88 protein-coding genes and 1 tRNA gene (1 of these 89 running past the window's edge) are annotated in these 96,921 nt (G+C 66.9%); 43 read left to right on the plus strand and 46 right to left on the minus strand.

Annotated features, from left to right (window positions below; genetic code table 11):
- Positions 1-414 carry the 3' end of an acetate--CoA ligase gene (gene acs / locus PX554_RS11435; RefSeq protein ID WP_275501814.1) on the plus strand. It extends 1,527 nt beyond the left edge of the window, so only the last 414 of its 1,941 coding nucleotides appear in the window; the start codon falls outside the window, past its left edge; its stop codon occupies positions 412-414.
- Positions 415-450: 36 nt separating this feature from the next.
- Here the strand turns inward: acs and treY are convergent, their stop codons facing one another.
- The 4 genes from treY to PX554_RS11455 all read right to left on the minus strand — a co-directional run bounded on the left by treY (position 451) and on the right by PX554_RS11455 (position 7,121).
- Positions 451-2,832 (minus strand): malto-oligosyltrehalose synthase, encoded by a 2,382-nt coding sequence (gene treY / locus PX554_RS11440; RefSeq protein WP_275501816.1) that lies wholly within the window; start codon positions 2,830-2,832, stop codon positions 451-453.
- The gene (gene treZ, locus PX554_RS11445; protein ID WP_275501818.1) at positions 2,829-4,583 is read right to left on the minus strand and encodes a malto-oligosyltrehalose trehalohydrolase; all 1,755 of its coding nucleotides are present in this window, start codon (positions 4,581-4,583) and stop codon (positions 2,829-2,831) included. The genes treY and treZ overlap by 4 nt, the downstream gene beginning before the upstream one ends.
- Positions 4,583-6,685, minus strand: a complete 2,103-nt coding sequence (glgX, locus tag PX554_RS11450; RefSeq protein WP_275501820.1) for a glycogen debranching protein GlgX — start codon at positions 6,683-6,685, stop codon at positions 4,583-4,585. Before glgX ends, treZ begins: the two co-directional genes overlap by 1 nt.
- A gap of 64 nt (positions 6,686-6,749) precedes the next feature.
- Positions 6,750-7,121, minus strand: a complete 372-nt coding sequence (locus tag PX554_RS11455; RefSeq protein WP_275501823.1) for a DUF2934 domain-containing protein — start codon at positions 7,119-7,121, stop codon at positions 6,750-6,752.
- 109 nt (positions 7,122-7,230) lie between these two features.
- Here PX554_RS11455 and PX554_RS11460 point away from each other — a divergent pair, with 109 nt between their 5' ends.
- Positions 7,231-8,457: a flavin monoamine oxidase family protein gene (locus tag PX554_RS11460; RefSeq protein ID WP_275501825.1), complete on the plus strand. Its 1,227-nt coding sequence runs from the start codon at positions 7,231-7,233 to the stop codon at positions 8,455-8,457.
- 20 nt (positions 8,458-8,477) lie between these two features.
- Here PX554_RS11460 and PX554_RS11465 read toward each other — a convergent pair whose 3' ends face one another.
- From PX554_RS11465 to PX554_RS11475, 3 genes are read right to left on the minus strand one after another with little or no spacing between them, the layout of a single operon-like run.
- Positions 8,478-9,269, minus strand: a complete 792-nt coding sequence (locus PX554_RS11465; protein WP_275501827.1) for a MetQ/NlpA family ABC transporter substrate-binding protein — start codon at positions 9,267-9,269, stop codon at positions 8,478-8,480.
- An 11-nt stretch (positions 9,270-9,280) separates the two neighbouring features.
- Entirely contained in the window at positions 9,281-9,946 is a 666-nt protein-coding gene (locus tag PX554_RS11470; protein WP_275501829.1) for a methionine ABC transporter permease, read from the minus strand.
- Positions 9,943-10,677: a methionine ABC transporter ATP-binding protein gene (locus PX554_RS11475; protein WP_338061586.1), complete on the minus strand. Its 735-nt coding sequence runs from the start codon at positions 10,675-10,677 to the stop codon at positions 9,943-9,945. The genes PX554_RS11470 and PX554_RS11475 overlap by 4 nt, the downstream gene beginning before the upstream one ends.
- A gap of 262 nt (positions 10,678-10,939) precedes the next feature.
- Here PX554_RS11475 and PX554_RS11480 point away from each other — a divergent pair, with 262 nt between their 5' ends.
- Both PX554_RS11480 and PX554_RS11485 read left to right on the plus strand, forming a co-directional pair.
- Positions 10,940-12,271 carry an LLM class flavin-dependent oxidoreductase gene (locus PX554_RS11480; protein WP_275501830.1) on the plus strand — a complete coding sequence of 444 codons (1,332 nt, stop codon included), beginning with the start codon at positions 10,940-10,942 and terminating at the stop codon, positions 12,269-12,271.
- A 192-nt stretch (positions 12,272-12,463) separates the two neighbouring features.
- The gene (locus PX554_RS11485) at positions 12,464-14,629 is read left to right on the plus strand and encodes a TonB-dependent receptor (protein ID WP_275501832.1); all 2,166 of its coding nucleotides are present in this window, start codon (positions 12,464-12,466) and stop codon (positions 14,627-14,629) included.
- 102 nt (positions 14,630-14,731) lie between these two features.
- Here the strand turns inward: PX554_RS11485 and ndk are convergent, their stop codons facing one another.
- The 3 genes from ndk to PX554_RS11500 form a co-directional block, all read right to left on the minus strand.
- Positions 14,732-15,154, minus strand: a complete 423-nt coding sequence (gene ndk / locus PX554_RS11490) for a nucleoside-diphosphate kinase (protein ID WP_275501834.1) — start codon at positions 15,152-15,154, stop codon at positions 14,732-14,734.
- Between the two features lie 112 nt (positions 15,155-15,266).
- Complete coding sequence (locus PX554_RS11495) at positions 15,267-15,707, minus strand: DNA polymerase III subunit chi (protein ID WP_275501836.1); 441 nt, start codon at positions 15,705-15,707, stop codon at positions 15,267-15,269.
- 98 nt (positions 15,708-15,805) lie between these two features.
- A complete protein-coding gene (locus PX554_RS11500; RefSeq protein ID WP_275501839.1) occupies positions 15,806-17,278 on the minus strand; it encodes a leucyl aminopeptidase in 1,473 nt (490 codons plus the stop codon).
- Positions 17,279-17,440: 162 nt separating this feature from the next.
- Here PX554_RS11500 and PX554_RS11505 point away from each other — a divergent pair, with 162 nt between their 5' ends.
- From PX554_RS11505 to rsmA, 4 genes are all read left to right on the plus strand, one after another.
- Complete coding sequence (locus tag PX554_RS11505) at positions 17,441-19,678, plus strand: LPS-assembly protein LptD (RefSeq protein ID WP_275501841.1); 2,238 nt, start codon at positions 17,441-17,443, stop codon at positions 19,676-19,678.
- An 87-nt stretch (positions 19,679-19,765) separates the two neighbouring features.
- Positions 19,766-21,136: a peptidylprolyl isomerase gene (locus PX554_RS11510; RefSeq protein ID WP_338061589.1), complete on the plus strand. Its 1,371-nt coding sequence runs from the start codon at positions 19,766-19,768 to the stop codon at positions 21,134-21,136.
- A gap of 16 nt (positions 21,137-21,152) precedes the next feature.
- Positions 21,153-22,145, plus strand: coding sequence for a 4-hydroxythreonine-4-phosphate dehydrogenase PdxA (gene pdxA, locus PX554_RS11515; RefSeq protein WP_275501843.1), 993 nt, complete (start codon positions 21,153-21,155; stop codon positions 22,143-22,145).
- On the plus strand, positions 22,142-22,966 hold the full coding sequence (gene rsmA / locus PX554_RS11520) for a 16S rRNA (adenine(1518)-N(6)/adenine(1519)-N(6))-dimethyltransferase RsmA (RefSeq protein ID WP_275501845.1): 825 nt from the start codon (positions 22,142-22,144) through the stop codon (positions 22,964-22,966). Before pdxA ends, rsmA begins: the two co-directional genes overlap by 4 nt.
- Before the next feature lie 96 nt (positions 22,967-23,062).
- On the opposite strand, the gene secA is transcribed toward rsmA, so the two are convergent.
- The 3 genes from secA to PX554_RS11535 form a co-directional block, all read right to left on the minus strand.
- On the minus strand, positions 23,063-25,795 hold the full coding sequence (gene secA, locus PX554_RS11525; protein WP_275501849.1) for a preprotein translocase subunit SecA: 2,733 nt from the start codon (positions 25,793-25,795) through the stop codon (positions 23,063-23,065).
- Between the two features lie 114 nt (positions 25,796-25,909).
- Positions 25,910-26,164, minus strand: coding sequence for a hypothetical protein (locus tag PX554_RS11530; protein ID WP_275501850.1), 255 nt, complete (start codon positions 26,162-26,164; stop codon positions 25,910-25,912).
- 77 nt (positions 26,165-26,241) lie between these two features.
- Entirely contained in the window at positions 26,242-28,161 is a 1,920-nt protein-coding gene (locus PX554_RS11535) for a glycosyltransferase (protein WP_275501852.1), read from the minus strand.
- 199 nt (positions 28,162-28,360) lie between these two features.
- Between PX554_RS11535 and argJ the strand changes: the two genes are divergently transcribed.
- Together argJ and PX554_RS11545 are read left to right on the plus strand one after the other, a co-directional pair.
- A complete protein-coding gene (gene argJ / locus PX554_RS11540; RefSeq protein ID WP_275501854.1) occupies positions 28,361-29,590 on the plus strand; it encodes a bifunctional glutamate N-acetyltransferase/amino-acid acetyltransferase ArgJ in 1,230 nt (409 codons plus the stop codon).
- 3 nt (positions 29,591-29,593) lie between these two features.
- The gene (locus tag PX554_RS11545; RefSeq protein ID WP_275501858.1) at positions 29,594-30,202 is read left to right on the plus strand and encodes a glutathione S-transferase family protein; all 609 of its coding nucleotides are present in this window, start codon (positions 29,594-29,596) and stop codon (positions 30,200-30,202) included.
- A 227-nt stretch (positions 30,203-30,429) separates the two neighbouring features.
- Here the strand turns inward: PX554_RS11545 and PX554_RS11550 are convergent, their stop codons facing one another.
- From PX554_RS11550 to PX554_RS11585, 8 genes are all read right to left on the minus strand, one after another.
- Positions 30,430-30,960, minus strand: coding sequence for a F0F1 ATP synthase subunit B family protein (locus PX554_RS11550; RefSeq protein WP_275501861.1), 531 nt, complete (start codon positions 30,958-30,960; stop codon positions 30,430-30,432).
- Positions 30,961-30,972: 12 nt separating this feature from the next.
- Positions 30,973-31,467 carry a F0F1 ATP synthase subunit B family protein gene (locus PX554_RS11555; RefSeq protein WP_093220074.1) on the minus strand — a complete coding sequence of 165 codons (495 nt, stop codon included), beginning with the start codon at positions 31,465-31,467 and terminating at the stop codon, positions 30,973-30,975.
- A gap of 16 nt (positions 31,468-31,483) precedes the next feature.
- Positions 31,484-31,696 carry a F0F1 ATP synthase subunit C gene (locus PX554_RS11560; protein ID WP_010164404.1) on the minus strand — a complete coding sequence of 71 codons (213 nt, stop codon included), beginning with the start codon at positions 31,694-31,696 and terminating at the stop codon, positions 31,484-31,486.
- Positions 31,697-31,755: 59 nt separating this feature from the next.
- Positions 31,756-32,535, minus strand: coding sequence for a F0F1 ATP synthase subunit A (locus PX554_RS11565; RefSeq protein WP_093220078.1), 780 nt, complete (start codon positions 32,533-32,535; stop codon positions 31,756-31,758).
- Complete coding sequence (locus PX554_RS11570) at positions 32,532-32,882, minus strand: AtpZ/AtpI family protein (protein ID WP_093220080.1); 351 nt, start codon at positions 32,880-32,882, stop codon at positions 32,532-32,534. Before PX554_RS11570 ends, PX554_RS11565 begins: the two co-directional genes overlap by 4 nt.
- Positions 32,883-33,068: 186 nt before the next feature.
- Positions 33,069-33,455 carry a YdbL family probable chaperone protein gene (locus PX554_RS11575; protein WP_275501863.1) on the minus strand — a complete coding sequence of 129 codons (387 nt, stop codon included), beginning with the start codon at positions 33,453-33,455 and terminating at the stop codon, positions 33,069-33,071.
- Positions 33,455-33,628 carry a YnbE family lipoprotein gene (locus tag PX554_RS11580; RefSeq protein ID WP_338061587.1) on the minus strand — a complete coding sequence of 58 codons (174 nt, stop codon included), beginning with the start codon at positions 33,626-33,628 and terminating at the stop codon, positions 33,455-33,457. The genes PX554_RS11575 and PX554_RS11580 overlap by 1 nt, the downstream gene beginning before the upstream one ends.
- Positions 33,629-33,684: 56 nt before the next feature.
- Positions 33,685-36,870 carry an intermembrane phospholipid transport YdbH family protein gene (locus PX554_RS11585; protein ID WP_275501864.1) on the minus strand — a complete coding sequence of 1,062 codons (3,186 nt, stop codon included), beginning with the start codon at positions 36,868-36,870 and terminating at the stop codon, positions 33,685-33,687.
- Between the two features lie 68 nt (positions 36,871-36,938).
- Here PX554_RS11585 and radC point away from each other — a divergent pair, with 68 nt between their 5' ends.
- Both radC and PX554_RS11595 read left to right on the plus strand, forming a co-directional pair.
- Positions 36,939-37,622 carry a RadC family protein gene (gene radC / locus PX554_RS11590; protein ID WP_275501865.1) on the plus strand — a complete coding sequence of 228 codons (684 nt, stop codon included), beginning with the start codon at positions 36,939-36,941 and terminating at the stop codon, positions 37,620-37,622.
- Between the two features lie 16 nt (positions 37,623-37,638).
- On the plus strand, positions 37,639-39,426 hold the full coding sequence (locus PX554_RS11595) for an aspartyl protease family protein (RefSeq protein ID WP_275501866.1): 1,788 nt from the start codon (positions 37,639-37,641) through the stop codon (positions 39,424-39,426).
- A gap of 60 nt (positions 39,427-39,486) precedes the next feature.
- Here PX554_RS11595 and PX554_RS11600 read toward each other — a convergent pair whose 3' ends face one another.
- Positions 39,487-39,978 (minus strand): EF-hand domain-containing protein, encoded by a 492-nt coding sequence (locus PX554_RS11600; protein WP_275501867.1) that lies wholly within the window; start codon positions 39,976-39,978, stop codon positions 39,487-39,489.
- 208 nt (positions 39,979-40,186) lie between these two features.
- Between PX554_RS11600 and purB the strand changes: the two genes are divergently transcribed.
- Positions 40,187-41,500 (plus strand): adenylosuccinate lyase, encoded by a 1,314-nt coding sequence (gene purB / locus PX554_RS11605; RefSeq protein WP_275501868.1) that lies wholly within the window; start codon positions 40,187-40,189, stop codon positions 41,498-41,500.
- 561 nt (positions 41,501-42,061) lie between these two features.
- On the opposite strand, the gene dnaJ is transcribed toward purB, so the two are convergent.
- Both dnaJ and dnaK read right to left on the minus strand, forming a co-directional pair.
- Complete coding sequence (gene dnaJ / locus PX554_RS11610; protein WP_275501869.1) at positions 42,062-43,189, minus strand: molecular chaperone DnaJ; 1,128 nt, start codon at positions 43,187-43,189, stop codon at positions 42,062-42,064.
- A gap of 63 nt (positions 43,190-43,252) precedes the next feature.
- Positions 43,253-45,151: a molecular chaperone DnaK gene (dnaK, locus tag PX554_RS11615; RefSeq protein WP_275501870.1), complete on the minus strand. Its 1,899-nt coding sequence runs from the start codon at positions 45,149-45,151 to the stop codon at positions 43,253-43,255.
- 161 nt (positions 45,152-45,312) lie between these two features.
- On the opposite strand from dnaK, the gene PX554_RS11620 reads away from it, so the two are divergent.
- From PX554_RS11620 to PX554_RS11630, 3 genes are all read left to right on the plus strand, one after another.
- Entirely contained in the window at positions 45,313-45,753 is a 441-nt protein-coding gene (locus tag PX554_RS11620; RefSeq protein WP_256326029.1) for a copper chaperone PCu(A)C, read from the plus strand.
- Complete coding sequence (locus tag PX554_RS11625) at positions 45,750-46,223, plus strand: vgr related protein (protein WP_093220102.1); 474 nt, start codon at positions 45,750-45,752, stop codon at positions 46,221-46,223. The genes PX554_RS11620 and PX554_RS11625 overlap by 4 nt, the downstream gene beginning before the upstream one ends.
- A 188-nt stretch (positions 46,224-46,411) precedes the next feature.
- Positions 46,412-46,801: a glycine zipper 2TM domain-containing protein gene (locus PX554_RS11630; protein WP_275501871.1), complete on the plus strand. Its 390-nt coding sequence runs from the start codon at positions 46,412-46,414 to the stop codon at positions 46,799-46,801.
- Between the two features lie 52 nt (positions 46,802-46,853).
- Here PX554_RS11630 and glmS read toward each other — a convergent pair whose 3' ends face one another.
- The 4 genes from glmS to glmU are packed head-to-tail and all read right to left on the minus strand — an operon-like array spanning position 46,854 to position 50,812.
- Positions 46,854-48,677 carry a glutamine--fructose-6-phosphate transaminase (isomerizing) gene (gene glmS / locus PX554_RS11635; protein ID WP_093220107.1) on the minus strand — a complete coding sequence of 608 codons (1,824 nt, stop codon included), beginning with the start codon at positions 48,675-48,677 and terminating at the stop codon, positions 46,854-46,856.
- Between the two features lie 11 nt (positions 48,678-48,688).
- Complete coding sequence (locus PX554_RS11640; RefSeq protein ID WP_275501872.1) at positions 48,689-49,063, minus strand: type II toxin-antitoxin system VapC family toxin; 375 nt, start codon at positions 49,061-49,063, stop codon at positions 48,689-48,691.
- Complete coding sequence (locus PX554_RS11645; protein ID WP_275501873.1) at positions 49,060-49,410, minus strand: ribbon-helix-helix protein, CopG family; 351 nt, start codon at positions 49,408-49,410, stop codon at positions 49,060-49,062. The genes PX554_RS11640 and PX554_RS11645 overlap by 4 nt, the downstream gene beginning before the upstream one ends.
- 25 nt (positions 49,411-49,435) lie before the next feature.
- Positions 49,436-50,812 carry a bifunctional UDP-N-acetylglucosamine diphosphorylase/glucosamine-1-phosphate N-acetyltransferase GlmU gene (glmU, locus tag PX554_RS11650; RefSeq protein WP_275501874.1) on the minus strand — a complete coding sequence of 459 codons (1,377 nt, stop codon included), beginning with the start codon at positions 50,810-50,812 and terminating at the stop codon, positions 49,436-49,438.
- Between the two features lie 62 nt (positions 50,813-50,874).
- On the opposite strand from glmU, the gene PX554_RS11655 reads away from it, so the two are divergent.
- Positions 50,875-51,543: an HAD-IA family hydrolase gene (locus PX554_RS11655; protein WP_275501875.1), complete on the plus strand. Its 669-nt coding sequence runs from the start codon at positions 50,875-50,877 to the stop codon at positions 51,541-51,543.
- A complete protein-coding gene (locus PX554_RS11660; protein ID WP_275501876.1) occupies positions 51,540-51,896 on the plus strand; it encodes a VanZ family protein in 357 nt (118 codons plus the stop codon). The genes PX554_RS11655 and PX554_RS11660 overlap by 4 nt, the downstream gene beginning before the upstream one ends.
- A gap of 25 nt (positions 51,897-51,921) precedes the next feature.
- Here the strand turns inward: PX554_RS11660 and PX554_RS11665 are convergent, their stop codons facing one another.
- From PX554_RS11665 to PX554_RS11680, 4 genes are read right to left on the minus strand one after another with little or no spacing between them, the layout of a single operon-like run.
- Positions 51,922-52,920 (minus strand): nucleotidyltransferase domain-containing protein, encoded by a 999-nt coding sequence (locus PX554_RS11665; RefSeq protein WP_275501877.1) that lies wholly within the window; start codon positions 52,918-52,920, stop codon positions 51,922-51,924.
- Positions 52,917-53,777, minus strand: coding sequence for an HprK-related kinase A (locus PX554_RS11670; protein ID WP_275501878.1), 861 nt, complete (start codon positions 53,775-53,777; stop codon positions 52,917-52,919). Before PX554_RS11670 ends, PX554_RS11665 begins: the two co-directional genes overlap by 4 nt.
- The gene (locus tag PX554_RS11675) at positions 53,774-54,049 is read right to left on the minus strand and encodes an HPr-rel-A system PqqD family peptide chaperone (RefSeq protein WP_275501879.1); all 276 of its coding nucleotides are present in this window, start codon (positions 54,047-54,049) and stop codon (positions 53,774-53,776) included. Before PX554_RS11675 ends, PX554_RS11670 begins: the two co-directional genes overlap by 4 nt.
- 4 nt (positions 54,050-54,053) lie before the next feature.
- Positions 54,054-54,497: a hypothetical protein gene (locus PX554_RS11680; protein WP_420833448.1), complete on the minus strand. Its 444-nt coding sequence runs from the start codon at positions 54,495-54,497 to the stop codon at positions 54,054-54,056.
- Between the two features lie 211 nt (positions 54,498-54,708).
- On the opposite strand from PX554_RS11680, the gene PX554_RS11685 reads away from it, so the two are divergent.
- The 8 genes from PX554_RS11685 (at position 54,709) to PX554_RS11720 (ending at position 62,666) form a co-directional block, all read left to right on the plus strand.
- On the plus strand, positions 54,709-55,932 hold the full coding sequence (locus PX554_RS11685) for an ATP-binding protein (RefSeq protein WP_275501880.1): 1,224 nt from the start codon (positions 54,709-54,711) through the stop codon (positions 55,930-55,932).
- A gap of 77 nt (positions 55,933-56,009) precedes the next feature.
- Positions 56,010-57,065, plus strand: coding sequence for a substrate-binding domain-containing protein (locus PX554_RS11690; protein ID WP_093221721.1), 1,056 nt, complete (start codon positions 56,010-56,012; stop codon positions 57,063-57,065).
- A gap of 66 nt (positions 57,066-57,131) precedes the next feature.
- Positions 57,132-58,508, plus strand: a complete 1,377-nt coding sequence (pstC, locus tag PX554_RS11695; RefSeq protein WP_093220132.1) for a phosphate ABC transporter permease subunit PstC — start codon at positions 57,132-57,134, stop codon at positions 58,506-58,508.
- Between the two features lie 261 nt (positions 58,509-58,769).
- Positions 58,770-60,035, plus strand: a complete 1,266-nt coding sequence (pstA, locus tag PX554_RS11700) for a phosphate ABC transporter permease PstA (protein ID WP_275501883.1) — start codon at positions 58,770-58,772, stop codon at positions 60,033-60,035.
- A complete protein-coding gene (pstB, locus tag PX554_RS11705; protein WP_176786982.1) occupies positions 60,032-60,811 on the plus strand; it encodes a phosphate ABC transporter ATP-binding protein PstB in 780 nt (259 codons plus the stop codon). Before pstA ends, pstB begins: the two co-directional genes overlap by 4 nt.
- Before the next feature lie 11 nt (positions 60,812-60,822).
- Complete coding sequence (gene phoU / locus PX554_RS11710) at positions 60,823-61,524, plus strand: phosphate signaling complex protein PhoU (RefSeq protein ID WP_093220138.1); 702 nt, start codon at positions 60,823-60,825, stop codon at positions 61,522-61,524.
- A gap of 4 nt (positions 61,525-61,528) precedes the next feature.
- Positions 61,529-62,221: a phosphate regulon transcriptional regulator PhoB gene (gene phoB / locus PX554_RS11715; protein WP_093220141.1), complete on the plus strand. Its 693-nt coding sequence runs from the start codon at positions 61,529-61,531 to the stop codon at positions 62,219-62,221.
- Positions 62,222-62,339: 118 nt separating this feature from the next.
- Positions 62,340-62,666, plus strand: a complete 327-nt coding sequence (locus tag PX554_RS11720) for a hypothetical protein (protein ID WP_093220144.1) — start codon at positions 62,340-62,342, stop codon at positions 62,664-62,666.
- A 41-nt stretch (positions 62,667-62,707) separates the two neighbouring features.
- On the opposite strand, the gene PX554_RS11725 is transcribed toward PX554_RS11720, so the two are convergent.
- The 4 genes from PX554_RS11725 to PX554_RS11740 all read right to left on the minus strand — a co-directional run bounded on the left by PX554_RS11725 (position 62,708) and on the right by PX554_RS11740 (position 68,431).
- Positions 62,708-63,313, minus strand: coding sequence for an ATP-binding cassette domain-containing protein (locus tag PX554_RS11725; RefSeq protein WP_275502000.1), 606 nt, complete (start codon positions 63,311-63,313; stop codon positions 62,708-62,710).
- Entirely contained in the window at positions 63,303-63,992 is a 690-nt protein-coding gene (gene modB, locus PX554_RS11730) for a molybdate ABC transporter permease subunit (protein WP_275501894.1), read from the minus strand. Before modB ends, PX554_RS11725 begins: the two co-directional genes overlap by 11 nt.
- Positions 63,993-64,268: 276 nt before the next feature.
- Positions 64,269-65,024, minus strand: coding sequence for a molybdate ABC transporter substrate-binding protein (gene modA, locus PX554_RS11735; protein ID WP_275501896.1), 756 nt, complete (start codon positions 65,022-65,024; stop codon positions 64,269-64,271).
- A gap of 32 nt (positions 65,025-65,056) precedes the next feature.
- A complete protein-coding gene (locus tag PX554_RS11740) occupies positions 65,057-68,431 on the minus strand; it encodes a glycosyltransferase (protein WP_275501898.1) in 3,375 nt (1,124 codons plus the stop codon).
- A 213-nt stretch (positions 68,432-68,644) separates the two neighbouring features.
- Between PX554_RS11740 and PX554_RS11745 the strand changes: the two genes are divergently transcribed.
- Positions 68,645-68,721 (plus strand) — tRNA-Pro (locus PX554_RS11745).
- 119 nt (positions 68,722-68,840) lie between these two features.
- Here the strand turns inward: PX554_RS11745 and PX554_RS11750 are convergent.
- Positions 68,841-69,377 carry a peroxiredoxin gene (locus PX554_RS11750; RefSeq protein ID WP_093220157.1) on the minus strand — a complete coding sequence of 179 codons (537 nt, stop codon included), beginning with the start codon at positions 69,375-69,377 and terminating at the stop codon, positions 68,841-68,843.
- A 74-nt stretch (positions 69,378-69,451) separates the two neighbouring features.
- On the minus strand, positions 69,452-70,408 hold the full coding sequence (locus tag PX554_RS11755) for a CsgG/HfaB family protein (RefSeq protein WP_275502002.1): 957 nt from the start codon (positions 70,406-70,408) through the stop codon (positions 69,452-69,454).
- A gap of 204 nt (positions 70,409-70,612) precedes the next feature.
- Here PX554_RS11755 and lepA point away from each other — a divergent pair, with 204 nt between their 5' ends.
- Together lepA and PX554_RS11765 are read left to right on the plus strand one after the other, a co-directional pair.
- On the plus strand, positions 70,613-72,424 hold the full coding sequence (lepA, locus tag PX554_RS11760) for a translation elongation factor 4 (RefSeq protein ID WP_093221726.1): 1,812 nt from the start codon (positions 70,613-70,615) through the stop codon (positions 72,422-72,424).
- A gap of 438 nt (positions 72,425-72,862) precedes the next feature.
- The gene (locus tag PX554_RS11765) at positions 72,863-73,165 is read left to right on the plus strand and encodes an alkylphosphonate utilization protein (RefSeq protein WP_093220163.1); all 303 of its coding nucleotides are present in this window, start codon (positions 72,863-72,865) and stop codon (positions 73,163-73,165) included.
- Positions 73,166-73,186: 21 nt separating this feature from the next.
- Here PX554_RS11765 and PX554_RS11770 read toward each other — a convergent pair whose 3' ends face one another.
- From PX554_RS11770 to PX554_RS11795, 6 genes are all read right to left on the minus strand, one after another.
- Positions 73,187-74,173: a sensor histidine kinase gene (locus PX554_RS11770; protein WP_275501903.1), complete on the minus strand. Its 987-nt coding sequence runs from the start codon at positions 74,171-74,173 to the stop codon at positions 73,187-73,189.
- 158 nt (positions 74,174-74,331) lie between these two features.
- Complete coding sequence (locus tag PX554_RS11775; RefSeq protein WP_275501905.1) at positions 74,332-77,247, minus strand: TonB-dependent receptor domain-containing protein; 2,916 nt, start codon at positions 77,245-77,247, stop codon at positions 74,332-74,334.
- Positions 77,248-77,425: 178 nt separating this feature from the next.
- Complete coding sequence (locus PX554_RS11780; protein WP_093220172.1) at positions 77,426-79,099, minus strand: putative bifunctional diguanylate cyclase/phosphodiesterase; 1,674 nt, start codon at positions 79,097-79,099, stop codon at positions 77,426-77,428.
- A gap of 68 nt (positions 79,100-79,167) precedes the next feature.
- Entirely contained in the window at positions 79,168-79,749 is a 582-nt protein-coding gene (locus PX554_RS11785) for a Smr/MutS family protein (RefSeq protein ID WP_275501908.1), read from the minus strand.
- A complete protein-coding gene (gene mltA, locus PX554_RS11790; RefSeq protein ID WP_338061588.1) occupies positions 79,724-80,971 on the minus strand; it encodes a murein transglycosylase A in 1,248 nt (415 codons plus the stop codon). Before mltA ends, PX554_RS11785 begins: the two co-directional genes overlap by 26 nt.
- Positions 80,968-81,612, minus strand: coding sequence for a Tim44/TimA family putative adaptor protein (locus tag PX554_RS11795; protein WP_275501910.1), 645 nt, complete (start codon positions 81,610-81,612; stop codon positions 80,968-80,970). The genes mltA and PX554_RS11795 overlap by 4 nt, the downstream gene beginning before the upstream one ends.
- Before the next feature lie 165 nt (positions 81,613-81,777).
- Between PX554_RS11795 and secB the strand changes: the two genes are divergently transcribed.
- The 4 genes from secB to PX554_RS11815 all read left to right on the plus strand — a co-directional run bounded on the left by secB (position 81,778) and on the right by PX554_RS11815 (position 85,801).
- The gene (gene secB, locus PX554_RS11800; protein WP_275501912.1) at positions 81,778-82,284 is read left to right on the plus strand and encodes a protein-export chaperone SecB; all 507 of its coding nucleotides are present in this window, start codon (positions 81,778-81,780) and stop codon (positions 82,282-82,284) included.
- 27 nt (positions 82,285-82,311) lie between these two features.
- Positions 82,312-83,877, plus strand: a complete 1,566-nt coding sequence (gene murJ, locus PX554_RS11805) for a murein biosynthesis integral membrane protein MurJ (RefSeq protein ID WP_275501914.1) — start codon at positions 82,312-82,314, stop codon at positions 83,875-83,877.
- Between the two features lie 15 nt (positions 83,878-83,892).
- Complete coding sequence (trpS, locus tag PX554_RS11810; RefSeq protein ID WP_275501915.1) at positions 83,893-84,897, plus strand: tryptophan--tRNA ligase; 1,005 nt, start codon at positions 83,893-83,895, stop codon at positions 84,895-84,897.
- 250 nt (positions 84,898-85,147) lie between these two features.
- Positions 85,148-85,801, plus strand: coding sequence for a DUF4136 domain-containing protein (locus PX554_RS11815; protein ID WP_275501918.1), 654 nt, complete (start codon positions 85,148-85,150; stop codon positions 85,799-85,801).
- A 173-nt stretch (positions 85,802-85,974) separates the two neighbouring features.
- On the opposite strand, the gene PX554_RS11820 is transcribed toward PX554_RS11815, so the two are convergent.
- Positions 85,975-86,292, minus strand: a complete 318-nt coding sequence (locus tag PX554_RS11820) for a 2Fe-2S iron-sulfur cluster-binding protein (RefSeq protein WP_275501920.1) — start codon at positions 86,290-86,292, stop codon at positions 85,975-85,977.
- Between the two features lie 69 nt (positions 86,293-86,361).
- Here PX554_RS11820 and PX554_RS11825 point away from each other — a divergent pair, with 69 nt between their 5' ends.
- The 3 genes from PX554_RS11825 (at position 86,362) to PX554_RS11835 (ending at position 89,246) form a co-directional block, all read left to right on the plus strand.
- On the plus strand, positions 86,362-86,985 hold the full coding sequence (locus tag PX554_RS11825; RefSeq protein WP_275501921.1) for a DNA-3-methyladenine glycosylase family protein: 624 nt from the start codon (positions 86,362-86,364) through the stop codon (positions 86,983-86,985).
- A 103-nt stretch (positions 86,986-87,088) separates the two neighbouring features.
- Complete coding sequence (locus PX554_RS11830) at positions 87,089-87,958, plus strand: S-methyl-5'-thioadenosine phosphorylase (protein ID WP_093220197.1); 870 nt, start codon at positions 87,089-87,091, stop codon at positions 87,956-87,958.
- Positions 87,959-88,061: 103 nt separating this feature from the next.
- Positions 88,062-89,246: an acyl-CoA dehydrogenase gene (locus tag PX554_RS11835; protein WP_275501925.1), complete on the plus strand. Its 1,185-nt coding sequence runs from the start codon at positions 88,062-88,064 to the stop codon at positions 89,244-89,246.
- 81 nt (positions 89,247-89,327) lie between these two features.
- On the opposite strand, the gene PX554_RS11840 is transcribed toward PX554_RS11835, so the two are convergent.
- Positions 89,328-90,128 carry a DODA-type extradiol aromatic ring-opening family dioxygenase gene (locus PX554_RS11840; protein ID WP_275501927.1) on the minus strand — a complete coding sequence of 267 codons (801 nt, stop codon included), beginning with the start codon at positions 90,126-90,128 and terminating at the stop codon, positions 89,328-89,330.
- A 93-nt stretch (positions 90,129-90,221) separates the two neighbouring features.
- Between PX554_RS11840 and PX554_RS11845 the strand changes: the two genes are divergently transcribed.
- From PX554_RS11845 to PX554_RS11875, 7 genes are all read left to right on the plus strand, one after another.
- Complete coding sequence (locus PX554_RS11845) at positions 90,222-90,764, plus strand: (2Fe-2S)-binding protein (protein ID WP_275501928.1); 543 nt, start codon at positions 90,222-90,224, stop codon at positions 90,762-90,764.
- A 108-nt stretch (positions 90,765-90,872) separates the two neighbouring features.
- On the plus strand, positions 90,873-91,868 hold the full coding sequence (locus PX554_RS11850; protein WP_275501929.1) for an RcnB family protein: 996 nt from the start codon (positions 90,873-90,875) through the stop codon (positions 91,866-91,868).
- Positions 91,869-92,276: 408 nt separating this feature from the next.
- Entirely contained in the window at positions 92,277-93,608 is a 1,332-nt protein-coding gene (locus tag PX554_RS11855) for a tyrosine-type recombinase/integrase (RefSeq protein WP_275501931.1), read from the plus strand.
- On the plus strand, positions 93,608-94,285 hold the full coding sequence (locus PX554_RS11860; RefSeq protein WP_275501934.1) for a hypothetical protein: 678 nt from the start codon (positions 93,608-93,610) through the stop codon (positions 94,283-94,285). Before PX554_RS11855 ends, PX554_RS11860 begins: the two co-directional genes overlap by 1 nt.
- Before the next feature lie 90 nt (positions 94,286-94,375).
- Positions 94,376-94,606 (plus strand): hypothetical protein, encoded by a 231-nt coding sequence (locus tag PX554_RS11865; protein ID WP_275501935.1) that lies wholly within the window; start codon positions 94,376-94,378, stop codon positions 94,604-94,606.
- A gap of 206 nt (positions 94,607-94,812) precedes the next feature.
- Positions 94,813-95,031, plus strand: coding sequence for a hypothetical protein (locus tag PX554_RS11870; protein WP_275501937.1), 219 nt, complete (start codon positions 94,813-94,815; stop codon positions 95,029-95,031).
- Entirely contained in the window at positions 95,028-96,488 is a 1,461-nt protein-coding gene (locus tag PX554_RS11875; RefSeq protein WP_275501939.1) for a primase-helicase family protein, read from the plus strand. Before PX554_RS11870 ends, PX554_RS11875 begins: the two co-directional genes overlap by 4 nt.
- Positions 96,489-96,921 lie beyond the last annotated feature (433 nt).

Consider the following 96,921-nt stretch of genomic DNA (forward strand, 5'->3'; position numbering starts at 1 on the left):
TGGATCACCGGGCGGGTCGATGACGTCATCAACGTCTCCGGGCACCGCATGGGGACCGCGGAAGTGGAGAGCGCGCTGGTGCTTCACCCGCAGGTCGCCGAGGCCGCGGTGGTCGGGATGCCGCACGATATCAAGGGCCAGGGCATCTATGCTTATGTGACGCTCAACGCCGGCGAGGCTCCGTCCGACGATCTGCGCCGCGAGCTGGTCAAATGGGTCCGCACCGAAATCGGGCCGATCGCGACGCCCGACAAGCTGCAATTCGCGCCCGGCCTGCCCAAGACGCGCAGCGGCAAGATCATGCGCCGCATCCTCCGCAAGATCGCCGAAGGGGACGTATCCGCGCTGGGCGACACATCGACACTCGCCGATCCGGGGGTGGTCGATGATCTCGTGGCGAACCGCGTGGCGTGAGGCGACGGCGGCCGCCACGCCTCCGCCGCACGAACGTTATGTCGCGGAGGCCGCAACGTTGATGTGGTATGGCGCGGTCGCGAACAGCTCCGCCGCCGATACTGGCTCGGCGAAGTCGATCATCGTCTCGCCCCACCAGTCCGCGCCGGGGCTCGCCTGCCCCGCGCCGATCTGCGCCGACGCCGCCTTGAGCAGAACCGCGCATTCGAGCCGCTCGGCGCCTTGGGTACGCGTGAACGCGAGCACCTCCCCGGCGCGCGGGCCCGAGACGGTGACGGGCAGATATGCGCCATGCGAGAACAGCGCCGGTGACTGACGGCGTAGGCCGAGCAACCGCGCGATCAGATGTGGCTTCGACAGCGGATCGCCGTCGCGCTCCAGCAGGGCGGCGCGGGCGGCATAATCGACCGGGCGGCGGTTGTCGGGATCGACGAGACTCCAGTCTCCCAACTCGGCGCCCTGATAACAATCGGGCACCCCGGGAACGGTATTGCGCAGCAGCGCGACGGCGAGACTATTCGCAGTGGCGGCTGGCGCAAGGCGCCGTACGAACGCCTCCATCTCGGCGGTGAACGTCCCGTCGGCAAGCAAGCGGTCGACCAATTCGGCGGCGCGCGCCTCATACGCTTCGTCGGGCGCTTCCCACGACGATCTCAGCTTGGCCTCGCGCAATGCCTTGGTCTGCCATGCCTTGATGCGGTCGGCGTCGATCGGCCAGGCGCCGAACATGGTCTGCAGCAGTATGTAGCGATCGGCGGGATCGACCCCGCGCCCTTCGGTGCGCGCCGTCCAGCCGGCGACGCGTTCCGCCCAGATGTCGGGCACGCCGCTGAGCGCCGCGAGACGTGCGCGCACATCTTCACCGCGCTTGTGATCGTGCGTCGCGGTGGCGAGCATCGCATGGGGGAAATCGCGCGCGCGCGCCGCCATCGCGGCGTGGAACTGGCCGATGTCCAACGCGAATCGCTCGGGCGCGAAGCCGACGTCGTTGGTCGAGAGCAGAACGCCGTGACGGTAGAAGGCGGTATCCTCCACCGCCTTCGCCGCGATCGGCGCGGAAAGTTGCTGGAAGCGGCGCACCGCCTCCGCCGCCAGTGTCGCATCGCCCGGCCCCCGGCCCGCGAGCCACTCGACGATGTGGCGCGCGATCTCCGTCTCGCCGGGCGGGCAAAAGTCCGCGCTGTCGGCAATCGCGCGATCAAGCACCGCCCCGTCGCTGGCCGGGCCGTGATTGCCAACGCCGTAGCTGCGATAGACCGGAAACACCCAAAGCAGCCGCTCGATCGCACGGCGCAGCATCGCGGGCGTGACCGCCTCGAACGCGGGATGGCTGGCACTCGCCGACGCTGCCAAGGCAGCGAAGGCGGCGACGCAGCGATCGGTCTGGCCGGCGAACTGCCACGAGAGCAGTTGCTGGCGCGCGGTCAGCGCCTCGTCCGCGAAGTCGCAGGGGCGTCCGCTGATGTCCTCCCACAGCTCACCGAGCGGTGTCTCACCTTCGCTCGCGTGCAGAACCCCGGTCACCTCACGCATGAAGTCGTACCCGCTGGTGCCGTCGAGACCCCAGTCGCGCGCGAGCCTTTCGTCTTCGGCGAGGATCTTTTCGACGACGATATAGGCGCGCCGCGTGCCCCCGATCGCGTCGAATCGCGTGCGCAGCGCGCGGGCGTAGCCGGCGGGATCGGCGAGGCCGTCGATGTGATCGACGCGCACGCCATCGATCAGGCCCTGTTCGAACAGGCTGAAGTACAAAGCGTGGGTCGCCTCGAACACCTCGGGGTCTTCGACCCGCACGCCGGCGAGTTCGTTGATGGTGAAGAAGCGCCGCCAGTTGAGCTGGTCGTTCGCCGTCCGCCAGGACGCGAGCCGATAATGCTGCGCCTCGACCAGCGTGCGCAGATCGCCTTGCGCCGGCACGTCCGACCGCAGCGGCGGACCGTCCACGCCATAAAGCCGGAGCGCGCCGTCGACCAGCCCCAGATCGCCCGCCGCGATCACCTCGCCGAGCGACGCGCCGAGGATCGGCAGCAGCAGCGGTTCGTCCCAGTCGATGTCGAACCAACGCGCGTACCGGCTGCCCGCGCCGTGGCGCAGCACGTCGTTCCAATAGCCATTCTCGCCGCCCGCCACGCCCATGTGATTGGGCACGATATCGATGACCATGCCCATGCCCCGCGCGCGCAAGGCATCGACGAGGCTGCGGAATCCCGCCTCACCGCCCAACTCGGGATTGATTACGGTCGGATCGATCACGTCGTAGCCGTGCGGCGATCCCGAGACGGCGGCGGTGATCGGCGAGGCATAGACATGGCTGATGCCGAGCCGATCGAGATACGGCACGATCGCTTCCGCCGCCGAGAAGGGGAAATCGCGATTGAATTGCAGGCGGTAGGTCGCGCGTGGCGGGAAATCGGTCATGCTGCATCCTCAAGCCAGGCGGCGAAGCTCGCCGGCGCGCCGGGCGTGCCGAGCGCATAGAGCGGCGTCTCGGCGCGCACCGTCACCGGCGCGCTGCCGAGATTGATCGCGAGCGTCAGCACCGCGCCGTCGCCGAGCGTCCACACGGCTTGAACCGCGCCTTCACCGAGCACCTCGGCACCATCCGCACACGCGCCGCGCAGACGCGGCACGATCTCCGCGTGGCGTAGCGTCAGCAGGTCGCGGTACAATGCGCGCCAGTTTTGGGCGTCGTCCGCGGGCAATGGCCGCGACGCCGCGAAGGTATCGGTCGCGTTGGGGTCGGGGATTTGTTCGCGCGCCGACTCGGAGGAAAACGCCTCGAAGTGGGCGAATTCCTTGCGCCGGCCCTCGCGCACGACATCGGCGAGTTCATCGTGGAAATCGGTGAAGAAGTAGAACGGCGTCTGCGATCCGATCTCGTCACCCATGAACATCAGCGGGATTTGCGGGCACAGCAGTAACAGCCCGGTCGCCGCCGCCAGCCGATCGGGCGCGACCAAGGTGGTCAGCCGCTCGCCGAGCGCGCGGTTGCCGATCTGGTCGTGGTTCTGCAGGAACGCGACGAACGCGGTCGGCGGCAGATGTCCGCTCGGCGTGCCGCGCGGCTTGCCGTCCTGATGCGACATCCCCTCGCCCTGGTAGATGAACCCCTCGCCCAGACAGCGCGCCAGCTTATCGGTCGAATTGTGTGCGAAATCGGCGTAATAGCCCTCGGTCTCGCCGGTCAGCAGGACGTGCATGACGTTGTGGAAATCGTCGTTCCATTGCGCATCGAAGCCGCCGTCGCCGAGGCGCGCCGCGTCGTTCGATTCGTTTTCGAGGATCAAGTGAATCTGCCGATGGGGCGCTACCTGCGCGCGGACCTCGGCCGCCATCCGGTCGAGGAAGGCGGTATCGCCGATCGCGTGAACCGCATCGAACCGTAAGCCGTCGAAGCCGTACTCCTCGATCCACATCAGCGCGTTCTCAAGGAAATAGGCGGCGACCTCGGGCCGATCGACCGCGACCGCGCCGCCCCACGGCGTATCGCGATCGGCGTGGAAGAAGTCGCCAGCATAGGCGCCGAGGTAGTTCCCGTCCGGGCCGAAGTGGTTGTAGACCACGTCGAGCAAGATCATCAGCCCGTGTTCGTGCGCGCGATCGACCAACGCGCGCAGGTCGTGTGGCGAACCGTAAGCCTCGGCGGGCGCGAACGGCAGCACGCCATCATAGCCCCAGTTGCGCGAGCCGGCGAACGCCGCGATCGGCATCAGTTCGATTGCCGTGACGCCAAGCTCCGCCAGCGCCGGCAGCGTGTCGGCGACGCCGGCATAGCCGCCTAGTACGCCGGCGTGGACTTCCTGGATCACCGCTTCTTCCCACGGGCGGCCGCGCCAACCCCCGTTCGTGCCGGGCGAAGTCGTGGGACCATCGGCGTGTGCCGCGACTTCGCTCGGCACGAACGGAGAAAGCACTACGCTCCAGCCATGCACGCCGCCCGACTGCAGCCGCGAGGCGGGATCGGGCACGACCAGATCGGCATCGAGCCGGAAGCGGTACCGCGTTCCCGGCGGCGCGACCGCTTCGGCCTCGAACCAGCCGCGGTCGCGCGGCGTCATCGCGAGCGACGCCGCGCCGTCGATCTCCAGCGTCACGGCGTCGCGATCGGGCGCCCAGAGCCCGAAGATCGTGCGCCCGTCCGCTTCGAGGCGCGGTCCCCACAGGCGCATCAGGCGTCCTTGTCCGCGCGTCGGCGGATCAGTACCGCCGCATGCGCCTGCACCTCATAGGTGTCGCCGATCGGCGTCGGCTCGAGGTCGGGCTGCGCGCTGTCGATCAGCACTTCGCGATCCGAATTGGGCGCGGGCAAGGTGAAGGTGATCGCGTCCTCGCTCGCGTTCATCAGCAGGGTGAGCGCTTCGATGCGCCCGTCCTCGAGCGCGACAGCGCGCCGCATCACGAGCGCGCGGCCTTCGGGGTTGTTCCAATCGTCGGGCGACATCGTCTCGCCGCGCTCATCCCACCATTCGATGTCATTGATCCCGTAACCGGGCGAATCCTGACCGTAGAGGAAATTGGCCGAGCGCAGCACCTCATGCGTCTTGCGCAGCGCGATCAGCCGCGACGTGAAGGCGAACAGTGAGCGGCCCTCGGGGCTCTCGGCCTGCTCCCAGTCGAGCCAACTGATCTCATTGTCCTGGCAATAAGCGTTGTTGTTGCCGTGCTGCGTGCGACCGAATTCGTCGCCCGCCACCAGCATCGGCGTGCCGAGCGACGTCAGCAACGTCACCAGCATCGAGCGCTGCACCGTGGCGCGGGTCTTGAGGATACCCTCGTCGTCGGTCGGCCCCTCCGCACCCCAGTTGCGCGAGATGTTGTTGTCGTGGCCGTCGTTGTTGTTTTCGCCGTTCGCCTCGTTGTGGCGCTCCTCGTAGGAGACGAGATCGGCGAGCGTGAAGCCGTCATGGCTGGTGAGGAAGTTGACGCTCGCCCACGGACGCCGTGCGCGCCGATCGAACAGATCACCCGAGCCGGACAGCCGCGCCGCGAGATCGCCACGCTTGCCGGGATCACCGCGCCAATAGCCCCGCACGGTGTCACGATATTTGTCGTTCCACTCGGCGAAGCCCGGCGGGAAATTGCCGAGCTGGTAGCCGCCCATACCGACGTCCCACGGTTCGGTGATGAGCTTGAGCCGGCCGAGGATCGGGTCTTGCCGCAGCACGTCGAAGAAGCCGGCGCTGGGGTCGAAGCCCGTGTCGGTGCGCCCGAGCGTCAGCCCCAGATCGAAGCGGAACCCGTCGATACCGAACGAGGTCGCCCAATATCGCAGCGAATCCGCGACCATCTGGATCACGCGCGCGTGATCGAGCTTGAAGGTGTTGCCGGTGCCGGTGTCGTTGATGCAATAGCGCGGCTGGTCGGGCACCAGCCGGTAATAGGTCGCGTTGTCGAGGCCACGCCACGACAGGGTGGGCCCGAGTTCGCTGCCCTCGCAGCTATGGTTGTACACCACGTCGAGGATCACCTCGATCCCGGCGGCATGGAGCCGCCGAACCGCGAGCCGCAGTTCATCATGCGAGTCGGTGGAGAAATAGCCCGGCTCGGGCGCGAAGAAGCTAAGCGTGTTATAGCCCCAATAGTTGCGCAGGCCCCGCTCCTGCAGGAACCGATCCTGCGTGAAGGCGTGGATCGGGAGCAGTTCGAGCGCGGTGACGCCGAGACGCTTGAGATGATCGATCACGCGCGGGTGCGACAGCGCCGCGAAGGTGCCGCGTTCGCGTGGCGGCACCAGATCGAGCAGCTTGGTCAGCCCCTTGGCGTGCGCCTCGTAGATCACCGTTTCCGACCAGGGGGTGTTGGGGCGCACGTCGCGAGACCAGTCGAACGCGTCGCTGGTGACGATCGCCTTGGGCATGGCGGGCGCGCTGTCGCGCTTGTCGAAGCCGAGATCGGCGCGCCGTCCGCGCACCGGGTAACCATGTAGCACGTCGCTCCATTTGATCGGCCCCGACAGGCGGCGCGCATAGGGATCGAGCAGCAGCTTGTTGGGGTTGAAGCGATGCCCTTCCTCGGGCGCGTAGCGACCATAGGCGCGATAGCCATAGAGGAGGCCGGGGCGCGCGTCCGGCAGATAGCCGTGCCACACCTCGTCGGTCCATTCGGGCAGCGTATAACGCGCGATCTCGCGCTTGCCGGTCGGTTCGAACACGCACAACTCGATCTTCTCGGCATGCGCAGAGAAAACGGCGAAGTTGACGCCGAGCCCGTCGAACGTGGCGCCGAGCGGATAGGGAGAACCGCCCTCGAGGCGGTCAGCAGTGGGGCGCAAGATAGTCTCCCTCAGTCAACGGGATGGCATGAAACGGCTGGGTGCCCGCCTGCGCGGGCGGCGTTCAGCGGATCGGCGTGAGCGGCTTCACTCTGCGCTTCGCCGGCTTCTTGGCGGGGGCCGGTGCTGCCGCCTCCGCCGGCTCGGCCGCAGCCGCGCTTTCCGGCTCGGCGGGCGGCGTGGGCTCCACGGCTGCCTCGGGTTCGACAGCCGGTGCGTCAGCCGCCTCGGTGACGGCCGCCCCGGACTCGGACGCCGCGGCGGCGTCGAATTCGGCTTCGGCCTGCGCCCAATGCTGATCGGCGACGCCCTCCGGCTGGCCCTGTTCGATCCAGATCGCGTGCGCGCGCTGGCGGACTTGCGAAATCCGATCCTGTTCCATGAAAGTCCCCTGCTGGTCGTAACGGTTCGCCAACTGCAATGCGCGGCGGCGCATAAGGATGCGCGTTTCGCGACTGTGCAGAGAATTTTTCCTGACACACCCGGCGATTGCCAAGCGTTTCCGACGGCTCGATATACGCATGCCTTCGCCGCGGAGCATCACCATGGATCATGACGTCGCGATCATCGGAGCCGGTGCCGCAGGCATCGCGGCGGCGCGCGTCTTGGTCGCGAACGGCCGATCGGTGGTGGTGCTGGAGGCGAGCGACCGCGTGGGCGGACGCGGCTGGACAATCGGCATGGCGGGCATGACGCTCGATCTTGGCTGTGGCTGGCTCCATTCGGCGGAGCGCAACCCGCTCGTCGCGGAGGGCGAAGCCGCGAACTTCACCGTCCATCGCGGCCCGTCGGCATGGCAGGAGCAATGGCGCGGCCTCGGCTTTACGCCGGCTGAGCAGGCTGCGGCGCGGGCCGCTTGGGCCGCGCTGGACGCGCGGTTCCACGCGGCACCGCCGGAGAGCGACCGCGCTTCGGACGCGCTGGAACCGGGCGGGGCGTGGAACGCCTTCTGCCGCGCGCTGAGCGGTTACATGAACGGCGCCGATCTCGATCGGCTCTCGATCGCCGATTTCCTCGCCTATGATGATGCCGCGAGCGAGAACAACTGGCGCGTGCATGAGGGCTACGGCGCGCTGCTCGCCGCGCGATTGCCGCATGTGGAGCTGAGGTTGACGACCCCGGCACGCCGCGTCGCCCTCGGCGATCGGGGCGTGCGGATCGAGACCGATCGCGGCACGGTCAGCGCGCGCGCGGCGATCGTCACCGCGTCCAGCAACGTGCTCGCCAGCGGCGCGATGGCGTTCGACCCGGCCGCGACCGACCACCTCCACGCCGCCGCGCAACTGCCGCTCGGCTTGGCGGACAAGCTGTTCTTCGAACTGATCGGCAATCACGGGCTTGAGGTCGAGACGCACCTGATCGGCAACCCGCGCGATGCCAATACCGGCAGCTATTATGTCCGTCCGCTCGGCCAGCCGGTGATCGAAGCGTTCTTCGGCGGGCCGGGAGCGCAGCAGCTCGAACGCGTCGGGGTGGCCGAGGCGTTCCGTCTCGCCGCCGACGAGCTTGCGGGGTTGCTCGGGAGCGATATCCGACGCCACCTGCGGCCAATCGCCGCTTCGGCCTGGTGCCGAACGGCGTGGATCAACGGATCGTACAGCCATGCGTTGCCGGGCCAGGCGCATGCGCGTGCGACGCTGGCGAAGCCGCTCGACGGGCGCATCTTTTTCGCCGGCGAAGCGACCCACGCGACCGACTTCTCGACCGCGCACGGCGCTTGGCAAAGCGGCATCCGTGCGGCGCGGGAGATACTCGAAGCGCAGACCGCCTGATCCCCGGCAGCAAGACGGCGTCAGAACGCCGGCAGCACCGCGCCCTTATAGTGCGTCTTGATGAAGTCGCGCGTCGCCGGGCTGCGCAGCGCGGCGATCAGCTTGACGACGCGCGGATCTTTCTCCTCGCCCGCGCGCCCGACGACGAAGTTGACGTAGGGCGAGTTGGCGTCCTCGATCAGCAACGCGTCGCGCACCGGGTTGAGCTTGGCGTCGAGCGCGTAATTGGTGTTGATGAGCGCGAGATCGACCTGGTCGAGCACGCGCGGCAGCGTCGCCGATTCGAGTTCCTTGAACTGCAGGTTCTTGGGATTGGCGACGATGTCGTGCAGTGTCGAAAGCGGATCGGCAGGGTTGCGCAGCCGCACCAGCCCCGCCCTCTGGAGCAGCAGCAGGGCGCGGCCGCCGTTGCTCGCTTCATTGGGGATAGCGACGGTCGCGCCCTGCGGCAGCGCCGAAAGCGTCTTCCATCTATGCGAATAGCCGCCGAGCGGCTCGACGTGGATGCCCGCATACGCGACGAGATGCGTGCCGCGGGAGGCGTTGAACGTGTCGAGATACGGCTTGGTCTGGAAATAGTTCACGTCGACCTGCTTCTGGTCGACCTGGAGGTTGGGCTGAACATAATCGTTGAACACGCGGATGCGGAGATCGACACCTTCCTTGGCAAGCGCCGGCTTGACCGATTCGAGGATCTCGGCATGCGGGACGGCGGTCGCCGCGACCGTCAGCGTCTTGCCATCGTCCGGCGCGCCGCCCGAGCAAGCGGCGGCGAGCAGCGGCAACGCGAGAAGAAAGCGGCGGCGGTTCATCGAATGGCTCCTCAGCGATGCGTGACATGGCGGGCGAGACGATCGCCGGCGAACTGGATGATCTGGACGAGCAGCACGAGCAGCACCACGGTGACGATCATCACATCGGTCTGGAAGCGCTGATAGCCGAAGCGGATCGCGAGATCGCCGAGGCCACCCGCCCCGACCACGCCCGCCATCGCGGTGAACGAAACCAACGCCACCGCCGTTACCGTCGCACCCGAGACGAGGCCGGGCATCGCCTCCGGGATCAGCGCGCCGGTGACGATCTGGCGCGTTGTCGCCCCCATCGCCTGCGCCGCTTCGATCGTGGTGCGATCGACCTCCTTCAGTGCGCTTTCGACCAGCCGCGCGTAAAAGGGCGCCGCGCCAACCACGAGCGGCGGGATCGCACCGACCACGCCGAGCGAGGTGCCGACCAGCGCCACGGTCAGCGGGATCATCACGATCAGCAGGATAACGAACGGCACCGAGCGCAAGATGTTGACGGCGGTGCCGAGCACGAGATTGACGACGCGGTTCTGCGAAATCTGGCGCTCCGCAGTCAGGTACAACAGCACACCAAGCGGCAGGCCGAGCAGTACGGTCAGCAGCAGCGATCCGCCCAGCATCGCCAGCGTGTCGCGGCAGGCGGTGGCGATGTCGCTCCAATCGACGTTGGCGAACCAGGTGTTCATGCCCCGACCCCCGCGAGCATGCGGCGGGTCACGGGATGCGCGGCGCCCGCGAAGATGTCAGCGACGCGGCCGGTCTCGACGACCGTACCGCGATCGAGCACGGCGACGCGATCACAGACCGCACGTACGACATCCATTTCGTGCGTGATGAGCAGGATCGTCAGCCCGAGTTCGCGGTTGAGCGCGCGCAGCAGATCGAGCACGCTGCGCGTCGTTTCGGGATCGAGCGCGCTCGTCGCCTCATCGCAGAGCAGGATATCGGGATCGGTGGCGAGCGCGCGGGCGATGCCGACACGCTGCTTCTGTCCGCCCGAAAGCTGGGCCGGATATTTGCCGGCATGGTCGCTGAGGCCCACCCGATCGAGCAGCGCCGCCGTTTTGGCCGCGCGCTCGGCGCACGGCACACCGGCGAGCTTGAGCGGAAAGGCGACATTGTCCGCCACCGTGCGCGACGAGAGCAGGCCGAAATTCTGGAAGATCATGCCGATCCGCCGCCGCAGGGCACGCAAGCCTCCCGGCGACAGCGTGGCGAGATCGACGCCCTCGACGGTCACGCGCCCGGCGCTCGGCACCTCCAGCGCGTTGACGAGGCGAATGAGCGTCGATTTGCCGGCACCCGACGCGCCGATCACGCCGAACACCTCGCCCCGCGCCACCTCCAAGGAGACGCCGTCGAGCGCCGCTACGGGCGATCCGGCGTAGCGCTTGTGAACCTGATCGAGCGCGATCACGCCAGCGGCCTCCCGCCGAAGGTGAGCGGCGGCGCGCGCCGGACGGAGTGGGGGTGCGGGAAGAGAAGCACGGGCATTACACAGCGGCGCAGTAGAGATTGATGCGCGCGCATGCCAGATGGATTTGCCTTACCGCGGCAAAGCATCGCACATCGCGGCACGGCTTTAGCGAATATCAACAGCGCTTGAGCAATCCCTGTTCGTGCCGCGCCGGACATGGTTTTACGCCTGTGCCATCATCCTCCCAGCAAGGCGCAGCATCATGGCACGCAAGCTCAAGCTCGGCTTCATCCTTCACGGCGTCGGCCGCACCTGGAACGACTGGCGGCACCCCGATCGCGACGTGAACGCCAGCACCAGCTTCCCCTTCTACAAACAACAGGCGCAGCTTGCCGAGCGCGGCAAGTTCGACTTCGTCTTCGTCGCCGACAGTCTGTCGATCACCGAGAAGTCGAGCCCGCATTATCTCAACCGGGTCGAGCCGATCACGATCCTGTCGGCGCTCGCGGCGGCGACCTCGCACATCGGGCTCGTCGGCACGCTGACGGTGAGCTACTCGGAGCCCTTCAACGTCGCGCGGCAATTCGCCTCGCTCGACCATATCAGCGGCGGCCGTGCCGGGTGGAACGTGGTGACCTCCTGGCTCGGCGACACCGCCGCCAATTTCTCCAAGACCGAACATCCGGCCCATGACGTGCGCTACCGGATCGCCGCCGAGTATCTCGACGTCGTGCAGGGCCTGTGGGACAGTTGGGAGGATGACGCGCATGTCGGCGACAAAGAGAACGGCGTGTTCGTCGATCCCGACAAGCTGCACCGGCTCGACCACAAGGGCGAGTTCTTCCAAGTGCGTGGCCCGCTCAACATCAAGCGCGGGCCGCAGGGCCAGCCGGTGATCTTTCAGGCGGGCGCCTCCGATGACGGGCGCAATTTCGCGGCCAAACGCGCCGATGCGATCTTCACGCATGCGCCGACCTTCGAGGATGGTCAAAGCTTCTATCGCGACGTCAAAAGCCGCGCGCAGGGATTCGGCCGCGATCCGGACGATCTGTTCGTGCTGCCCGGCATCTCGGCGATCATCGCCGACACCGATGCCGAAGCCGAGGCGCTGTACCGTGGGCTGGCGGCGAGCGAATCGCTCGATACCGGCTTCGGCTATTTGTCGCGCACCTTCAACGATCACGACTTCCGCCAGTACGATCTCGACGCACCGTTCCCCGATGTCGCGCACATCGGCAAGAACAGCCAGCAGAGCGGATCGAACCGCATCCTCGCGGAGGTGCGCGCCGAGAATTTGACGCTGCGGCAGGTGGTCGAGCGGCTCGCGACGCCACGTGGCGCGTTCGTCGGCTCGCCCGAGACCGTCGCCGACACGCTCCAGACGTGGTTCGAGCAGGGCGCGGCGGACGGGTTCGTGCTGTTCGAGCCGCTGCCCGGGCAACTCGAGGCGTTCGTCGAGAAGGTGGTGCCGATCCTCCAGGCGCGCGGGCTGTTCCGGGCGGAGTATGAAGGTGAAACCTTCCGCGACAGCCTCGGCCTGCTGGTGCCGGTCAACCGCTACACCGCCGCGCGGGGCGATCGCGCCGCCGCCTGATCTCGGTTTCCGAACCCAACCTCAGACCCCGCGTGGCCCGCCCACGCGGGGTTCTTCGTATCCGCGTTCGGGCTGCGGCGATGAGCGAATTCAATAGGCGGCCCACATGAACTCAATTGTGCGGGTTCGATGTTCTCCTACTGTTTGAATGGGAAATCGGCTGAGCAGGCCGGGCCGTAAGGGGACATTCGAATGCTACGTTTTGGGGCCAGCACACGATTGCTGTCGCTGACCACGGTTATCGCCGGCCTCGCCGCCGCGCCCGCGTTTGCGGAGGCGCCGCCGCCCGCCGCCGCCGCAGCAGCCACCACCGACGTGCAGGGCGAGATCGTCGTCACCGCCGAACGCCGCGCGACCGACCTTCAGAAGACCGCGATCGCGATCTCCGCCTTCACCCCGCAGACGCTGGCCGAGCGCAACATCTCCAACCTGCGCGATCTCGCCGGCCAAATCCCCAATCTGTTCGTCGCGCGCACCTCGATCAGCCACACCACGCAGACCTTCTCGTTGCGCGGGGTCGGCGAATCCGATCCGATCCAGGAGCCGGTGCTCGCGGTCTATGTCGACGACGTCTACGTGCCGCGACAGATCGGCTCGATGAGCGAGTTCGTCGATCTGGAGCGCGTCGAGGTGCTGCGCGGGCCGCAGGGCACGCTCTACGGCCGCAACTCGAGCGCCGGCGCGATCCGCATCATCACGCGCGACCCCGACGCGACCTTCCGCGCCTCGGGCGAGATCGGCTACGGCAGCTTCAACGACGTGCAGTTCCACGGCATCGTCAGCGGGCCGCTGGTGGGCGACACGCTGACCGCGAGCCTCGCCTATATCCACCGTTCGCGCGACGGCGTGACCTGGGATCCGACGCTGGGGCATGACGTCAACCGGATCAATCTGGACGCCCTGCGCGGCAAGCTGCATTTCACCGGCATCGCCAATCTCGACGCGCTGCTGACCGTGAACGTGACGCGCGACCGTAGCGATACGCGGTCTTACATCCCCGTCGTGCAGCCGGGCGCGTTCAGCATCCGGCGGTCGTATTCTGAAGTCGAACCGCTCCAGCATCTCAATGCGTCGAGCGCGTCGCTGCGGCTGATCTACACGCTCTCGCCGCAGCTCAGCGTCAAGTCGATCACTGCGTTCAGCGGGTTCGATCTCAACCCGGTCTGGTATGATAATGACGGTCAGGCCGCGCTGATCCAGAAGAATTTGATCCACTATAACGATCGCTCGGTGAGCCAGGAGGTCCAGCTCAACGGCGATTTCGGTGACATCACCTTCACCGGCGGGCTGTTCTACCTGCACGAGCGCTTCTTCGTGCAGCGCGACGGTTACAGCCGCACCGGCACCGCCGCGACCGCGCCGATCAGCGCGCTGCGCGCGCACAACATCACCGATACCGATGCCTATGCGGTGTTCGGCGAAGGCACGTGGAAGGCGACCGACACCTTCAGCCTGACCGCAGGCTTGCGCGGCACCATCGAGCACAAGCAATTCGTGTTCGATAACAAGGTGCTCGATACCGGCGGCGCGATCGTCGCGCAGTCGATCGCGGGCGAGGCGGCGAAGACATGGCGCGCGCTGACCCCGAAGGTGTCGGCCTCGGCGCAGTGGACGCCCAACCTGCTCAGCTATCTCACCTGGTCGCGCGGGTTCAAATCGGGCGGGTTCGACAATCGCGCCACGCGGATCGACCTCGCCACCCTGCCCTTCAACCCTGAGAAGGTGACGACCTACGAAGGCGGGCTGAAGGCGACCTTGTTCGGGCGCGCGCTGCGCAGCAATCTCGCGGTGTTCTACAATGATTACCGCGATTTGCAGGTCTCGTTCTACGATCCCGCCTATGTCGGGTCACGCCGCGGCAACGCCGGCAAGGCGCATAGCTGGGGCGCCGAGTTGGAGAACGACCTGCACCTGTCGAAGCGGGTCTCCTTGCAGGCGTCGGGCGGCTATCTCAAGGCGATCTACGACGATTACAAAGGGGCGGGCGGCAAGGGCATCGACGCCGACGGCAACCCGCTGACAAACGCGCCAAAATGGAGTTTTTCGGGCGGCGCGAATTACGATCTGCCCGCCGGCAGGATCGGCGACGTCAAATTCTCGCTCAACGCGCAATATCAGAGCAGCTTCTACACCAGCGCGCTCGCCCGCCCGCAGGATCGCGTGCCTGGCCAGACCTTCGTCAACGGCGCGATCACCTGGACGCCACGCGATCCGAGCTTCCAGATCCGGGTCGAGGGCAAGAACATCCTCGGCGCCGACGCGCCGGTGGGAAGTTCGTACACGCCGTCGACCGGCATTTATTACAAGAACTATGCCGATCCCGCGACGGTGCTCGTATCGTTCAAGGTCTCGCGGTAGCCTCAGACGTCGCCCCGGCGCAGGCCGGGGCCGCCGCGTTTCGGGTGAAACGGCCGCCAGATACCGCAACGGCCCCGGCCTGCGCCGGGGCGACGCGGCAGTTCAGCCGACGATTTCTTCGGGCTTGAAGAAGAAGGCGATCTCGGTCGCGGCGTTCTCGTCGCTGTCCGAGCCGTGGACCGAGTTCGCCTCGATCGATTCGGCGAGTTCCTTGCGGATCGTGCCGGGCTCGGCATTGGCGGGGTTGGTCGCGCCCATGATGTCGCGGTTGCGCTGCACGGCGTTCTCGCCCTCGAGCACCTGCACGACGACGGGGCCGGAAATCATGAACGTCACCAGATCGTTGAAGAACGGGCGCTCGCGGTGGACGCCGTAGAATTCCTCGGCCTGCTCGCGGGTCATCTGGATGCGCTTCGAGGCGACGACGCGCAGGCCGGCTTCCTCCAGCATCTTGGTGACGGCGCCGGTCAGGTTGCGGCGGGTGGCGTCGGGCTTGATGATCGAGAAAGTGCGGTTCGCGGCCATGACCGTGAAGCTCCTGTGTTTGAAAAGCGGGAAGTCGCGGCTCCCTAGTCGGGCGGGGAAAGCGATGCAAGTGCGGCTATCCGCCACAAGATCGGTTCGGGCCGGGCCAGCCTCAGGCGGCCTGTTCCCAGCGGCCGGAGTCGCTTTGCTTCCAGTAACGCCGCTCGACTTCGGCATGGTCGCCGAGCGCGCGCCAGGCGGCCCGCGCCTCGACGATGCGGTCCTCGTCGAAGAAGTGAAAGGCGCGGTCGAACCCGAGCGCGGCATCGCGCCAAACGCCATCGACCAGCGCTATGTTGCGCGCGGCGTTGACGGGGTCTGGCGTTGCGGCGATCAGCACCGGCTGCGCGGTATCTTCGCCCGCGCCGGCCTGTGCATGCGGCAGGAAGCTCTCGGGCGCGTAGGTCCACAACAGCCGGTCGAGTGTGCCGCGCTGCGCCTCGCTCCCCGAGACGATCAACAACCGGCCGCCGCTCGCCAGCACCTTCTCCGCAATCTGGGGAAGCGCGCGGTCGAGCGGGGTGACGGTGAGATGGTAGAAATCGACCTTCACATCGGCTCCGTCGCCCCGGCGCAGACCGGGGCCGCTACGTGATTACGCAAACCGGCTGCGCTAAACTGAACGGCCCCGGCCCACGCCGGGGCGACGGATCACGCTTCGAAATTATCCGCCACGAACCGGTCGAGCAGCCGCACGCCGAACCCGGTCGCGCCCTTGTCGAAGGTCGCACCGGCCTTGTCGGCCCATACCATGCCCGCGATATCGAGATGCGACCAGCGCACGCCAGCGTCGATATAGCGCTGGAGGAACTGCGCGGCGGTGATCGACCCCGCACCGCGCGGTCCGACGTTCTTCATGTCGGCGATCGGCGAATCGATCAGCTTGTTGTACGCATCCGCCAGCGGGAAACGCCACAACAGGTCGCCCGAAGCCTTGCCCGCCGCGAGCAACTGATCGGCCAGCGCATCGTCGTTGGCGAAGCAGCCGGCATGTTCGTTGCCGAGGCTGATGATGATCGCCCCGGTCAGCGTGGCGAGGTCGACGATCGTCTTGGGCCGGTGCGTACGCTGCACCCAGGTCAGCACGTCGCACAGCACCAAACGCCCCTCGGCGTCGGTGTTGATGACCTCGATCGTCTGCCCTGACATCGAGGTCACGACGTCGCCGGGGCGCTGCGCCAGCGCGTCGGGCATGTTCTCGACGAGGCCGCACACGCCGATCACGTTCGCTTTGGCCTTGCGCACCGCGAGCGCCTTCATCGCGCCGACCACCGCGCCCGCGCCGCCCATGTCCCACTTCATGTCTTCCATGCCGGCGCCGGGTTTGATCGAAATGCCGCCCGTGTCGAACGTCACGCCCTTGCCGACCAGCGCGAGCGCGGGATCGCCGTCGCCGGCTCCGTTCCACTTCAGCGCCAGCAGCTTCGCCTCGCGCGCGGACCCCTGGCTGACGCCGAGCAGCGCGCCCATGCCGAGTTCGGCCATCTCCGCCTCACCCAGTACGGTGACATCGAGGCCGAGCCCCTCAACCGAGGCGAGCACGCGTTCGACGAAGCTCTCCGGGTAGATGACGTTGGCGGGCTCGGCGACCAAGGTGCGGGTCAGTTCCAGCCCCTGCGTCACCGCGTCCTGCCGCGCCCAGATCTCAGCGGTACCCGCCGGCGCGTTGTGCACGGTGATCGTGGTGAGCGTCGGCTTGGCTTTGTCGCTGAGCTTGGTGCGATACACGTCGAACCGCCACCCGCGCTGAGCCGCCGCCGCCGCGAACCGCGCCGCCGCGACGGGGGTCGGCGCGGAGCCGCCGAGATCGACCGCGACCTGTGTCGCGCCCGAGGTCAGCAGCTTGCCGGTCAGCGCCCCGCCGGCGCGTTCGTAATCGGCTTCGCCGCCCGTGCCGACGCCGAGCAGCAGCACGCGCCGCGCCTCGCCGCCGGCGGCGACGAAAAGCTCGACCACCGAACCCGCCTCGCCCTCGAACCGGATGGCGCGCGCGGCCGATTGCGCCAGCGCGATCCCCGCCGCATCAAGCGCAGGCGAAGCGAGCCGCCCGAGCGCGTCCTTCTCGACCGTGAGGGCGAGCGGCATTGCCGCATCGGGCGCGGCGGCGGAAAATTCGATCTTCATGGCGATAAGGCCCTCGGGTTCGTTCAAATGCGGTGAGTCGGCTGTATCTAGGCCAGCGGCGCGATGCTGGCAAAGCAGCGCCGTTGCAGCATTGCTTCACCGGTGCGATAGGGCGGCATTCAGCCACCGCCTTTCGCGCGGACACCGGGGTGCAGTGCCGACGTGAAGCGTTCCTTGTTCCTAGCCTCCTGCGTGCTGCCGTTCGCCTGTTCGGTCGGCGCGGCGCGCGCGCAGGATCTCCAGACTCCCGATGTCGCGCTGCCGCCGCCCTCCCCGGCTCCGACGGTCAGCGACGATCAGGTGCAGTTCAGCGCCGATTCGCTCGATTACGACGTGAACGGCGAGATCGTCACCGCGACCGGGGATGTCCGCATGTACCGCACCGGCGACCGGCTGCGGGCCGACAAGGTGGTGTGGAACCGCAAGACCGGCAAAGTGATGGCAAGCGGCAGCATCGTCGTCACCAACCCCGGCGGCGACACCGCTTACGGCGATTCGATCGAACTGACCGATTCGCTCAAGGACGGCATGATCGACAATATGCTGATCGTGCTCGAACATGGCGGCCGGCTCGCCGCGCGCAAGGGCACGCGCGCGCTCGATGAGACCGTGACGATGGAAGACGCCGCCTATACGCCTTGCGCGGTGGCGACCGCGAGCGGTTGCCCCAAGGAACCATCGTGGAAGATCACGGCGGTGCGCGTCACCTACCGGCCCGACAAGCAGCGCATCTATTATAAGGGCGCGCGGATCAACGTGTTCGGTTTGCCGACGCTGCCGCTGCCGGCGTTCTCCAATCCCGTCGGCGGCGGCAACCAGAGCGGTCTACTCGGCCCCGATTTCCGCTACGATCGGGTCAACGGCTTCGAATTCGCCCAGCCGTACAACGTCGCGCTCGGCCCCAATCGCAGCCTGATCGTCACGCCGATGCTGTTCACCGCGACGGCACCGATGCTGCACACCGATTTCAGCGCGCTGACCGATCTCGGCGCGTATCGGATCGGCGGCTATGTAACGGTCAGTCGCCGCAGCGACGATCTCCAGTCGGCGACGCCGGTTCCGACCGAGAACGCGCTGCGGGGCTATGTCGATGGCGTCGCGCGTTTTCAGCTCAGCCCGAACTGGAGCCTCAGCGGATCGCTGCGCTATGCGAGCGACAAGACCTTCCTGCGGCGCTACGACATCTCGCGCGATGCGCGGCTCCGCTCGAACGTCAGCCTGGAACGGATCAGCCAGAACGCCTATTTCGCGGTCAACGGCTGGTACGTGCAGACGCTCCGCGTCAACGACAAGCAGAGCCTGCAGCCGATCGCGCTTCCCGAGATCGACTGGCGCTACCGTTTCGACGACGGCATCCTTGGCGGCAAGGTGCAGTTGCAGGCGAACAGCCTCGCCATCTCCCGCACCGCCGGACAGGACACGCAGCGCGCCTTCGCCAGTTTCAAATGGGATTTGCGCCGGCTGACGCCATGGGGCCAGGAGGTGACGTTCACCGCGTTCGGCCGTGGCGACGTATATCATGCGAGCGACGTCGGCGCGACCGGCGTCGCCAGCTATCGCGGGCTCGAAGGCTGGCAGACGCGTGCGATCGGTGCGCTGGCGGTCGACGTGAAATGGCCGTTCATCGGCAGCTTCCTGAGCGGGACGCAGCGGTTCACCCCGCGCGTGCAGATCGTCGCCTCGCCGCACATCGCCAACATCAACATCCCCAACGAGGATGCCCGCGCGATCGATCTCGAAGATTCCAACCTGTTCGAGCTCAACCGCTTCCCCGGCTACGACCGGTTCGAGGATTCGAGCCGCGTCACCTATGGGGCGGACTGGGCGGTCGATCTGCCCGGAATCGCGATCAACGCCAATATCGGCCAGAGCTACCGGCTCGATAGCCGCCCGAGCCTGTTCCTGAACGGCACCGGCCTGACAGACCGCTTCTCCGACATCGTCGGGCGCACCGAAATCCGCTTCCACGATTTCGTGTCGCTGACCCACCGCTATCGGCTCGACAAGAACAATCTGACCGTACGCCGCAACGAAGTCGATGCGACGATCGGCTCGCGCAGCACCTATCTGCTGCTCGGCTATCTCCGCCTCAACCGCGACATCACGCCGATCCTCGAGGATCTTCAGGACCGCGAGGAAGCGCGCATCGGCGGGCGCGTACAGATCCGGCGCTTCTGGTCGGTGTTCGGATCGACCGTGATCGACCTTACGGATCGCAGGGAAGACCCGCTTTCGCTGGCCGACGGCTTCAGCCCGGTGCGACACCGGCTCGGCTTCCAATATGAGGACGATTGCCTTCGTTTGGGGCTGACGTGGAAGCGCGATTACCAGAACACCGGCGACGCGCAGCGCGGCAACAGCTACCTCTTGACGCTGGCGTTCAAGAATCTTGGCCGCTAAGCGGTGGTTCAGGTGCGTACCGGCATTTCGGGGTACGTTCGGGGTTTGCGCGGGCACGCGCGGGATGGGATTTTTGACCACGTGAAGATGATGTCGATCAAGGTGGCCCGGTTCGGCCGCATCATGGCTCTTGCCGGCACCGGCCTCGCGGCAGTGGCGATGACGGCATCCTCGATCGCGCAGACGGTGGGCGACGACAGCACGCCGCAGACCTCGCTCGACATTCCCAACAACCTCCAGATCTTCGGCAAGGTCGATCCGAACGTCCGCAAGGCCACGGCGATCGTCAACGACAGCGTCATCACCGGTACCGATGTCGATCAGCGCGTCGGGCTCATCATGGCCGCGAACCAGCTCAATCTCAGCGCGGAGGACAAGGAGCGCCTGAAGCTCCAGGTGCTGCGCTCGCTGATCGACGAGACGCTCCAGATCCAGGACGCCAAGGCCAACGACGTGTCGATCACCCAGGAGGAGATCAACCAGGCGTTCAACCGGGTCGCCGGCAATTTCGGCAAGTCGCCCGCCGACTTCCGCGCCTATCTGCGCCAGTCGGGATCGTCGGATCGCTCGCTCAAGCGCCAGATCGAGGCGGAACTGGCGTGGAGCCGCTACCTGCGCCGTAAGGTCGAGCCGCAGGTCAACGTCGGCGACGAAGAAATCAAGATCATCATGGACCGGATGACCAAGTCCAAAGGCAGCGAGGAATATCACCTCAAGGAGATCTATCTCTCGGCCGGTCCGGATCGCGCGCAGCAGGTGTTCGATCAGGAAAAGCAGATGATCGCCGAGATCCAGAAGGGCACCAAGCCGTTCGAATATTATGCGCAATATTCCGAGGCGACGACGCGCAGCACCGGCGGTGATCTCGACTGGGTGAGCGCGAGCCAGCTCGGCGCGCTGCCGCAGAGCCTTGCGGAAGCGGCACGGGAGATGAGCGTCGGCCAGATCGCCGGCCCGATCGAGGTGCCGGGCGGCTTCTCGATCCTGTATCTGGTCGACAAGCGCAAGGTGCTCGAAGCCGATCCGCGCGACGCCAAATTGTCGCTCAAGCAGATCAGCGTGAAGTTCGCGCCCAATCTGACGCAGGCGGATGCCAACGCCCGCGTCGCGCTGTTCGCGAAGGAAATCCAGGGCATCCACGGGTGCGGCGGCGTCGCCACGGTCGCATCGACGATGGGCGCAGACGTGGTCGATAACGACGCGGTCAAGATCCGCGATCTGCCGCCGCAATTGCAGGAGATCCTGCTCAAGCTGCAGGTCGGCGAGTCGACCCCGCCGTTCGGATCGCAGAAGGATGGCGTGCGCGCGCTGGTGCTGTGCGGCCGTGACGACCCCAAGGACAGCAGCCTGCCGGGCATCGACCAGATCCGCAATCAGATGGAACAGCAGCGCGTCAACCGGCGCGCGCAGCAGATGCTACGCGATCTGCGGCGCGACGCCGTCATCGAATATCGCTGATCGGGAGGAACAGGGGATGATCCAGCCGCTCGCCGTCTCGATGGGCGATCCGGCCGGGATCGGCCCGGAGATCATCGCAAAAGCCTGGGAGCGACGGGCGACACGCGGACTGCCGCCGTTCTTCGCGGTCGGCGACGCGCGCGCGGTGGCGAAGGTCTGGCAAGGGCCGGTCAGCGTCATTCGTGATCCCGCCGAGGCGGCTGGCGCATTCGATGCGGGCCTGCCCGTGCTCGGCGTCGCCGACGGCGGTGAGATCACGCCGGGCAGCCCGGATGTGGAGGGCGCACGCTGCGCGCTGAGGGCGCTGGAAATGTCGGTCGGGCTGGTCCAGTCGGGGGCGGCAGGCGCGCTCGTCACGGGGCCGGTTTCCAAGGCGCAGCTCTATCAGATCGGGTTCAGCCACCCCGGCCAGACAGAGTTCGTCGCGGAACGCTGCGGCATCGCGGGCGAGAATGCGGTGATGATGCTCGCTGGCCCCGGCCTGCGCGTCGTGCCGATCACCACGCATGTGCCATTGGCGAGCGTGGCCGGATTGCTGTCGATCGAGTTGATCGCTGCCAAGGGCCGCGCGACCGCGCGCGGGCTGGCGCGCAACTTCGGCATCCTGAACCCCCGCCTCGCCTTCGCCGGCTTCAACCCGCACGCCGGCGAGAGCGGCAAGATCGGTCGCGAGGAGATCGATTTGATCGTGCCGGCGATAGAGCTGCTCCGCGGCGAAGGCATCGATGCGAGCGGACCGTTCGCCGCCGACACGATGTTTCATGACCGCGCACGCGACGGCTATGACGCCGCGCTGTGCTGCTACCACGATCAGGCGCTTATCCCGATCAAGACACTGTATTTCGACGACGGGGTGAACATCACGCTCGGCCTGCCGATCGTGCGGACCTCACCCGATCACGGCACCGCCTTCGGCATCGCCGGCAAGGATATCGCCCAGCCAGGCGCGACGATCGCGGCGCTCGCGATGGCGGGCGACGCGGCGACGCGGCGCGCTGCACGGGCGTGAAGCCGCTCCACGACCTGCCGCCGCTGCGCGAGGTGATCGCGCGCCACGGACTCGCCGCGAGCAAGGCGCTGGGGCAGAATTTCCTGCTCGACGCGCAGTTGCTGGCGCGGATCGCGCGCGTACCCGGCGATCTCACCGACGCCGAGGTTCTGGAGATCGGCCCCGGCCCCGGCGGCCTGACGCGAGCGCTGCTCGGTGCGGGCGCGCGGGTCACCGCGATCGAACGCGACCATCGCTGCATCCCCGCGCTGGCCGAACTCGGCGAGGCGTTTCCGGGGCGGCTGCGCGTGATCGAAGGCGACGCGCTGGAGATCGACGCGCCGGCCCTGTTCGAGGGCAAGCCGCATATCGCCTCCAACCTGCCGTATAATATCGGCACCGCTCTGTTGGTCGGCTGGCTGAGCGCCGAGTGGCGGCCGTGGTGGCGCAGCCTGACCTTGATGTTCCAGCGCGAGGTCGCCGACCGGATCGTCGCGGGCGTGGGCGACGATGCTTATGGGCGGCTCGCGATCCTCTCCCAATGGCGCAGCACCGCGAAGCTCGCCATGCCGGTGCATCGCTCCGCATTCACGCCTCCGCCCAAGGTGATGTCGGCGGTGGTGCATATCGTGCCCGCCGACGCGCCCGCCGACGTCGATCTCGGCGTGCTCGAACGGCTGACGGGGGCGGCGTTCGGCCAGCGCCGCAAGATGCTACGTCAGAGCCTCAAGCCCGTCCCCGGCGCGCTGGCGGCGCTGGAGGCGATCGGCATCGATCCCGCCCGGCGCGCGGAGACGGTATCGGTCGCCGAGTTCATCGCGCTGGCGCGGGCAGCCCGCTAACCGTCGCCCCGGCGCTGGCCGGGGCCGCTCCATTTTGTGTAAGCGTTTCGAAGATACACGACGGCCCCGGCCTGCCGCCGGGGCGACGTCAAGCCCTTATACCGCGCCGTGGCAGTGCTTGTACTTCAGCCCCGAACCGCACGGGCACGGCGCGTTGCGGCTGACGTTGCCGGCCCACTGCGCCGGGTCCTGGCCAATCTCATGCCCGTCCGGACGCGGGATCGACAAGGTCGGGATCGCGCTCGTCACCATGCCCGCGCCGTCGAAATCATAGGTGTCGTCCTCGCCCGTGAACGGATCGAAGTGCGTCGTGATGAAATCAGGGAGTTCGGGCAGTTCGGGCGGCGCCTGGAACTGGAACTCGGCATAGGCGATCGTCCGCGTCACTTCCTCACGGATCATGTCGAGCATGCGCTGGAAGAGCTGGAAAGCCTCCTGCTTATATTCGTTGATCGGCGTCTTCTGCGCATAGGCGCGCAGGTGAACGACCTGGCGCAGCGCCTCGACGGTGGCGAGATGCTCCTTCCAGTGATGGTCGAGGTTCTGGAGCAGGATCGACTTCTCGATCTGCACCCAAGTCTCGGGCGCGAGCGCTTCGGCCTTGGCGGCGACATGCGCGTCGGCGGCGGCACGGACCCGCTCCTCGACGATCTCGGGATCGATCGCTTCCTCCGCGAGCCACTCATCGACGGGCGGCGCGATGTTGAGCTGCGACCGGAGCTTCTCCTTCATGCCGGCGATATCCCATTGTTCGGGATAGGTGCCGGGCGGGCACGCCTCACCGACGATCGCGTTGACCGTCTCGTTGCGCATGTCCTCGACGACATCGCCGACCGTCTCGGCATCCATGATGTCCGAACGCTGCTCGTAGATCACCTTACGCTGGTCGTTCATCACGTCGTCATATTCGACGACCTGCTTGCGGATGTCGTAGTTGCGCGCCTCGACCTTCTTCTGCGCGGTCTCGATCGCCTTCGACAGCCATTTCGAGCCGATCGCCTCGCCGTCGCCGATGTTCGAGCGCATCATCCGCGCGAACAAAGTGTCCGGGCCGAAAATGCGCAGCAGATCGTCGTCGAGGCTGAGATAGAAGCGCGACAGGCCGGGGTCGCCCTGGCGACCCGAACGGCCGCGCAACTGGTTGTCGATGCGGCGGCTCTCGTGGCGTTCGGTACCGAGCACGAACAGCCCGCCGGCGTCGAGCACCGCCTGCTTCTCGGCGGCGATCTCCTGCTTGATGCGCGCCGCCTGCGCCTCATATTCGGGCGTGCCTTCGACGAGATCGGGATGCTCGTCCATCATGCGGAATTCGAGGTTGCCGCCGAGCTGAATGTCGGTGCCGCGACCCGCCATGTTGGTGGCGATCGTCACCGCGCCACGACGACCGGCCTGCGCCACGATATGCGCCTCCATCTCGTGGAAGCGCGCGTTGAGCACCTTGTGCGGCACCTGCTCCTGCACGAGAAATTCGCTCAGCAATTCGGACTTCTCGATCGAGACGGTACCGACCAGCACCGGCTGGCCTTTTTCAGCATGGACGCGGATCTTCTTGGCGATCGCCTGGAACTTGTCCTGCGTGTCCTTGTAGAATTCGTCTTCCTCATCGACCCGCTTGACGGGCACGTTGGTCGGAATCGTCACCACATTCATCTTGTAAATGTCGTAGAATTCGGCCGCCTCGGTCGCCGCCGTGCCGGTCATGCCGGCGAGCTTGGGGTACATGCGGAAATAGTTCTGGAAGGTGATCGAGGCCATCGTCTGGTTCTCGGGCTCGATATCGACACCCTCCTTCGCCTCGACCGCCTGATGCAGCCCGTCCGACCAGCGCCGGCCGTCCATCATGCGGCCGGTGAACTCGTCGATGATGACGACCTTGCCGTCCTTGACGATATAATCGGTGTCGGCCTTGAACATCATGTTCGCGCGCAGCGACTGGTTGACGTGGTGGACGACCTGCGTGTTCTCGAAATCGTAGAGGTTGGCGCCTTCGAGCAGCCCGGCCGCCTCGAGCATCCGCTCGACCTTCTCGGTGCCGTCTTCGGTGAGGATGATCGTCTTCTGCTTCTCGTCCTTCTCGTAATCCTCAGCCGTGAGCTGCTTCACGACGAGATCGACGCTGCGGTACAGGTCGGTCTTGTCGTCGGTCGGGCCGGAGATGATGAGCGGGGTGCGCGCCTCGTCGATCAGCACCGAATCGACCTCATCGACGATCGCCATGTTGAACGGCCGCTGCACCATCGAGCCGCGATCATACTTCATGTTGTCGCGCAGGTAATCGAAGCCGAATTCGTTGTTGGTGCCGTAGGTGATGTCCGACGCGTACGCATCGCGGCGCTGCTGATCGCTCAGGTTGGGGACGATCACGCCCGTCGTCAATCCGAGGAAGCTGTACACCTGCGACATCCAGCCGGCATCGCGCGCGGCGAGATAGTCGTTGACGGTGATGACATGGACGCCGGTGCCGGGCAGCGCGTTGAGATAGGTCGCGAGCGTCGCCACCAGCGTCTTGCCCTCGCCGGTCCGCATCTCGGCGATTTCGCCACGGTGAAGGACGATGCCGCCTATCATCTGCACATCGTAATGGCGCTGGCCGAGCGTGCGCTTGGCCGCCTCACGCACCGTCGCGAACGCTTCGGGCAGAATGCTGTCTAGGCTCTCGCCATTGCCCAGTCGCTCGCGGAACGCAACGGTCTGCGCGGCGAGTTGATCGTCCGACATGGCCGAGATCGTCGGCTCGAAGCCGTTGATCTTGTTGACGATCGAACCGAGCGATTTGACGTAGCGTTCGTTCGAGGAGCCGAACAGGGTTTTGGCAAGGCCGCCGAGCATGGGGATGTCCTGTATGTTCAAGAGGAGCGCGCGCGGACATCGGCCCGGCTGCGGTACTGTCGGGATGGAGATGGTGGCGCGCCGCGCGAAATGCGAGCCGCGCCAGCGGCGCCGTTATTCGCGCCGCCGCTCGCCGCGAACGGGGATCGACGCGATCAGCACGAACGCGCGCGCGGCGGAATAAGCGAGCACGGTGCTGACGGCAGGCACCCGCTGCGCCTGAACGATCGCGGCAACCGCGCGTGTGGCGGATGGTACTGCGATGTGGCCACGGGCGGAAACCTGCTCGATCTGAACCGCGATATCCGGCGCGCGCGTACCGGTGATGGCACCGGTCAGCGCGGACAGCGCGGCACAGAGGAAAAGCACGAACTCCATAGTCGGAGTGCGCTGTAATGCGCTTCGTCGCACGCGTCCATCCATTCGACGAACCGCGAGGCGAGCCGTTACGCCGCCTCTTTCACCGATGCCGGGAAGTTCGGTGCGGATGCGGCGGGTTCGGCGAGAGCCGCCAGCCGCTTCTCGCTCAGCCATGCCATCAGCGGCGCGCACAGGAAGCGGATACCGGAGGCGGCGGCGGCCATCGCCACCAGCAGGCCGACATCGTCGGTGTCACTCTTGCGCAGTGCCAGCGCGGCTACGATCAGGACGATGTGCGCGAGGCCGATCAGCGTCTCGGGCAACGTCTCCTTCAGCGCGCGCATCCCAGCGGCCTTGCCCTGGAACTTGGGCGTGCGCCGCCAGCCGAGCGGGCGCGGCGACAGGCCGGCGATACCGCCGAGCATCTGGATCCAGGTGAGCGAGTTGCGGGCGATCTCCCCCAGCACCATGTCGCGGATGCTGTGGCAATCGCTCAGCCGGTAGCGGAACCAGGTGCTCGCCAGCGTGCCGACCAGCGCCAGCCAGGCGGCGACCCAGAATGGCGTCGGCAGGTTGAGGGTCGGCACCTCGCCGAGCGCTATCAGCGTGACGCTGACGATCGCGCTGCCGAAACCGAACACCGTGCCGAACACGCCGAGCAGCGGCTCGACTCCGCGCTGAAGTTCGAGCAGCTTCGACCACCAGTTGATCTGCGGCGAACCACCCCAACGGATCGGCAGATACAGTCGCCAATGGCGCACGAGTTGCTGCACCGGCCCCGCGATCCAGCGGAAACGCTGCTTCTTGTAATCCTCGAACGTCTCCGGGATCAGCCCGCGCCCGAAGGTCTCGCGCAAGTAGATGCCGTCATAGCCGAGCGCGCGAATCCGCACCGACACTTCCGAATCCTCGGTGAGGCACCATTCCGCCCACAGCCCGGCATCGATCAGCGCCTGCTTGCGGATGATGCACATCGTCCCGATCGTGATCGCCGAATTATACTCGCTGAGCCCGGCCATCTCGATCTTGTTGTTGGGCATGTATTCCCAATAACAGGCGGTCAGATAGGCGCTTTCCTCATGCTCGCGGTAATCGTGCGGAGTCTGGACGTAGCCGATCTTCGGGTTCTCGAAGAAGGCGGCGAGGCGCGACAGAAAATCGGGGGTCGAGAAATAATCCGCGTCGATCACGGCGATCAGCTCGGCGTCGGGCGACACGAAACCGCCCTTCATCAGATAGTTGAGCGCGCCCGCCTTGGCGCCGTCGAGCGGGGCGACGTGGAAGAACTGGAAGCGGTTGTCGCTGCGCCCGGCGTTGAGCTTGGCGCAATAGTCCTGCACCGGCATCCACAGCGCCGGATCCTTGGTGTTGTTGTCGATGACGAGGATCTCGTAATCGGGATAGTCGAGCGCGGCGAGCGCATCGATCGTCGCGATCACCACCTCGGGCGGCTCGGCATAGCAGGGCAGATGGATCGACACCTTCGGCGCGCGGCGCGGGTGGAGCGGATCGGCCGGTTCGACCGGGCGCTGCCATTCGCGATGCGTCATCAACGCCTGCCGCGACAGCGCGACCGCGAACGAGACGAGCAGCCACACCGCCGAGAACACGCTGGCGATCACCGCGAGCACCATCATCCACGTCGGCATATGGCCTTCGGCGAGCAGCCGCAGCGTCCAGGCGGTGCCGACGATCCAGCCGAGCGGCAGCATCGCGAGCTGTTGCGCACCCGCCATCGTCAGACGCGGCAGCCCGAAGCGCAGCCCGAGCGTAACGAGCGTCGCGACGCCGGTAACGAGCACCGATCCCGCGATCACGCCGGTGGCGAGGCTAGCGACCACGCCGCATGCCACCATCGACAATGCGAGTTCGGCGGGTTCACGCTGGAGATCGATCTTGACGACGAAGGGGCGGTGGATGGTCATGACCATCAGGATCACCGTACTCACGCTCATCGCCGCAAGAAAGACGAGGCCGGGATCAAGAATCTCGCGTGTGATCGACATTGGCAGGCTGTGCTCCGATTGGCATCAGATGCGGGTCTGCGGTCTATGCCTTGTCAGAACCCCCGTTCAGGTCCGATACGATTGATCCCATGTACTAGTTCCATTGGAACGATATGGAAACGTCTTTGGTCGGCTTCGCCAAACGATCCGTCGCGTGCGGGGTCTTGCCTTGGCCGGCGCGCGATCTAAGGGCGGAGGCATGACTTATGCCCGCTCGCCGCTCGCGCCCGCCGCCTTCCCCGCCCTCCCCGACGTCGCCGGTGTCACCGCGCATGTCGCGCGCGCGGGCTATAAGAGCTGGGACCGCTGCGACCTGACCTTCGTCGCGCTCGACCCCGGTACGGCGGTGGCGGGCGTGACGACGCAGAGCCGCTGCCCCTCGCCCGAGGTCGAATGGTGCCGCAAGGCGCTGACGCTGGGCGCGGCGCGCGCGCTGGTCGTCAACGCCGGCAACGCCAACGCCTTCACGGGGAACCGTGGTCGCGCCGCTGTCGAGGCGATCGCCGCCCGCGCGGCTGGGCGGCTCGGCTGCCAGCCATCGGACGTGTTCGTGGCATCCACTGGGGTGATCGGCGTGCCGCTGCCGATCGACAAGGCCGAAGCCGGGATCGACGCCGCGCTGGTCGCACCCGCCTGTACATGGGAAGACGCGGCGGCGGCGATCAGCACCACCGACACCTTCACCAAGGGCGCGATGACGACCGCGATCGTCGATGGGCGCACGGTGACGTTGGTCGGGATCATCAAGGGATCGGGCATGATCGCGCCCGACATGGCGACGATGCTCGGCTTCATCTTCACCGATGCGGCGGTCGAACCGGGGTTTCTGCAAGCCGCGCTCGCCGAGGCGAATCGCACCAGCTTCTCGTGCATCACCGTCGATAGCGACACTTCGACCAGCGACACCGTATTGGCGTTCGCGACCGGCCAGGCGGGCAATGCGCCGCTCACCGCCGCCGAGGATGACGGCGCCGATGCGTTCCGCGCCGCGCTCTCGGACCTGTGCCTGCAACTCGCGCATCTGGTGGTGCGTGATGGCGAGGGCGCGACCAAGTTCATCGAGATCGCCGTGACCGGCGCCGAGAGCGACCGCAGCGCGCACCGCGTCGCGCTGTCGATCGCCAATTCGCCGCTGGTGAAGACCGCGATCGCGGGCGAGGACGCCAATTGGGGCCGCGTGGTAATGGCGGTGGGCAAGGCCGGCGAACCGGCCGAGCGCGACCTGCTCTCGATCCGGTTCGGCGACACTCAGGTCGCGACCGGCGGCCTGGCGGTTGAGGGCTATGACGAGGCCCCGGTGGCGGCGCATCTCAAAGGCAGCGAGATCGAGATCGGGGTCGACCTCGGTCTCGGCGAGGGTCGTGCGACGGTGTGGACGTGCGACCTGACGCATGGCTACATCTCGATCAACGCCGATTACCGGAGCTGACCCGTGCTGACGCTCTGGGGCCGGCTCAACTCGCACAATGTCAAAAAGGTCGCGTGGCTCGCCGAGGAGATCGGGCTGCCGTACGTCCGGCATGATGTGGGCGGCGCGTTCGGCATGTCGGCTGAGTATCTGGCGCTCAACCCCAATGCGCTCATCCCGACGATCGAAGATGACGGGGTGGTGCTGTGGGAATCGAACACGATTCTGCGCTATCTCGCCGCCAAATACGCGCCGTCGCTATGGCCCGCCGATCCGGCGTTGCGGGCGGTCGGGGATCGCTGGATGGACTGGCAATTCGGCTATGCCGATGCGCAGCGGGGCGCGTTCGTCCATCTCGTCCGGCGATCGTCCGAGTCGCGCGACGCGACGGTGATCGCGCGCTCGGCCGAGGCCTGCGCAGCGCAGATGGCGGTTTTGGAGCGGTATCTCGGGGAGACGCCGTGGCTGTCCGGCGCGGCGTTCGGGATCGGCGACATTCCGATGGGGGTGTATGCGCACACCTGGTTCACGCTCGACATCGCGCGGCCGGAGTTGCCGTATGTGCGGGCCTGGTATGAGAAGCTTGTGACGCGGCCGGGTTTTGCCAGTCAGGTGATGATCCCGCTGACATAAGGGTAGCCACGACAAACCCCGTTCGTGCCGAGCGTGTCGAAGCGCGTGGCCCGGGGCGAGACGCTTTGGGCATGCACTTCGACAAGCTTAGTGCGAACGGGTTTGTTTGTTAGCGGTCGCCGGAGCACAAAGGCACCAGCCCAAACCGTTCGTGTCGAGCGAAATCGAGACACCTGCGGTCCGGGCCTGTCCCTCGACGATGATCGGGACGAACGGTGCAGGATAGCTTAGTTCAGCCGGCCAAGCCCAGCGATGGTGCGATCCACCAGCGCCCGATCGGCATCGGCGCCATGCTGCTCCGCGAGGATCGTGGCGGCTGCGCGCGTCGCCGCATCGGCGGCGATCGCGCGAACCTCGGCGATGGCGGTGCGTTCGGCGGCGGCGATCTTGTCTTCGGCCATCTGCTGACGCCGCTTGACCAGATCGGCAGCGTCGGCTTCCGCCTTGGCGAGCATCGCCTTGGCTTCGGCCTCCGCATGCGCGACGATCGCCGCGGCGTCACCGGCGCTGGCGGCGTTGCGCGCCTTTGCCTGCGCGAGCGCTGCCTCGGCTTCCGCGCGCAGCTTCGAGGCTTCCTCAAGCTGAGTCTTGATCGTCGCGATGCGCGCGTCGAGCATACCGGCGATCATCTTCGGCACCTTGGCGGCGATGATGATGCCGATCACGACGAGCATCGACAAAGCGACGAACATCGGGGGGGTGATGCCCATGAACGCGAGCTCATGGTGGAGTTCAACGGTGCCGGTGCGAGCCGTCATGGTGGGGTCCCTTCAGCCATGCGCCAGTTCCGCCTTCACCTGCTGTTCGATCCGCGCGCGATCGACGGTGACGCCGGACAGTTTGGCGAGGATCGATTCAACCGCTTCAACCGTCGCGGTTTCAATCTCGGACACGGCGGTCTGCTTGGCCGAGGCAACCGCTTGGGTCGCCTCCGCCAGCCGTGTCGCCGCCGCCGCGTCGCCCGCCTTCAGCGCAGTCTCGGCCTGAGCGGTCGCGCTCGCCTTCGCTTCAGCGACCGCCTTGGACGCTTGCGCACGGGCGGTATCGAGGCCCGCCTGATAGCGTTCCTCGTCGGCGCGCGCGGTGTCCCGCGCGGCCGCCGCCGCGGCGATGTCCCCCGAGATGCGCGCGTCACGATCGTCGATCGTGCGCTCGATCTTGGGGACCATCGCCTTGCCGATCCCGAAATAGATCAGCGCGAATACGATCGCGAGCCAGAAAAGCTGCGAGGCGTAGATCTCGCTGATCTGGGATAGCTGCGGCATCTCGGTGTCTCTTCGCTTACTTGACGACGAAGAGGATGAGGATCGCGACGACGAACGCGATCAGGCCGAGCAGTTCCGACGCGGCGAAGCCGATGAACAGACGGCCCTGCTGGCCATCAGCCGCGCCCGGATTGCGCAGCGCGCCTTCGAGGAACGAGCCGAACACGTTGCCCACGCCGAGCGCGGCGAGGCCGACGCCGATCGCTGCGAGGCCGGCACCGATGTACATTGCGCCAAGATCAGTCATGATAAACTCCCTGAGAAATACGATAGGTCAATGATACGGACTTAGTGCAGATGCACCGCGTCGTGAAGGTAAAGCGAGGTCAGCAGCGCGAACACATAAGCCTGGATCGCGCAGACCAGCAATTCGAGCGCGCTGACGCCGACGATCATGATGAAGCTGAGGATCGCGACGACCGGGCCGAGCGCGCCGCCGGCGTTGAGGCCCTGCACCACGAAGCTGCCGAACACCTCGAGCAGGATGTGCCCCGCCGTCATCGCCACGAACAGTCGCAGGCCGAGGCTGAACGGGCGCACCATGAACGAGACGAACTCGACCGGGATGATGACCGGCATCAGCCACGCCGGCGCGCCGTGCGGCACGAACAGCGAGAAGAACTTGAGGCCGTGCTTGGCGAAGCCGACGACCAGCACGATCGCGAACGAGAAGAACGCGAGCACGGCCGTCACCGTGATGTGGCTGGTCACCGCGAAGGTGTGCAGCCCCGGCACGATCGCGAGCGGCAGCACGCCGACCAGGTTCGAGATCAGGATGAAGAAGAACAGCGAGAAGATGTAGGGCGCGAATTTCTTGCCGCCCTTGCCGATGCTGGTGCCGACCATATTGTCGATGAAGCCGACCATCATCTCGACCAGCGCCTGCCAGCGGCCCGGCACCAACTGGCGCTTGAGCCCGCCGCTCACCAGTACGGCGAGCAGGCCGCCCACGATGACCATGAACAGCGCCGAATTGGTGAAGGAGATGTCGAAGGCGCCAAGATGGATCGGTCGCGTCAAAGGCGCGACGTGGAACTGCTCCATCGGGTCGATTCTGCCGGCGCTCATTCGGCGCGCTCCTTCGAAATACGGTAGATGTTGCGGAAAGCGGCGATGATGCTGAGCGTGAGGAGGATCAGCAACGCCCAGGGGCTGGTGCCGAACCAGTGATCGATCGCCCAGCCGAGGATACCGCCGCCGAGCGGCGCGCCGATGAGTTCCATCAGCACGCGCGACCCTTGAGCATACCCCTTCGGCTGCGGCTTGACCGGCTTCGCCACACGCATCTCGTCCGCCGCCTTCGCCTGCGCGATACGGTGATCTAGATCGTCATTGTGACGAAGGTCGGCCAACACCCCAGCATCCTGATAAGAAAACGCCGCCGCGCGGTGCGCGACGACGAAAACATGGGGCATCACCCCCGTTGCCGGTGCGTTTAGAAAAGGGGTGCAGCCAAGTCAACCGCAACGGCAGCCACGGCAAAGCAAGGATTTCCGCTGTGTCACCCGACATTTACCGTGGCGGCATCGCCGGTTTATCTATGATAGCGCTCGCATACGGCCGCGTTTGTCCGCGCGCCGAGGCGAGCGGACCGATATTCCTCAAACGCAGCGCGAATCACGCTCGGGCGGGGCGGCGGTGCGAGTCGCCCAGATGCCCGCGGGCGTCTTGTACTTCTCGCCCGGCACCGTCGCCGCGATCAGGCGGCAGCCGGAGGTGAAGGCCATCTGCTCGACGGTCGCGCCAGCGGCGGCGGTCTGGGTGTATTTCGCCTTGCGCTGGATGTTGATGTTGTTGACCAGCGCGCGCAGCTCGGGGCTCGCCGCCCCGACCACACCGAGATAGCCATCAGGCTGCTCGCCGATCTGGCCAGCCGAACGCGCCGCCTGATAGGCAGGGTCGCGCTGCGCGAGGGCGGGCGCCACCGTGGCGACTTGGGCCGCGGCGAGCGCGGCGGCGATGACGACGATGCTACGAACGGTTTTCATCAGAAAATCCCCGGGTTCGACTGGATCAACGACTTCGCCTCGCCATCGAGGCGATAGACGACCTCCTGAGTCACGCTGATGTTGAGATTGATGACGATCGGCTTGTCGGGCGCGGTGACGTTGACGCACCCCCCGGCCAGCATCGGCGTCAGCGCGCCGGCGATCATCGTCATTTTCTTCATCCTGTGGCTCGTCGGTCTCCGCATCGGCTTCGTCAATCCTGTTTCGGTCATGGCACGGTCTCGCTTGCGGGAGGCTGAACGGGGATTCGCGCGGCGTCCTTGCGCTGCTGCTGCTCCATCAGCGCGGGCAGGTTGCGTTCGATCAGCCGCTTGGGATCGTAGAAGGACTGCGCCGAATCGATGAGTTGGCGGAAGGGCGCGCGGATCGTCAGGTTGAAGACGAGCGGCAGCTTCTGGAGCCGGTCGAACAGGAAGTTGCGTTTGGCCCCTTTGCCCTGCGCGACGCCGGCGAACTTGACCTCGGTGATCATCTCGCCGGCGAGCGGGCCGTTCATCACCACGCCGAGGCTGCCGTAGCGAAGCGACTTGAGCGCCTGGAACGCGAAATTGCCCCAGGCGCCGAGATCCTTCTGGCTCACCTCGCCGACATAGGCGATCGTGCCGCCGTCGTCCTGCACGGTCAGCCGGCCATTTTCGATCCGCCCGCCGCTCTCGTCGAAGATCATCGGCAACACGCCGTCGAAGCTGCCGGTCGCATCGAGATTCTTGAAGTCGAACTGCTGCAGGAACTGCGCGGCGTCGAGCGAGCTGACCCGGAAGGTCATGTGCCGCTCGACCGGCTGCGAGAAATCGAGCAACGTCGGCTCCAGCACCAGCGCGCCGCCCGCGAACGGCCAACGCCCGTCCTCGACCATCACCCGCGCGCCGGCGAGCGTCTGCAACCGGATCGTGCCGTCGTTGACCGGCACGCCGGGATTGATCGTCTTGACGGTGATGGTCTGCGCGGGCGCGCTTTCAAGCGCAAGGAGATCGGTGAAGCGGATCGTGCCCGCGATGCCCGTGACGGGGCCGAACGCGGCCGCAAGATCGGTGCGCTCCGTGCCGAACGCGCCGCTACTGGTGATGCCCGCCTTGTCCCAGCGGATATGCCCCTCGCCTTTCACCGTGCCCGCGACATCGGCGATCACGCCGAAGGTGAGCGGGGTCAGCGCGTCCGGCTGGAACGTCTTGTCGAAGGTGATCCCCGGTACGCCGAGATCGGCATGACCCGATGCATCGCCGAGATCGTGGACGATACTCACGTCGGCGACTTTGACCTGCTTGGTCGGCTCGACCAACGTGCCGGTGGTGATGATCCTGCCGTCGGCGAGCGTAAGCGTGACCGCTTTGGCGACGAGCGGCTTGAATCTCGGCGTAGCGTTGCTGTCGGCGACGCTCAGAGCCCCGTCGAGCGCGAGTTTTCCGGCGGCGAAGCGCCAGAGTCCGGCGGCACCCGAAAGCGCGAGCGGCACATTGGCGATCCGGCCACCGCCGCCGGTGAAGCCGCCGCCAAGAGCGTTTCCGACCATGCGACCGTCGAGCGCGGCGAAATCGAGCCGGGTCTGGCGATCGGCCGGTCCGACCCTCGCCGAGACACCCGCGAGCGCGAAGCCGGGCGTACCCAGCCGCACGCTGCCGCCGCGCGCCGACAGCGCGAGCGGCGCACCGCCGATGCTGCCACGGAGATCGGTCGCGGGCAGGCGCGCGCCGCCGCCGAGCCGCCCGTCAGCGAGCGTCACCAAGCCCGCGCCGACAGGGCACAGGGTGAGCTTCGCGGGATCAAGCGCGAGGCTCGACACGGCAACCCGCGCGACCGCGAGCGGCGTGCAGGAGGGATTGACGATCACGCGGTCGCGACCGTTCCAGTAGAGCGACAGCGGCGCCGTCAGCCGCTCGACGCGCCCGCCGGAGAGCGGCCCCGACAGCGCGACACGGGTCTCGACATGCGTGTTGCCGCCGGGCGTGGCGGAAAAGCGCACCGACGTCAGGGCGAGTGTCGCGCCGCCGGTGGTGTATGGCGCGACCGTCGCCATGCCGACGATCGCGGCGCCGGGCCGGCCCTGCGCGAGCGTGAGGCGGGTAGCCGGGAAGCCGCCGCCGTCGAGCGCCGCCTCGGTGTCGATCCGCGCGCCCCCGCCCGGCCAGCCATATGCGACACCCTTGCCGCCCGAGAGCGCCAGCCGCGCACCCGATGCGCTGTGGGCGTCCAGCCGCGTCAGCGTCACACGCCCGCGCGCACCGTCGAGCGTGGCGGCGACATCCGCATCGAAGTCGGCGGAACGCAGCGCGGCTTCGCTCGCGCGGGCCAGGCCGTCTAGGATCGGCGCGACTGGGGTGCTGGCGTCGCGGCTGCGATAGCTGGCGACGCGACGGCGCAAGGCGGCGTCGGCGGTGATGCCGGTGCCGCGTAAGGTGCCCGAAGCCTGGCTCCGCCCGCCAGCGACCGCGAAACGCCCCGCGAACGCCAGGCCGCGCCCCGTCGCGCCGGGCAGGGTGGCCGCGCCGGTCCGCAGATCGGCGGTGCCGCTCGTGCCGCGCGGCGTGCCGGTGAAGCCGATCATGCCGCCGATCGCCTCCGCGCGCGCCCCTGCGCCGGTCGAGGAGTCCAGCGCGAGCCGAACCTCGCCGTTCCAGCGTTCCAGATGCGCGCCCAGCGTCACGTTGATCGTCGCTGCCGGGAAGCGCGCGGTGACGCCGCTGCACGTGCCTTGGGCGGCGCGCACCGGCCCCGCGATCGTCGGTCGTCCCGCGATGGTCGTCAGCGTGAGCGACAGCGCCGGGTCGCTGAGCGTACAGCCGCCGCTCGCAAGCTGTTCGCTCACCGCCGTCACCCGCCCGGAAAAACCATCGTCGAGGCGCCCGCGCCCGGAGAATTTCGCGCCGACCACGCCGTAGGGTGTCTCGAGCCGCATTCTCACGTCGTCGGCATCGAGCCGGATCGCCGGCAGCGCGAACGGCGCAGCACCGCCGGACGGCGGCATCAGCCGGTCGAGCGTGCCGAGCGACAGCTTTCCATCCGCCAGCCGCGCCGCCACGCGGACATGCCCGGCGCGCAGCCCCGTCACCCGCGCCCCGCCGGTGCCGAGCACCGTATCGAGTTCGATCCAGTCCGCGACGAGATCGGGATGCGCGGGATCGCCCAGCACGACATGGGTCAGCCGCTGTCGGTTCAGGCCCAGGTCGGCGATACGGTATCGCGCCGGCACGCCATGCGCCGCGAGGAAGCGGTCGACATAACCGCGCGCGATCTGCTTGCGCTGGGTCCACGCCGTCACCAGCGCGACCAGCAGCATGATCGCCAAGACCAGCAGGATGCGCCGCAGCCGCGTGAAGCCGATACGCGGCGGCGCCGGCTCGGCCAACGGCTGTTCGGTCGGTTCTGCCGTCACGCCATCGCCTGCACGCCCGCTCATGCTTCCCCTTTAGTCGGATCTCCGGCGATTGCACGCGACCGCAACGCGGATTAATCGCAGGAACAGCGATGACAGTTCCCGAATCCGACCATGCGGGCCATCGCGCCCGGCTGCGCAAGCGGCTCATCGAGCGCGGCGGTGAAGGGCTGCTCGATCACGAACTGATCGAATATCTGCTCGCGCTCGCGATCCCGCGTCGCGACACCAAGCCGCTCGCCAAGGCGCTGCTCGCCGAGTTCGGCGGAATCGGTGGACTGCTCACCGCCGATCCCGAAGCGCTGGCGCGCATGCCGGGCATGGGCGAGACCTCCGTCGCGGCGATCAAGATCGCGCACGCGGCCGCGATCCGGTTGGTCAAGGCCGAGGTGGCGGCGCGGCCCGTGCTCGCCAACTGGCGGGCGCTGCTCGATTATCTGCGCGCCGACATGGCGCATCACCGGATCGAGCGGGTGCGCGTGCTTCACCTCAACGCGCGCAACATGCTGATCCGCGATGAGGTGATGAACGAAGGCTCGGTCGACGAGGCGCCGGTCTATGCCCGCGAAGTGATCCGCCGCGCGATAGATCTCGGCTCGGCGGCGATCATCCTCGTCCACAACCATCCGAGCGGCGATCCCTCGCCGAGCCGCGCCGATATCGACATCACGCGCAAGGTCGGCGAGGCCGGCAAACGCCTCGGCATCACGCTCCATGACCATATCATCATTGGTAGCGATGGACATTCCAGTTTACGCGCTATGGGACTGATCTGACACCAGGGGGACCGGGATGACTCGCGTTTCGCTTCTGCTCGCCGCACTTGCCCTGCCCGCCACGCCAGCCGCCGCCGCCGAATGCAAGCTTGGCATCCTCGCCGATCTGCCGGTAACGATGCAGGGAATGCGCGCCAGCGTGCCGGTGAAGATCAACACCATAGAAACCCGGCTATGGCTCGATAGCGGCGCTTTCTTCAGCATCATGCCCAAGGCGAAGGCGATCGAACTGGGGCTGAAGATCGGCGCCGCGCCATTCGGGCTGAGGCTGGTCGGCATCGGCGGCGATTCGTCGACCGATCTGGTCACGGTGAAGACGTTCGGGATCGCCGACAAGTCGCTCACGGATGTGCAGTTCCTGGTCGGCGGCAGCGATGTCGGCAACGGGCTGATCGGGCGCAACCTGCTCGCGATCGCCGATACCGAATTCGATCTCGCCGGCGGCTCGGTCAAGCTGATCCGGCCGCATGATTGCAACACCACCGCCATCGCGTATTGGGCGGCGGGCAAGCCGTTCTTCACCGCCCCGCTCGAGCAGCAGGAGAATCCGCAGAACCGGATGTTCCGGGTGACGGTCCGCATCAACGGCGTGGCGATCGAGGGCGAATATGACAGCGGGGCGCCGAACACCTTGCTCAGCCGTCGCGCCGCCGAAAAGGCCGGAATCGCGCTGAATGGCCCGAACGTCACGCCGATCCGCGGCATCGGTGGCTTCGGCCGGCGCTCCACACCCGGCTGGGCCGTACCGGTCGAGAGCGTGGCGATCGGCGACGAAACCATATTGAAGACACGCCTGGACGTGATCGACGGGCCGATCACCGCCAGCAGCAATGCCCCCGACATGCTGATCGGCGCGGACTACATGCTTGCGCACCACATCTACGTCGCGCGCGGCCAACGCCGGATCTACTTCACCTATAGCGGCGGCAAGCCTTTCCGCAGCATGGGCTCTACGCCGGTTTCAACCGCCTCCGCCGGCGCGCCATTGCCTGCCGATATCCATCGCGTCGCGCCGGTGACGGACAGCGCCGCGCCCAAGACCGCGGACGAGTTCGCCCGACGTGCCAGTGCGCGGATCGCGCAGCACGCGTTCCCCGGCGCGATCGACGATCTGACGCGAGCGATCACCCTCGCCCCCGATCATGCCGAGTATTACCGCGACCGCGCGCTTGCCTATCAGGCCGGCGGGCAGCGCGGCCTCGCGCGGACCGATATCGAGCGCGCGCTACAGCTTGCGCCCAACGACGGCGCGCTGCTCCGCATCCGCGCGATCCTGCGGATGCGCGAGCGCGACAGCGTCGGCGCGCTCGCCGATGCGGATGCGGCCGCGCGCGCCACCCCCGCGACCTCGCTGGAGATGCTGCCGATCGCGAGCTTGCTCGCCCGCCTCGATCAGCCGGGCCGGGCGGTCGCGCTGCTTGGCCCGGTTATCGCCAGCCATCAGGAAGATAGCGCGCTCCCGCGTCTGCTCAACGCCCGCTGCTGGATACGCGCGCAGGCGGGGATCGATCTCGATGCCGCGCTCGACGATTGCACCCGTGCGCTGAAACGCGCCGGCAAACAGCCGATGTTCCTGGACAGTCGCGGTCTCGTGGAGTTGCGCATGGGCAATCCCACCGCCGCTATCACCGATTACGATGCGGCGCTGGCGATCAATCCCAAGCTGGCATGGTCGCTCTATGGACGGGGACTGGCGAAGATCGCGCTCGGCCAGAAGGATGCGGGTGAGGCCGACAAGACGGCGGCTATTGCGCTCTACCCGGACATCGTGGCGGAAGCGAAACGCTTTCACGTCATTCCATGACGCCGCCCCGGAGTGACGGGAGCCGCCGGACCTCGCGATCCGGCGGCTCTCGTTAGCAACTTACGATTGGCCCTGCGACAGGAAGCCGGTCAGTTCGGTCTTCGAGACGGTCCTGCTCTTGTCCTTGTCGGCGCTGGCGAAAGCCTGGCCGACCCAGGTCTTGGTGGCCGCGGCGTCAGCCTTGGTGCTGGGGTCGCTCGCGGTCTTGAGCGCGACCATCCAGTCGCTGAACTCGGCCTTGCTCAGCACGCCGTTCTTGTCCTTGTCGTAGGTCGCGAATTCGCTGTCGACGACTTGCGCCACCTGCGCGCCCCCGGCGGCGGGCTGCTGCGCGGTCTGGCCGGTGGTCTGCGCCGGAGCCTGCGCGGTATCGGTGGGCGCGGGTGCGGCTTGGGCCGGGGCGGCCGCGGACGGGTCGGTTGCCGCCGGCGCCCCAGTCGGCGCGGGAGCGGCCTGAGTCATCGGCGAGGCTTGCGGCGCCGCCTGCGGGGACTGTGCAAATGCGGGAGCAGCAAAACTCATCGCCGCACACAGAAGAATTGCCTTTTTCATATAACTCTCCATTGTCGTTACTGAACCTGTCATGCTCATCGCGGCAATCATGACTGCGAGAACATTCGAGCTAAAAACCCCTCATCCAACAAGATGGTTCACCGTAACGACATTTGAAGGTTCGGCTCGTCCCTGCTAACGCGCGGGTCATCGCGAGTCCGTTTCGATTCTGCGGTGATCTGAGCCTGCCCCGCGCAAAGGAATCCCGATGGTCCCCCGTTATTCCCGCCCCGACATGACCGCGATCTGGACCCCGGAGGCGCGGTTTCGCATCTGGTTCGAGATCGAGGCACACGCCACCGAAGCGCTCGCCGAACTCGGCGTCGTGCCGAAATCCGCGGCCAAGGCGCTGTGGGACTGGTGGGCGACCAACCCGACGATCGACGTCGCCGCGATCGACGCGATCGAGGCGGTCACCAAGCATGACGTGATCGCGTTCCTGACGTGGGTGGCGGAGCAGGTCGGCGACGAAGCGCGCTTCATGCACCAGGGCATGACCTCGTCCGACGTGCTCGACACCTGCCTGTCGGTGCAGCTCGCCCGCGCGAGCGACATCCTGCTCGCCGACCTAGACGCGCTGCTCGCCGCGATTCGGACGCGCGCCTATGAGCACAAGATGACGCCGACGATCGGCCGCAGCCACGGCATCCACGCCGAGCCGGTGACGTTCGGGCTGAAGATGGCCGAAGCCTATGCCGAGTTCGCCCGCTGCAAGGCGCGGCTGGAGGCGGCGCGCGCGGACATCGCCACCTGCGCGATCTCGGGCGCGGTCGGCACCTTCGCCAATATCGACCCCGCCGTCGAAGCGCATGTCGCGGCCAAGCTCGGGCTGGCGGTCGAGCCGGTCTCGACCCAGGTGATCCCGCGCGACCGCCACGCGATGTATTTCGCGACGCTCGGGGTGATCGCCTCGTCGATCGAGCGGCTCGCGGTCGAGGTACGCCATCTCCAACGCACCGAAGTGCTCGAGGCCGAGGAATATTTCTCGCCCGGCCAGAAGGGCTCGTCGGCGATGCCGCACAAGCGCAATCCGGTGCTGACCGAGAACCTGACCGGCCTCGCGCGCATGGTGCGAAGCGCGGTCGTGCCCGCGCTGGAGAATGTCGCCTTGTGGCACGAGCGCGACATCAGCCACTCCTCGGTCGAGCGCTACATCGCCCCCGACGCGACGATCACGCTCGATTTCGCGCTCGCGCGGCTGACCGGCGTGATCGAGAAGCTGCTGGTCTATCCGGCGCGGATGCAGAAGAATTTGGACAAGATGGGCGGTCTGGTCCACTCGCAGCGCGTGCTGCTCGCGCTAACACAGGCCGGCGTGAGCCGCGAGGACGCGTATCGCCTCGTCCAGCGCAACGCGATGAAAGTGTGGGAGTCGGACGGCGAGTTGTCGCTGCTCGAATTGCTCAAGGCGGATGCCGACGTGACGGCGGCGCTATCGGTCGCGGAGATCGAGGACAAGTTCGATCTCGGCTACCACCTCAAGCACGTCGATACGATCTTCACGCGGGTGTTCGGGGCGTAAGACGTCGATCAGCCCACCTCCAATCGTCATGCCAGCGCAAGCTGGCATCTCCCCGCGAGATGGCGCGCCCTATCGACGAGAGACCCCAGCGTCCGCTGGGGTGACGACTGGGCGTTTGAAGCAACCGACTTTCGCGCCAATAAACCACTCGTCGCGCATCATGCACGGTTCAACGTGCAAATGCTGCACGTGCGAATGCGAGTAATAAAATTGCGTGAGGGCGCAACAATCTCCAAATAGGCGCCGAGCCGGAATTGACCGGCTGGAGACCCTACCATGCGCATCCTTCAGAACCTCGTCGGCAGCATCTTCGCTGTTGCGGGTGTCGCGCTGGTGGTCGAGGTTCTCGTCCTCTGATCCATCGGCCCACCCCGCCCCTTTTCACGAGGGGCGGAACGGGCCGGCGGGATCGAAAAACGTGCAGCCAGCGTCGGTTCGACGGCAGGCTCACGACCATTCCACATCATTTACATTGGCGCACACGCCGAACCGCATCTGCGGTCCTTGTGCGAGCCTGCGCCCAACGCATCCCGCGCGCCGCCAGATAGCGGCGCGCGCGCATCACCCCCAAGCTTCCTTCATCTTCTGAAAGAAGCCCGCGCTCTGCGGGGTTTCCGAACCGGTTTCGGTGGCGCGCAGCTCTTCGAGCAATTCACGCTGGCGGGCGGTGAGCTTGGTCGGCGTCTCGACCTCGATCCGCACGACGAGATCGCCGCGCCCGCGCCCTTGCAGCACCGGCATGCCGGCGCCGCGCTGACGGAGTTCGCGGCCATGCTGGGTGCCGGCCGGGATCTTGATATGATGCTGCTGCCCATCCGGCCCCGGAATCGTGATCTCGCCACCCAGCGCCGCCGTGGTGAAGCTGACCGGCGCGCGCGCGAGCAACGTCGTGCCCTCGCGCTCGAACAGGGGATGTCGGGCGACGTGGAGGAAAATGTAGAGATCCCCCGCCGGGGCGCCGCGTAGCCCCGCCTCGCCTTCACCGGTCAGGCGGATGCGCGTGCCCTCGTCCACGCCAGGCGGCACGTTGACGGTGAGCGTCTTGGTACGCTCGACCCGGCCCTCGCCGTGACAGGTACCGCATGGATCGGCGATGACCCGCCCCGCGCCGTGGCACGACGGACAGGTCCGCTCGACCACGAAGAAGCCCTGTTGCGCGCGCACCTTGCCGTGGCCGGCGCAGGTGGTGCAGGTCTTGGCGCTGGTGCCGCGCTTGGCACCACTGCCCTCGCAGGTTTCGCACACCGCCGACACATCGACCGTTACGTCGGTCGAGCGGCCGGTGAACGCCTCCTCCAGCGTGATCTCCATATCGTAGCGCAAATCCGCGCCGCGTCGCGGCCCGCTGCGGCCACCACCGGCGCGTTCGCCGCCCATGAATTCGCCGAAGATGTTCTCGAAGATATCGCTGAACGCGCCGAAATCCTGCGCGCCGCCGTGCCCGCCGCCCGGCCCGCCATTGCGGAACGCGGCATGGCCGAACCGATCATAGGCCGCGCGCTTCTGTGGATCCTTGAGGCATTCATAGGCCTCGCTGATCGCCTTGAAGCGGCCCTCGGAATCCTTGCACCCGGCGTTGCGATCCGGGTGATATTTCATCGCGAGCTTGCGATACGACGCCTTGATGGTGGCATCGTCCGCCGTGCGTTCGCATTCAAGCAGTTCGTAAAAATCGACTTCGGTGGTCATATATGGCCCCCGCCCCCCGGCCGCCCCCGCACGATGCGGGGACAGCCGGGCAAGCGCAACAGATTACGCCTTGGTGTCGTCGACTTCGGAGAATTCCGCGTCGACCACGTCCTCGTGCGGAGCCTCGGCGCCGGCCGAAGGCGACGCCTCGGACTGCGCCTGCTTCTCGTAGATCGCCTGGCCGAGCTTCATCGCGACTTGCGCGAGCGCGGCGGCCTTCTCCTTCATCGCCTCGGCATCGCCGCTGTCGATCGCCGTCTTGGTCGCGGCGATCGCGTCCTCGATCTCGCCCTTCAGCGACGCGTCGACCTTGTCGCCGTTCTCGGCGAGCTGGCGCTCGGTCGTGTGGACGAGGCTTTCGGCGTTGTTCTTCGCCTCGGCCGATTCACGCCGCTTCTTGTCCTCTTCGGCGAACTGCTCGGCATCGCGGACCATCTGCTCGATGTCACGCTCCGACAGGCCGCCCGAGGCCTGGATGCGGATCTGCTGTTCCTTGCCGGTGCCCTTGTCCTTGGCGGACACGTTGACCAGGCCGTTGGCGTCGATGTCGAACGTCACCTCGATCTGCGGCACGCCGCGCGGCGCCGGCGGAATGCCGACCAGATCGAACTGGCCGAGCAGCTTGTTGTCCGCCGCCATTTCGCGCTCGCCCTGGAAGACGCGGATCGTCACGGCGTTCTGGTTGTCGTCGGCCGTCGAATAGGTCTGCGACTTCTTGGTCGGAATCGTCGTGTTGCGATCGATCATGCGGGTGAACACGCCACCCAGCGTCTCGATGCCGAGCGACAGCGGCGTCACGTCGAGCAGCAGCACGTCCTTGACGTCGCCCTGCAGCACGCCCGCCTGGATGGCGGCGCCCATCGCGACGACCTCATCGGGGTTGACGCCCGAATGCGGCTCCTTGCCGAAGAAGTCCTTCACGACCTGACGGACCTTGGGCATGCGCGTCATACCGCCGACGAGGACGACTTCGCTGATGTCCGACGCCTTGACGCCGGCATCGGCGAGCGCCTTCTTGCACGGCTCGAGCGTGCGCTGGATCAGATCTTCGACCAGACGCTCCAGATCGGCGCGCGAGATCGACTTGACGAGATGCTTCGGGCCGGTCGCGTCCGCCGTGATGAACGGCAGGTTGACTTCGGTGGTCGCCGCCGACGACAGCTCGATCTTGGCCTTTTCGGCCGCTTCCTTCAGACGCTGGAGCGCCAGCTTGTCCTTGGTGAGATCGATGCCTTCGGCCTTCTGGAAGTCGCTCGCCAGGAAGTTGAGCAGCTTGTTGTCGAAGTCCTCGCCGCCGAGGAAGGTGTCGCCGTTGGTCGCCTTCACCTCGAACACGCCGTCGCCGATCTCGAGGATCGAGATGTCGAACGTGCCGCCGCCAAGGTCATAGACCGCGATGGTCTTGTTGGTGTCCTTGTCGAGGCCGTAAGCGAGCGCCGCCGCGGTCGGCTCGTTGATGATGCGCAGCACTTCGAGGCCCGCGATCTGGCCGGCGTCCTTGGTCGCCTGGCGCTGCGCGTCGTTGAAATAGGCCGGCACGGTGATGACCGCCTGCGTCACCGTCTCGCCGAGATAGGCCTCGGCGGTTTCCTTCATCTTCTGGAGCGTGAAGGCGCTGATCTGCGAGGGCGAATATTCCTTGCCGCCGGCGCCGACCCACGCGTCGCCGTTGTTGCCGCGCACGATCTTGTAAGGAACCAGCTCGGTGTCCTTCTTGGTGATCGGATCGTCGAAGCGGCGGCCGATCAGGCGCTTCACCGCGAAGATGGTGTTTTCCGGGTTGGTGACGGCCTGGCGCTTGGCCGGCTGGCCGACCAGCCGCTCGCCATCCTTGGCGAAGGCGACGATCGACGGCGTGGTGCGCGCGCCCTCCACGTTTTCGATGACCTTGGGCTTGCCGCCCTCCATCACCGAGACACAGCTATTGGTCGTGCCCAGATCGATACCGATTACTTTTGCCATTGGTCCTCTACGGCCCCCGTCTTGTTCAAGTTTGCAACACTGGCGGCGCCCCCGAATGGGCGACACCGCGCTTTACTCGCCGGATATAGGGGGGCTTTCGCTTGTCGCAAGATTTCCACGCGCCTAGGAAGTGACGATCCTATCCCGAAGCGGGAGTTCGTGTGCGCATCCTCGGCCTTTTGATTGCGATCCTGCTGGGTCTGGGTGGCTGTAGCCAACCCGCACAATTCTATATCGACCACGGCTACGTTCGCCTGGCGGCGACGCCGGGGCGGCCTGCGGCGGCGTATTTCACGCTGCACGGCGGCCCTGCCGACATGACGTTGATCTCGGTCCATACCGAATTCGCGATCAAGTCCGAGATCCACCAGTCGACGATGGCGGGCGGCATGTCCGCGATGAAGCCGCTCGACCGGGTCGCGCTGCCAGCGGGCGGTACGGTGGCGTTCAAGCCCGGCGGGATGCACGTGATGCTGTTCGACATGAATCCCGCGATCAAGCCCGGCAAGACGATGACGATCGACTTCACCTTCTCGGACGGCTCGCGATACGAATATGATGCGATGGTGATCGCCGCCGGCGACCCCGCGCCGAAGTTTTGAGCCAGGCGGCGCGGCCGCTGACCGACGGCGAGATCGCGCTCGCGCGCGGCGTGTTCGGCGACGCGATCGATTACGCGCCGGTGCGGATCGTGCTCGGCAAATGGGCCTTCTTCCAGCCGCGCGACACCGTGATGGCCCCGCGCGGGCACATCCACTTCCATCCCAAGGGTACCGCCTATCGCGACGATTTCTCGCGCGCGCCGCTTGGTGCGCAGGCGCTGTTCATTCATGAGATGGTCCATGTCTGGCAGCACCAATGCGGGCTGTTCCTGCCGATCCGGCGGCATCCGTTCTCGCGTTACCATTATGCGATCCGACCGGGCCTGCCGTTCGCGCGCTACGGCATCGAGCAGCAGGCCGAAATCGTGCGGCATGCCTTCGTGCTGCGCCATGGCGGCCGCGTGATCGGTGCGGCCGCGCTGGACGTTTACGAAGGGATGCTGCCGTTCGCGCCGAGCGCGCGGGTTTAGGCCGAGCCCCTTCCCTGCGCCCGCGTTAGCCGCTGCGGCTAAGGCGGTCAGGGGGTAGGGCCAAAGCGAAAACCATCATGCCGCGCCAGCCGGTTCATTTCGGGGCACGGTAGATTGAACTTCTGGCATCCTGCGATGTTTGATCTGGCACGCCACATCCGAAACGAATAGAACGAAGGAACCGAGCGATGTTCAAGAAGCTGGCAATGGCGACGTTGATCGCAACCGTCGCAGTCCCCACCACCGCCTTCGCCGGCGGCCAGGATTATGACCGCAGCAGCCAGTGGCATCGCGACCAGGCCGAGCGCGATGCGTATTACAACAATCGGACGTCGTACGGCGACCGTGGCTATCGCAACGATCGCCGGTATCGCAACGACCGCCGCTACTACCAGGATTGCAAGCGCAGCAGCGGCACGACCGGCACGATCGCTGGCGGTGCGGGCGGCGCGGTGCTCGGGAACGTGCTCGGCGGCGGCACGCTCGGCACGATCGCCGGCGGCGTCGGCGGCGCGCTGCTCGGCCGCACGCTCGACAAGAACCACGACCGCGCGCAGAACCGCCGCAACGGCTGCTGACCTTTGCGGGGGCGCGGAACGCGCCCCCCGCTACCGTTCGCTTATTCGACGGTCACTCGACCGTGACCGACTTCGCCAGATTGCGCGGCTGATCGACGTCGGTGCCCTTGGCGACCGCGACATGGTATGCGAGCAACTGCACCGGCACCGCATAGACCAGCGGCGCGATCAGCGGATGCACCTTGGGCATCGTGATCGTCGCGATGCAGCCCTCGCCCGCCGCCTGCACCCCATCATAGTCCGAAATCAGCACGACCTTGCCGCCGCGCGCCTGCACTTCCTGCATGTTGCTGACGGTCTTGTCGAACAACGGCCCTGACGGCGCGATCACGATCACCGGCACCGCATCGTCGATCAGCGCGATCGGTCCGTGCTTCATCTCGCCGGCGGCATAGCCCTCGGCGTGGATGTAGCTGATCTCCTTGAGCTTGAGCGCACCTTCCAGCGCGAGCGGATAATCGGTGCCGCGCCCCAGATACAGCACGTCGCGCGCGCCGGCGATGAAGTGCGCCATGTCCGCGATCGTCTCGTCATAGGCGAGCGCGCCGTTGAGCGCGGCCGGCGCCTCCGACAGATGCTTGACGATCGCCTTTTCCTCGGCGGCGTTGAGCTTGCCTTTCGCGCGCGCAAGGTTGGCGGCGAGCGCGGCCAGCACCGCGAGCTGGCAGGTGAACGCCTTGGTCGAGGCGACGCCGATCTCGGGGCCAGCGTGGGTGGGCAACAACAGGTCGGCCTCGCGCGCCATGCTGCTGGTCGGCACGTTGACGACGGCGGCGATTGTCTGCCCCTCGGCCTTGGCGTGGCGTAGCGCGGCAAGCGTGTCGGCGGTCTCGCCCGACTGGCTGATGACGATCATCAGGCCGCCCTCCTCCATCACCGGCTGACGGTACCGGAACTCGCTGGCGACATCGAGATCGACCGGAACGCGCGCGAACTGTTCGAACCAGTATTTCGCCACCATCCCGGCATAATAGCTCGTTCCACACGCGACGATGGTGACGCGCTTCACCGTGCTGAGATCGAATTCGGGAATCGGCAGCGTGACCCGGTCCTCCATACGCTGGAGGTACGACCGCAGCGTTTGCGCGACGACGATCGGCTGCTCGTAAATCTCCTTGAGCATGTAGTGGCGGTGATTGCCCTTGGAGATCAGCTCGCCGGTCACGCCCGAGATGGTGACCGCGCGTTCGACCGGCGTGTTGTCACGATCGAAGATCTGCGCGCCGTCCGTGTCGATGACGACCCAATCGCCCTCGTCGAGATAGGCGATCCGCTGCGTGAGCGGAGCGAGCGCGAGCGCGTCCGAGCCGAGATAGGTTTCGCCCTCGCCATAGCCGACCACCAGCGGCGACCCGAGCCGCGCGCCGATCAGCAACTCGGGATGCTGGCGGAACAGAATCGCGAGCGCGAACGCGCCGTGCAGCCGCGGCAGCACCTCGCGCACCGCATCGGCGGGGGCGAGCCCGGCTTCGACCTTCTCGCTGATGAGATGCGCGACCACTTCGGTATCAGTCTCGCTGGTGAACACCCGCCCGCGCGCGATCAGCTCGTCGCGCAGCGGCTTGAAATTCTCGATGATGCCGTTGTGGACCAGCGCGACCTCCTCGGTCGCATGCGGATGCGCGTTGTTGGTGGTCGGCCCGCCATGCGTCGCCCAGCGCGTGTGCGCGATGCCGGTTGTGCCGGGCAGCGGGTGCTCGACGAGTTCGGTCGCGAGATGGACAAGCTTGCCCGACGCCCGCCGCCGCTCGATCCGGCCTTCGAAATCGGTGGCGATGCCAGCCGAATCATAGCCGCGATATTCGAGCCGCTTCAGCCCATCGAGCAAGCGATCCGCGACCGGCTCCTGGCCGACAATTCCGACGATTCCACACATTCGCGCGTCCTTTACTGCTCGATCCTGTACGGCACCCGAATGCCGGGCATCGTCGCGGGAAAATCCTTGGTATTGCGGGTGACCAGCACACGACCCGCCGCTTGGGCCGACGCGAGAATAACCGAGTCGGCCAATTTCAGCCGCGTGCGTTCCCGGCGAAGCTGTGCGGCGCGCCCGGCGATATCAACGTCAAGTTCGTCAATCGTGAAGCCGTTCAAAAATCGTATGACGATGGGCATGCTATCGCCCTGCACCTTGGAGAGAACCTCGATCCAGGTGACGCGGCTGATACACGGCACATCCGCACGCCGGATTTCCTCACGCGCCACTTCATGACCGTTCAGCGCATCGATCAGGATATTGCTGTCGAAAGATACGGCGTTCACGTCTTCTTCTGACGTTGCAAGTTCAGGTAGAATTCTCGTTCACGATCGTCCTGCTCATCAAACAGGTCCGGGAATTCGGCCTTCACATCCTCGTAATCATCGTCCCAGGGCCTGGTCCAACTGGCACGCTCGCGCCGTTGCCATTCGACAGCATCGCCAATATCGGTGCGATCCTTCCAAATGCCGAACGCCGCGTCCAGCCAGTCCTTCTTCTGTTTTGACTGCACTTCCGCACGGTAGCTGGACACCGCTTCGCGGACGAGTGCCGCACGGGATTTGCCGAGTTCCGCAGCCTGGGAATCGAGCCACTTCATGTCATCTTCAGGTATATCTACCAGCGCACGCATAGCGGCACGATATCACACCGCGATATCATTTCCCAGCATCCTTCTTCGCCTTCGCCGCCGCGCGGAACCTCGGCGCCCAGTCCTCACGCGTCTCCTGCCGGCCGCGCGCCACCGCCAGCGCGTCGGCGGGCACGTCGGCGGTGATGACCGATCCCGCCGCGACCAGCGCGCCGTCACCGATCGACACCGGCGCGACCAGCGCGGAGTTCGAGCCGATGAACGCGCCCGCGCCGATCTTCGTGAGCGACTTGTTGTAGCCGTCGTAATTACAGGTGATCGTGCCCGCGCCGATGTTCGCGCCCGCGCCGATTTCGGCATCGCCGAGGTAGGTGAGGTGGTTGGCCTTGGCGCCCTTGCCGAGCACCGCCTTCTTCATCTCGACGAAATTGCCGACATGCGCATCCTCGCCCACCACCGCGCCGGGGCGGAGCCGCGCATAGGGCCCGATGATCGCGCCGCTTGCGACGCTCGCGCCCTCGATATGGCTGAACGCCCGCAGCGTCACCCCGCCGGCGATTGTCACACCCGGGCCGAATACCACATTGGGCTCGATCACGACGTCGCGGCCTATCACCGTGTCGTGCGCGAACCACACCGTTTCAGGCGCGATCAGCGTCGCGCCATCGGCCATCGCGGCGGCGCGGCGAGCCTGCTGCCACGCCCCCTCGACCGCCGCCAGTTCGGCGCGGCTGTTGACGCCGGCGACCTCGGCGGCGTCGGTCTCGATCACCACCGAAGTCCGACCCTCGGCGATCGCGAGCATGACGATATCGGGGAGGTAATATTCGCCAGCCGCATTGTCATTGCCGACCCTCGCGAGCAATGGAAACAGATCGGCCGAGCGCACCGCCATCAGCCCGGAATTGCACAGCGTTTCCGCGCGCTCCTCAGACGAGGCATCCTTATACTCGACCATCTTGACGATGCGCCCATCAACATCGGCGATGATGCGGCCATAAGCTGCGGGATCGACAGGGCGGAAGCCGAGCACCACGGCTGCCGGCGCATCGGCACCGCCAAGCCGATCAAGCATCCGCCGCATCGTCGCCGCGCGCACCAGCGGCACGTCGCCGTAGAGGATCAGCACCGCGCCATCGAACCCCGCCAGCGCGCCTTCCGCCTGTGCGACGGCATGGCCGGTGCCGAGTTGCTCCGCCTGCAACGCGGTCGTCGCCCCGAGCGGCGCGACCACCGCCTCGACCTGCTCGCGGCCGGCGCCCGTGACCACGACCACCCGTTCGGGCGCGAGCGACTCGACGCTCGCCAGCAGATGGAGCAGCATCGGCCGCCCGGCGATCGGGTGCAGCACCTTATGAAGATCGGATTTCATCCGCGTGCCTTTGCCAGCGGCAAGGATGATCGCGGCCAAAGCGGGTGCAGAAGCAGGGGATTTCGCGTCCATGTTCGCCGCCCTGCCACGAGAGGGTTGCCAATTCCATAGCGGCAGTGTCAGGCGCCGCCATCATGACGGATTTTTCCTTCGACATCGTCGGATTCGATCTCGACGGCACCTTGGTCGATAGCAGCGGCGATCTCGCCGCGGCGGTCAATGTGATGCTCGCGCACGATGGCCGGCCGACGCTCGCCGTGCGGCAGGTGGTGGCGATGACCGGCGGCGGCGTCGCGCGGCTGGTGCGGCTCGCGCTGGAGGCGACCGGCGGCGCCGCGCCGGACGAGGCCGCGCGGCTCCAAGCCGTGATGCTCGCATCTTATGAAGCGAATATCGCGGTGCTGACCCGGCCCTATCCCGGCGCGGTCGCTGCGATCGAAACGTTGCGCGCGCGCGGTGTTCAGGTGGCGATCGTCACCAACAAGCTTGCCGCGCTGTCCGAAAAGCTGCTCGCGGAGCTTGGTCTGCGCGGCCTGTTCGACATCGTGATCGGTGGCGACACGATGGGGCCGGGCAAGCAGAAGCCCGATCCGGCGCCGATCCACGAAATGGTTCGGCGCGCGGGCGGCGGGCGCACCGCGTTCGTCGGCGATACGATGTTCGATGTGACCGCCGCGCGGCACGCCAGCGTGCCGGTGGTGGTGGTGAACTTCGGCCGCGAGCCGGTCGATGGCTTCGGCGCCGACGCGGTGATCGACCATTTCGACGCGCTGATCCCGACGCTGGAGACCCTTCACGCATGACCAAGGCGACCCTGACGTTCCGGCTGCTGCTGTGGGCGGCGATCCTGTTCGCGGTGACGATGGCGGTGCTGCCGCATCCGCCGCACATGCCGATCGACCGCTTCGGCGACAAGTTCGAGCATATGACCGCGTTCGCGGTGATTTCAGCGCTCGCGGCGCGCGCCTATCCGCGCTTCCCGCTGGTGCGGATCGGCGAGCGGCTGTCGTTCCTCGGCGCGCTGATCGAGGTCGCGCAATCGATCCCCGCGCTGCACCGCGATTGCGACATCCGGGATTGGGTGGCGGATACGCTGGCGATCACGGTGGTGCTGCTCGTGGCAGGGATGCTCCGGGGACGGCGAAGGCTGCGGTAGGCGACACGCGCACCCGTTCGTCCTGCTAAGCGCCGCCCTGTTTCCGCCACTTGATCCACAAATGCCGCGCCAGCATCGCGGGCGGCATGCGCAGCCAGTGCGAGCGGATGTAGAACCCGAGCCGCGTTACCGGTCGCGTCGCACGGCCCCAGCCGTCTCTGGCCGTCACGCGGTGTAGGCACAGGCGGTCGCCCGGCGAAAGCGTCGCGCCATCGCCGTAGAGCGCAGCCGCCAGCCGTAGCGCGCGACCGACCGCATCGCCCAAGCCGTGATGCTCGGCGCGCTCGATGAGTCCGACGACGCCGAACTCCTCGACCAGACAATGCACGTCCCACAGGTTCCGCATCCCGCCGGCGAGATCGCCGTCCGCGAACAGGTGCGCCGCGGCGTGGACGATCACGTCGGTGCGCGAGAGCATCGCCAGCCCCCCCTTTTCCCCGGCGCGCAGCGGCACCGCCTCCGCCAACAGCCCGGCCGCATCCGGCGTGATCCGCGCGGTGAGCGGCAGGATCGTGTGGTGAACATCGATCATCCGGTCGCGCTCGCGGTGGACCAGCGGCGGCAGTTCGTGCATCCAGCGGCGGTAATAGGCGTCGTCATACGCGTCGGGCTTGACCCATTCCCAACCGTTCGTGAGCAACGCGCGCTCGACCGCCTGAAGGCTGGCGCGCGGCACGAGGATGTCGAGATCACCGATTGAACGCCCCTGCCCCGCCATCAGCCCGGCCGCGACGAACGCCGTGCCCTTGAGCAGCACCACCGGTATCCCGAGCGGCGCCAGCGCACGCCGCGCGGCTTCCGCCTCCCACAGCGCCAGCGTGCGGCCATGTTCGGCGGACGCGCGGGCATCGGCCAGTATGCGCGTCACCGCCGGCGGCATCGGGGTTCCCTCCAGGCGCCAGGCGAGCGTGCCGATCATCTGCTCGGCGCGCGCGATCGCGATCAACGCGGTCCAGCCGGCCGCATCGAGCGCGGCCGCGTCGCCAGGCGCGCGCAGGATACGCGCGAGCAGCCAGCCGTTCACAGTGCGTCCCACAATGCCGCGACCTGCGCGAGCACGCGGTCTGTGTCCGGATAATCGATCGCCCGCGCGGGGACGGACCGCACCAGTCCGGTCAACGCGGTGAACCCGCGTTCGCCCATCGCGACGTAGTTGGTGGATGCCTGGGTGAGCCGCATGAAAACCTCGCCAGGCGCGACCGCACGAATATCCGGCGTGAAGCCGAAGCGCGGGAACAGCAGCAGCGCGGGCCTCCCCGGCATGTCCATCGTGGCGACTGCGGCCGCATCGGGCACGAGGTGACGGATCGCGCCCTTGGGCGTCCCCTCCAGCAACGGGCCGAAGCGCGCGCCCGGCGCCGCCGCCTCCACCGCCGCGATCGCCGCGTTCTTGAGGCTGACGAGGCGCGGAAACGCGTGTGCGAGGCCGGTCGCCGGATCGATCAGCGCGAACTCGTCGCCCATCAAACGCCAGCCGGCGCGCGACAGCAGGGCGGCGAGCGTCGATTTGCCCGACCCCGACTCACCGGTCATCAGCAGCACGCGCCCGTCGCGCTCGACCGCCGACGCATGGAGCAGCAGATACCGGCGCTGGCCGAGCGCCATCTGCAGGTTCATCGCCATTTCGGCGGCGAGCAGACCCTGCGCGAGGGGCAGCGGCGCCGCATCGGGGATCATGAAATCGCCGCCGATCACAACCGCCGGGCGGATCACCCGCCGCCACGGACGGTGCGCGAACAGCCGGACGGTGAAATCCGGCACGCCGTTCTCGGGCAGCGGATAGTCCGCGTACAGCGTCGCGAGCTGCCGGATCGGGGTGCGCCAGTGCGATCCTACGCGAAACCCGACCGGCCCGACGCGGACCGAAAAGACGTGCCTCATGCGATCCGTGCCAGACCCGCCGCGACCAGTTCGTCCAGCCGGGCGCGAAGCGCCGCCCCGTCGGCATCGAGCAGATCGTAGCGCTCCACGAGCTGCGCGGTCAGCGCGGGCAGCGTCATCCCGTCGGGGCCAAGCGCGGCGAGTATCTCCGGCACGGGGGACGCGACGAGATGGGTGATACCCGACGCGCGGTGGTAGATCGCGGTGAAGGCGTCGAGCGGAACGACCCGCAGCGTATCCGCCGGCGCGGCGCTGTACACCGGATCGGGCACGGCCTCAGCCGCGCGGCATCTGCAAGGATGCGAAGCAGGTGAAACCGCTCGCGCCCGAATGGAGATTGCGGACGTACTTCATGTAAGCTTGGCTGCGCTCATATTCGACGCCGGGCAATTGGCCGCCGGCGAGCGCGTGCTTGACATCCTCGCCCTTGAGCGGCTGGCGCGGCGGCGCGACGGCACCCGCCGTTCCGCTCGGCACGACCGTCCCGTCTGGCGCGATCCAGCCGCCGGTACGCGCCGCGTCAGGCACCGGAATCTGGCAATGCACGATCGACACCGCCGTCGCGGCGAGCGCGGGGCGGATCGACACGATCGCGCTCGCGCCGACCGCGCCGAGCATCAGCGTGCGCCGGCTGGTGACGACCCCGTCGCGTTCGGGGCCGTCGCGTTCGGGGCCGTCACGTTCGGGGATGTCGTTCCGCTGCTCGCCATTCTCGCTCATCGACCGTCCTTTATGGCCACAGCCCTTTCACAATCATAAATGGCTGGCAAGCAAGGCTATCGCGCTCGACGATGTTTCGGATAGGGACACCAGCGACACATCCACTCCGTTCGTGCTGAGCGAAGTCGAAGGACGTGCCCCGCTCGCGGGGGCTTCGACTTCGCTCGGCCCGAACGGTTCATGGCGGCCGAGAAGAGGACGTGAGAACCGCATGATGAACGGCTTCGGTCTTCGCACGCTCGCCGCGGTCGGCATCATCGTCGTCGCGAGCGTCGCCGTGTTCCTGATCGGCGACCTACAGGCGAGCCTCGTCACGCTGATCGGCGGTATCGCGGCGGTGCTTACGGCGGCCGGCGTCGGCGACGGCGAGGACGACGCCGCGCCCGCGCCCGCCGCCGAGCCCGCCGCGCCGCCCGATCACATCCCGGCGGTGATCGATGCGATCGTCGAACCGATCCTGATCGTCACCTCGGGCCAGGTGAGTCACGCCAACGAAGCGGCGCGCGCGTTGCTCGGGCAGCATATCGTCGGGCAGGACGTGCGGCTCGCGATCCGCCATCCCGGTGCGGCCGAGCGGCTGATGAGTCCGCTCGGCCAGGGCGCGCAGCCGCCGATCAACCTCGTGGGACTTGGCGCGCGCGAGCAGCGCTGGGAGATGCGGATCGGCGACGCGGCGGGCGGGCGGCGGATCGTCCATCTGGTCGACCAGACCGGCAGCTATGCGGCCGAGCGGATGCGCGTCGATTTCGTCGCCAACGCCAGCCACGAACTGCGCACCCCCCTCGCCTCGATCCTCGGGTATATCGAGACGCTCGGCGACGAGGCGGGTGAGGAGAAGGAACTCCGCGAACGCTTCCTCAAGATCATGTTCGACGAGGCGCGGCGGATGCAGCGGCTGATCGAGGATTTGATCTCGCTGTCGCGGATCGAGGCGGAGAAATACCGCCTGCCCGACCGCGCGGTCGATCTTGGCGCGCTGATCGAGGAGGTGCGCGGCGGCATCCTCGACGCCCAGGGCGAGAACGCCGCGCCGATCATCGCCGATCTCGCCGCCGACGTGCCACCCGTGTCGGGCGACTCCGCGCAACTTAGCCAGGTGCTCCACAATCTGATCGGCAATGCGATAAAATATGGCCGTAAAGGCGCGCCCGTCACCATCAGGCTCGAACGGTTGCAGACCGGCATGGTGCGCTTCGCGGTGAGTGACGAGGGCGATGGCATCCCCGCCGAGCACATCCCGCGCCTGACCGAACGCTTCTACCGCGTCGATACCGGCCGCAGCCGCGCGGCGGGGGGCACCGGGCTCGGGCTGTCGATCGTCAAGCATATCGTCGAGCGGCACCGTGGCCGGCTCGATATCGAAAGTTCGATCGGCAAGGGCACCACGGTATCGGTGATGATTCCCGCGCACGGGCGCGCTGTCATCAAACGGTAACAAGATCGTCACACAGGCTCGGCTTGCGGATGATAGCGCGGCGCGGGGCGAACCTCTTGCCCCGTGGGGAGGTCTTCATGCACAGGATCATGACGATCGTCGCGGCGTCCGCGCTCGCGACGGGACTGGCAGGGTGTACCGATCAGGCCAATGGCGGTGGCGCGGGTTCGCGTGACCAGATCAAGGTCGTTGGCTCTTCAACCGTGTTTCCTTTCACCACGATCGTCGCCGAGCGGTTCGTCGAGAAGACGCCCGGCGTCAAATCCCCCGTTATCGAGTCGACCGGCACCGGTGGCGGCATGAAGCTGTTCTGCGGCGGTGTCGGCGCCGACCACCCCGATATCGAGGATGCGTCGCGCCGGATGAAGCGATCCGAATATGATCTGTGCAAGGCGAACGGCGTCGCCGATATCATGGAAGTGCAAGTCGGGCTCGACGGCATCGCTTTCGCCGAAGCGAAGAGCGGGCCGGGTCTGCGCCTCACCACCACCGATCTGTTCAAGGCGATGGCCGCCGCGCCCGACGGCAAGCCCAACGCGGCCAAGACCTGGAAGGACGTCAACCCGGCGCTGCCCGCGATGCCGATCCAGATCTACGGCCCGCCCGCCACGAGCGGCACGCGCGACGCGCTCGCCGAGCTGATCCTCGCGCGCGGCTGTGAGGCGATGCTGCCCGACATGGCCGAGGTTCGCGAGAAGAACCCCGCCGAGTTCGCGCAGAAATGCACGCGCATCCGCGAGGACGGCGCCTATGTCGACGCCGGCGAGAACGACAATCTGATCGTCCAGAAGCTCCAGTCGAACCCCAACGCGGTCGGCATCTTCGGCTATTCGTATCTCGAGGAAAATCGCGACAAGCTGAACGGCATCCCGATCAACGGCACCGAGCCAACCTACGAGACGATCTCGCGCAACCAGTATCCGGGATCGCGCCCGCTCTATCTCTACGTCAAGAAGGCCCATCTCAGCGCGATCCGGGGCCTGCGCGAGTTCCTCAAACTCTACGCCGCCTCATGGAATCCGGGCGGGCCGCTCGTCGCCAAGGGGCTGATCGCCTCTCCGGACGACGTGCGCAAGAAGTCCGAAACGATCGTGAACTGGGAAACCACGCTCGATCCCAAGACGCTGCCGTAACGCCATCGCTCGCCGGCCGCGTGCCGGCGGGCCTTTCTCTTCCGTCCGAATCGTCCAGAGCCAGCCTTGTCCATTCTCGTCCTCTTCTTCCTGATCGCGGGGCTCGGCCTGATCGCCTGGCTGAGCGCACGGATGCGCGCGACGCGCTTCCGCCGCGCGAGCACGGCGCGCTTCAGTTCGCTCCCGTCGCATTTCGGCGGCTTCGTCGCGATGTGGACGGTGTTGCCTGCCGCGATCTTCCTTGCGGTGTGGGCGTCCTGCGCACCCGGCCTCGTCACCAATCGCGTGCTGGCTGAGCCCGCCGCCGCGCACCTGCCCGCGCCCGGATTCGAACGTGCCGCGATCCTGTCGGAAGCGCGGCGGATCTCGCGGGGCGAAGGGTTCGGCACACCCACCCCGCTCGCCGCGGCGCTCGCCCCGGCTTATGGCGCCGCGCAGACCCGGGCGGACTGGATCGGCGGCGGCGTCGCGCTTCTGCTCGCGTTCGCGAGCGGGGCGTGGGCGTTCACCCGCGTCCGCCCCGATTTCCGCGCGCGTACCCAGATCGAGCGGCTCATCATGGCGCTGCTGCTCGCCGCCGCGCTCGTCGCGATCCTGACGACGATGGGCATCGTCGCGTCGCTTCTGTTCGAATCCGCGCGCTTCTTCGGCATGGTGCCGATCGGCGACTTCCTGTTCGGCACGCACTGGAGCCCGCAGGTGATCGACCCGCGCGATCCCGGCGCGTCGCTCGGCGCGGTGCCACTGTTCTGGGGCACGTTCTTCATCGGTGCGGTGATCGCGATGATCGTCGCGATCCCGCTCGGGCTGATGACGGCTATCTACCTGTCTCAATATGCCGCGCCGGGCGTGCGCACGTGGATGAAACCGCTGATCGAGATGCTCGCCGGCGTGCCGACCGTGGTCTACGGCTATTTCGCGGCGTTGACGGTGGCGCCGCTGGTGCGCGATTTCGCGGTCGCGATCGGTGTCCGCTGGGCGAGTTCGGAAAGCGCGCTCGCGGCCGGGCTGGTGATGGGGATCATGATTATCCCCTTCGTCTCCTCGATGGCGGACGACTCGATCACCGCAGTGCCCGCGGCCATGCGCGACGGCAGCCTGGCGATGGGCGCGACCCAATCGGAGACGATCCGCCGCGTGCTGCTGCCCGCCGCGCTGCCCGGCGTGATCGGCGGCGTGCTGCTGGCGGTGAGCCGCGCGATCGGCGAGACGATGATCGTCGTGATGGCCGCCTCGGGCGTCGCGACGCTGACGCTCAACCCCTTTGCCAGCACGACCACCGTCACCAAGCAGATCGTCGACCTGCTGACCGGCGAGGCGGAATTCGACAGCCCGAAGACACTCGCCGCCTTCGCGCTCGGACTGACGTTGTTCGTCATCACCCTGCTGCTCAACATCGTCGCGCTGACGGTCGTCAAACGATATCGGGAAGCGTATGAATAGGGTGCTCGATCCTGACATCCGGAAGCCGAGGGGCCGGGGCGAGCGAAGCCGAGGACCGTCCCGGCGACGCTCAACGCGGTGCCTCGACTTCGCTCGGCACAAACGGGTGAGGCGTGAAGGCGCGAAGAACCCGTTCGCCCCGAGCTTGCCGAAGCCCGTCCCGAGCGGCTGGTTTCGCCAGCCGGCCGAAGGACGCGGGCCAGAGGCGGCGCGTGGTATTTCGGGCATGTGCTTTGACGAGCTCAGCACGAACGGGCCGGTATGATGGGAAGTCGCCTCACCCCCGCCCCGACCGACTGGCGCGATACCGCGCATCAGCGGCGCATGGCCAAGCGCTATGCCGCCGAACGCCGCTTCCGCTGGCTCGGCCTCGGCGCGGTGCTGCTGTCGGCGGGGTTCCTCGTCGTGCTGCTCGTCTCGATGCTGTCGGCCGGACTCGGCGGGTTCGTGCAGACGCAGATCGCGCTGCCGATCGATTTCGCGCACAGCCGGCTTTCGCTCGATCCCGCGACGCTGCGCGGCCCGGGCGCCGACCTCGCGCTCGCCGCCGCCGATCTCGGCGGAGCAACCGACGCGGCCGCGATCGCCGCCTACGGGCCCGGCGGAGACTCCCTGCTCTCAGACGGCGCATGGACGCGGGTTCGCGATCAGCTCAAGGCCGATCCGTCTCTGCTACGCCGCCGCGCGACAGTGTGGGTGCCCGCCGCCGACCGCATCGACATCGCCGCCAAGCGCGAAGGCGCCCCCGCTGACGAGGCGATCGTCGCGAAGCTCAAGGCGGCCCATACGCTCACCACCAGCTTCAACGCCTTCTTCCTGAGGAGTTCGGACGCGACCGATCCGACGATGGTGGGCATCTGGGGCGCGCTCAAAGGTTCGCTGCTGACGATGGCCGTCACGCTGCTGATCGCGTTTCCGGTCGGGGTGCTGTCGGCACTCTACCTGGAGGAATATGCCCCGCATAACCGCTGGACCGATCTGATCGAGGTTTCGATCAACAATCTCGCGGCGGTGCCGTCGATCATCTTCGGGCTGCTCGGGCTCGCCGTGTTCCTCAACACCTTCCACCTGCCGCGATCGGCCGCGATCGTCGGCGGCTTGACGCTAGCGCTGATGACGATGCCGGTGATCGTCATTGCCGCGCGCAACGCGATCAAGGCGGTGCCGCCCTCGATCCGCGACGCCGCATTCGGCGTCGGCGCAAGCCCGGTGCAGGTGGTGTTCCACCACGTTCTGCCGCTGGCGATGCCGGGTATCCTGACCGGCACGATCATCGGCATGGCGCGCGCGCTCGGCGAGACCGCGCCGCTGCTGATGATCGGCATGCGCGCGTTCATCACCGCCCCGCCCGGGGGCTTGCGCGACCCTGCGACCGTGCTGCCGGTGCAGATTTTCCTGTGGTCCGATCAGGTCAATCGCGGCTTCGTCGAGAAGACCAGCGCCGCGATCCTCGTCCTGCTCGTCTTCCTGCTCGCGATGAACGGCGTCGCGATCTACCTTCGCAACAGATTCGAGACACGCTGGTGAACGTTCAGAGCCCTATCGCGCAGCACAAGATTTCCGCGCGCCACGTCAACGTCTTCTACGGCGACAAGCAGGCGATCCGCGATGTCTCGATCGATTTCGACCGCGACGTGGTGACCGCGCTGATCGGCCCGTCCGGCTGCGGAAAATCGACCTTCCTGCGCACGCTCAACCGCATGAACGACACGATTCCCTCGGCGCGGGTCGAGGGCGAGATCGATCTCGACGGCGAGGATATCTACGCGCCCGAGATGGACGTCGTGCAACTGCGCGCGCGCGTCGGCATGGTCTTCCAGAAGCCCAACCCGTTTCCGAAGTCGATCTTCGAGAACGTCGCCTATGGCCCCCGCATCCACGGCCTCGCCAGCAACCACGCCCAGCTCGCCGACATCGTCGAGCGCTCGCTCAAGCGTGCCGGCCTGTGGGACGAGGTGAAGGACCGGCTCTCGGACAGCGGCACCGCGCTTTCGGGCGGCCAGCAGCAGCGGCTGTGCATCGCCCGCGCGATCGCGGTCGATCCCGAAGTGATCCTGATGGACGAGCCGTGCAGCGCGCTCGATCCGATCGCGACCGCCAAGATCGAGGAGCTGATCCACGAGCTGAAGGGCCGTTACGCGATCGTGATCGTCACGCACAACATGCAACAGGCGGCGCGCGTGTCGCAGCGGACCGCGTTCTTCCACCTCGGCGCGCTGGTCGAATCGGGTTCGACCTCCGACATCTTCACCAATCCGCGGCAGGAACGCACCAAGGATTACATCACCGGCCGGTACGGCTGAAGGACACGCGCATGACGACCTACGAACATACCATCAAGGTCTTCGACGACGAGATCGGCCAGTTGCGCGGGCTGATCGCGCAGATGGGGGGCCTTGCCGAACAGGCGATCGACGATGCGATCGAAGCGCTCAAGCACCATGATCTCGAAACCGCCGCAGAGATCGTGCGCAACGACAAGAAGATCGACCAGCTCGAGGTGCAGGCCGAGGAACTCGCGGTGCGCATCATCGCGTTGCGCGCGCCGCTCGCCGACGATCTGCGCGACGTGGTCGCCGCGCTCAAGATCGCGGGCGTGATCGAACGGATCGCCGATTACGCCAAGAACATCGCCAAACGCACCCCGCTGATCGATTCGCACGGCCAGATCGAACCGCTGTCGGTGCTGCCGGCGATGGCCACGCTCGCGATCGAGATGGTGCATGACGTGCTCGACGCGTTCGCCGCGCGCGATCCCGAGGCCGCGCAACAGGTCTGCGCGCGCGATCGCGCGGTCGATGATTTCTACAACAGCCTGTTCCGCGTGCTCGTCACGCACATGATGGAGAATCCGGCGACGATCGGACAGGTCACGCACCTGCTGTTCATCGCCAAGAATCTGGAGAGGATCGGGGACCACGCGACCAACATCGCGGAGATGGTCTATTTCGCCGCGACCGGCACGCACATGGCCGAGCGCGATCGCGGCGCTTTCGTAACGCGTCAAGGGGAGTAAGCAGATGGCCCGGGCCAAGATGTTGCTGGTGGAAGACGATGCCGCGCTTGCCGAATTGCTGATCTGGCACTTCAAGCGCGAAGATTTCGACGTGAAGCAGACCGCCGATGGCGAGGAGGCGCTGCTGCTCGCCAAGGAGGCGACGCCCGATATCGTGTTGCTCGACTGGATGGTCGAGGGGTTGTCGGGAATCGAAGTATGCCGCCGCCTGCGCCGCATGCCCGAAACCGCGAACGTGCCGATCATCATGCTCACCGCGCGCGGCGAGGAGGAAGACCGCGTGCGCGGGCTGGAGACCGGCGCGGACGATTACGTCACCAAGCCGTTTTCCCCGCGCGAGCTGGTCGCCCGCGTCGGCGCGGTGCTGCGCCGGGTGCGGCCGGCGCTGGCGGGCGAACAGCTCACCTATTCGGACATCGAGATGGACACGGTCGGCCACAAGGTCCGCCGCGCGGGCGAGGTGATCCCGCTCGGCCCGACCGAGTTCCGCCTGCTCAAGCATTTCCTCGAACATCCCGGCTGGGTGTTCTCGCGCGAGCGGCTGCTCGATGCGGTCTGGGGGCATGACAGCGATATCGAAAGCCGCACCGTCGACGTCCACATCCGCCGGTTGCGCAAGGCGATCAACGGGGACGACCGGCCCGACATCATCCGCACCGTGCGCTCGGCGGGCTATGCGCTGGATTCGGGGGCTTAAGAGCGACGGTTCACCCGCAATTTTCGAATCGCGAGCGAAACGAGGGAGCCTTTGCGCGTTGATGTGCGTTAACCCGGCGCGCAGCGGAAATGCTGCCCGTTTTTGCAGGAGTGAACCGATGAAGCTGATGATGCTTGCCGCGCTGGCGGTTGCCACCCCCGTTGCCGGCTTTGCCCAGATGGCGCCGGCGCCCGACGCCCAGACCGCTCCCGCCGCGCCGGCGGACCCCGCCGCCCAGGCGCCCACCGCTGACCAGACTGCGGCTGCTCCTGCCGCCCCCGCCGCGGCTGCGCCGACCGGGCAGGTCCAGATGGGCGCGCCCGTCGCCAACCCCGCGCCCGCGGCGCCCGAAAGCTATCCGGTTTGCTCGGCGACCGTGAAGGACCAGTGCCGCGAAGGCGCCGGCGGTGGCCACAAGATGGCACACCGCAAGCACAAGAAGTAAGTCGATCGGGGCGGGCGAGCGCGCCCGCCCCGTCTCATCGCTTATTCCACCGAGACGATCCGCGTGCCGATCCGTTCGGCCTCGCCAGCGTCATGCGTTACCATCAATATCGGCAAGCGCGCCGTATCGCGGATATGCTCGATCGCGGTCAGGATTTCCTCGCGTCGCGCACGATCGAGCGACGACAGCGGTTCATCGAGCAGCAGGAACCGGGGCGCGCTCAGCAAAGCGCGGCCGATCGTGACACGCCGCGCCTCGCCGCCGGACAGCGTTCGCGGCCAGCGATCAAGCAGGTGCCCGATACCGAGGAAGTCGATCGCCGCCATCTCCACACGGCCACCCGGCGCGCCATAGCGCAAATTGTCCCGCACGCGGAGGTGCGGAAACAGCCGCGGCTCTTGGAAGACATAGCCCGCCCGGCGGCGCTCGGGCGGCAGGTCGACCCCCGCGTCCGCATCGAACAGCGTCTCACCGCTTACGCGGACATGGCCCGCGTCCGGCCGCAACAGACCTGCGATCATGTTGAGCACGCTCGTCTTGCCTGCACCGGACGGGCCGAACAGCACCGTAGCGCCTTCGCCGGCGGTCAGAGCGAAATCGATCCGGGTTTCGCCGATCCGCTTGGTCAGTCGCAAGTCAAACGCCACCATGCCCCCTTCCCGCCCGACGCACCAGCAGCTCGGACGCGACCAGCGCCGCCAGCGACAGCGCGACCGAAATCACCGACAGCCGCCATACGAGCGCCTCGCCGCCGGGCTGTTGCAGCGCGCTGTAGATTGCCAGCGGCAGCGTCTGCGTCTCACCCGGCACGTTCGAGACGAAGGTGATCGTCGCGCCGAACTCGCCCAGCCCGCGCGCGAAGCCGAGCACCAGCCCCGCCGCGACGCCGGGCAGGCTGAGCGGCAGCGTGATCGTGCGAAACACTCGCCAGCGCCCCGCGCCGAGCGTGCGCGCGGCATTCTCGAGCCGCCGATCGACCGCCTCGATCGACAGCCGCATCGCGCGCACCATCAGCGGCAGCGCCATCACCCCCGCCGCGATCGCCGCGCCCGTCCAGCGAAACAGCACGGTGACGCCGAATGCGCGGTCGAGCCAGTGGCCGATCGGGCCGGATGGCGCGAACAGGATCAGCAGCACCCATCCCGTCACCACCGGCGGCACCACCAGCGGCAGGTGGACCAGCGCATCGACCAGCAGCTTGCCCGGGAACGCCGCGCGCGCGAGCAGCCAGGCGAGCGCGAACGCGATCGGCAACGTCATCACGATCGCGACGAGCCCGACGCGCAGGGAGAGCGCGACGATCTGCCATTCGGTCGCGGTCAGCATCGGCGGAACCGAGCACCGCCCGCCTGTTCGCACTGAGCGAAGTCGAAGTGCGTGCTCCACGCGATTCGCTCCGGACACGTCCTTCGACTACGCTCAGGACGAACGGAGGAGTGGTGGCCCGAGCGACCGCGCGCCGGGGCGAGAGGCCATATCGCAGCGATCAGCATCGGCATCGGCCCCCGCCACCCTCCAACCCGTTCGCACTGAGCGAAGTCGAAGTGCGTGGCCCAGGCGAGTCGCTCAGGACGAACGGAGTAGAGCGTGCCAAGCCAGCGCTCACCGCGCCGAGAAGCCGTAGCGGACGAAAATCGCTTTGCCCGCCCTGCTCAGCAGGAACCGCCGGAAGCCCTCGCCCTCGGCGTTGGTCGACGCCGCTAGCCGTGCCACCGGATAGGTGATCGGCGGATGTGTGGTTTCGGGAAACACGCCCGCGATGCGCACCTTGGCCGAGGCGCGCGCGTCGGTCGCGTAGACGATGCCGAGCGGCGCGACGCCGCGCTCGACCAGCGCGAGGGTCGCACGGACGTTCTCGGCCGAGACGATATGCGGTTGCACCGCCGACAGCACGCCGAGCCGCACCAACGCGGTGCGGCCGTATTTGCCCGCCGGCACCGCCGGATCGGCCATCGCCAGCGGCCCCGCGCTCAGGAAGCGCGCGAGCCGCGCGCCGCCCGCGGGCGCGCGCACGCGGCTCGCCGCCGGCGCGACGATCACCAGCCGGTTGCCGAGGAAGGTCACGCGCGTCGCCGGCACGATCAGGTGCTTCGCCGCGATCGCATCCATCCACGCCTCGTCGGCGGAGACGAACAGATCCGCACGCGCCCCCGCTTCGATCTGCCGGGCAAGCGCCGACGAGCCGGCGAACGACACCACCGGCCGGGGATGGCCCTGCGTCGCCCAGGCATCGGCGGCGGCGGTCATCGATTCCTGCAAGCTCGCCGCCGCCAGCACCAGTGGCGGCGCCGGCGGCGCGGCACGCGCGGCGCTCGCGCTCAGAAGCAACAGCAGCGCGGCGATCAGGCGAGTCAGCATATCCGACGATATACAGCGTTCGCGGCGCAGCGCTACAGCGTCACCCGTCCGGTCCGCGCGAGCTTGCCCCAGCCGACCTTCGGCCCGCGCAGCGCCTGCGTGATCGCCTTGAGCACGACATAATACATCACCTGCCGATAGCCGATCCGCTGCGGAATCAGCAGCCACAGCAGCCGCCAGTTCTCGCGGCGTTCGAGCGCGAACGCGATCGTCGCGGCGAGCAGGTCGATCGCGGTGAACACCAGCCAGTAGATCAGCATCGTCTCGACATCATGCTGGGTCTGCGCCCAGCCATGCGCGCGCACCGCGATATAGGTCATGATGAAGCTGACGATCAGCGCGAGATCGATGATCGGCGAGATCGCCGCCAGCACGATCTGGAACAGGATCGCCTGCGGCAGCCCGACGCGCGCGAGCCCCGCCGGCTTGCCGCGCAACATCACGCCGCCATGCTTCCACAAACATTGCAGCGTGCCATAGGCCCAGCGGAACCGCTGCTTCGCCAGGCCCTTGAAGCTCTCCGGGCTTTCGGTCCAGGCGACGGCATATTGATCGTAATGGACGCGCCAGCCCGCGCGCTGGATCGCGATCGTCAGATCCTGATCCTCGGCGAGCGTATCGTCGGGATAGCCGCCGACGCTCTTGATTGCTTCGAGCCGCCACGCGCCCACCGCGCCGGGCACCACCGTCATCGCGTTGAGCCGCGCCAGCGCGCGCCGTTCGAGATTCTGCGCGGTGATATATTCGAGCGCCTGCCAACGGGTGATGAGGTTCACCCGATTGCCGACCTTGGCATTGCCCGCGACCGCGCCCAGCGCCGGATCGACGAACCAGCGCGCCAGCCGCGCGATCGTGGTCGGCTCGAACTGCGTGTCGGCGTCGAGCGCGATGACGATCTCGCCGGTCGCCAGCGTCAGCCCCTGGTTGAGCGCGCGCGCCTTGCCGCCATTCTCCAGCGTGAGCAGCCGGACGCGCGGCTCGTCGGCAAAGGCGGTGCGGACGATCTCGCTGGTGCGGTCGCTCGATCCGTCGTCGATCACGATCACTTCGAGCCGCACGTCGGTACTCGCGAGCACACCGCGCACCGCGCGTTCGATCACCGGTTCCTCGTTGAACGCCGGGATCATCACCGTGACGAAGCGGGTCGGGTCGATCGGCGGGAACACCGTCCGGCCTTCGCGCCGCGCCTGGATCAGCGCCAGCGCCGATAGGGTGAGCGCGCGTGCGATGCCGATCGTGATCGCGAAGAAGAAGATCCAACCGAGCGCAACCACGATCGAGCCGAGCGCGGTGAACACGAACAGATCGGCCGACGACGCGAGCCGGTCGCTCTCCGAGATCGGCGGCATGGCGACATCGCGCGAGATGCCCGCCAGCGCCGAAACCGGCACGAAGCGGATGCCCTTGGCGCGAAGCTGCTCGATGATCTGCGGCAGCGCCTCGACGGTCTGCTGGCGGTTGCCGCCGCCATCGTGGAGCAGGATGATGTTGCGGCTGCAACTCGCGTCGGAATTGGCGTCGCAATGCGGCGGCGGGAAGACTTGCGACACCGCCGTATCGACGATCGCCGCCACGCCGGGCCGCTTCCAGTCATTGGGATCGACGTGCAGCCCGACCGAGATGTAGCCGCGGTTCTGCGCCTGCAACGCCGGCTCGATTTCGTCTGCGGTGGTCGGCTCGGCGTCCCCGAAATAGGGCGCGCGGAACAGCCGCAGCGATCGGCCGGTGAACGCCTGGAACAGCCGCTGCGTGGTGTTGAGCTGAAAGGCCGTCTCGGTGTCGCTCGATCCCGCCATGTTGGGATGCGTATAGCTATGGCTACCGACCTCATGCCCCTCGCGGACCATCCGGTTGAGCAGCGAGCGCTGGGTCAGTGCGTTCTCGCCGATCACGAAGAAGGTGGCGGGGACGTGCTCGGCCTTGAGGATGTCTAGGATCTTTGGCGTCCAGGTCGGGTCCGGGCCATCGTCGAAGGTCAGCGCGACATAGCCCGGCTTGTAGCCGGTGCGTTGCACCACATAGGGCGACGGCAGCCGCGTGAAGTCCACGCGGTCGATCATGCCGTTGACGGCGGTGGCGTCGCGCACGCCGGTAACGGGCACGCCGGCGATCTTGAGGATTTCGCCGTTGCCGTCGATATCGACATCGGTGCCGACCGGGATCGTGTCGATCGCGGACGGCGCCGGCAACGTGCGATGGGCGCGCCCGAAGATCGACCATAGGCCGGGATCTTCCGAACCGAGCCGCCACAGCGCCACAGCGCCGAGCTTGGCGCGATTGAGGAAGCGAATCTGGTTGTAGGCGGAAGGCGCGTCGAGCAGCCACAGCACGTGGCGGACGTCGCCCTCCTGATAGGCGAAGCTGGTGTTCCCGCTCGCTTTGTCGAACACCGGCGTCGCACCCGATTCGCGCGCCGCCTCCCACGCTTCGTCGATCGCGACCGGATCGCCGCCGGATGCGCTGTCGCTATGCCAGTCATAGCCGTAGTTGCCGATCGCGACGACGATCTTGTTGCGCGGCACGCCCGACGCAGCACGCACGACGGCATTCTCAAACCACGCCTGCGATGCGATCGGGCCAGGCGGGCTGCTGAGTTCGTGCTGGTCGTACGCCATCAGGAAGACGCGATCGACGATGGTGGCGAACGCCTTCACGTCCCACGCATTCTCGCCGACCGGCACCGCGATCGCCACCACCCAGCCGCGCTTGGCGAAGCGGGCCTTAGCCTCGCGCAGGAACGCGCGGTAATCGGGCAGGCTCTTGCGCGGCAGTTCCTCGAAATCGAAGAACGCGCCGCCAGCCTGGTTCGCGGCGAGCCAGGGTTCGAGCTTGTCGAGCAACGCGCGGCGGGTCGCGGGACGGTGTAGCAACGCGGCCATGCCGGCGCCATCCCAATTGCCCTGTTCGGCGTTCTGGATCATCGGCAGCAGCAGGGGCCTGCGCACGGCGCGGTTGAGGATCGCTTTGCCCGCCGCGTCGCGAAACACGGTGATGTGGTGGTTCGGCCCGGTAACGCTCACCCAGCCGGGAATCAACCAGTCGAGTTCGTTGATATGACGGCGCAACGAAGAGGCGCTCGACGGATCCCACGGCACATGGAAGGCGATCGCGAGCGGCGTGTCATCGGCGGGTTGGACGCCGCGCGGGGGCGCCCCGGTGAGCATCCGGGCGTAATCGAGCAGTTCGCGGCGGGTCCGCTTGAGCAGCGGTTCATGCGGCGGCGGCAGGCGGACGAGCGCCGCATGTTCCGATTCGACCGGCAGAAGCGGCGCGGGCGGCACGATGCCGATCGTCAGCCCCAGCGCGACGATCGACAAGATCGTGAGCACGATGAACGCGCCGACCGCCAGGGCGAAGCGCCGCCGCCGCCGCCCGGACGCATCGAAGAAAACCGGCGCATTCGCCATATCTGCAATAATCCCCGTTACGGCCCTACCCTTATCAGCGCGGTGGCGCGCCCGAAAGCGGGCATGGCGATGACAAAGCGTTCATCCCCGCTGCCGCTCTGGGAAGAAAGGCCACGCGCGGCGCGGCGGAAACCCGCGCAAATTTCATCGGCATGCCACTTTTGGCTTGCGAGCGCCCCGTCACGCCGCTAGGCGCACTCCCCTGCAATGTGTCGGGGCGTGGCGCAGTCTGGTAGCGCACTGGTCTCGGGGTCCAGGGGTCGTAGGTTCGAATCCTATCGCCCCGACCATTGCAGCGAAATCCAAAAGATGATGACCCTGAGCAACGGACGGCGCGTTGGCGCGCCCGTGCGCAAACGTCGCGGATATGAAGCGGGCGCGACGCTCATGCGAGCGCCGCGCGCGCCGCTCAGCCCTTCTTCGCGCCGAGCGCCTTCAGCGCCGCCATCGTGCCCGAAACATGACCCTCGGGGCTCGGTTCGGACAGGACGTAGGCGATCTTGCCGTCCCGCCCGATCACGAACGAGGTGCGGTTCGACCAGCCGGTCTTCTGCGGCAGCGTCACGTCATAGCCGTTGATCGTCGCCGGGGTGGCGACGCCGACCGGGAACTTGTTGCGGCATTCGGTGACGGAGAATTCCTTGATCCGCTCGGCGTTCCCCGCCGTCAGGCCGATCAGCGTCGCGCCGAGCTTCTTATATTCGTCGGCGGCTTCGGCGAATTCATGCGCCTCGATCGTGCAGCCTTGCGTGAACGCGGCCGGGAAGAAATACAGTACCACCGGCCCCTTCTTCAGCGCCGACTGGAGCGTGAAGGTGAAGGTCTTGCCGCCCACCGCCGCCTGGGTGGTGAACAACGGCGCCTTGGCCCCGACCGCGATCGCGGCATGAGCGGGCGCGGCGAGCGCGAGCGTGCCGGCGGCGACGGCAGTCAGGAACTTGAGCATCGATCTTCTCCTAAGGGACAGCGGGCGCATCGCCCCCCGCCGGCGACATACCATGCCGGCGGGGAACCACGCTATTATTGCGTCGGGCCGAGTTTGGTGTTGAGCACCCAGCCGACATTGTCGTTCTCGTCGGCGACTTCCCACCACAGGCCGTTCTTGTTGCCGGTGGGATAGAGGATCGCACCCGGCGTGAGCGTGCGGATCGCCTTGCCGCTCGGCGAGGCGGTGGCGCGCATCGTGACCGGGCCGAGCGCGCTGAACGTCTTGGCCGGCGCGGCCTGGGCGGTGGCGGTGTCGCCAGGGGTGACGAGGCCGAGATCGTTGACGAGCTTCGAATAGGCCTGGATGAACGCGAGCGTGACGATCTTGCCGATATCGGTGTTGTCGTAACCGCCGCCGACCACGCCACCTCCCGCGACACCGGCGAAGACGCCGCCGCCCCCGCCGAAGCTCAGCGAGTTCTTGGCGGCATAGCCGTCCTCGGTCGCGAGCGTTTCGGTGGTGCGGACGTTGGTGATCGACAGGACGACGTTCGCCTCCTGCTTGCGGCTGCGGATCCCGCCGACGAGGCCGCCGACCGGACCGCCGATCAGCCCGCCGAGGCCCGCGCCGATCCCGCTGCCGCTCGCGTTGCTGTTGGCGCCCTGCACTTCGGCCTGGAGCACGTAGTCCGCGGCCTTGATCTGGCCGACGCCCACGTTCGCGCCGCGCTGCAGACCGAGCCCGCCGCTGATGTCCCGCTCACGCTGCGCCGCCTGAAGCCCGCTGCCGCGATCGACCAGATTGAAGCAGCCCGAACGCTGCACCAGCACCTTGAGCAGCTTCTGCGGCGGCGCGAGATTATACTGGGTCCAGCCACGCGGATCATCGCCATCGACGATCGAGAGCGTGCCGAGTTTCCTGGCGCAGCGCGGCACGTCGTTGGCGGTCGCCTCCTGCAGCTTCTGCGCGCCCGAGGGCTTGGCGAGCCGTTGTGCGGGCGCGACCGCGGGCGCCATCGCCACACCCGCAACGAGTAGCGCCGAAATCATTGTACGCATCGATTATCCCCGTATTGTCTCGCGCGCGCCGATGTTTCGGCTGCGGGCGCATTTTGCATGGATGGACCGCGACCTCGAACACCGCGCGCGTACCATTTCGCAGGGGTGATCGCCAGTCTCTTGGGCGGGCGCTTTGGCTTATCGCGCAAGCAATGCTATCGGCTCCCCAACACCCCGTTTCACAGAATGGCCGACGTGACGACTCCACTCGAAAAGATCCGTAATTTCAGCATTATCGCCCATATCGATCATGGGAAGTCGACGCTTGCCGACCGGCTGATCCAACAGACCGGGGGCCTCAGCGACCGCGAGATGTCCGAGCAAGTGCTTGATAACATGGACATCGAGAAGGAGCGCGGAATCACCATCAAGGCGCAGACGGTGCGCCTGTCGTACAAGGCCGACGATGGCGAGACCTATACGCTCAACCTGATGGACACGCCGGGCCATGTCGATTTCGCCTATGAAGTCTCGCGCAGCCTCGCCGCGTGCGAGGGGGCGCTCCTCGTCGTCGATGCCGCGCAGGGCGTCGAGGCGCAGACGCTCGCCAACGTCTATCAGTCGATCGAGCATGACCATGAGATCGTGCCGGTCATCAACAAGATCGACCTGCCCGCCGCCGATCCCGACAAGGTGAAGGCCGAGATCGAGGAGGTGATCGGCCTCGACGCGAGCCAGGCGGTGCTGACCTCGGCCAAATCGGGGATCGGCATCCGCGAGACCCTCGAGGCGATCGTCACGCGCATTCCGCCGCCCAAGGGCGATGCCACCGCGCCGCTGAAGGCGATGCTCGTCGATAGCTGGTACGACCCCTATCTCGGCGTCGTCATCCTGATCCGCGTGATCGACGGGGTCTTGAAGAAGGGCCAGCACGTCAAGTTCATGCAGGCCGGCACCGAGCATCTCGTCGACCGCGTCGGCTGCTTCCGCCCCAAGATCGAGCAGCTCGCCGATCTCGGCCCCGGCGAAATCGGCTTCATCACCGCGCAGATCAAGGATGTCGCGCAGGCGCGCGTCGGCGACACGCTGACGGACGTGAAGCGCCCCGCCGCCGAACCGCTCGCCGGCTTCAAGGAAGTCCAGCCGGTGGTGTTCTGCGGGCTGTTCCCGGTCGATGCCAACGACTTCGAGAAATTGCGCGAGAGCATCTCCAAGCTGCGGCTCAACGACGCGAGCTTCTCGTTCGAGATGGAGACGAGCGCCGCTTTGGGCTTCGGCTTCCGCTGCGGCTTCCTCGGGCTACTGCACCTGGAGATCATCCAGGAGCGGCTGACGCGCGAATATGATCTCGACCTCATCACCACCGCGCCGAGCGTGGTCTATGAGATCGAGCTGACTCACGGCGGCGGCCATATGGAGCTCCACAACCCGGCCGACATGCCCGACCCCAACAAGATCGAAAGCATCTCCGAGCCGTGGATTCTGGCGACGATCTACGTGCCCGACGAATATCTCGGCTCGATCCTCAAATTATGCCAGGATCGGCGCGGCATCCAGAAAGACCTCACCTATGTCGGCGGACGCGCGCAGGCGACCTATGAACTGCCGCTCAACGAAGTGGTGTTCGATTTCTACGATCGGCTGAAATCGCTGTCGAAGGGCTATGCGAGCTTCGATTACACGCAGATCGGCTACCGTGAGGGCGATCTCGTCAAGATGGGCATCCTCGTCAACGAGGAGCCGGTCGACGCGCTCAGCATGATCGTCCACCGCTCGACCGCCGAGGTGCGCGGGCGCGGCATGGTCGAGCGGCTCAAGGAACTGATCCCGCGCCATATGTTCAAGATCCCGATCCAGGCGGCGATCGGCGGCAAGGTGATCGCGCGCGAGACGATCAGCGCGATGCGCAAGGACGTGACCGCGAAATGCTACGGCGGAGACGCGACGCGCAAGCGCAAGCTGCTCGACAAGCAGAAGAAGGGCAAGGCGCGGATGCGGGAATATGGGTCGGTGAGCATCCCGCAGGAGGCGTTCATCGCGGCCTTGAGAATGGGTGACGAGAACTGAGGGAGCGCGTCAGGCTAAGCGCAGCTTAGCCTCGGATCGAAACCGAGCCGGCCGGCAGCGCCCCAGCGCCGTCCGACGCCGCGGCTTTGCCGCGGCGGGTTCCCAATTTCGTGATAGCCGCCCAGCCTAACAGGCCGTGGCCCGCTTAGCACTGTGAAACGAAGACGAAACAGATCAATTCGAAAAGAGTCTGTCGCCTAGGAAGTCGTCAGACATCGGACCTCCCCAGCCGAGCCGTCGATGAAGCGATTTTGCGGGGGACCGGCTCGAAATCGGGCGCGGGGCGGGGTGCGGGCATGCAGTTCTGCATGGATGGCATCGATAACCTAATGGTTCCTTTAGAGCAGCCACGCCCCGCCTTGCCGCCGGCAGGAAGGGCTTTGCCGCAGGCGGCGGGCCGGGTAGCAGGGCGCGTTTCGATTGCGAGGGAGCGACACGGTGAGCGACGACGAGTACGTCTATGACGAGGACAGCGGCGAGTGGGTTCCGGCGGCGGAGCTTGCCGAGAAGACCCGGTTGGCCTCGCAGGTCGAGGTACGGGACTCGGTCGGCAATCTGCTCGCCGATGGCGATCAGGTCACGCTCATCAAGGATCTCGAGGTGAAGGGCGCCGGCCAGACGCTGAAGCGCGGCACGCTCATCAAGTCGATCCGGCTGACCGGCGACGCGCAGGAAATCGACTGCCGTTACGAAGGCATCAAGGGCCTGGTGCTGCGCGCCGAGTTCGTCCGCAAGCGCTGACGGCTCGCCCCGTGCGAACCGCTACGCCGCGAGCCGCGCGCGGTTCATCCGGATCGTCACGATCAGCCCGGTCTCGGCCCAGTCGTAGGTGATCGTGCCGCCGAGCTGATGGGTGACGCTGCGCTGGACGAGCTTGCTGCCGAAGCCGCGTGCGTCGTCCGGCGCGTGGACCTCCGGCCCGCCATGTTCAAGCCAGGTGAGGACGATGTCGTCGCCCTCCGACGTGCTCGACACGTCGAGCGTGCCCTCGGGCACCGACAGCGCGCCATATTTCATCGCATTGGTGGCGAGTTCGTGGATCACCAACGCGAGGGCGGTGGCGGCCTTCTCGCCGACGCCCATGCGCTCGACCGCGACGCGGATGCGCCCCTTGAACCCGCCCAGATCATAGGGTGCGAGCAGCACCGCGATCAGATCGCCGAGCAGCGCGGCGTCGCCCTGCCCGTCGGGGAGCGGGCGGACCAGATCATGCGCGCGGCCGAGCGCCGAGAGGCGTTCGGTGAGGTCGCTCGCCAGTTGCTCCACGGTTTCGGCCGAGCGCGAGGAGATCGCGGTCAGCCCGGAGGCGATCGCGAGCAGATTCTTGACGCGGTGGCTCATCTCGCCGGCGAGCAGCTCGTGCCCTTCCTCGGCCTGCTTGCGGCCGGTGACGTCGAGGAAGATGCCGTACACGGTGTGCGCGACGGCATCGTCCTCCTCGCCCTGCCCGCGCGCCGCGACCCAGCGCACCTCGTCGCCGATCATGATGCGGAAGTCGGTCTCATACGGGCCGAGGATCGCGCGGGTCGCGGCGAAGGCCGAGCGGACGCGGTCGCGGTCGGCGGGGTGGATGCGCGCCGACAGTTGCTCGAACGTGACCTCGTCCCGCTGCGGCAGGCCCCACAGTTCGAAGCCGAGCTCGTCCATCGTGAACGCGTCGGTATCGACGTTCCACGCCCATAAAGCGACCCCGGCCGCGGTTATCGCGCGGCGCAACTGCTCCGGGCGCCACTCTTGAGTCGCGGGCATTTTGGTAACCAATTCGAATCCCTCAGTTCCATCCTGGCGCGATCGCACCCCCCTCTTAGTCCGCCCCGCCCCGTTCGGCAAAGCGCGGCCGAAGCGGCATGAAAAAAGGCCGGGCGCTGTCGCCAGCGCCCGGCCCCTCTTCGCGTCCGTGATGAAGATCAGAGGCCGTAGGACAGCCGCAGATAGCCGAACTGGCCCGGCAGATCATAGGTGGTCGGGTCGAAGTTCGCGCTGTCGCAGGTGTTGCAGGCCGGCGGCGCCTTGTTGAAGACGTTGTTCACGCCGGCGGTGAGCCGCATCTTGTGGTCCAGCCACTCGGGCGAATAATAGACCTGGACGTCGCCGTAGAAGGTCGCGCCCATGCGGTGCCCGTCATTCTCATACACCGCGCTGATGTAGCGCGCGGTGAACGACGCGCCGAACGCGGCGCTCGACCAGTCGAGCGTGGTGTTCAGCTTGAACTCGGGGAAGGCCTGGTCGGTCGCGAGGCAGCGTTCGGTGCCCTTGCAGACCAGGGTCGGCGCCTTGAGGTCGGCCGGCGGGCTGACGTCGTACTTGATGAGGTACGCCGCATTCGCGCTCAGACCGATCGTGCCGCCGTACACGGCGGGCGAGCGGTAGAGGAAGGTCGCGTCGAGACCCTCGGTGTGGATCGAGTTGAGGTTCTGCAACGTGCCGTTGATGCCGGAGACATCCCCAAGCGAATTGCGCGTGATGTTGGCGCAGCTCACCGGATCCCCGAAAAACGCGCAGCGGTTGAGCGTGAGCGTGCCGGGCACCGAGTCGATCGCGTTCTTCAGCTCGATGCTGTAGTAATTGACCTCGAGGCTGAGCGTGCTGGCGAGGCTGCCGCGTGCCCAGGACGGGCTGTACACGCCGCCCGCGGTCCAGGTGGTCGAGGTCTCGGGCTTGAGCGCGGTGCTGCCTTGCGAGAAGATGCCGATCTGACCGCCCTGCGATTCCGCATAGCTGCCGTCCGCCGGCACGCCGTTGGCGATGCAGTTGGCGCGGACGGTCGCGTTGCTCTGGAAGCTGCCGCCCGACGCGCTGGTGCACGGATCGTTGATCGTCGCGTCGGAGCGCGAACGGCCCGCGTACAGTTCGCCGATGCTCGGCGCGCGCAGGCTTTCCGCATAGCCGCCGCGCAGCAACAGGTCGGCGACCGGCTTCCATAGGCCCGAGGCGGTGAAGGTGGTGTTGCCGCCGAACGTCGAATAGTCCGAATGGCGCACCGCGCCGTCGAACTCGAGGCGGTGGAAGAACGGCATGTTCGCGAGGATCGGCACGCGGATTTCGCCGTAGATCTCGTCGGTGTTGAAGCCGCCGCGCGACGGGCTGGTCGGCACGTCGGCGCCGAGGCCGGCGACGATCACCGGATCGGGGTCATAGCTCGCCTTCTGGTCGCGGTGCTCATAGCCGATCGCGACGCCGACCGGTCCGGCCGGCAGATCGAACAGATCGCCCGAGAGGTTGGCGGTGAAATCGGCGAGCCGCTGCATGCTCTTGTCGCGTTCGTCGAAGGTCACGTACTTCAGCATCGCCGGGGTGATCGTGCCGGTGCCGCCCACGGCGGCGCCACCGAAGATGTTGAACGGCACGCAGTCCCCGGTGCAGTTCGCGACCGGGCCGAGCGCCTGGGCGAGCTTGGCCGCGTTGAGGTTGCCGGTGAACACCTGGTGCGCGTCGTTCAGGCCATAGACGCCGTTGATGTCCCAGTACCATTTATGCTCGCCGACATGGAACGAGCCGTCGAGCGTCGCGCTCGCGGTGAAGGTGTTCACGTCCTGCGAGAAGGTGCGCTGGCCGCCTTCGACGAAGCGCCGGTTGATCCCGGTGTAGTTCGCCGGCAGGGCCGAGGGCGTGCCATCGAGATTGACGCCCGAGGAGAGCGTCACGCCGAACGGATTGTACGGGTTGGTCGCGTCGATCGAGATGCGGTCGAGCAGATTGCCGTTGCCGGCACCCGGCCCGATCGCCAGCGGCAGGAACGCCGCCTGCGTGGTCGAATTGCGCTTGTTATAGGCGATCCTCGTGCGGAAATGGACCGCGTCCGACAGTTCCTGCTTGAAGTTGAAGAACCCGCCATAGCGTTCGGACGGGGTGAGCAGATAGTTGAACGGCGCGAAGTTGAAGCGCCCCGCATTATTGAACGCGGTGAAATCCGCCGCGGTCGGATTGCGGCCGGCGACCGGCGCCTTCAGCGTTACGTCCGTGCCGATGCCGATGAGATTGCCGACGGCGGCGCTGACCCGGTAGCGCCCGAGCGGCGGCGTGCCGCTGCACCCGACGCCATCGGGGAAGGCGGGATCGGTACAGCTCGTCGCATAGGGCGCCGGATATTGCGAGATCGCGCGGTTGGAGGTCTTGACCGGCTCCTGCTTGGTATAGAAGCCGCCGAACACCGCCGAGGTGCCGGTCTCGGGCTTCTGGATGCCGTAGCTCAGTTCATAATTCTGGGTGTGGCCGTCGCCTTGGCGATAGGTGCCGAATTGCGCGTTGGCTTGCAGGCCCTTCTGGCTCTGCTTGGTGATGATGTTGACCACGCCGGCGACCGCGTCCGAGCCGTAGAGCGGCGACGCGCCCGACTGGAGCACTTCGACGCGCTCGATCATGTTGGTCGGGATCGTGTTGAGATCGACCGAAGCCGGGATACCGCCCGCCGACGAGCCGTTGACGTAGCGCATGCCGTCGACCAGCACGAGCGTCCGCTTGGCGCCCAGATAGCGCAGGTCGATTTCCGCCGCGCCCGAGCTGACGCCGGTGCCGTCCGGCGGGCCGCCGATGTTGCCGGCGTTGTTGACCTTGGTGTTGAGGCCGCCGCCCGCGCTCGGCAGGCGTTGCAGCACATCCGCGATCGAGCTGAGCCCGGTCTTGCCGATCGCCGACTGATCGACCGTGATGACCGGCTTGTCCTGATCGAGCGGATTGCGGCGGATGCGCGAGCCGGTCACGACGATATCGCCCGCGTCCGCCGGAGGCGTCGCATCCTGCGCTTCGGCCGGCCCAGCGAGCGCCGCCACCGCCAGAGCCAGCGCCGCTGCGCCCGAATATTTCCCGAACTTTATATTTCGCATTCGAATGTGTCCCCTTTGTCCACCTCGAAGCACCCTCTCTTATGCTGTCATAGAAAGGCAACAGTGCTGGGATGGCAAGTGGCGCAAGGGCAACACTGGCCAAAAATCGTACCAGGAAGCGTAAATCCTTCTTATAAGTGAATGAAATTATTTGATTGGAAGATGGCGCGTCAGCGGATCACGCCGATGCGCGGGTATCCCGGCGGAGCGGCGCGATGCCGCGCGCCCAGGCGATGAACGCCTCCTCGGCCATCGGCTCGGCGATCGCATAGCCCTGGATCACGTCGCAGCCGATCACGCGCAGCACGTCCGCCTGCGCGCGGCTTTCGATCCCCTCGCCCACCGCCTCGCAGCCCAGGCCGTGCGCCAGCCCGATCACCGCCTGCGCCACGGCGCGGGCCTGCGCATCCTCGACGACATGCTCGATCAGCGACCGGTCGAGCTTGATCCGGTCGATCGGCAGCCGGCGCAGCCGCGGGAGGTTGGAAGCTGCGGTGCCGTAATCGTCGATCGCGATCGTCGCGCCATCGGCGCGCAACTGGCGAATCGCGTCGATCACCGATTCGCTGCATCGCATCGCCAGCGCCTCGGAGATTTCCAGTTCGAGCAGCCGCGCCGGCGCGTTCGCGGCCAGCATCGCCGCGCGCAATTGCTCGAAGAAGGCGACATGGTCGATCTGGCGCGGCGAGACGTTGATCGCGAGCCGGTGCTCGACGCCGATCCGCTCCCAGCGCGCGATCGTCGCGGCGACTTCGCGTACCACCCATTCGCCGATCTCGACGATCAGCCCGGTCTCCTCCGCGCGCTGGATGAAGCTGCCGGGGAGGCGGAAACCATCGCGCGGGTGGCGCCAGCGCACCAGCGCCTCCGCCGCGACGATCGCGCCGTCGCCGGCCGCGACCTGCGGCTGGAAGACCAGCATGAACTGATCGTCGCGGATCGCATCGCGCAATTCACTTTCGAGCTGGTGGCGCTGCGCGATCCCGGCCGCGAGCGTTTCGGAGAAATGCTCGGCGCGGCCGCGGCCGCTCGCCTTCGCGTGGTACATCGCGGCATCGGCGGCGCGCATCAGCTCGGTCAGCGACCTGCCGTGATCGGGGCGGAGCGCGATGCCGACCGACGCGCCGATCGTCACGTCGCTGCCGTGCAGGCGGAACGGCTCCGACAGCGCGAACAGCACGCTGCGGCAAATCCGCCCGACCGTGACCGGATCGCTGACGCCGACGAAGAACATCGTGAACTCGTCGCCCGCGAGCCGCCCGATCAGCGGCGAATGCCCGTCGCACGCGCCCGCGAAACGCTCGCCGACCGCACGCAGCCGGTTCGCGACCATTTCGAGCAGCAGATCGCCGGTGGCATGGCCCATCGTGTCGTTGACGAGCTTGAAGCGATCGAGGTCGATGAACAGCAACGCCGCGTTCTTCGTGTCGGGCAGTTCGGCGAGCACCCGTTCACAACTGCGGCGGAAGCTCGTGCGGTTGGGCAGCCCGGTCACCGCATCGACCAGCGCGAGGTGGCTGACGGTGTTGAGCGCGATCGTCTGCGCCTCGAACAACGCCGCCATCGCGCTCGCCAGCTCCGGCGCATGGGCGGTGGTGACGGCGGGGACGGTGCTGCTGAGATCCCCCTCGGCGGCGACGGCGAGCCGCTCCACCGCGCCGTTGATCGCGGCCCGGCGCGCGGCGGCGGCGCGGCTGGATACCAGCAGCAGCCCGAGCGCGCACGCGCCCGCGGACGTTAGCGCTACCATCGCGGTGCGCAGATCGAACGCGGCGATACCGGCGAGCAGCATCGCCAGCACGGCGGCGACACCCGTCGCGCGGCGCGGGTGGCTCAACAAAGCTCGTGTCATCGCGATTTGAGCCACTCCTGCGACCGTTGGATGTTCGCTCCCGTGCCGCCCCGGATATCACCCAAAGGTTAACGGTTTCGATGCCCCGTGCTGCGCCGCAGGATGACGTAGAGCGCGCCGTTTCCGCCGTGGCGCGGATGCGCCGGCCGCACCGCCGCGATGTGCGGCCCGTGGCGTGAACCGGCGAGCCAGTCGCCGATGGCGGCGCGGATCGCGCCGCGCGCGTGCGGGCGCTCGCTTTCAGCACGCGGCGGCTTGCCGGTGATAACGAGCAGCACGCGCTGGCCGCTCTGGATCGCGAAATCGAGCGCGGCGTCGAGCCGGGCATAGGCCGAGCTGAGCGTATGGCCGTGCAGGTCGATCGAACTGTCGGGCACGGTGCGCCCGCGCGACAGATCGCGGTCCCACGATCCGTCGAGCGTATTGGCGGTAAGCGGGCGCGGCGCGGCGGGCTTCACCGGCAGCGGTAACGGCGCGGGCACGCGGCCGCGCACCTTCCTCGCCGGTGCGGGCGCGGGCGTGGCGGCGGTCGGCGCCGGGGCGGGCGCGGCCGCCGGCTTGGCGGGGGCTGGCGGGCGGATCGGGCGGACGCTCGCGATCACGCGCGCCCACAGCGCCGCCTCCTCAGCGCTTAGCGGGCGCTTTCCCATTGTGCCCTTCCGCCGCGAGCCGTGCCAGCGTCCCGACCGGCAGCAGCAGGAACGCGGTGCCGTGCGCGGACATGCCGCCGGCGGTCGCCTCCGCCTGCGCGCCGCCGCCCCAATAGGTATCGAAGCGGTTGGCGCCCTTGATCGCGCCGCCGGTATCCTGCGCGATCCAGATGCCGTTCGCGTCGGCGCGGTCGAGCGACAGCAGCACCGGCGCGCCGAGCGGGATGAACCTGGGATCGGCGGCGACGCTCGCTCCGCCTGTCACCGGATAGCCGAGCGCGCCGATCGGCGGCGTGTCGAGCGTCCGGAAGAACACGAAGCTCTTGTTCTCACGCATGAGCGCGCGCCCCTCGGCCGGGTGCGCGCGCAGCCACGCGACGATCCCCTGCATCGTCGCCTGCCCCGGCGCGAGCAATCCGCGCTGGCGCATCAAGGCGCCGATGCCGGTATAATCGCGCCCGTTCTGGGTCGCATAGCCGATCCGCAGCATCGACCCGTCGGGAAGCCGCAGCCGGCCCGACCCCTGGATCTGAAGGAAGAACAGGTCGATCGGATCGGCCGCCCAGGCGAGCACCGGCGCGCGATTGCCGAGCGCACCATCCTCGATCGCGGCGCGATCATAATAGGGCACGAAATTGGCGCCATCGACGCGGCCACGGATCTTCTTGCCCTTGAGGCTGTCGCTGAACTGGCCGAGATCGACATCGACGAGATCGGTCGGGCGGCCGAAGATCGGCACCTGGCAGCACCGCCGGCGGTCGCGCGATCCCGCGATCTCGGGTTCGTAATAGCCGGTCGCGAACGCCTTGCCGTCGCCGACCTGCGCGGTCTCGAAATATTGCGCGAAGAAACTCCGCGCTTCGCCGGGCTGGGCGGCCACGGCGGCGTCGCAGGCCGCGTTCCAGTCCCCCGCGCGGGTGAGGCCCGAGGCGTCGTCGCGCTTGCGCAGCGCCGGGCATGACAGGCGGAACGCGGCCAGCGCGCGCGCGGCCTGCGCCTCATCGATCGGCAGTGTATAGACCGCCGGGCCGGCGACGACGCCCGCCTCACGCGCACCCGCCGCGCCCGGCGCCGCCGTGGCGGGCGCCGGCGTCAGCGGCCGGGTGGAGGCGGACGGCCGCCGCGCCGGCGCGGTGCCCGCGCCCGGCCGTTCGGCGGGACTGACGCACGCGCCGAGCAGCAGCGCCGCCGCGAGCGCGCCCCAGCGAAGCAACGACGTCACGCTTCGTCGGTGTCGGCGAGCTTCCAGTTCGGATCGCTGCTCTTCAGCGTCCGCGCGAAGGTCCAGATGTCATGCGTCTCGACCGCGTCGGTCATCGACCCCGCGACGACGACACCGTCGCGGTCGCGCGTCACCGCCGCGATGACCGCGTCGAAGCGCACCGTGATCCGCGCGGCCTTGCCGGTTAGCACCGCATCGGTGATCGCGGCGCGCTCGATCGTGACGAGGCGGTTGTCGAGCGTGTGCCCGGCCTCGGCGCGTTCGGCGATGGCCGCGACGAACGCCGCGCGTACGTCATCCTCGGCGAGCCAGGCGAGCTGCTCCTCGTCGCCGCTCCAATAGGCTTCGAGGATCATCCGATACGCCGACTGCGCGCCTTCGAGGAAACGCGACACGTCGAAGCCCGGCTCCGCCGAGACGATCGCGCGCAGGCCCGTCTCGGCGCGCGGCGCGATGTTGCGGCCGAACAGTTCGCGCGATTCGGCGGGCGTCTCGATGGGGCGCGGCAGCACCGTGATCGGCGCGCGATCCTCCGCGGGCTTGGGCAAAGGCTGCTCATGCCCGGTCCGCTTGCCGAGGACCATGTAGAGACGCAACGCCAGAAAACCGGCGACCATCCCGAGCAGAACCACGTAGAACACTTTGCCTCCTGAACTTCGGCGAGCCGCCAATATAGGCGTAACGCACCGCCGATACAAATGGCACCGCCGCCTGCGTGTTGAACTGCCGCGCGCCCCCTGCTACGCGCGCCGCTTCGGCAGCGCCAGAGCGTGCGCCGCTCCGGCAGAGAATCAAGGACGCGTTTCATGAGCGAACAGGACGACGGCATCATCACCAGCACCGCGCCGTTTTCGAACGGTGAGGACACGGCCCCCGCCGCCGGGCTGATCTCGCAATATGTCAAGGACTTGTCGTTCGAGAACCCGAACGCGCCGGCGATCTATCAGACGCAGAGCGCGCCGAGCATCGACGTGCAGTTCAACATCGGCGCCAATCAGGTCGGCGAGGATGTCCATGAGATCACGCTGCGCATCGAAGTGCGCGCGGAATCCGAGGGCACCGTCGCGTTCCTGGTCGATCTGTCGTTCGCCGGGCTGTTCGGGCTGCGCAACATCCCCGCCGAGCACATCCAGCCGTTCCTGCTCGGCGAGGCGCCGCGCCTGCTCTTCCCGTTCGCCCGCCGCGTGCTCGCCGATGCGGTTCGCGACGGTGGCTTCCCGCCGCTGATGCTTGAACCGATCGATTTCGGCGCGCTGTATCTCCAGCAGGCCGCGCAGCAGCAGGCCAATGTCGGCGTGACCGGCAACGCCTGATTTCGCTAAGGGGGCGGGCGCCGAACAATGAACCTCGCGCGCGCGCTCGGCTCGGTTGGCGGGCTCACGCTCGCCAGCCGCATTCTCGGGCTGGTGCGTGATTCGCTGTTCGCGCGCTATGTCGGGGCGAGCTTCGCGTCGGACGCGTTCCTCGTCGCGTTCCGTCTGCCCAATATGTTCCGCGCGCTGTTCGCCGAAGGGGCGTTCTCGGCGGCGTTCATCCCGATGTTCAACAAGAAGGTCGGCGACAAGAGCGGCGGCGGCCTGCCCGACGGAATCGCCTTCGCGCAGGACGTGCTCTCGGTCCTGCTGCCGATCCTGATCGTTATGACGGTGATCCTCGAAGTGTTCGCGTGGCCGGTGACGCTGGCGCTGTCGGGCAAGTTCCACGGCGTCAGCCACGACCAGTTCGCCTTCGCGGTGCTGCTGTCACGCTTCACCATCCCCTATCTGATGCTCATCAGCCTGGTGTCGCTGCTGGGGAGCATCCTCAATTCGCTCCAGAAATTCTGGGTCAACGCCGCCGCGCCGATCCTGCTCAACGTGACGCTGATCGTCGCGCTGCTCGCGTTCCACAACCATGATCCGTTCGTCACCGCGCGCAACCAGGCGATCGCGGTGAGCGTGTCGGGGCTGCTGCAACTGATCTGGCTCTATGCCTCGTGCCGCGCCAACGGCGTCAGCATCCGCCCGCGCCTGCCGCGGCTCAATGACGACGTGAAGCGGCTGCTCGCGCTGATCTGGCCTGCCGCTGCGGGCGCTGGCGCGGTGCAGATCAACCTCGTCGTCTCGACCGCGCTCGCCGCCTCGCTGCTCGATCATGGCTCGGTGACGTACATCTATATGGCCGACCGGGTGAACCAGCTCCCGCTCGGGCTGATCGGCATCGGTCTGGGCACCGTGCTGCTACCGCTGATCTCGCGCCAGCTCGGCGCGGGCGAGGACGCGGCGGCGATGGAGACGCAGAACCGCGGCATGGAACTGGCGCTGCTGCTCACCCTCCCCGCGACGGTCGCGCTGGTCTTGTGCGGCGGCCCGATCGTCGCCGCGCTGTTCGAGCACGGCAAGTTCGACGCGGTCGATACGGTCAACACCGCGCAGGCGCTCGCCGCCTTCTCGGTCGGGCTGCCGAGCTACATCCTCGTCAAGGTGCTGACCCCCGGATTCTACGCGCGCGCCGACACTAGGACGCCGGTGCGCTACGCGACGATCTCGATGGGGGTGAACCTCGCGCTCAACCTCGTGCTGATCCTGCCGCTCAAGCACATGGGGCCGCCGCTCGCGACCGCGCTCGCCTCGACGGTCAACACCGCGCTGCTCTATCGCTCGCTGCGCAAACGGGGCCATTTCGCGCCCGATGCGCGGCTGCGCCGCCGCGCGTGGCGTCTCGCGCTCGCAGCGTTGGCGATGGGGCTGATCCTGTGGCTGCTGCAGGGGCTGCTGACACCCTATACGCATGGAAGCTGGGCGGTGCGGACGGGGGCGATGCTGGTGCTGGTCGCCGCCGGCGGCTTGGTCTATGCGGTCGCCACTTTCGTGCTCGGTGCGTTCACCCGCGCCGATTTGGCCTTCCTGCGGCGCCGTCGCGCCTGACAACCGAGAGCATCAATGCGTATCGTTTCCGGCATCCAGCCCACCGGCAATCTCCACCTCGGCAATTATCTCGGCGCGATCCGGCAGTGGGTGGCGATGCAGGACGGCATGGGGCCGGACGACACCTGCCTGTTCTTCCTCGCCGATCTCCACGCTTTGTCGCAGCCGGTGGTCGCCGCCGAGCTGCACGCCAACACGGTCGAGATGGCCGCGACCCTGCTCGCCTGCGGGATCGATCCGGCGCGCTCGATCCTGTTCAACCAGGCGCGCGTGCCGGCGCATAGCGAGTTGTGCTGGTTGCTCAGCGGCACCGCCCGCATGGGCTGGCTCAACCGCATGACGCAGTGGAAGGACAAGGCCGGCAAGAGCGGCGAGACGCAGTCGGTCGCGCTGTTCACCTATCCCGTCCTGCAAGCCGCCGACGTGCTGCTCTACAAGGCCACGCACGTGCCCGTAGGACATGACCAGAAGCAGCATCTCGAACTCGCCCGCGATGTCGCCACCAAGTTCAACACCGATTTCGGCGTCGATCTGTTCCCGCTGCCCGAGCCGTTGATCTCCAAGGCCGCGCCGCGCATCATGTCCTTGCGCGACGGATCGGTGAAGATGTCCAAGTCCGACCCGTCGGATGCCTCGCGCATCAACCTGGTCGACAGCGACGATGTGATCGCGAGCAAGCTGCGTAAGGCTAAGAGCGATGCCGACGTGTTGCCCGAGACGGCGGCGGGGCTCGAAGGCCGCGCCGAGGCGCTCAACCTCGTGACGATCTACGCGGCGCTCGCTGGGATCGAGCCCGACGCGGTGCTTGCCGAGCATGCCGGCAAGGGCTTCGGCGCGTTCAAGCCCGCGCTCGCCGATCTCGCGATCGCGACTTTGGGGCCGATCCGCGACCGGCTGACCGCGCTGCTCGGCGATCGCCCCGCGGTGGCGGTGGCGCTGGCGGAGGGCGCCGCCAAGGCGGCGGCGCTCGGCGCGCCAACCCTGCGCGCCGCGCAGGAGGCGGTGGGGCTGCATCTGTAGGCGTGGCCTTTCTCAAACCAAACCGTTCGTCCCGAGCGAAGGCACCTGCGTCCTGGCCTTGCCCCTCGACTGCGCTCGGGACCATCGGTTGACTTTGAAGAACGGCGGGGAATGACACGCACGGGAAGGGTTTGATCCGTCAGCCCGATCGCCCGCGCGATCCGTCTCTAGGCAGCGTCTTGTTCAAGCGCTATTCAGGGGCCATCTGGCAGTGCAAATACAATGCCGTCTCCAGCAAGGTCATGAAATCATGAAGATGTTTCCTTTCGCTGCCGCCGCGCTGCTTGCGCTGGCGGGCTGTGCCCAGCCGTTCGCGGCGAAAGTGTCGCGCTTCCAGCAACTGCCGCCGTCGGCAGGCCAGACCTTCACGGTCGAGCCGACCAACCCCAATCTGCGCGGCGGTCTCGAATTCAGCCAATATGCCAACCTCATCTCGGCGAAGCTCGTGCAGCAGGGCTATCGCCCGGCGCAGGGCGCGTCGGCCGAGCTGGTCGTCAAGGTCGCCTATGATGTCGACCACGGGCGCGAGCGCACCGTCACCACGCCGGGCTTCGGCGGCGGTTACGGCTATGGCTATGGCGGCGGTTGGGGTGGCTGGGGCGGCCCGCGCTGGGGCTATTACGGCCGCAGCCGCTTCGCTTATGGCTTCAACGACCCGTTCCTGTGGGGCGGCGGCTTCGGCCCCGACGTGTCGAGCTACACCGTCTATACCAGCGAGCTCATGGTGACGATCGAGCGGGCCGACAATGGCGCGCATGTGTTCGAAGGCACCGCCAAGGCGCAGTCGCGCACCGACGACCTGCCCTATCTCGTGCCGCGTCTGGTCGAAGCGATGTTCACCGGCTTCCCCGGCAATTCCGGCGAAACGGTGAAGATCACGATCGCGCCCGAGAAGAAGCGCTGAACTGACCCAAGCTGGGGTGAGCCTGCCGGGCTCACCCCCGTTCGGTTTGGATTGGGCGAGAGCGCGCCGACGGCAAAGCCGTCGGCCGGGTTCGGCGCCGAGCGCCGACCCGCCGGCCGTGCCGGGTGGTGCGGCGGCGCCGCACCGGCCAGCAGCGTGCTGGCCTCCACCCGTCAGTCCTCCTCGGCGATCCGTACGCGCAGCCCGTCGAGCGCGTCGCTGAACGGCAATTGGCACGACAGCCGCGAGGTGGCGTCGCGGTCATTCGTGGAATCGAGCAGATCGTCCTCGTCCGCGCTCATCGCCGGCAGTTTGGACGCAAAATCCGGGTCGACATGGACGTGGCAGGTCGCGCACGAGCAGCAGCCGCCACACAGCGCCAGGAGTTCATCAATGCCGGCGTCGCGAATGATCTCCATCACGCTATGGCCGACCTGTCCGTCGAGCGTGCGTTCTTCCCCTTCGCGGGTCACGACGATAAGCTTGGGCATGCATTTCCTCCCTCGGGGTTCCGTCGCGCCGCCATGCCGCGCCGCCCCTGCCAACGCAAGGACGCGTCCGTGGGCCTGAGCGCCGAGCAACTCCGCGGCGGCCTCGACGCGCTCGGCGCGATCGAGCCCGCCTTCGCCGCTGCGATCCTCCGCGCCGGCTATCCCGAACCGCGCATCCGCGCGCGCGGCTATGCCACCTTGCTGCGCACGATCCTCGGCCAGCAGGTCAGCACGCATGCGGCGGAGGCGGTGTGGCGCAAGCTCGCGCTGGTCGCCGGCGACGTCACCGATCCCGCGACGATCCTCCGCGCGAGCGACGAGCAGCTTCGCGAGGCGGGTCTCTCACGCCAGAAGGCGGGATATGCGCGCTGCCTCGCCGAAGAGGTGACGAGCGGCCGGCTCGATCTCGACGATCTGCCCGAGGACGATGAGGAGGCGATCAAGGCGCTGGTGCGGATCAAGGGTATCGGCCGCTGGTCGGCGGAAATCTATCTTCTGTTTGCGGAGGGGCGCGGCGACATCTGGCCGGCTGGCGACCTCGCCGTGCAGATCGAGATCGGCCGCCTGCTCGGACACGAGGCGCGGCCGGGCGAGAAGCTGCTGCGCGAGCTGGCCGAAGGCTGGCGCCCGCATCGCGGCGCGCTCGCGATCTTCGCCTGGCACCATTATGGCAGCGACATGAAGGTGATTTGAATCCTTCGTTCGCACAGAACCTGGTCGAAGCCCTTGCGCTCGCCCTTCGACTTCGCTCAGGGCGAACGGCGGTTGGATTATCGAGACATATGAGGACGTACCCATGACCAAATGGACGATCGGCATCATCGGCGGCTCGGGCCTCTATGCGATCGACGGCCTGCGCAACGCCGAATGGCGCCGCGTCGAGACGCCGTGGGGCGATCCGTCGGACGAATTGCTGTTCGGCACGATCGGCGACGTCGATCTGGTCTTCCTGCCGCGCCACGGCCGGGGCCACCGCATCAGCCCGTCCGAGCTCAACTTCCGCGCCAATATCGACGCGCTCAAGCGCAGCGGGGTGACCGACATCCTCGCGATCTCGTCGATCGGCAGCCTCCAGGAAGAGCTCGAGCCGGGCAAGTTCGTGATCGTCGACCAGTTCATCGACCGAACTGTCGCGCGCGCGTCGAGTTTCTTCGGCACCGGCATGGTCGCCCACGTCTCGATGGCCGAGCCGACCTGCCCGCGCCTGTCGAGCCTTGCGGCGGCGGCGGTGACGGCGGCGGGCGGCACGGCGGCGGCGGGCGCGACCTATATCGCGATGGAAGGCCCGCAATTCTCGTCGCGCGCGGAAAGCCTGCTCTACCGGCAATGGGGCGCCGACGTGATCGGCATGACCGCGATGCCCGAGGCCAAGCTCGCCCGCGAGGCGGAGATTCCCTATGCGCTGATCGGCATGGTGACCGATTATGATTGCTGGCGTGAGAGCGAGGCGCATGTCGAGGTGAGCGAGGTCATCAAGCAGATGCACGCCAATGGCGAGATCGCGCGCAAGACGGTCGCCGCGTTCGTCGAAGCGCTCCCGTCCGAACGCGCCGCCTCGCCGCTCGATACCGTGCTCGACCAGGCGCTCATCACCGCGCCCGAGGCGCGCGATCCCGCGCTGCTCGCGAAGCTCGACGCGATCATGGCGCGCGTGCTGGGGCGCTGACGCCCGTACGATCCGCTGTTCGGGGAGCGACTTGGGCACCCGCATCGACCTTTCGGTCCGCTCGGGCTAGGGGTTCGGCAGAACCGATTTCAGGAGCGGACCAATGGCCGGCATGAGCGCCTTCGACTGGGCGGACCCGTTTTTTCTCGACGATCAGCTCGAGGATGACGAGCGGATGATCCGCGACACGGCGCGCGCTTATGCCGACGACCGGCTCGCGCCGCGCATCCTCGCCGCGTTCCGGGACGAAGAGACCGATCCCGAGATCTTCCGTGAAATGGGCGCGCTTGGGCTGCTCGGCGCGACCGTGCCAGAGCAATATGGTGGCGTCGGTGCCTCCTATGTCGCCTACGGCCTCGTCGCGCGCGAGGTGGAGCGGATCGACTCGGGCTATCGTTCGATGATGTCGGTGCAGTCGAGCCTGGTCATGTATCCGATCCTCGCCTTCGGATCGGACGCGCAGAAGGCCAAATACCTGCCGCGCCTCGCCACCGGCGAATGGATTGGCGCGTTCGGCCTGACCGAACCCGACGCCGGCTCGGACCCCGCCGGCATGACGACGCGCGCGGTCAAGACCGATGGCGGCTATCGCCTGTCGGGCGCGAAGACCTGGATCACCAACGCGCCGATCGCCGACGTGTTCGTCGTCTGGGCAAAGTCCGACGCGCATGGCGGCGCGATCCGCGGCTTCGTGCTGGAACGCGGCATGGCGGGGCTTTCGACGCCGAAGATCGACAACAAGCTGAGCCTGCGCGCGTCGGTCACTGGCGGAATCGTGCTCGAGGATGTCGAGGTCGGCGAGGACGCGCTGTTTCCCGAGGTGTCGGGGTTGAAGGGGCCGTTCTCGTGCCTCAACCGCGCGCGCTACGGGATCAGTTGGGGTGCGCTCGGCGCGGCGGAGTTCTGCTTCCATGCCGCGCGGCAATATGGCCTCGACCGCAAGCAGTTCGGCCGGCCGCTCGCCGCGACGCAATTGTTCCAGAAGAAGCTCGCCGACATGCAGACCGAGATCGCGCTCGGGCTACAGGCCAGCCTGCGCGTCGGGCGGCTGATGGATCAGGGCCGGTTCGCGCCCGAGATGGTCTCGATCGTCAAGCGCAACAACGTCGGCAAGGCGCTCGAGATCGCGCGGATGGCGCGCGACATGCACGGCGGCAACGGCATCTCGGGCGAATATCAGGTGATGCGCCACCTGATGAACCTGGAGACGGTCAACACCTATGAAGGCGCCGCCGATGTCCATGCGCTGATCCTCGGGCGCGCAATCACCGGCATCGCGGCGTTCTAACACACGTCACCCTCACCCGTCCCACCCGGCTTCGCCGGGCGGGCCCCTTCCCTCTCCCGTCGGGAGAGGGAGGAAGGAGCGCTATCCGAACCGATACCCCGACACCGCCCATCCCAGCACATGATCGCGGTAATCGCACACCGCCGCGTCGTCCCCGCCGGCGCCGAGCGCGACCATCAGCGGCAGCAGATGCTCCTCGCGCGGGTGGGCGAACTTGGCGTAGGGCAACTCGCCCCAGCGCGCGACACGGTCGGCGCGCTTCGCGGGATCGGGATCGGTCACGGCGGCGGTGAGCGCCGCGTCCCATTGGTCGGCGATCGGCGTCACCTGCGGCCCGCGCGCGCCCAGATTGTGGAAGCTCATGCCCGATCCGACGATCAGCACGCCCTCGTCGCGCAGCGGCGCCAGCGCGCGGCCGATGGCGATATGCGCGCGCGGATCGAGATCATGGCGCAGCGCCATCTGCGCGAGCGGGATATCGGCATTGGGCACCGCCACCATCATCGGGATGAACACGCCGTGATCCCAGCCGCGCGTGCCTTCCTCGCTGGTGGCGAAGCCCGCCGCCTCCAGCAGCCCCGCCGCGCGCCGCGCGACATCCGGCGCGCCGGGCGCAGGCCATTGGAGGTGATAGGTGTGCGGCGGAAAGCCGTGGTAATCGTAGAGCAGCGGCTGGCCGTTCCCGACATACACGGCGACGTCGCGTGTCTCCCAATGGCCCGACACGAGCAGGATCGCCCTCGGCCGCTCGGGCAGCGAGGGGATCAGCCCGGCGAGATACGCCTGCATCCCCCGCCACATCGGATCGGGCGGGCCGCCCGCCGGGTCCATGAAGAAGCACGGGCCGCCGCCATGCGGAATGAACAGGGTGGGAAGCGTCATGTCCCACATATCGCCCCGCCCTGCGCGCCCGGCAAGGCGGCCTCTCGGAAACGACGCGTTTCGCCGCGCGCGCGCTTGGGGTAGCGTCACGCCATGACCCGTTTCACCGTCAACAACCAGCCGGTCCAATATCGGATGGACCCCAAGACCCCTTTGCTATGGGCGCTGCGCGACGCCTCCAACCTGACCGGCACCAAATATGGCTGCGGCACCGGCGATTGCGGCGCCTGCACGGTCGATATCGACGGCGAGGCGGTGAAGGCGTGCCAGACGACGATCGGCGCGATCGAGGGGAGCTTCGTCACCACGATCGAAGGCTTGTCGCGCGACCGCTCGCACCCGGTACAACTGGCGTGGCTGGCGAAGAACGTCACGCAATGCGGCTTCTGCATCCCCGGCATGGTGATGGCGGCGGCGGTGTTCCTCAAGAAGAACCGCAATCCCTCCGAGGACGATATCCGCGCGGGCATCACCAATCTGTGCCGCTGCGGCGTGTATCCGCGCGTGGTGGAGGCGGTGTTGCAGGCGGCGCGCGTGCAGCGTGGCGACGAAACGGTCGAGGCCGGCGCGCCGCCGGACACCTCCCCCGACGACGCCGCGCGGCGCGTGCCGGCGATCAGACCGGTCACGCCATGAATGCTTTCGCGTTGCTGTCAATGAAGTTCAGAAAAGGCTCAGTGCCGGTGGAGCATTAACGAAGTAACAGCGGCGAATCGTTCGGCCGCTCTCTGGAGGGTTCGTTCGATGCGTAAGTATTTGCTTGCGGCGATCATGGCGGCTTCGGCGCTGGTGCCGGCGACCGCCTTCGCGCAGGATCATCGCGAATGGCGCGGCGGGCGTGGCGACGGCGGCCAGCGCCCGATGCAGCCGCGCCCGCAACAGGCACAGGCCCAGCCCCAACAGCCGGGGCCGCAAGCCCAGCGCTGGCAAGGGCGCGGCAACGATGGCTACAATCGCCCGCAATTCCAGGGCGGACGCGGCGGTGACGGACGCGGCTTCCAGGGCCAGCCCGGCGCGCGGCCGGATCAGCAGCCCGGCGCCCAACCGCAGGGTCAGCCGCAGCCGCAACAGCCGGGCGGCTGGCAGGGCAATCGCGGCGACCATGACGGTCGCGGCGGGGACGGTCGCGGCGGCGACGGGCGAGGCTGGCAGGGCGGCGATCGTGGCAATGGCGGCGACTGGCGTGGTGATCGCGGCGACCGGCCGCGCCCGGGTGGCCCCGGCTGGCAAGGCAATGGTCCGCGCGGCGACGACCGCCCCGGCGGCTGGCAGCAGGGCCGTGGGGATGACCGCCCCGGCAACTGGCAGGGGCGCGGCAACGATCGTCCCGGCGGCTGGCAACCGGGCCGCGACAATCGTCCGGGCTGGCAGCAGGGGCGCGGCAACGACTGGAACCGTGGCAACGGCTGGAACGGCAACGATCGCCGCGACTGGAATCGCGGCTGGCGCAACGACAATCGCTATAACTACTTCGCCTATCGCAACAGCAATCGCGGACTCTACCGCCTGCCGCGCTATTATGCCCCGAGCGGTTGGAGTTACGGCTACCGCCGCTTCGGCATCGGCCTGACGCTCAATTCGATCCTGTACGAACAGAGCTACTGGATCAACGACGCCGATTACTACCGCCTGCCGCCGGCCTATGGCCCGTATCGCTGGGTGCGCTATTACAATGACGCGTTGCTGGTCGATATCTACACCGGCCGTGTCGTCGACACCGTGTACGACATCTTCTGGTAAGACATCGCCGCCCTTCCCGTCTTCAGCGTCGATACGGATCGACGATATCGCGCTGAAGATGGGAAGAAAATGCCCGCGTGCTGAATGGTCGCGGTGAACGGCAAACATGCCGCCCACGTCTCCGCGACACCGAAGCAAAGAAAAACCCCCGCCTCACCAATCGGTGAGGCGGGGGTTATCACCTGTGACGGTGAGAAACTTGGTGCACCCGGAGCGATTCGAACGCCCGACCCTCAGATTCGTAGTCAGGTTAAGATGCTGGACAGGGGTAACGTAATCAGGACATCCAGAGCAGGATAACTCGCAGATTTCTGTTGATTATGCCGTAGTGTCCTTTAATGTCCTGGACGTAGGGTAACGCGCTTAGATACTCGCTTCGCGTTACCCCACCGTTACCCGGAGGCATAGATGGCAAAAGTCCTGACTGTCACAGGTGTCGAAAAAGTGTCAAAGGCGGCTGCGCGCCAGGAGATACCTGACGCACTGGTGCCAGGCCTCTACCTGGTCGTGCAGCCGAGCGGAAAAAAGTCGTGGGCGGTTCGCTACCGTCTAGCAGGAAAGCCTCAGAAGTTCACCGTGGGCAGCTATCCCGCCCTCGATCTTCCCGCGGCGCGTGAAGAAGCTCGTAGCGTTCTGCGCGCCGCCGCTGAGGGCCGTGATCCCTGCAACGAGAAAAGGATCAGCAAAGCAGCCGAGAAGGCCCCTCCGGAAGCCATCGACCGCTTTATGGTCGAGAAGGTGGTGGCCACCTACATCACGCGCTACGCCAAAAAGCGGACGCGCGAGCGGAGTTGGCAAGAGACGGAACGCCTTCTCAACGTTGAAATGGTTCCGGATCCGGCGACAAGCAAGCGCAATGCTCCGACGCTGCGCGGGCGCGACATTCGGGAAGTCACCCGCTCTGACTTGAAAGCAATTTTGGACGCCGTCGTTGACCGCGGCGCGGAGATCACTGCCAATCGCGTGTTGGCGGCTATGCGGCATTTCTTCGGCTGGGCCGTCGAACGGGAGATAATCACTGTGTCCCCCTGCGAAGGCATCAAACCGCCGGCGGAAGAGCGCAGCCGCGACCGGGTGCTTACCGACGTCGAACTGGCGCAAATCTGGCGTGAGGTAGAGGGGTTAGGTGATCCCTTCGGCCCGCTTATCAAGCTCCTGGCGTTGACCGGCCAGCGGCGGTCCGAGGTTTCCGGGATGACATGGGGCGAAATCGATCTCGATGAGGCGTTGTGGACGATTCCGGCCGCGCGAGCGAAGAACGGCCGAGCCCATGCCGTACCGCTTTCACCGCAGGCTGTCGCGATCCTGAAAGCCCTCCCTCGAGTGCGGAGCAAGGCCGGGTACGTCTTCACCACAACCGGCGAGACGAGTGTCAGCGGGCTGTCAAAGGCAAAACAACGCATTGACGCGGCCCTTCTCAAAGCTGCGCAGAAGGCCGCCACAGAGGCCGGCGAAGATCCTGAGAGTGTGCAGCCGATCGAGCGTTGGACGCTCCACGATCTGCGCCGTACAGCCGCCACCGGCATGGCTCGGCTCAAGCATCCGGTTGCCGTCGTAGAGAAGGTTTTGAATCACATTTCGGGCAGTTTCCGCGGTATCGTGGGCGTCTATCAGTTGTACGACTTCGCGGACGAGAAGCGCGCAGCGCTGGCGGACTGGGCCAGCCATGTTGAGCGAGTCACCAGCCCGTCGGAAACGACGACGAGCACCAACGTGATCCCATTCGCGGCGGTTGCGTGATGAGCGACGATACAGGCGTTCTGACAATGGACGGCATGGCGGAGGCCGTCGCGGCCATGCGTGATGAGGATGACAAGGGGCGCGCCGTGCTGGCGATGGTTCGCTCGGCAATCGCCTCAGGATCGAGCGAAAGAGACGTGTTTTTGGCGGTCTATGGGGACGAGACAGGGAAAGAATACTGGGCATCGTTCCTGCGGAGAGCCATGACGGAAGGCGAGCTGATCCGTGCGCTCGCAACGCATCTCGCCTCACCGTCGCGCTTGAGAAGGCAGGACGGCGAGATCGTCGCAATGGCTAACTTGCCGACGCCGCGTGTGACGCGCGCGATCGAAGCACTGCCTTCCAACCTGCGTCTTAGCGAGACATCTGCGTACCCCACAGAGATTGTTGAGGCGCTCGCTGCAAAATCGTCTCCCGCCCTACCAGTATCGCTGCTTGAATATCTTCGACCGTCAGCGAGCGAATGCCAATCAGGGACCAGGAAGTCCCCGGGTCCCCAGCCGTTGAAGCGGGAAGCATTGAAGGCCTCGATGAGGCGCTGGGCGATAGAAAACGGCGTTGACGCTTTCGGCAGCCTGAAGCTTGAATTTGCGGTGTCTGAGTTTGGAGCATCGAAGACATTGACACAGCGAGCACTGAAGGAAGTGCGCGCGGAGTTCGCGGTTCTCGGTTCGTAACCACGGACCTTTGCGAACCGGGACCTTTTCCAATCTGAGCAAACATCGTTCATTTGGTCTGTACCGAACGTCCTAGACAAAGGTGCAAACATGAACACTGCAGCAAACACCGCCGCCCCCGCACTCGACGAGTTGGTCGGACGCCGCCCGCTCGAGCGTCGCTATGGCCGTTGCGGTCGTACGATCGCCCGCTGGCTTGAAGATCCTCGCGTCGCCTTTCCCAAGCCGGCGATGCTCATCAACGGCCGTCGCTACTGGAGCCTGAAGGCGATTGAGGCTTGGGAACGCGAGCAGGCGGCCAAGGTCTCCGAGGTCGCGTGATCGCCAGTGGCAACAGCAACGGCTCGGGCGCCGCAGCCCGGTAAGCAGAAAGGCCGCCCTGTGGCGGGGCGGCCCTTCACGATTTTCAACACTTACGACAACAATGCAGATAGCGCTCTAACCCTCCGGACGCAACACCTTCGCGCGCTCGGCATCGTCGGCCGGCGGGCCGCTCTCATTGCGGGTATGGCTTGGGGAGAGCTGGTATGACGCCGATCGCGACAATTCTACGCGGCAAGGGCCAGATGCTTCGCATCAGCGCCGGAAAAATCGATGGTAAGCCGGTGATCGATATGGCGCTGCTGCCATTGGACGGGTCAGACCCCAATCCGCGCAAGGGTCTGGCGATCGAACTAGCCACCCTGCCCTCCCTGGTCACGGCGCTCGCGATGGCGGCGGAAGCCCTCGAGGAGGGCTCGATATGACCGAGAACAGAGACGCGAGTGATGATTTCGTCCAGTACGGCGCTCCATCGGTCCGCGCGGCGCTTGACGCCGCGCGCTTCGTCGATCCCTTTGCTGATGTGGAAGCCGCGGGGGCGTCACGCACGTTGAAGCACCGCGACGAGATTGGCGGAGTGAGCCTCGGCGACTTCCACGCATATATGCCGACGCACTCGTATATCTTCGCACCCTCACGCGAGATGTGGCCCGCAAGCAGCGTCAACGCCCTCATAAAGCCGCAGCGATTGCTTGATAAAAACGGCAACCCGGTGAAACGCGACGGCAATATCGTCTACATCCCCGCGGCAACTTGGTTGGATAAAGAGCGCCACGTTGAGCAAATGACCTGGGCACCGGGGGAGTCCATGATCATTGAAGGGCGACTGATCTCCGACGGCGGCTGGATCTACCGGCCCGGCTGTTCTTGCTTCAACCTATACCGCCCGCCGATCATCAAACCCGGCAATCCTGAAAACGCCGGGCGTTGGATCGAGCATGTCCGCAAGGTTTACCCGCAAGAGGCCGATCACATCATCGCCTGGCTCGCGCACCGCGTCCAGCGTCCATCGGAGAAGATCAATCATGCGTTGGTGCTTGGCGGCGCTCAGGGGATCGGCAAAGATACCCTGATCGAGCCAGCAAAGTATGCCGTCGGCGCATGGAATTTCGCCGAGGTATCGCCGCAGCAATTGATCGGGCGCTTTAACGGCTTCCTGAAGTCGGTGATCATGCGCGTCTCTGAAGCGCGCGATCTCGGCGAGGTGGATCGGTATTCGTTCTATGAACACATGAAGACACTGACCGCCGCACCGCCTGACGTGCTGCGCGTCGATGAAAAACACATGCGAGAATATTCGGTGTTTAACGTCGTCGGCGTCATCATCACGACCAACAATAAGACCAACGGCATCTACCTGCCGGCGGATGACCGCCGCCACTACGTAGCATGGTCCGACCTGACGAAGGATGATTTCGACGCGGACTATTGGGCATCCCTCTACGGCTGGTATGCGAATGGAGGCCTTCAAGACGTGGCGGCATACCTGCTCGCAGTCGATCTCCGCAGCTTCGATGCGAAAGCACCGCCGCGAAAGACCGAAGCGTTTTGGGCCATCACGGATGCGAACCGGGCTCCGGAAGATGCGGAACTTGCGGATGCCCTGGATAAGCTCGGAAACCCGAAAGCTACCACCATCGCGGCCGTAGCCGGCGAGGCATCTTGCTCCTTGAGCGCCTTCCTTTGCGACAAAAGGTTCAGTCGCCAAGTGGCTCACCGATTTGAGGCGGCAGGATACGAAGCTATCAGGAACCCGGATCCGAAAGACGGATATTGGAGGGTCGACGATCGACGTGTGCCAATCTACGCGAGGAAAGACCTTTCTGTCCGCGAACGGATTGACGCAGCGAAGATACTCGTCGCTAACAGTGTGCGTCGGTGATGTAGGTGATGTCGGTGATCCTCCATTGCGCTCCCGCCAGCCTCGCGCACGCTTTATCATTTTTCATATACACAACAGTTACTTAGGCTTGGTTTAGGTGCAGTGGAAAACCACCTACATCACCTACATCACCTACACGATGGCTTGCGGGGCCATGATCTCCTCGGGCGGGTAAGGGGGGCGACATAGCCGATCCCCTCCCCGCTCCACGCACCTCGCCGCATCCCGCCGCCGCCGACCGCGAACTGACAATCAATCTGTTACCCGTGTCGCAAAATGTCAGCATTTGTCGATATTTACGATGACATCAGGACGTGGGATAAGGCTGGGGTAACACAGGGGTAACCCGAAACGAATTTTCCCACCTGTAAGCGCCCGTCGTGAGACGTTCGCCAGCCCGACGAAGGATCAATTATGGCCCTTGTGCGCAACG

The sequence above is a fragment of the Sphingomonas pollutisoli genome (assembly GCF_029167165.1).
GTDB lineage: Bacteria > Pseudomonadota > Alphaproteobacteria > Sphingomonadales > Sphingomonadaceae > Sphingomonas > Sphingomonas pollutisoli.

What these genes read in the sequence shown, in the direction of transcription:
- treY (WP_275501816.1), bottom strand. Translation starts at nt 2,832, where the DNA reads ATGACCGATTTCCCGCCACGCGCGACCTACCGCCTGCAATTCAATCGC.
- treZ (WP_275501818.1), bottom strand. Translation starts at nt 4,583, where the DNA reads ATGCGCCTGTGGGGACCGCGCCTCGAAGCGGACGGGCGCACGATCTTC.
- PX554_RS11455 (WP_275501823.1), bottom strand. Translation starts at nt 7,121, where the DNA reads ATGCGCCGCCGCGCATTGCAGTTGGCGAACCGTTACGACCAGCAGGGG.
- PX554_RS11460 (WP_275501825.1), top strand. Translation starts at nt 7,231, where the DNA reads ATGGATCATGACGTCGCGATCATCGGAGCCGGTGCCGCAGGCATCGCG.
- PX554_RS11465 (WP_275501827.1), bottom strand. Translation starts at nt 9,269, where the DNA reads ATGAACCGCCGCCGCTTTCTTCTCGCGTTGCCGCTGCTCGCCGCCGCT.
- PX554_RS11470 (WP_275501829.1), bottom strand. Translation starts at nt 9,946, where the DNA reads ATGAACACCTGGTTCGCCAACGTCGATTGGAGCGACATCGCCACCGCC.
- PX554_RS11480 (WP_275501830.1), top strand. Translation starts at nt 10,940, where the DNA reads ATGGCACGCAAGCTCAAGCTCGGCTTCATCCTTCACGGCGTCGGCCGC.
- PX554_RS11485 (WP_275501832.1), top strand. Translation starts at nt 12,464, where the DNA reads ATGCTACGTTTTGGGGCCAGCACACGATTGCTGTCGCTGACCACGGTT.
- ndk (WP_275501834.1), bottom strand. Translation starts at nt 15,154, where the DNA reads ATGGCCGCGAACCGCACTTTCTCGATCATCAAGCCCGACGCCACCCGC.
- PX554_RS11500 (WP_275501839.1), bottom strand. Translation starts at nt 17,278, where the DNA reads ATGAAGATCGAATTTTCCGCCGCCGCGCCCGATGCGGCAATGCCGCTC.
- PX554_RS11510 (WP_338061589.1), top strand. Translation starts at nt 19,766, where the DNA reads ATGATGTCGATCAAGGTGGCCCGGTTCGGCCGCATCATGGCTCTTGCC.
- pdxA (WP_275501843.1), top strand. Translation starts at nt 21,153, where the DNA reads ATGATCCAGCCGCTCGCCGTCTCGATGGGCGATCCGGCCGGGATCGGC.
- secA (WP_275501849.1), bottom strand. Translation starts at nt 25,795, where the DNA reads ATGCTCGGCGGCCTTGCCAAAACCCTGTTCGGCTCCTCGAACGAACGC.
- PX554_RS11535 (WP_275501852.1), bottom strand. Translation starts at nt 28,161, where the DNA reads ATGTCGATCACACGCGAGATTCTTGATCCCGGCCTCGTCTTTCTTGCG.
- argJ (WP_275501854.1), top strand. Translation starts at nt 28,361, where the DNA reads ATGACTTATGCCCGCTCGCCGCTCGCGCCCGCCGCCTTCCCCGCCCTC.
- PX554_RS11550 (WP_275501861.1), bottom strand. Translation starts at nt 30,960, where the DNA reads ATGACGGCTCGCACCGGCACCGTTGAACTCCACCATGAGCTCGCGTTC.
- PX554_RS11555 (WP_093220074.1), bottom strand. Translation starts at nt 31,467, where the DNA reads ATGCCGCAGCTATCCCAGATCAGCGAGATCTACGCCTCGCAGCTTTTC.
- PX554_RS11560 (WP_010164404.1), bottom strand. Translation starts at nt 31,696, where the DNA reads ATGTACATCGGTGCCGGCCTCGCAGCGATCGGCGTCGGCCTCGCCGCG.
- PX554_RS11565 (WP_093220078.1), bottom strand. Translation starts at nt 32,535, where the DNA reads ATGAGCGCCGGCAGAATCGACCCGATGGAGCAGTTCCACGTCGCGCCT.
- PX554_RS11570 (WP_093220080.1), bottom strand. Translation starts at nt 32,882, where the DNA reads ATGCCCCATGTTTTCGTCGTCGCGCACCGCGCGGCGGCGTTTTCTTAT.
- PX554_RS11575 (WP_275501863.1), bottom strand. Translation starts at nt 33,455, where the DNA reads ATGAAAACCGTTCGTAGCATCGTCGTCATCGCCGCCGCGCTCGCCGCG.
- PX554_RS11580 (WP_338061587.1), bottom strand. Translation starts at nt 33,628, where the DNA reads ATGACGATGATCGCCGGCGCGCTGACGCCGATGCTGGCCGGGGGGTGC.
- PX554_RS11585 (WP_275501864.1), bottom strand. Translation starts at nt 36,870, where the DNA reads ATGAGCGGGCGTGCAGGCGATGGCGTGACGGCAGAACCGACCGAACAG.
- radC (WP_275501865.1), top strand. Translation starts at nt 36,939, where the DNA reads ATGACAGTTCCCGAATCCGACCATGCGGGCCATCGCGCCCGGCTGCGC.
- PX554_RS11595 (WP_275501866.1), top strand. Translation starts at nt 37,639, where the DNA reads ATGACTCGCGTTTCGCTTCTGCTCGCCGCACTTGCCCTGCCCGCCACG.
- PX554_RS11600 (WP_275501867.1), bottom strand. Translation starts at nt 39,978, where the DNA reads ATGAAAAAGGCAATTCTTCTGTGTGCGGCGATGAGTTTTGCTGCTCCC.
- purB (WP_275501868.1), top strand. Translation starts at nt 40,187, where the DNA reads ATGGTCCCCCGTTATTCCCGCCCCGACATGACCGCGATCTGGACCCCG.
- dnaJ (WP_275501869.1), bottom strand. Translation starts at nt 43,189, where the DNA reads ATGACCACCGAAGTCGATTTTTACGAACTGCTTGAATGCGAACGCACG.
- dnaK (WP_275501870.1), bottom strand. Translation starts at nt 45,151, where the DNA reads ATGGCAAAAGTAATCGGTATCGATCTGGGCACGACCAATAGCTGTGTC.
- PX554_RS11630 (WP_275501871.1), top strand. Translation starts at nt 46,412, where the DNA reads ATGTTCAAGAAGCTGGCAATGGCGACGTTGATCGCAACCGTCGCAGTC.
- glmS (WP_093220107.1), bottom strand. Translation starts at nt 48,677, where the DNA reads ATGTGTGGAATCGTCGGAATTGTCGGCCAGGAGCCGGTCGCGGATCGC.
- PX554_RS11645 (WP_275501873.1), bottom strand. Translation starts at nt 49,410, where the DNA reads ATGCGTGCGCTGGTAGATATACCTGAAGATGACATGAAGTGGCTCGAT.
- glmU (WP_275501874.1), bottom strand. Translation starts at nt 50,812, where the DNA reads ATGGACGCGAAATCCCCTGCTTCTGCACCCGCTTTGGCCGCGATCATC.
- PX554_RS11655 (WP_275501875.1), top strand. Translation starts at nt 50,875, where the DNA reads ATGACGGATTTTTCCTTCGACATCGTCGGATTCGATCTCGACGGCACC.
- PX554_RS11660 (WP_275501876.1), top strand. Translation starts at nt 51,540, where the DNA reads ATGACCAAGGCGACCCTGACGTTCCGGCTGCTGCTGTGGGCGGCGATC.
- PX554_RS11670 (WP_275501878.1), bottom strand. Translation starts at nt 53,777, where the DNA reads ATGAGGCACGTCTTTTCGGTCCGCGTCGGGCCGGTCGGGTTTCGCGTA.
- PX554_RS11680 (WP_420833448.1), bottom strand. Translation starts at nt 54,497, where the DNA reads ATGAGCGAGAATGGCGAGCAGCGGAACGACATCCCCGAACGTGACGGC.
- PX554_RS11685 (WP_275501880.1), top strand. Translation starts at nt 54,709, where the DNA reads ATGATGAACGGCTTCGGTCTTCGCACGCTCGCCGCGGTCGGCATCATC.
- PX554_RS11690 (WP_093221721.1), top strand. Translation starts at nt 56,010, where the DNA reads ATGCACAGGATCATGACGATCGTCGCGGCGTCCGCGCTCGCGACGGGA.
- pstA (WP_275501883.1), top strand. Translation starts at nt 58,770, where the DNA reads ATGATGGGAAGTCGCCTCACCCCCGCCCCGACCGACTGGCGCGATACC.
- phoU (WP_093220138.1), top strand. Translation starts at nt 60,823, where the DNA reads ATGACGACCTACGAACATACCATCAAGGTCTTCGACGACGAGATCGGC.
- phoB (WP_093220141.1), top strand. Translation starts at nt 61,529, where the DNA reads ATGGCCCGGGCCAAGATGTTGCTGGTGGAAGACGATGCCGCGCTTGCC.
- PX554_RS11720 (WP_093220144.1), top strand. Translation starts at nt 62,340, where the DNA reads ATGAAGCTGATGATGCTTGCCGCGCTGGCGGTTGCCACCCCCGTTGCC.
- modB (WP_275501894.1), bottom strand. Translation starts at nt 63,992, where the DNA reads ATGCTGACCGCGACCGAATGGCAGATCGTCGCGCTCTCCCTGCGCGTC.
- modA (WP_275501896.1), bottom strand. Translation starts at nt 65,024, where the DNA reads ATGCTGACTCGCCTGATCGCCGCGCTGCTGTTGCTTCTGAGCGCGAGC.
- PX554_RS11740 (WP_275501898.1), bottom strand. Translation starts at nt 68,431, where the DNA reads ATGGCGAATGCGCCGGTTTTCTTCGATGCGTCCGGGCGGCGGCGGCGG.
- PX554_RS11750 (WP_093220157.1), bottom strand. Translation starts at nt 69,377, where the DNA reads ATGCTCAAGTTCCTGACTGCCGTCGCCGCCGGCACGCTCGCGCTCGCC.
- PX554_RS11755 (WP_275502002.1), bottom strand. Translation starts at nt 70,408, where the DNA reads ATGATTTCGGCGCTACTCGTTGCGGGTGTGGCGATGGCGCCCGCGGTC.
- PX554_RS11770 (WP_275501903.1), bottom strand. Translation starts at nt 74,173, where the DNA reads ATGCCCGCGACTCAAGAGTGGCGCCCGGAGCAGTTGCGCCGCGCGATA.
- PX554_RS11775 (WP_275501905.1), bottom strand. Translation starts at nt 77,247, where the DNA reads ATGCGAAATATAAAGTTCGGGAAATATTCGGGCGCAGCGGCGCTGGCT.
- PX554_RS11780 (WP_093220172.1), bottom strand. Translation starts at nt 79,099, where the DNA reads ATGACACGAGCTTTGTTGAGCCACCCGCGCCGCGCGACGGGTGTCGCC.
- PX554_RS11785 (WP_275501908.1), bottom strand. Translation starts at nt 79,749, where the DNA reads ATGGGAAAGCGCCCGCTAAGCGCTGAGGAGGCGGCGCTGTGGGCGCGC.
- secB (WP_275501912.1), top strand. Translation starts at nt 81,778, where the DNA reads ATGAGCGAACAGGACGACGGCATCATCACCAGCACCGCGCCGTTTTCG.
- murJ (WP_275501914.1), top strand. Translation starts at nt 82,312, where the DNA reads ATGAACCTCGCGCGCGCGCTCGGCTCGGTTGGCGGGCTCACGCTCGCC.
- trpS (WP_275501915.1), top strand. Translation starts at nt 83,893, where the DNA reads ATGCGTATCGTTTCCGGCATCCAGCCCACCGGCAATCTCCACCTCGGC.
- PX554_RS11815 (WP_275501918.1), top strand. Translation starts at nt 85,148, where the DNA reads ATGAAGATGTTTCCTTTCGCTGCCGCCGCGCTGCTTGCGCTGGCGGGC.
- PX554_RS11820 (WP_275501920.1), bottom strand. Translation starts at nt 86,292, where the DNA reads ATGCCCAAGCTTATCGTCGTGACCCGCGAAGGGGAAGAACGCACGCTC.
- PX554_RS11830 (WP_093220197.1), top strand. Translation starts at nt 87,089, where the DNA reads ATGACCAAATGGACGATCGGCATCATCGGCGGCTCGGGCCTCTATGCG.
- PX554_RS11835 (WP_275501925.1), top strand. Translation starts at nt 88,062, where the DNA reads ATGGCCGGCATGAGCGCCTTCGACTGGGCGGACCCGTTTTTTCTCGAC.
- PX554_RS11840 (WP_275501927.1), bottom strand. Translation starts at nt 90,128, where the DNA reads ATGACGCTTCCCACCCTGTTCATTCCGCATGGCGGCGGCCCGTGCTTC.
- PX554_RS11845 (WP_275501928.1), top strand. Translation starts at nt 90,222, where the DNA reads ATGACCCGTTTCACCGTCAACAACCAGCCGGTCCAATATCGGATGGAC.
- PX554_RS11850 (WP_275501929.1), top strand. Translation starts at nt 90,873, where the DNA reads ATGCGTAAGTATTTGCTTGCGGCGATCATGGCGGCTTCGGCGCTGGTG.
- PX554_RS11855 (WP_275501931.1), top strand. Translation starts at nt 92,277, where the DNA reads ATGGCAAAAGTCCTGACTGTCACAGGTGTCGAAAAAGTGTCAAAGGCG.
- PX554_RS11860 (WP_275501934.1), top strand. Translation starts at nt 93,608, where the DNA reads ATGAGCGACGATACAGGCGTTCTGACAATGGACGGCATGGCGGAGGCC.
- PX554_RS11865 (WP_275501935.1), top strand. Translation starts at nt 94,376, where the DNA reads ATGAACACTGCAGCAAACACCGCCGCCCCCGCACTCGACGAGTTGGTC.
- PX554_RS11870 (WP_275501937.1), top strand. Translation starts at nt 94,813, where the DNA reads ATGACGCCGATCGCGACAATTCTACGCGGCAAGGGCCAGATGCTTCGC.
- PX554_RS11875 (WP_275501939.1), top strand. Translation starts at nt 95,028, where the DNA reads ATGACCGAGAACAGAGACGCGAGTGATGATTTCGTCCAGTACGGCGCT.